The organism is Streptomyces sp. TLI_55 (assembly GCF_900206255.1).
GTDB classification, from domain to species: Bacteria; Actinomycetota; Actinomycetes; order Streptomycetales; family Streptomycetaceae; genus Streptomyces; species Streptomyces aquilus.
The window spans coordinates 3,244,021-3,359,363 of sequence record NZ_OAOJ01000001.1 but is presented as its reverse complement, the minus strand read 5'-3'; the positions used below and the strand labels follow the sequence as shown (position 1 = coordinate 3,359,363).

Sequence of the window (115,343 nt, the reverse complement as noted above, 5' to 3'; positions counted from 1 at the left end):
GCCCGCGCTCCGCTCGGGGGAGTGCCTGGCCGGCGACTGGGACCAGGCGCAGCGGGCCATGCGCCTGCTGCTGGCTCACCACGCGCTGGAGGAGGGCCAGGTGTGGGTGGCCGAGCGCGCCGACGGTGAACTCCTCGCGGCCGCCGTCTGGATGCCGCCGGACGCCGGCGCCGAGCCCCCGCACGCCCGCCTGGGCACCCTGTTCGCCCGCGAACTCGACGTGCGCCCGCCCGAGAGCCCGCTTCTCCCGGCGGCCCTGAAGAAGGCCGGCCCCGCCGAACCGCACTGGACGGTCGTCACGGTCTGCGCCCAGGACGACACGGAGGCCTGGGAGCCGGCCCTGGTCGCCGATCTCCTCGCCCCCGGCCTCGCCGAGGTGGACGCGGAGACCGCCACGGCGGTGGCCCTCACCCTCGCGGCCCGCCACACCGACCAACTGCGCTCCCTGGGCTTCCGCCACCCGCGGCACGTCCCTCTGACGCCGGGCCTCGGCGTCTGGCAGACGACGCGCCACCCGGAGCAGCTCCTGGCGGCCTGACGTACGTCGTCCGACAGTTCCCCACCAAACTCGGCCACCGCGAACCCATAGGAGACGCAGGCCACTTCCACGACGCCGGTCACATCCTCCAGCCCGTCCGGCGTTTGAGGACGAGGCCCGTTCAGGGCCGAAGCGGGGGGCTGGGGGCGGCAGCCCCCGGAGTCACGGCACCTTGACGTCGGTCACCCTGCCGCCTACGACGCCATCAACCCCGCGGCCCCCCAGTGGACCCCCGCACCATCAACTCCCCCCGAATCACCGCAATCCCCCCGGGCGGCGGCTCCTCCCGCCCCATCGCGATCCGCCCCGCCCGAGCCCCCGCCTCCGCCAGCGGCAACCGCACCGTCGTCAGCGCCGGCACCGCGTCGATGCTGAACGGCAGGTCATCGAACCCGGCGACCGACACGTCGTCCGGAATCCGCAGCCCCGAGTCCCGCAGCGCCGCGCACGCCCCCAGCGCGACGGAGTCGTTCGCCGCGACCACCGCCGTGAGCGACGGGTCGCGCCGCAGCAGCTCCAGCGTCGCCTCGTACCCGGCCCGCCGGTCGTACGGCCCGTGCACGGTCCACCGCGGGTCCTCCTCGATCCCCGCGTCGGCGAGCGCGGCCCGGTGCCCCTCCAGCCGGTGCCGGGTGGTCGTCCGCTCCTCCGGGCCCGCGATGTACCCGAGCCGCCGGTGACCGAGCCCGATCAGATGCTCGGTGAGCTCCCGCCCGCCCCCACGGTTGTCGAAGGTCAGCGCGATCGCCGACGTGTCCGGCACCGCGGGTCGCCCGCACAGCACCACCCGCGTCCCCGCCTCGCCCAGCTTCCGCAGCTTCGCCGCCACGGCCGCCGCGTGCGGCGCGTCCTCGACGGCGCCACCGGTCAGCACGACGGCCGCCGCCCGCTGCCGCTGGAGCAGCGTCAGATAGGTCAGCTCACGCTCCGGGGAGCCGCCCGTGTTGCAGGTCACGGCGAGGCGCTCACCACCCGCGCGCCCGCCCGGGCCGCCGATCTCCGACTGGATCGCGCTCGCCATGATCCCGAAGAAGGGGTCGGCGATGTCGTTGACGAGAATCCCCACCAGGTCGGACGTGGCCGCGGCCAGCGCGCTCGCCGGTCCGTTCAGCACGTAGTCCAGCTCGTCCACGGCGCGCAGCACCCGCTCGCGGGTGGAAGCGGCCACGGGATAATTCCCGTTCAGCACGCGCGACACCGTCGCGGGCGAGACCTGTGCGCGCGCCGCCACGTCCGCCAGGGTCACCGTCATCTCGTCGTCCTCCGGTCGCGCATCTCAGTCGTACCTCGTTGTACACGCACAGGCGCAAGGCATTGGTTTCGTACGGGCCGCACGGCCCCGCAGGCCGCACGGCCCCGCAGGCCGCACGGCCCCGCAGGCCGCACGGCCCCGCAGGCCGCACGGCCCCAGGGCACGCAGCCACCCGGGCCACGGAGCCCCCAGGGCCACACAACCTCCCAGACCTTAAGGCCCCCGACCCCCGTTGTTCGCCCCCTCGAACAACTCAACCCCGTCACGGTCTTGTCCAGACCGCTGGTCAGAGGCTAGCTTCTTCGTAGATAGAAAGCGCTTGCTGTATCGCTCACCAGTCGAGGCGTACGCGGCGCGCACAACCGCGTACGGAATGCGCAGTGAACGCTGCGTACGACGCCTACGAAGGGACCGACGTGACACGCAAGACGGTGCGGATCGCCATGAACGGCGTGACCGGACGCATGGGCTACCGCCAGCACCTGGTCCGCTCCATCCTGGCCCTCCGCGAGCAGGGCGGCCTCGACCTCGGCGACGGCACCGTGCTGTGGCCGGAGCCGATCCTGGTCGGCCGCCGCGAGCACGCGCTGAAGGCGCTCGCGGAGAAGCACGGTCTGGAGCACTGGGCGACCGACGTGGACGAGGTCCTCGCCGACCCGACCGTCGACATCTTCTTCGACGCCGCGATGACCTCGGGCCGCGAGGAGGTCCTCAAGAAGGCCATCGCCGCGGGCAAGCACGTCTACACCGAGAAGCCCACCGCGGTCGGCCTCGACGGCGCCGTCGAGCTGGCCCGGCTGGCGCGCGAGGCGGGCGTCAAGTCCGGTGTCGTGCAGGACAAGCTGTTCCTGCCGGGCCTCCTCAAGCTCAAGCGGCTCATCGACGGCGGCTTCTTCGGCCGGATCCTGTCCGTGCGCGGCGAGTTCGGTTACTGGGTCTTCGAGGGTGACTGGCAGGAGGCCCAGCGCCCGTCGTGGAACTACCGCGCGGAGGACGGCGGCGGCATCGTCGTCGACATGTTCCCGCACTGGGAGTACGTCCTGCACGAGCTGTTCGGCCGCGTGACCTCGGTGAACGCGCTGGCCACCACGCACGTCCCGACCCGCTGGGACGAGGACGGCAAGCCCTACGCCGCCACCGCCGACGACTCCGCGTACGGCATCTTCGAGATCGAGGGCGGTGTCGTCGCCCAGATCAACTCCAGCTGGGACGTGCGCGTCAACCGCGACGAGCTGGTCGAGTTCCAGGTGGACGGCACGGAGGGCTCGGCGGTCGCCGGTCTGCGCAACTGCCGTGTCCAGCACCGCAGCGCGACGCCGAAGCCGGTCTGGAACCCCGACCTGCCCGCCACCTACTCCTTCCGCGACCAGTGGCAGGAGGTCCCGGACAACGCCGAGTTCGACAACGGCTTCAAGGCCCAGTGGGAGCTGTTCCTCAAGCACGTCTACGCCGACGCCCCCTACCACTGGGACCTCCTCGCCGGCGCCCGCGGCGTCCAGCTCGCCGAGCTGGGCCTGAGGTCCTCGGCGGAGGGCCGCCGTCTCGACGTACCGGAGATTTCGCTGTGACGATCCAACTCCCCGACTTCAAGGGCGGCTTGAGGGCATACGAGCCCCGCACCGAGCCGCTCCCGGTGAAGACCGGCACGCCTTTCACCTCCCGTACGGTCTTCTCGGCGGCGCACGTGGTGGCAGACCCGTTCGCGGATGTGTCGCCCGACTCCCCGGCCGCCGTCGACTGGGACGCCACCCTCGCCTTCCGCCGCCACCTGTGGTCCCACGGCCTCGGTGTGGCGGAGGCGATGGACACCGCCCAGCGCGGCATGGGCCTGGACTGGGCGGGCGCGGCGGAGCTGATCCGCCGCAGCGCCGCCGAGGCGAAGTCCGTCGGCGGCCTGATCGCCTGCGGCGTCGGCACCGACCAGCTCACCGGCCCGGCGACCCTGGCCGAGGTCCGGGCGGCCTACGAGGAGCAGCTCGCCCTCGTGGAGGAGTCCGGCGCGCAGGCCATCCTGATGGCCTCCCGCGCCCTCGCCGCGGCGGCCTCCGGCCCCGAGGACTACCTGGAGATCTACGGCCATCTGCTCCGCCAGGCGTCCGAGCCGGTGATCCTGCACTGGCTGGGCCCGATGTTCGACCCGGCGCTGGAGGGCTACTGGGGCTCGTCCGACCTGGACGCGGCGACCGGCACCTTCCTGGAGGTCATCGCCGCGCACCCCGACAAGGTCGACGGCATCAAGGTCTCCCTCCTGGAGGCCGGACGCGAGATCGACATCCGCCGCCGCCTCCCGCAGGGCGTCCGCTGCTACACCGGCGACGACTTCAACTACCCCGAGCTGATCGCGGGCGACGAGAAGGGCTTCAGCCACGCCCTGCTCGGCATCTTCGACCCGCTGGGCCCGCTGGCGGCGGAGGCGGTACGGGTCCTGGACACGGGTGACGCGCAGGGCTTCAGGGCGTTGCTGGACCCCACGGTCGAGCTGTCCCGCCACCTCTTCCAGACCCCCACCCGCTTCTACAAGACGGGCGTGGTGTTCCTCGCGTGGCTGGCGGGCCACCAGAGTCACTTCACGATGGTCGGCGGCCTCCAGTCGGCCCGCTCCCTCCCGCACTTCACCCGCGCCTACGAACTGGCGGACGGCCTGGGCCTGTTCCCGGACCCGAAGCTGGCGGAGGAGCGCATGAAGACCCTGCTGAGCCTGTACGGGGTGAACCAGTGACCGGCGACCTCTCCCGCTTCTCCATCAACCAGATGACGGTCAAGCAGCTGTCCATGCCGGAACTGGTCGACGCCTGCGGCGAGTTGGGCGTGCTCAACGTCGGCCTGTGGCGAGAGCCGGTCCAGTCGTACGGCGTCGAGGCGACCGCCAAACTGATCCGCGACGCGGGCCTGACCGTCACCACCCTCTGCCGGGGCGGCTTCTTCACGGCCATCGACCCGGCGGAGCGCACCGCGGCCCTGGCGGACAACCGCCGCGCGATCGACGAGGCGGCGACGCTGGGCACCGACACCCTGGTCCTGGTCTCCGGCGGCCTGCCCGCGGGCTCGAAGGACCTGCACGGCGCCCGGGAGCGCATCGCCGACGCCCTCGCCGAACTGGGCCCGTACGCCGAGCAGCACGGCGTACGCCTGGCCATCGAGCCCCTGCACCCGATGTACGCCTCGGACCGCTGCGTGGTCTCCACCCTCGCCCAGGCCCTGGACCTCGCCGAACGCTTCCCGGCCCACCAGGTCGGCGTCACGGTCGACACGTACCACATCTGGTGGGACGACAACGCCCCCGCCCAGATCGCCCGCGCGGGCGCCACGGGCCGCATCCACACCTTCCAACTCGCCGACTGGACCACCCCGTTGCCCGAGGGCGTCCTCAACGGCCGCGGCCAGATCGGCGACGGCGCGATCGACATGCGCGAGTGGCAGGGCCATGTCGAGGCGGCCGGCTACACCGGCGCGATCGAGGTGGAACTGTTCAACGACGCGCTGTGGGCCCGGGACGGCCGTGAGGTGCTGGCGGAGACGGCGGCACGGTTCGTGGCGCACACGGCGTAGAAGGACGGGCCTCGACGACCCGCACCCGGTGCCTGAGCGCCGCTAGAGCGGTTCGGTAAAAATTTCTCGAGAAACCGTACAACCCTCCCCCCACCTGCCGAGTCGTACTTGGCATCAGGACTTCTGGGGAGGGGATCTGGGGGGATCGCGGGGTTCTGATCTGGAGGGGGAAAAGCCGAGGGGGCCTGGTCGACGGACCGGGCCCCCTCGAAGCATTCAGCGCGAGATCAACGGGTTCAGAAGAACACTCCGCAGCGCAGCAGCACATTCGCGTACGGCCGCGCCTCGCCCGTCCGTACGACCAGCCGCGCCCCCGCCGACAGCTCCTTGAGCCGTTCATGGGAGACGAACTCCAACCCGGTGAGGGAGTCGGCCAGCAGCTCCGCGGCCGCCGGGTTCGCCTCGCGCACCTCCGTCGCCGCCGTGGCCCCCTCCACCACCAGCTCCGCCAGCAGCCCGTCCAGCACCTCCGCGAAGGACGGCACCCCCGCCCGGAACGCGAGGTCCACCACCCGGGGCCCGTCGGGTATCGGCATGCCGGCGTCGCAGATCAGGACCCCGTCGCCGTGCCCCAACTCGGCCAGGGCGCCGGACAGATGACGGTTGAGGATGCCCGCCTTCTTCACAGCGCGTCGACCTCCTCCGCCGTCGGGAAGGACACCTGCGCCCCCTCCTTCGTCACGGCCGCCGCCCCGACCCGGGCCGCGTACGCCGCCGCCTCCTCCAGGGACGCCCCCGTGCCCAGCCGGTAGGCCAGCGCCGCCGTGAACGCGTCGCCCGCGCCGGTCGTGTCCACCGCGTCGACCTTGACCGACGCCACCCGCGAAACCCCGTCCTTGGACGCCACCAGCGCGCCCTCCGCGCCCAGGGTCACGACCACCGACCTCGGGCCCTTCGCCAGCAGGATGCGCGCCCAGTCCTCCGGGTCGTCCCCGATCGCCGCGTCGCCCAGGATGACCTTCGCCTCGTGCTCGTTGACGATCAGCGGGTCGCAGGCCGCCAGCAGTACGGCGGGCAGCGGGCGCGGCGGGGAGGGGTTCAGCACGAAACGGCTGTCCGGCGCCAGGCTCGACGCCACCGCCACGACCGTCTCCAGCGGGATCTCCAACTGCGCCGACACCACCCGGGAGACGTGGAACAGACTGCCCGCGGCCCGTACGTCCTCCGGCGTGAGACGGCCGTTGGCACCCGGCGACACCACGATGCTGTTGTCGCCCGACGGGTCCACCGTGATCAGCGCGACCCCCGTCGGCGCGCCGCCGACCAGCACGCCCACCGTGTCGACGCCGGCCGAGCGCAGCGAGTCCAGCAGCAGCCGGCCGTGCCCGTCGTCGCCGACCCGGGCCAGCAGGGCCGTGCTCGCGCCCAGCCGGGCGGCCGCGACGGCCTGGTTCGCGCCCTTGCCGCCCGGGTGGACGGCCAGGTCGGAGCCGAGCACGGTCTCCCCGGCCGCCGGCCGGCGCTCGACACCGATCACCAGGTCGGCGTTGGCCGACCCTACGACCAGGAGGTCGTAGTCGTACATGAAGTTGCTCCCCTAGTAAGTGACTTCGAGCGGGCGGCCCCCACAAGGCCCAAGGCACAGGGAACCGCCCACCCGCTCGTCTCAGCCCGCGAAGTCGGCCACGTTCTCCTTCGTGACCACCTTCACCGGCACCATCACCGACTTCTCCACCTTGCCGCCCTCGGCCACCTTCACCGCGTTCCGCACGGCGATCCTGCCCAGTTCCGCCGGCTGCTGTGCCACCGACGCGTACAGCGTGCCGGCCTTGACGGCGTTCAGGCCGTCCTCGGTTCCGTCGAAGCCGATGACCTGGACGGACTTCCCGGCCTTGGAGCCGAGCGCCTTGATCGCGCCGAGCGCCATCTCGTCGTTCTCGGCGAAGACACCGTCGATGTCCGGGTTGGCCTGAAGCAGGTTGGTCATGACGTCCAGGCCCTTGGTGCGGTCCCAGTCGGCGGGCTGCTTGGCGACCACCTCGATGCCCGGGTAGGCCTTGAGCCCCTCGGTGAAGCCGGCGCCGCGCTCCCGGCTGGCGGAGGTGCCGGCCTGGCCCTGGAGGACGACGATCTTCCCCTTGCCGCCCAGCTTCTCGGCGAGGTCCTTGGCGGCGAGCTTGCCGCCCGCCACGTTGTCGGAGGCGACGAGGGCGGCGGTGTCCGCGTTGTTGACGGCCCGGTCGACGGCGACCAGCGGGATGCCCGCCTTGTTGACGCCCTTCGCCGCCGGGGTCACCGCGTCGGAGTCGACGGCGTTGACGATGATCGTGCCGAGGCCCTCGCTGGTGAAGTTCTGCAGCTGGTTGGCCTGCTGCGAGGCGTCGTTCTGCGCGTCGGTGACCGTCAGGTCCACGCCCAGCTTCTTCGCCTCGGCCTGCGCACCGGCGCGGATCTGCACGAAGAACGGGTTGTTGAGGGTCGACAGCGACAGGCCGATCTTCTGGCTCTTCGCCTCCGAGGTGCCGCCGTGGAGGAGGGACGTGGCGCCGACGATGGCCGCCGCGACCACGGCCGCGAGTACATAGGTCGCCGCCTGCTTGCCCTTGTTGCCGCCCGTCCCGGCCGCGACCGGGGTCGCCCCCGCCTTGCGGCGGACCGTGTCGAGCAGCACCGCCAGCGCGATGACGACACCGATGACGACCTGCTGCCAGAACGCCGACACGGACAGCAGGTTGAGGCCGTTGCGGAGCACCGCGAGGATCAACGCACCGATCAGCGTCCCGGACGCCTTGCCCGTACCGCCGGCCAGCGACGCGCCGCCGATGACGACCGCCGCGATCGCGTCGAGCTCGTAGCCCTGCGCGGCCTGCGGCTGCGCGGAGGAGAGCCGGGCGGCCAGCACGACGCCGGCCGCGGCGGCGAACAGCCCCGAGAACGCGTAGATCGCGAGCTTCTGCTTCTTCACCCGCAGACCGGAGAGACGGGCCGCCTCCTCGTTGCCGCCGATCGCGTACATCGAACGCCCGATGTACGTCCGCCCGAGCACGAACGCCGTGATCAGACCCATGCCGACCATCACCAGCACGGGCACCGGCAGCCAGCCGCCGAGCGTGTCACCGAGGTGCGAGACGGAGGACGGGAACGCGATGGGCGAGCCCTGTGAGATCACCAGCGACAGACCGCGCGCCACCGACAGCATGGCGAGCGTCGCGATGAACGGCGGCAGTTTGCCGTACGAGATCAGGAAGCCGTTGACCAGACCGCACGCTATGCCGGTCGCGATCGCGAGCAGCACGGCCAGGACGACCGGCATGCCCTGCGACGTGGCGCTCCAGGCGAGGACGGTGGCCGACAGGGCGGCGACGGAGCCGACCGACAGGTCGATGCCCGCCGAGACGATCACGAAGGTCACACCGAAGGCGAGGATGGCGGTCACGGCCGCCTGGACGCCGACGTTCAGGAGGTTGTCGGTGGTCAGGAAGTCGCCGGACAGCGCCGACATCGCGATGACGAGGACGATCAGCGCGGTCAGCGCGCCGTTGTCGAGGAGCAGCCGGCGCAGCCCTGAGGCGCCCGTCGTGCTCTTGAGCGTGTCAGTGGCCACGGGGGGCCTCCTTCTCAAGCGTGGTGGGGTTGCTGACGGCGAGCGCCATCACGGCGTCCTGGGTGGCTTCCGCGGCCGGGAGTTCACCGGCGATCCGGCCCTGGGCCATGACCAGGACCCGGTCGCTCATGCCGAGGACCTCGGGCAGATCGCTGGAGATCATGAGCACGGCGGCGCCCTGGGCGGTCAGCTCGTTGATCAGCTGGTAGATCTCGACCTTCGCGCCGACGTCGATGCCGCGCGTCGGCTCGTCGAGGATCAGCACCTTGGTGTCGGCGAGCAGCCACTTGCCGATGACGACCTTCTGCTGGTTGCCGCCGGACAACGTCCGTACGTGCTGGCCGAGTCCGGCCATCCGCACGCCCAGCTGCCCGGCGATCCGGGCGGCGGCCTCCCGCTGCCCCCTGAGGTCGACGAGCCCCGCGCGCGTGGCCGAACGCAGCGTCACCAGACCGAGGTTTTCCTCGACGGACGCGTCCAGCACCAGGCCCTGGCCCTTGCGGTCCTCGGGGATCAGCCCGATGCCCGCCGCCATGGCCGCGTTGACGTCGTGCCGCCGCAGCGCGGCTCCGGCGACCTTCACCGCACCCTGGTCGTACGGGTCGGCGCCGAACACCGCGCGCACGACCTCCGTACGCCCGGCGCCGACCAGCCCCGCGATGCCGACGACCTCACCGGCGTGCACCTCGAAGGACACGTCGTGGAAGACACCGTCCCGGGTGAGCCCCTCGACGGTCAGCAACGCGGCGCCCTTCTCGGGCTGTTCGCGCGGGTACTGCTGCTCGATGGACCGCCCGACCATGAGCCGTACCAGCTCGTCCTCGGGAGTGGACGCGGGGACCTGCCCGACGGACTTGCCGTCCCGGATGACCGTGACCCGGTCGCCCAGGGCCGCGATCTCCTCCAGGTGATGCGTGATGAAGACGATCCCGACGCCGTCCTCGCGCAGCGTGCGCACGATCGCGAAGAGCTTCTCGACCTCCTCGGAGGTGAGCACGGCGGTCGGCTCGTCCATGATCAGCACGCGTGCGTCCAGGCTGAGCGCCTTGGCGATCTCGACCATCTGGAGGCGGGCGATGCCGAGTTCACGCACCCGCGCGCGGGGCGAGACGTGCACACCCACGCGCGCGAGCAGGACCTCGGCGTCGGCCTCCATCCGCTTCCGGTCGATCATGCCGAGGCGGCGCGGCTGGCGGCCCAGGAAGATGTTCTCGGCGACCGTCAGATCGGGGACGAGGTTGAACTCCTGGTAGATCGTGGCGATCCCGAGGCGCTCGGAGTCCTGGGCGCCATGGATGCGCACCTCCTCGCCGCCGGCCAGGATGCGGCCCTCGTCGGGCGTGTAGGCGCCGGAGAGCATCTTGATGAGGGTGCTCTTGCCCGCGCCGTTCTCACCGAGGAGGACGTGCACCTCGCCGCGGCGCAGGTCGAAGTCGACGCCGTCCAGCGCGACCACGCCCGGGAAGGTCTTCCGAATGCCCTCGATGCGCAGCAACTCGTCCGCGTTGCTCACGACTGGCTCCTGTTCTGTACGGGGGCCGGCTCGGGGAAAGCCGGCTGCTCGCCGCACGAGCGGCGTACGACGAGACGGGCGGGGAGGGTGACGGACTGCGGGGGCCGTCCCTCGATGCGGTCGACCAGGGCCCGCACGGCGGCCCGGCCCAGCTCGCCCGTCGGCTGGGCGACCGCGGTGATCGGCGGATCGGTGTGCACGAACCACGGGATGTCGTCGAACGCGGCGAGCGCGATGTCCCGCGGCACCCGCAGCCCCCGCGCGCGGATGGCGTCCAGTGCGCCCAGAGCCATCAGGTTGTCCGCCGCGAACACGACCTCGGGCGGCTCGGGCAGGTCGAGGAAGCCCTCGGTGACCCGCCGCCCGCTCTCGGCCTGGAAGTCGCCCTGCCCGATGTAGGCGTCGGGGAGTTCGAGCCCGTACTCGGCCAGGGCCTCCCTGAAGGCCTCCACGCGCTCGCGGCCGGTGGTGGTCGCCGCGGGGCCCGCGATGATCGCGAGCCGCCGGTGGCCGAGGGAGTGCAGATGCGCGACGAGGTCACGCACCGCACCCCGGCCGTCGGACCGCACCACCGGCACGTCCGTGCCCGGGATCCACCGGTCCACGAAGACCATCGGCGTCCCCGCGCGCGCGGCGTCCAGCATCAGCGGGGAGCCGCCGTCGGTGGGGGAGACCAGGAGGCCGTCGATACGGCGGTCCAGCAGGGTCCGTACGTGGTGGTCCTGGAGGTCGGGCCGCTCGTCGGCGTTGCCGATGATGACGCTGTAGCCGAGCGCGCGGGCCTCCTCCTCGACGGAGCGGGCCAGTTCGGTGAAGTACGGGTTGAGCACGTCGCTGATGACCAGGCCGAGGGTGCGGGTCTGGTCGGTGCGCAGCGAACGGGCGACGGCGTTCGGGCGGTAGCCCAGGGCCGCCACGGCGGCCAGCACGCGGGTCCGTGCGTCGGCGCTGACCGACGGATGGTCGTTCAGTACGCGCGACACCGTGGCGACGGACACTCCTGCCTCGGCGGCCACGTCCTTGATGCTCGCCATCGCCGTTCCACCTCCTTGTGGATCGATCGTGTGCAGCCGTGCGACCGGTTCATGGAATCGATTACATCGGCGTGTACGGAGGATTGGAATCGATTACACGCGGGTTAATCAAGCCCTCGGCCGACCTCTGAGACCGGATCGTGATGAAGGGCGCTCAGGTGAGCGGAACGGGCGCCCCGCTCAGGTCAACGGCAACCGCATGATCGTCAGGTCCAGCCACCGCCCGAACTTGATGCCGACCTCCCGGACCGTCCCCGCGTGCTCGAAGCCGTGCCGCTCGTGCAGCCGGATCGACGCGGCGTTCCCGGCCTCGATGCCGGCGACCATCACGTGGTGACCCGCGCCCCGGGCCGCGTCGATGACGGCGGCCAGCAGGGCGGAACCGATGCCCCGCCCGTGCCGCCCCTCGCGAACGTAGACCGAGTTCTCCACGGTGTGGCGGTAGCCCTCCTTCTCGCGCCAGGGCCCGTAGGCCGCGAAGCCCACCACCTCCCCGTCGGCCTCGGCGACGAACGCGGAACCGCGCTCCAGATGGGCGGCCAGCCAGTCCGCCCCCTCCGCGGCGGACAGCGTCCGGTCCGTCCACAGGGCCGTGGAGTGCTCGATCGCGTGATTGCGGATGTCCCGGACGGCCTCGGCGTCCCCGGGGAGCGCCGGACGCACGGTCACCCCGGTGGCGGCCCTCTCGTATATTGGATTCATGTCCAACATAGTAGATCCGCTGGTCCGCCAGATCGCCGCACGCGTGCGTGCCGAGCGCGAGCGCCGCCGCTGGACCCTGGCCCAGCTCGCCGAGGCCTCCGGCGTCTCCCAGGCGATGATCAGCCGGATCGAACGGGAGGAGAGCAGCCCCACGGCGGTCGTCCTCGGCAAGCTGTCGGCCGCGTTCCAGCTCAGCGTGTCCTCGCTGCTGGCGGGGGAGGGCGGGACCGAGACCGGCGAGGAGCGGGTGCGACGGCAGGCCGACGCGGCGGAATGGCGCGACCCGGAGACGGGCTACCGGCGCCGCCAGATCACCACCCCCCGCTTCCCCGCGGAGATCGCCGAGATCCGCCTGCCCGCCGGTGCCCAGGTCCCGTATCCCGCGGCGGCGTTCGCGTTCATCCGGCAGCTGGTGTGGGTCCTCGACGGCCGACTGACCTTCCACGAGGGCGACCTGGTGCACGAACTCCATGCGGGCGACACCATCGAACTCGGCGAACCGGCCCCGCGCACCTTCGTCAACAACACCGACACGGAGTGCCGTTACGTCGTCGTCCTGACCCGGCACCAGCAGCCGTGACCCGCACCGACACGTCCGTCCCGGCACCAGCGGCCGCGTCCCGTGGCCGTACCGCCCTCCTCGCCGCCACGGCCGGTACGGCGATAGCCAACAACTACGCCGTCCAGCCCGCGCTCACCGACATAGCCGCCGAGTTCGACGTCCCGCTCCAGGTGATCGGCCTCGTCCCGACCGCCGCGCTCCTCGGCTGCATGACCGGCTTCGTGCTGCTGCTCCCGCTGGCCGACCGGCTGCCGCCGAACTGCCTGATGGCAGGTCAACTGACCGCCCTCGCCGTCGCCTTGGGGCTGGCGGCGGCAGCCCCCGGCCCGACCGTGCTGCTCATGGCGTATCTGTTCGTCGGCGCGACCGCCGGGGTCGCCGCCCAGGCGGGCACGATCGCCGGCCGTCTCGCCCCACCCGGCCGCCGCACCGTCGCCGTCGCCACAGTGGCCGCCGGGATGTCGGCCGGCATCCTGCTCAGCCGGCTCGTCGGCGGCGCCCTGGCCGACGCCCTGGGCTGGCGGCGGATGCTGCTGGTGTGCGCCGCCCTGGTCCTGCTCTGCGCGCTCGCCGCCACGCGACTGCTCCCCGGCGAACGCCCACCCGCGCGCGGGCGCTACCTCGCCACCCTCGGCGCCCTGCCCCTCCTCCTGCGCCAACATCCGCCCCTGCGCCGGGCGGTGGCCGCCGGAGGCCTGTGGTACCTCGCCTTCAACCTCGTCTGGGTCGCCCTGGCCCTGGCCCTGGGCCGCCCTCCGCACTCCCTCGACGCCACCGAGATCGGTCTCTACAGCCTGGCCGGCCTCCTCGGCTTCATCGCCCTGCCCCTGACCGGACGCCTGGCCGACCGCCACAGCCCCCGTACGGTGATCACGGCCTCGCTGCTGATCGCCGCGTCCGGCGCCGCCCTGCTCGCCACGGGGCTGGACCATCCCTGGGTCACCCTCACCGGCCTGGCCCTCTTCGACGCCGGGGCGTTCGCCGCCCAGGCCGCCAACCAGAGCCGGATCATGTCCCTCGACCCCGACCGGAGCTCCAGCCTGATCAGCGTCTACCTGGTCCTGTACTTCACCGTCGGAGCCGCCGGTACGACGATGGCGGCGCCGTTGCTCGAAGCCGTCGGCTGGACCGGCACCGCGCTCACGGCGCTCGCCGCGCTGGCGGCCGCCGCCGGCGTCGTGCTCACCGGGGACAAGAGGCCCGCCGCCTAGCCGTCCGATCGTGCTGTACGCGCCCCCCACGCGCGGGCGACGCGCTCCGCCACGCTGTACGCGTCGGCCGCGTGCCGCTCCTCGCCGAGGAACCGGTACAGGTCCCCGAGGGCCAGGGCGAGGGGACGCGTGGCGTAGGCCCCGCCGGCCGTGCCGGCGAACTGCTCCCGCAGGGGCAGCAGATGGCCGATCAGCATGTGGGCGGCCTCCCGGTCGCCCAGCAGGACCGCGAGTTGGCTGCGGTAGTCGAGCTCCAGGCCGTAGAGATGGTCCGTCACCGGCCGCGCTGGGAACTCCACGGCCCGAGCCTCCTCCAGTCGTCCCAGCCGGGCGAGGACGAGCGCGAGGGCCACGGCGACGGGGGCGCCGACCGCCGCGTGGACGGCACGGACGTCGGCCTCGATGTCCGCCTCGCGGCCCTGCGTGATCCGGATCGTCCACAGGCCCAGCGTGCGCGGCCCCGTGGCGTGCTGCGTGCCGACCCGCTGGAAGAGCCCCTCGGCCTCGGCGTACCAGGCCTCCGCCTCCTCGAACCGGCCGGCGACCGCGGCCAGCATGGCCGAGGTGGCGACGTTGATGCCCTGCGCCCAGCGCATCCGGTAGCGGCGGGCGAGTTCCAGTCCGGCGGCGGTGTGCCGGCGTACCGCGTCCGGGTCGTTGCGGGTCGCGGCCGTCAGCCCGTCGAGATGTTCGCAGACCCAGCGGTGGGCGGGCAGGTCGTGGGCCCGGGCCAGCTCGCGCAGCTCGGCGACGAGCGGGGTGCGGGCCGTGCCCTGTGTCTCGTGCGGCAGCACCCGCGCGGACGTCATCAACGCCGAGGCCAGCAGCCGGGGTTCGCCGTCGGCGCGGGCCAGCGCAAGCTGGCTGCGTGCCGCGTCGAGGGCCCGCGGAGCGTCCTCGCTCGCCACCGCGTCGGCCAGCACCTGGAGCACGCGCGCGCGGGTCGGGCCGTCCAGCGCGGGGTCACGCGCGAGCCGCTCCAGATGGGCCAGGTCGGTCCGGTCCACGAAGCCCTCCAGGCGGCTGCGCCAGGGGGAGGGTTCGGTCCAGCCGCCGTAGACCGCCGCGGCGAGGTCGTCCCGGCCCGCCCGTACGGCCAGGTCGACCGCCCGCCCCCGGGTGCGCCGGGCGGCGTCGGTGGCACCGGCCCGCACCTGCGCGCCTAGCAGCCGCACCAGCAGCGCGACGGTGCCGTCCGGATCGTCCTCGGGATCGGCGGTCGCCGCGGTGTGCGCCTCCAGCGCCTGCTCGATCAGCCCTACGGCCACGTCGTGGGCGTACCGCCGCTCGGCCCGTTCGGCGGCCCGCAGCGCGTAGTCGACGGCCAGCGGAGCGTTCGCCGTACGGCCGGAACGGGCGAAGTGGTGGGCCAGCGCGGCGAGATCGTCGGGGCGGTGGCGGCGCAGTTCGACGGCGATCCGGTCGTGCAGGCGGGCCCGCCGGGTGCCGGACAGGTCCGTGTAGACGGTGTCGCGGACCAGCGCGTGCACGAACCGCACCCGCCCCGGCCCCGGCTCGGTCAGCAGATCCGCGGCGACGGCCGCGTCGAGCCCCGCCAGCACGGCCTCCTCGTCCGCCTCGGCCGCGTCCGCGAGCAGCGCCACGTCGGACTCCAGCCCCGCCACCGCCGCGAGCCGCACCGCCGTGAGCGCTTCGGCGGGCAGCAGGGCGAGCCGCCTGCGCAGCACGTCCCGCACGCCTTGCGGCACCTCGGACACGGCGACCAGGGCGCCCTCGTCGGCCAGCAGACGCGCGCTCTCCCACACGTAGAACGGGTTGCCGCCGGTGCGCTCGGCGAGCGCCGTCACCGTGGCCGCGTCCACGGGCCCGCCGCGGACGGCGGTGACGACGGTGGCGATGTCCCGCGCGGACAGGCCACCGAGGGTGATCCGGTGCGGGAACCGGGGCGCGAGGTGGGCCAGGCTCTTGGCCAGATGCCCGTTCACCTCGGCCGGCCGGTAGCAGGCGACGGTGAGCAGCGGCACTCCGGTGATCGCGGCGGCCGCTTCGAGCAGGGCGAGGGTCGGCCCGTCGGCGCGGTGCAGATCCTCCAGGACGACGGCGACCGGCCGCCCGGCAGCCGCGTCCCGCAGCCAGCCGGCGAAGGCCCGGTGCAGCCGGAAGCGGCCGGCGGTGGCCTCGTCGCGGGTGGCGGGGGCGGTGCTGGAGAGGGTGGTGGGTGGCGGGGCCGGGGTGGCGGGGGTGGTTGTGGCGCTCCCTGGGTTCCTGTTCGCGATGGTGCCGGTCGCGGTCGTGGTGCCGTCCGCGTCCCTGTTCGTCACGGCGTCGGTCCCGGTCGTGGTGCCGTCCGAGCCCGTGCGCGTCAGGGCGTCGGTCGCCGCGGGCGTGCCGTCGGATTCGCGCAGGAGGGCCGCCAGTTCCTCCGGGCGCGTGGGGGGTGCCGTCCGGGCGAGTGCGCCGAGTGCCTCGGTCCAGGCCCAGGCCGGCGGCGCGCCCTCGTCCTCCGGGCAGCGGCCGACGACCACGGTCCAGCCTCTGCCGCGCAGGCGCTCGGTGAACCGGGCGAGCAGGGCGGACTTGCCCGCCCCCGCCTCGCCGGTGACCAGCACCATGCCACCCGTGCGCCGGGCCGCCTGCGCGGCGCCGTCCAGGGCCCGCAACTCCTCGCTCCGGCCGACGAAGAGGTCGTGACCGCCGCGGGGCGGTGGTGCGGCCGGGCCGGGCAGGGCCGCCCCCGCGCGTGCCGGTGCCGGTGACGGGGCCGGTACGGGCACCGGCTGCCGCGCTGCCGGTACCGCCGCCCGCAGGACGTCCAGCTTCTGGGCGAGGACGGCGTGTTCCAGCTCGGCCAGGGCCGGTGAGGGGTCGCAGCCGAGTTCGTCGCGCAGGACCGCGCGGGCCCGGCGCAGCGCCGCGAGCGCGTCGGCGCGCCGGCCGCCGGCCCAGTGGGCGAGCGCCAGCAGCCGCCACCCCTCCTCGCGCAGCGGCCGGTCGCGGACCATGGCCTCGGCGGCGAGGGTGGCCTCGGCGGTGTGCCCGGTGCGCAGACCGGCGGCGACGGCGAGTTCGTGGGCCTCCGCGCACAGCGCGTTCAGTCGGGCCGCCTCGGGCACCGCCCAGGTCTCGTCCGCGTGCTCCAGGAACGGGGGCCCCTGCCACCAGCGCAGGGCCTCGGTCAGCAGCTCCCGGGCCTGCGCCGCGGGCGCGCGCCGGGCCCGGCTCACCCAGGACTCGAAGCGCCAGGCGTCCACGGTGTCCTCCGGCAGCCGCACGGCGTAGCCGGGAGCGGCGGAGACCAGCACGGAGGCGGGTGCGCGGGGCGGCCGCCCGGGTTCGAGCAGACGGCGCAGGTTCGACACGTACGACTGGAGGGACACCGTCGCCTTGGCCGGCGGCGCCCCGCGCCACAGCTCGTCCACCATGCGGTCGACGGACGTCACCCGGCCGCGAGCGGCGATGAGGAGGGCGAGGACGGCCCGCTGCCGCGGGGGCCCCAACTCCACCGGGGCGCCCGCGACATCGGCACCCAGGGGACCCAGGACTCTGATGGACAGCATGCCGCCGCAATGTAGTCGAGCCCTGTGCGTGCACCGTCAACAGGTGCTAAACGCGCTGGTCAGGCAGCACATCGGCAGCGGAGTCGAGGGGCTCCAAGCGGACTCCATGTCACCGCCAAGCGGGCGCCGCGAGCGTGGTCACCGTCTGTATCCGAACGTCGAAGGACACCTGCGTGACCCCCAACTCCACACCGCCCGGTCTTCCCGCCGGCGGCCGCCCTCACACTCACGAGATGGTCGTGGTGCACCGCGTCTTCCGCCGGGAGTCCGCGCTGCTGCCCCGCCTGGTCCGTGCCGTGCCGGACGGCGCGTCGGCCCGGGCCGGTGAGGTCGCGGCGTATCTGGACGACTACGTGATGGGGCTGCACCATCACCACGCCCTGGAGGACGAACTGATCTGGCCCCTGCTGCGGGAGCGGGCCGCCGCGCAGGACGACCTGGTGGCCCGCATGGAGGACCAGCACGGCCACATAGACCGGACCCTGGCCGCCGTAGGGGAGTGGGCACCCCAGTGGCGGGGCTCGGCCGACAGCGTCGCCGGGCAGGAGCTCGCCCTGGCGCTGGAGGAACACCGGCTCGCCCTCCTCGACCACCTGGACGACGAGGAGAAGCTGGTCCTTCCGCTGGTCGCGGAGCATCTGACGGTCGCCGAGTGGGACGAGGTGGGCCGCCGCGGGCTGGAGACCCTCCCGAAGAGCAAGGTGATGCTGGCCCTCGGCGCGATCCTGGAGGACGCCACGGAGGACGAGCGGGCCTACTTCCTGGGCCGGGCACCGCTGCTGGGACGGCTGATGTGGCGGTGGGTGGGGCGGCGGCAGTACGCCGCGTCCTGCCAGGCCATGCGGGCCCCGCTGGCCGGGGGGACGGCACGGTGACCGTACTCGACTCCGCCCCGACGGCCGTCCTGGACGCCTACCGCACCTGCGAGTTCGTCACCCTGGGCCGGGACGGGACCCCGCTCGCCTGGCCGACGGCGGTGTGGCGCCGCGAGGACGGGACGCTGGTGCTGACCACGTCCCTCGCCTTCGCGCAGAAGGCGCTAAACATCCGCCGGGACGGCCGCGTCGCGCTGCTCTTCTCCGATCCCACCGGCAGCGGCCTCACCGACGCCCCGGAGATCTTCGTCGGCGGCAGCGCCGAGTGCCCCGACGACATCAGGACGGGGCCGCAGGGCCTCGACGACTACTGGCGGATGCTCTTCGAGCGGCAGCCGCACAGCCGGTCGTATCTCTCGCGTCCGATGCGGCGGCTGATGGACTGGTACTACCTGCGGCTCGTCATCACCGTCACCCCGGAACAGCTGATCGTGCGCTCCGCCGGGGCGCCCCCCTTGCTGAAGGTGTCCGCCGGGCCGGACGGCCCGCCGTCGCCCGGCGCGGCGCAGCTCGCCCGCCATGCCACGGCGGTCCTCGCCGCCCGCGACGCCTCGGGGGCGCCCGCACTGGCCCGCACCCGGACCGCGCCCACGGTGGGCGGCTTCGCGGTGAGTCCGCCGGACGACCACGTGATGGTGTCCGGCCCCGCCTCGCTGCTGGTGCACCGGCACGACGAGAAGCTCAACCGGATGCGGAACGCGTTGGTCCGCGGCGAGTTGAGGCAGACCGACGACGGTTGGCTTCTCGTGCCCGGCAAGGTGCTGGAGCCGATGGGCTCGGGACGGCCGAGCGACGCGGTACGAGTCCTGCGCCACACCCAGCGGGCGACCGACCGCTATCTGAACCGCCGTGGCCTGACCCGGCCCCCGGTGGAGTGGGACCGCTTCCGCGCGCTCGCCGAGTCCGCCCGCCGACCCGGCACCGCGGACGCGGACAGGCTGCGCAACACCCTCCAGGCCCCGCACCACTAGCCCCGTCTGTGGACAACCCCGGTCGATGTCACACCCCACCGGTACCGTCGGATCATGGCTCAACAGGCGGGGAACGCGACGGGCGAGCGGCGACTCGCCGTCCTCGAAGGCGTGCTGGAGCGCATCACGTACGCCAACGAGGAGAACGGCTACACCGTCGCGCGCGTGGACACCGGCCGGGGCGGCGGCGACCTGCTCACGGTCGTCGGCGCGCTGCTGGGCGCCCAGGTCGGCGAGTCCCTGCGCATGGAGGGGCGTTGGGGCTCCCACCCGCAGTACGGCAAGCAGTTCACCGTGGAGAACTACACGACCGTGCTGCCCGCCACCGTCCAGGGCATCCGCCGCTATCTCGGCTCGGGGCTGGTCAAGGGCATCGGCCCGGTCTTCGCCGACCGCATCACCCAGCACTTCGGCCTGGACACCCTGCGGATCATCGAGGAGGAGCCCAAGCGGCTCATCGAGGTCCCCGGCCTCGGTCCGAAGCGGACCAAGAAGATCGCCGACGCCTGGGAGGAGCAGAAGGCGATCAAGGAGGTCATGCTCTTCCTCCAGACCGTCGAGGTGTCGACGTCGATCGCGGTCCGGATCTACAAGAAGTACGGTGACGCCTCCATCTCCGTCGTCAAGAACCAGCCCTACCGCCTCGCCGCCGACGTCTGGGGCATCGGCTTCCTCACCGCCGACAAGATCGCCCAGTCCGTCGGCATCCCGCACGACAGCCCGGAGCGCGTGAAGGCGGGTCTGCAGTACGCGCTGTCGCAGGCCACCGACCAGGGCAACTGCTATCTCCCCGAGGAGCGGCTGATCGCCGACGCGGTGAAGCTGCTCCAGGTCGACACCGGCCTGGTCATCGAGTGCCTCGCCGAACTGGCCGAGCCGGACGCGGACACCGGCGAACCCGGCGTCGTCCGGGAGAAGGTCCCCGGGGAGCACGGCGAGCCCGTCACCGCCGTCTACCTGGTCCCCTTCCACCGTGCCGAACTCTCCCTCTCCGCCCAGCTGCTGCGCCTCCTGCGCACCGACGAGGACCGGATGCCGGGCTTCCGGGACGTGGCCTGGGACAAGGCGCTGACCTGGCTGAAGGGCCGCACGGGAGCCGAGCTGGCGCCCGAGCAGGAGGCCGCCGTGAAGCTCGCGCTGACCAAGAAGGTCGCCGTCCTGACCGGCGGACCCGGCTGCGGCAAGTCCTTCACGGTCCGCTCGATCGTGGAGCTGGCCCGCGCCAAGAAGGCCCGGGTGGTGCTGGCCGCCCCCACCGGACGCGCCGCCAAGCGCCTCGCCGAGCTCACCGGCGCCGAGGCCTCCACCGTCCACCGCCTGCTGGAGCTGAAGCCGGGCGGTGACGCGGCCTACGACAAGGACCGCCCCCTCCAGGCCGACCTGGTGGTCGTGGACGAGGCGTCCATGCTGGACCTGCTGCTCGCCAACAAGCTGGTGAAGGCGGTGCCGCCGGGGGCGCATCTGCTGTTCGTGGGGGACGTGGACCAGCTGCCGTCCGTCGGCGCGGGCGAGGTGTTGAGGGACCTGCTCGCCGACGGCAGCCCGATCCCCGCCGTGCGCCTCACGCGCGTGTTCCGGCAGGCCCAGCAGTCCGGCGTGGTGAGCAACGCGCACCGGATCAACGCCGGGCAGCATCCCGTCACCGACGGCATGAAGGACTTCTTCCTCTTCGTCGAGGACGACACCGAGGAGGCCGGGCGGCTCACGGTGGACGTGGCGGCCCGTCGGATTCCGGCCAAGTTCGGGCTCGACCCGCGCCGGGACGTCCAGGTGCTCGCGCCCATGCACCGCGGGCCCGCCGGCGCGGGCAACCTCAACGGCCTGTTGCAGCAGGCCATCACGCCCGGCCGGCCCGATGTGCCCGAGAAGCGGTTCGGCGGCCGGGTCTTCCGGGTCGGCGACAAGGTCACCCAGATTCGCAACAATTACGACAAGGGCAAGAACGGTGTCTTCAACGGCACCGTGGGCGTGGTCACCTCGCTCGATCCGGTCGACCAGCGCCTGACGGTGTTGACCGACGAGGACGAGGAGGTGCCGTACGAGTTCGACGAACTGGACGAGCTGGCCCACGCGTACGCGGTGACCATTCACCGCTCGCAGGGCAGTGAATATCCGGCCGTGGTGATCCCGGTCACCACCGGCGCCTGGATGATGCTCCAGCGGAACCTGCTGTACACGGCGGTGACCCGGGCCAAGAAGCTGGTCGTCCTGGTCGGTTCGCGCAAGGCGATAGGCCAGGCGGTGCGGACGGTCTCGGCGGGCCGGCGCTGTACGGCTCTGGACTTCAGGCTCTCCCCGAAAAATGATCGATCAAATGAGTCACCTAGGTCACAGAGCCCTTCCGGAACCGGGTAGGGGAGGGCAGGATGGGCAAGTTGGCGGCACTGAGTGCCGCCAATAGGCCCAATGGTCGACCCCCAGTGCACTCTCCTGAGCCGAATGGGGGATGGTAGAGACAGTCAGGGCAACCTCGAAGATGAGGCACAACGTCGGGTGAGGGAAGACGTGAGCGACAACTCTGTAGTACTGCGGTACGGCGATGGCGAGTACACCTACCCGGTGATCGACAGCACCGTCGGCGACAAGGGCTTCGACATCGGCAAGCTCCGCGCCCAGACCGGTCTGGTGACGCTGGACAGCGGCTACGGCAACACGGCCGCCTACAAATCGGCGATCACCTACCTCGACGGCGAGGCGGGCATCCTCCGCTACCGCGGCTACCCGATCGAGCAGCTGGCCGAGCGCTCCACCTTCCTGGAGGTGGCGTACCTGCTGATCAACGGCGAGCTGCCGACGGTCGACGAGCTCACCGTGTTCAAGAACGACATCACGCAGCACACCCTGCTGCACGAGGACGTCAAGAACTTCTATCGCGGCTTCCCGCGCGACGCGCACCCGATGGCCATGCTGTCGTCGGTCGTCTCCGCGCTGTCGACGTTCTACCAGGACAGCCACAACCCGTTCGACGAGAAGCAGCGCAACCTCTCGACGATCCGGCTGCTCGCCAAGCTCCCGACGATCGCGGCGTATGCGTACAAGAAGTCGATCGGTCACCCGTTCGTCTACCCGCGCAACGACCTCGGCTACGTCGAGAACTTCCTGCGGATGACCTTCTCGGTGCCGGCCCAGGAGTACGACCTCGACCCGGTCGTCGTCGCCGCGCTCGACAAGCTGCTGATCCTGCACGCGGACCACGAGCAGAACTGTTCGACCTCCACGGTCCGCCTCGTCGGCTCCTCCCAGGCGAACATGTTCGCGTCCATCTCGGCCGGCATCAACGCGCTGTGGGGCCCGCTGCACGGCGGCGCCAACCAGTCCGTGCTGGAGATGCTGGAGGGCATCCAGGCCTCCGGCGGTGACGTCGACTCCTTCATCCGCAAGGTGAAGAACAAGGAGGACGGCGTCCGGCTGATGGGCTTCGGCCACCGGGTCTACAAGAACTTCGACCCGCGCGCGAAGATCATCAAGGCCGCTGCGCACGACGTCCTCTCGGCCCTCGGCAAGTCCGACGAGCTGCTGGACATCGCGCTCAAGCTGGAGGAGCACGCGCTCTCCGACGACTACTTCGTCTCGCGCAGCCTCTACCCGAACGTCGACTTCTACACCGGCCTCATCTACCGCGCGATGGGCTTCCCGACCGAGATGTTCACGGTCCTCTTCGCCCTCGGCCGCCTCCCGGGCTGGATCGCCCAGTGGCACGAGATGATCAAGGAACCGGGCTCCCGCATCGGCCGCCCGCGCCAGATCTACACGGGTGTCGTCGAGCGCGACTTCGTTCCGGTCGAGGAGCGCTGACCGTTGCGCTGAGCCGCAAGGTCACACTGGGCCCCGTATGCCGATGCCGGCTGCGGGGCCTCGTCGTAGGCCGGGAGGTTAACGGTGAGAAGAAGAAGGCGCCCTGGCGGCGGTCCCCCCACGGGCCGACGTCCAGGGCGCCTTCCCATGTCCCGGTGCGGATTCCCCCCACGGGATCCGGCCGGGCGTCTGTGAGAAAACAGCGCCTGAATCGCTGTGTTGAGTACAACGAGCAGAACTCGTCGTACTCCTACTGTGTACCGCTGTGTGCGATCTGCCGGGACAGCGCACGGTCGGGAGGGCCGCTCAAAGCTTCCCTACGTACGTGCCCCGGCAACGCATCTCTGAGGAAGTCCCCCAAGACATCCCCAGATGCCAGGATGCGCCCCCCAAGACGCGGCCTGACATCGCCAACTTAGACCTTCGAGCCCCTTCGATGGTTACGTTCACATCACTGTGATCTGCGTCTCTTGCATTTGTCCGTTTGATACGCAAGGGGCCGAATCGTCGATCGGGCCCCCAGCGTAAGGATGATGCGCGAGCCTTGTGAAGAGCTTATGTGAGCCTCGCGCCGGACTCCAGAGGGTCCCGCCTAACGGAATGACCGCAATCGCAGGCTGTTCGTCACGACGAACACCGAGGAGAACGCCATGGCGGCGCCCGCGATCATCGGGTTCAGCAGCCCCGCGGCGGCCAGCGGCAGCGCGGCCACGTTGTAGCCGAACGCCCACACCAGGTTCCCCTTGATCGTGGCCAGCGTCCGCCGCGACAGCCGGATGGCGTCCGCGGCCACCCGCAGGTCCCCGCGCACCAGCGTCAGATCCCCCGCCTCGATCGCCGCGTCCGTCCCGGTCCCCATCGCGAGCCCCAGATCGGCGGTGGCGAGCGCGGCGGCGTCGTTGACCCCGTCGCCGACCATGGCGACGACCCGCCCCTCGCCCTGCAGCCGCCGTACGGCGTCGACCTTGTCCTCGGGCAGCACCTCGGCCACGACCCGGGTGATCCCGACCCGCTCGGCCACGGCCTCCGCCACCGTCCGGTTGTCCCCGGTCAGCAGCACCGGCGTCAGCCCGAGCGCCCGCAGCTCCCGTACCGCCTCGGCGCTGGTCTCCTTCACCGCGTCCGCGACGGCCACGACACCGCGTGCCACCCCGTCCCAGCCGACCACGACGGCCGTACGGCCGCCTCTCTCGGCCTCGTCCTTGGCGCGGGCCAGTTCCTGTGGCACCTCGTCGAAGAGTCGCCCCACGGCCACGTCATGGCCCTCCACGCGCCCGCGCACGCCCCGCCCGGGGACGTTCACGAACCCCTCGACGGCCGGCAGCGGCCCCACCCGCTCCTCGGCGCCGGCGGCGACCGCCCGGGCGACGGGATGCTCGGAGGCGTGCTCCACGGCGCCCGCGAGCCGCAGCAGCTGCTTCTCGTCGGCGCCCTGGACGGCGTACACCTCCTGGAGGGTCATACGGCCGGTGGTGACCGTTCCCGTCTTGTCGAGGACGACGGTGTCGACGCGGCGCGTGTTCTCCAGCACCTCGGGGCCCTTGATGAGGATGCCGAGCTGGGCGCCGCGGCCGGTGCCGACCATCAGGGCGGTCGGGGTGGCCAGGCCCAGCGCGCACGGGCAGGCGATGATCAGCACGGCGACGGCCGCGGTGAACGCGGCGGCCAGGTCGCCGCTCGCGCCGAGCCAGGCGCCGAAGGTGGCGACGGCGATCGCGATGACCACCGGCACGAAGACGGCCGAGATCCGGTCGGCGAGCCGCTGCACCTCGGCCTTGCCGTTCTGCGCCTCCTCGACCAGCTTCGCCATCCGCGCGAGCTGTGTGTCCGCGCCCACGCGCGTGGCCTCGACGACGAGGCGCCCGCCGGCGTTCACGGTCGCACCCGCGACCGCGTCCCCGACCGTCACGTCCACCGGCACCGACTCGCCGGTCAGCATGGACGCGTCCACGGCGGAGACGCCCTCGACGACGGTGCCGTCGGTGGCGATCTTCTCCCCGGGACGGACGACGAAACGGTCCCCGACCGTCAGACGGGAGACCGGGACACGGACCTCGCGGCCGTCCCGCAGGACCGCCACGTCCCTCGCGCCCAGCTCCATCAGGGCCCGGAGCGCGGCCCCCGCCCGGCGCTTGGAGCGGGCCTCCAGATAGCGGCCGAGCAGGATGAACGTGGTGACGCCCGCGGCCACTTCGAGGTAGATCGTGGAGGCGCTGTCCATCCGCGAGACGGTGAACGTGAACTCGTCCTTCATGCCCGCCATCCCCGCGTCCCCGAGGAACAGGGCCCACAGCGACCAGCCATACGCGGCCAGCGTGCCCAGCGAGACGAGGGTGTCCATGGTGGCCGCGCCGTGCCGGAGGTTGGTCCAGGCGGCCCGGTGGAAGGGCAGCCCGCCCCAGACGACGACGGGGGAGGCGAGGGTGAGGGCCAGCCACTGCCAGTTGTCGAACTGGAGGGCCGGGATCATCGACAGCAGGACGACGGGCACGGCGAGGACCGCGGAGACGACGAGCCGCTGCCGCAGGGACGTCGACTCCGGGTCCTCGTCCGGGGCGGGCTCGTCCGCCGGGGGCGCGGGCTCCTCGGCCGTGTACCCCGTCTTCACCACCGTCGCGATGAGATCCGCCACCTCGACGCCCTCGGCGTAGGTGACCTTCGCCTTCTCCGTCGCGTAGTTGACGGTGGCGGTCACGCCGTCCATCCGGTTGAGCTTCTTCTCCACGCGGGCGGCGCAGGAGGCGCAGGTCATGCCGCCGATGAGGAGTTCGACCTCGGCGGGCGGACCTATCGGGGCGGTGGTGCCGGACATGGTGGGTACTCCAGGAGGTGCCGGTCAGGCCTTGCCGACGAGCTCGAAGCCGGCCTCGTCGACGGCCGCGCGCACGGCTTCCTCGTCGAGCTCGGCGACGGAGACGACGGTGACCTCGCCGGTGGAGGCGACGGCCTTCACGGAGCTGACGCCGGGGAGCTCGGAGATCTCGCCGGAGACCGAGCCCTCGCAGTGGCCGCAGCTCATGCCGCTCACCTTGTAGACGGTGGTGACCTGGGTGTCGCTCTGGGCGGTCATCTCGTTCTCCTCTTCGAGGCGTGTGGGTTCTACGGGACCCGCGGTGGCGTCCACGTGTTCCACACTATACCCCTAGGGGGTATTACTCCAACCATCTCGGCGTCGGCGGGTCAGGATGTACCCGTCAGACACGCACGTCGATGGGAGCGCACATGCGGGCAGTGGTGTTCGAGCGGTACGGCGAACCGGCCGAGGTGCGGGAGGTGCCCGACCCGGAACCGGCCCCGCACGGCGTCGTCGTGCGCGTGGCGGCCACCGGCCTGTGCCGCAGCGACTGGCACGGCTGGCAGGGCCACGACCCCGACATCACGCTCCCGCACGTGCCCGGCCATGAACTCGCCGGAGTCGTCGAGGCGACCGGCGACCGGGTCACCGGCTGGCGCCCCGGCGACCGCGTCACCGTCCCCTTCGTGTGCGCCTGCGGAAGCTGCGCCGCCTGTGCGGCCGGCGACCATCAGATCTGCGAGCGGCAGACCCAGCCCGGCTTCACCCACTGGGGCTCCTTCGCGCAGTACGTGGCGCTGGACCACGCCGACGTGAACCTGGTGGCGGTCCCGGAGGACCTCTCCTTCGCCACCGCCGCCTCCCTCGGCTGCCGGTTCGCCACCGCGTTCCGGGCGGTGGTGCAGCAGGGGCGGGTCGCGGCGGGGGAGTGGGTCGCGGTGCACGGCTGCGGCGGGGTGGGCCTGTCGGCGGTGATGATCGCGGCGGCTTCCGGTGCCCGGGTGGTGGCGGTGGACGTGTCGCCCCAAGCCCTGGAGCTGGCACGGAAGTTCGGGGCGGTGGCGGCTGTCGACGCGTCCGAGGCCGGTGACACGGCCGCCGCGGTGCGTGAACTGACCGGCGGCGGCGCCCATGTGTCGCTGGACGCGCTGGGCTCCCCGGTCACCTGCGCGGCCTCCGTCAACTCCCTGCGCCGCCGCGGCCGGCACCTCCAGGTCGGCCTGCTGCCCTCGGCGGACGGCACGACCCCGGTCCCGATGGCCCGCGTGATCGCCCTGGAACTGGAGATCCTGGGCAGCCACGGCATGGCCGCGCACACCTATCCGGGGATGCTGGAGCTGGTGCGGTCGGGGGTGCTGCGGCCGGACCTCCTGGTGATGTCCACGATCGACCTGGCCGCGACACCGGCCGCGCTGGCGTCGATGGGCACGGCACCCGGCGCCGGGGTGACGGTCATCGAGCCGTGGAGTTGAGCGCCGCCCACTCCTGTTCCAGCACGGCCATGATCACCCAGTCCACCCACCGCCCGTCCCGCAGATCGGCCTCCCGCCGGACGCCCTCCCGCACGAACCCGGCCTTCTCGTAGGCGCGCAGGGCCCGGGCGTTGTGGCCGTAGACCTCCAACTGGACGCGATGCAGGCCGAGTTCCTCGAAGCCGTACCCGACGACGAGGCGCGTCGCCTCGGTGCCGAGGCCGCGGTCACGGCCCCGGGGCCCGAGGAGCGTGCGGAACGTACAGCCGCGCGCCCGCTCGTCCCACTCGTACAGCACCACCTCGCCGACGAGTTCGCCGGTGGCGCGGTCGGTGACGGCGAGGTCGAGACGGTCGGGCTGGGCGGACCGGGAGCCGTACCAGGAACGCAGCTGCTCCAGGGTGAACTCGGTGTCGGGGTCATCGGTGAAACGGAGGACCTCGGGGTCGCGGATGATCTCCGCCATGACCTCCGCGTCCGCTGCGGTGAACGGACGCAGCACGGCCTTCTCGCCGGTCAGTACGGGTTTGACGGAGAAACTCATCCACGGATCCTCACCGGCCGGGCTCCCGGTCGGCAACCGTGTTTCCGCTCAGTCCTCTCGTCTGCCGCGGTTGCCCGGCCGTGCGGCGACCCACGCCCGCACGGTGTCCGCGTACCAGAAGGGCTTGCCGCCCTCCACATGGTCGGGTGGCGGCAGCAGCCCGTGCTTGCGGTACGACCGCACGGTGTCCGGCTGCACCTTGATGTGCGCCGCGATCTCCTTGTACGACCAGAGCCTTCGGTCGGTCATGAGGTGCACCTCCCTGCGCGCGCCGCGGCGGCGGCCGGGAACGGCCGTCGGGGGTACCGGGCGCTGCGCTGGCGTCACAAAGCCTGTGCCCCGTGAACGACAGAGAGTGAGCGCAGGTCAGGCCCTGTGCACGGCGTGTGACGCAAGACCCGCGTATACGCGACATGTGTGACACACGAGGGGTGTTCGTGACACGAGTGCAGCAAAGGCGCACGCGGGCGCGTGGGCGCGGCGCGTTGACAGGGCCGCGCGAGAGGGCCCCACACAGGTGGAGCCGGACCCGCTGCGCCGGGCCCGGCTCCACCAGCTCCCCCGGGGACCACAGACTGCATTCAGCCAACTGCACGGGTCTTGGAAAAAACCGCACTCGGCGTCGATCAGGGTGCGCCCAGCACCAGACTCGTCGCCTCACCGCTGATCCGGTCACCACCGGGCACGCCGCCCGCCCCGTCCCGCGCGAGCGTGAACTCCCGCGGTGTGCACCCGGTCATCGCCTTGAACTCCCCGCTGAGATGGGCCTGGTCGTAGAACCCGCACAGCGCCGCGGTCTCCGCCTGCCCCCGCCCCGCAGCCAGCAGCCGCCGCGCCCGCTGCAACCGCAGCACCCGCGCCGCCGCCTTCGGCCCCAGCCCGATCTGCTCCCGGAACCGGCTCTCCAGCTGCCGCACACTCCAGCCGACGTCCTCGGCGAGCCGCGGCACGGGGATCGCCCCGCCCGTCCGCACCAACTCCGCCCACGCCCGCACCACCCGCGCCGACGGCGCCGCACCGCCCTGCGACCACCGCGCCAGCACATCGTCCAGCAGCCCGAACCGCGCCTCCCAGGACGGCAACGCACCGAGCGCGGCGGCGAGTTCGCCGACCTTGCCGGGCAGCACATGCGGCAACTCGTCCGGATCGACGGTCCGGTTGGCGAGCTCGTACTGCGGTGTCCCGAACAACGAGAAGGCGGCCCAGGGAGCGAGCAACACCTCGATCCCCGAAAGCCGCCCGTTGTGCTCGCCGATGGCAGGGGTGGTGGTCGGACCGCAGTAGACCGACACCAACGTGTCCGGCGCCCGCCCCGCCCGACTGATCCGCACCGACTCCCCGAACCCCAACAGCAACGTGGCCGCCCCGATGGGCGCCTCAAGCCGCCGCCGGGGCCGGTCGAGGGCCAGCCGCACACCGCGATACGAGATGACGCCGGGTTGGAGTCGGGCGTCAGGCCGGGCAAGCGCAACTTCCCAGGACCCCGAGGGCTCATGTCCAGAACGGACACTTGTCATCGCCCTATGCTGCAACACCCTCAGGGGCGCGGGGAACTGCGCGACCAGCCCCCACGCTCCCGCAGCCGAAAACCACCTACGCCCCGCACAACCTCAAAAACGCCCGAGTCCGCTGAGCAATAGCCAACGGCTTGTCCGGATCGCAGGGATACATGTCCTGCTCCACGATCGCGAACAGGTCCACGTCCAACTTCTGCGCAGCCTCCAGCACCGGCCCCAACGCCGGCACCCCCGAAGGCGGTTCACACATCACACCCTGCGCCACGGCCGGCCCGAACGGCGTCCCCTTGGCCCGCACATCGGCGAGGATCTCGGGATCCACCTGCTTGAGATGCAGGTACCCGATCCGGGACCCGTACGTCTCGATGAGCTTCACGCTGTCGCCCCCGCAGTACGCGTAGTGCCCCGTGTCGAGGCACAGCGACACCAGCGACGAGTCCGTCCCGTCGAGGAACCGGACGACGTTGTCCTCGCTGTCGATGTGCGTGTCGGCGTGCGGATGGACGACGATCTGCAGCCCGTACTCCTCCCGCACCCGCTGACCGAGCCGCTCGGTCAGCGAGGTGAGGTTCCGCCACTGCTCGGGCGTCAGCGTGTCCGGCTCCAGCACCTCACCGGTCTTGTCGTCCCGCCAGAAGGACGGGATGACGACGAGGTGCTTCGCGCCCATGGCCTGCGCCAGCACCGCGTTGTCGGCGACGTGCGCCCAGGTCTTCTCCCAGACGGACTCGCCGTGGTGCAGCCCGGTGAAGACCGTGCCGGCCGACACCTTCAGGCCACGCCGGCCCACCTCCTCGGTGAGCACCGTGGGGTCGGTCGGCAGGTACCCGTAAGGGCCAAGCTCGATCCACTCGTAGCCGGAATCCGCGACCTCGTCGAGGAAGCGCTGCCAGGGGACCTGCTGAGGGTCGTCGGGGAACCACACACCCCAGGAGTCGGGAGCCGACCCGATCCGGATGCGGGACAGTGAGGAAGAGGGTGACAACGACGTCATGCCGGTCAGCTTCCGCGTGAGCAGCAAGCGCTGTCAAGGGCTGGTCCGAATGTCTGGACAAAACATTGACAGGGCTCCTCGTCGGGGGCTACAAAGCCGTGGAGAGCCGATACGAAGTCCGGAGCGAGACGTGAGGGTCCGACCGGCGTGAAGGGAACTCGATGGCGTACGACCTGATCACCATGGGGCGGATCGGAGTGGACCTCTATCCGCTGCAGACGGGCGTCCCGCTGCCGCAGGTGTCGTCCTTCGGCAAGTTCCTCGGCGGCTCGGCGACGAACGTCGCGGTCGCCGCGGCCCGCCTGGGACGGCAGACCGCGGTGATCACCCGGACCGGCGACGACCCCTTCGGCACCTACCTCCACGAGGCCCTGAAGGGCTTCGGCGTGGACGACCGCTGGGTCACCCCGGTGCCGGGCCTGCCGACCCCGGTCACGTTCTGCGAGATCTTCCCGCCGGACGACTTCCCGCTGTACTTCTACCGGCAGCCCAAGGCCCCCGACCTGGAGATCGACGCCCACGAGCTCGACCTCGACGCCATCCGCGAGGCCCGCGTCTTCTGGGTCACCGGCACCGGCCTGAGCGAGGAGCCCAGCCGTACGGCGACGCTCGCGGCCCTCGCCCACCGGGCCAAGGCGGGCATCACCGTCTTCGACCTGGACTGGCGCCCGATGTTCTGGAGCGACCCGGACGCGGCCCGCCCGTTCTACGCCGAGGCCCTCAAGCACACCACCGTCGCGGTCGGCAACCTCGACGAGGTCGAGGTCGCCACGGGCGTCCGCGAGCCGCGTGCCGCCGCCGAGGCGCTCCTCGACGCGGGCGTCGAGCTCGCCGTCGTCAAGCAGGGCCCCAAGGGCGTCCTCGCGGTCGACCGCAACGGCACCTCCGTCGAGGTCCCCCCGCTCCCGGTGGACGTCCTCAACGGGCTCGGCGCCGGTGACGCCTTCGGCGGCTCCCTGTGCCACGGCCTCCTCGACGGCTGGGACCTGGAGAAGATCATGCGGCACGCCAACGCGGCCGGCGCGATCGTCGCCTCCCGCCTGGAGTGCAGCTCCGCGATGCCGACCCCGGCCGAGATCGAGGCGGCGATCACCGCGGGAGCCGTACGGTCCGACAGCGCGGAGGCCGGCCAGTGACCGCCGTCGACATCGCCGAACTCGTGCGCCTGCGCACCCGCCACCCCGAGGCGATCGCCGAGGCCGCCGCCCGGCGCGTGCGGCGTCCGCTGCTCGGCGACACCGACCGGCTCATGATCGTCGCCGCCGATCACCCCGCCCGGGGCGCACTCGGCGTCGGCGGCAATCCGCAGGCCATGGCCAACCGCGCCGACCTGCTGGAACGCCTCTGCCTGGCGCTCTCCCGCCCCGGCGTCGACGGCGTCCTCGCGACCGCCGACATCCTCGACGACCTGCTGCTGCTCGGCGCCCTCGACGGCAAGGTCGTCATGGGCTCGATGAACCGCGGCGGCCTCCAGGGCGCCCGTTTCGAACTCGACGACCGCTTCACCGGCCACCGCGCCGAGGACATCGAGCGGCTCGGCTTCGACGCGGGCAAGCTGCTCCTGCGCATCGACTACGACGACCCGGGCTCCCTGACCACCATGGAGTCCACCGCCCGTGCCATCGACGACATGGCGGCACGCCGACTGCCCGTCTTCGTCGAGCCGTTCATCAGCTTCCGCACGGCCGAGGGCAAGGTGAAGAACGACCTCTCCGCCGAGGCCGTCACCAAGTCCATCGCCATCGCCTCGGGCCTGGGCGGCAGTTCGGCCTACACCTGGCTGAAGGTGCCGGTCAGCGAGAACCCCGACGACATGGCCGAGGTCATGGCCACCTCCACGCTGCCCGCCGTGCTGCTTGGCGGCGAGGTCGGCGACGACCAGGACGGGGCGTACGAGAAGTGGCGGGGTGCCCTTCAACTCCCCACCGTGCGCGGCCTGGTGGTCGGACGCTCACTGCTCTACCCGGCGGACGGGGACGTCGCCGCCGCCGTGGACACCGCCGTAGGACTCCTGTGAGGGCCGCATGAGTAACGATCTTCACATCCCCAAGGGTTCCTCCACCGACGCCCTGTACACAGTGGACATCGATCCGAAGCGGGCCGGCTGGACGTACTGCGCTCTGCGGATCGTCGCACTGGAACCTGGTGGCACGCACACCTTCACCACCGGTGACAGCGAGTGGATCGTGCTTCCGCTGGAAGGCGGATGTACCGTACAAACGGAAGAAAAAGAGTTCCAACTCCTGGGCAGGGAAAGCGTGTTCGCGTCGGTCTCCGACTTCGCGTACGTGCCCCGTGACGCCCGGGCAACGATCGCCTCCGGCGCGGGAGGCCGCTTCGCCCTGGCAGGAGCGAAGTGCGAGCGACGACTCCCCGCCCGCTACGGCCCCGCGCCGGAGGTCCCCACCGAGGAACGCGGCAGCGGCAACCGGCTGCGCCACGTCCGCAACTTCGCCTCCGCCGACGCCTTCGACTGCGACAAACTGATCGCCGTCGAGGTCATCACCCCCGGCGGCAACTGGTCCTCGTACCCGCCCCACAAGCACGACGAGCACCGGCCGGGCGAGGAAGCGGAGTTGGAGGAGATCTACTACTTCGAGATCGACGGCCCGAACGGTTTCGGCTATCAGCGCGTATCCCCTTCCCGTGAGGGCGGATCGGACGTCCTCGCGGAGGTCCGCTCCGGTGACGTCGTCCTCGTCCCCGACGGATGGCACGGCCCGTCGATCGCACAGCCCGAGCACGCCATGTACTACCTGAACGTCATGGCGGGCCCGGGTGAGACGCGGGAGTGGCGGATCTGCTTCCACCCGGACCACACGGAGGGTTACCGATGACTCCGCCCACCACCCGGCTGACCGTCGCCCAGGCGCTCGTCCGCTTCCTCGCCGCCCAGTACACCGAACGCGACGGCGTACGGCAGCGGTTGATCTCCGCGACCTGGGGCATCTTCGGCCACGGCAACGTGGCCGGGCTCGGCCAGGCGCTCGTCGAGTACGCCGACGACATGCCGTACCACCAGGGCCGCAACGAGCAGTCGATGGTGCACGCGGCGGTCGGCTACGCCAGGCAGTCCAACCGCCTGTCCACGCACGCCGTCACGACCTCCATCGGCCCCGGCGCCACCAACCTGGTCACCGGCGCCGCGCTCGCCACGATCAACCACCTCCCGGTCCTGCTGCTGCCCGGCGACATCTTCGCCACCCGCCCCGCCGACCCGGTCCTCCAGCAGCTGGAGGTCCCGTACGCGGGCGACCTCAGTGTCAACGACTGTCTGCGCCCGGTGTCGCGGTACTTCGACCGCGTCACCCGCCCCGAGGCCCTGATCCCGGCCGCCCTCCAGGCCATGCGGGTCCTCACCGACCCGGTGGAGACGGGCGCGGTCACCCTCGCCCTCCCGCAGGACGTCCAGGCCGAGGCGTACGACTGGCCGGAGGAGTTCTTCGCCGAGCGCACCTGGGTCGTACGACGTCCGGGCGCCGACCCGACCGAACTCGCCGAGGCCGTCTCGGCGATCAGGTCGGCCCGCAGGCCCCTGGTCATCGCAGGCGGCGGAGTCCACCACAGCCGCGCCGAGGAGGCCCTCGCCGAGTTCGCCGAGGCGACCGGCATCCCCGTCGCCTCCACCCAGGCCGGCAAGGGCTCGCTGCGCTGGGACCACCCCCAGGACGTCGGCGGCGTCGGCCACACCGGCACCGCGACCGCCAACGAACTCGCCCGCCAGGCCGACCTGGTGATCGGCGTCGGTACCCGCTACACCGACTTCACCACCGCCTCCGGGACGCTCTTCGAGACACCCGGCGTCCGCTTCCTCAACCTCAACATCGCCCCCGTCGACGGCCACAAGCTCGGCGGACGGCCGCTCGTGGCGGACGCCAGCAGCGGCCTGGCCGAGCTGACCGCGGCCCTGAGGATGCACGACCACCAGGTCACGGAGGCGTACGTCACCGAGTACACCGAGGACAAGCAGCGCTGGGAGTACCGCGTCGACGCCTGCTACGAGGCGGACGAGATAGACGTGCGCCCCACCCAGCCCCAGGTCCTCGGCGCCCTGGACGCCCTCGTCGACGAGAGCGACATCATCATCAACGCCGCCGGCTCCCTCCCCAGCGACCTGCACAAACTGTGGCGGGCCCGGTCCCGGGACCAGTACCACCTGGAGTACGGCTACTCCTGCATGGGGTACGAGATCCCGGCTGCGATCGGTGTGAAGATGGCCGCCCCCGACCGCAACGTCTGGGCGCTCGTCGGCGACGGCACCTATCTGATGATGCCGACCGAGATCGTGACCGCCGTGCAGGAGGGCATCGCGATCAAGATGCTGCTCGTCCAGAACCACGGGTACGCCTCGATCGGAGGCCTGTCCGAGTCGGTGGGCGGCGAGCGGTTCGGCACCGCGTACCGGTACCAGTCGGACGACGGTACCTACACCGGGGCGCCGCTCCCGGTGGACCTGGCCGCCAACGCGGCCAGCCTGGGCATGCGCGTGTTGCGCGCGAAGACCGTGGGTGACCTGCGCGAGGCTCTCGCCCAGGCGCGCGCGGCGGACACTCCCACATGTGTCTACGTCGAGACCGAAACGGCAGACACAGTGTCGGGCGCGCCTCCGGCGCAGGCCTGGTGGGATGTACCTGTGGCCGAGACCGCGACCCGACCGTCCGCGGTGAAGGCACGAGAGCTGTACGACCGGCACGTCTCTACCCGACGCCGCCATCTGTGAAGGAGCAACTGGGCATGACGAAGATCGTCAACCACTGGATCGGCGGCAAGACCGTCGAAGGCGCGTCGGGCAACTACGGGCCGGTCACCGACCCGGCGACCGGCGCGGTCACCACCAAGGTCGCGTTCGCGTCCGTCGACGAGGTCGACGCCGCGGTCCAGGCCGCCAAGGACGCTTTCGTGTCCTGGGGCCAGTCCTCGCTGGCCAAGCGCACGGAGATCCTCTTCAAGTTCCGCGCGCTGCTGGACGCCAACCGCGACGCGATCGCCGAGCTGATCACCGCCGAGCACGGCAAGGTGCACTCCGACGCGCTCGGTGAGGTGGCCCGCGGTCTGGAGATCGTGGACCTCGCCTGCGGCATCAACGTGCAGCTGAAGGGCGAGCTGTCGACGCAGGTCGCCAGCCGCGTCGACGTGGCCGCGATCCGCCAGCCGCTCGGTGTCGTCGCCGGCATCACGCCGTTCAACTTCCCGGCGATGGTCCCGATGTGGATGTTCCCGATCGCCATCGCGACCGGCAACACCTTCGTGCTGAAGCCGTCCGAGAAGGACCCGTCGGCCTCCCTCAAGATCGCCGAGCTGCTGGCCGAAGCCGGTCTGCCGGACGGTGTCTTCAACGTCGTCCACGGCGACAAGGTGGCCGTCGACCGCCTCCTGGAGCACCCCGACGTCAAGGCGGTGTCGTTCGTCGGCTCGACCCCGATCGCCCGCTACATCCACACCACCGCCTCGGCGAACGGCAAGCGCGTCCAGGCCCTGGGCGGCGCCAAGAACCACATGCTGGTCCTCCCGGACGCCGACCTCGACGCGGCGGCGGACGCGGCCGTGAGCGCCGCCTACGGCTCCGCGGGCGAGCGCTGCATGGCGATCTCCGCGGTCGTGGCGGTCGGCTCGATCGGCGACGTGCTGGTCGACAAGATCCGCGAGCGCGCCGAGAAGATCAAGATCGGCCCCGGCAACGACCCGACCTCCGAGATGGGCCCGCTCATCACCAAGGCCCACCGCGACAAGGTGGCGTCCTACGTCACCGGCGCCGCGGCCGAGGGCTGCGAGGTCGTCCTCGACGGCACCGGCCACACGGTCGAGGGCTACGAGGACGGCCACTGGATCGGCATCTCGCTCCTCGACAAGGTGCCGACCACGGCGAAGGCCTACCAGGACGAGATCTTCGGCCCCGTCCTGACCGTGCTGCGCGTCGACACGTACGACGAGGGCATCGCCCTCATCAACGCCTCGCCGTTCGGCAACGGCACCGCGATCTTCACCCGGGACGGCGGCGCCGCCCGCCGCTTCCAGCTGGAGGTCGAGGCCGGCATGGTCGGCGTGAACGTCCCGATCCCGGTCCCCGTGGGCTACCACAGCTTCGGCGGCTGGAAGGACTCGCTCTTCGGCGACCACCACATCTACGGCAACGACGGCACCCACTTCTACACCCGCGGCAAGGTCATCACGACCCGCTGGCCGGACCCGGCCGACGGCCCCTCCGGCGTGGACCTGGGCTTCCCGCGCAACCACTGACGCAGGAGTCAGGGGCCGTCCGTATAGCGGACGGCCCCATTTTTTTGCGCCTCGGGACTACGGTTCCCGTATGAGCGAAAGGCTGCGGATTCCCGCATGGTGTGCCGTATTCGCGATCAAGGGTCGTTTTGATCTACGGATTTCGTAGGTAAACAGCTATTGACGCGCTGGTTTTCGTTGGGATTCCATCAGCGCAATCTGCTGCCCCTGGCGATCGGAACCGCGCATGACCGACACGCTCCGCCCCGTCGACGCCGTCGTCGACGCGCCCCACGGCCCTCGGAAGCTCAAGCGCTCCATCGGCGTGGTGGGTGGAACACTGCTGACCCTCTCCTGCGTGACCCCGGCCTCCACGCTCTTCGTGGTCGTCCCGGACCTGTTCGGCTCGCTCGGCACCGCGACCGCCCTCACGATCGCGATCGGCTCCCTCCTCTGTATCGCCGTGGCGTTCTGCTACTCCGAGCTCGGCACCCTCATCCCGAGCGCGGGCGGCGAGTACGCGATGGTCTCGACGATGGCCGGCCGCCTCGCGGGCTGGCTCGTCTTCGTCCTGTCCCTCCTGGTCGTGATGATCGTGCCGCCGGTGATCGCGATGGGCACCGCGGACTACCTGGCCCCCGTGATCCACCTGGACCCGTCCCTCGCGGGCGCCGGCGTGATGCTGCTGGCCACCCTCGCCGGCCTCCTCGACCTGCGCGCCAACGCCTGGATCACCGGCGTCTTCCTGGTCCTGGAGGTCATCGCGGCGGCGGTCGTCGCGGTGCTGGGCTTCGCGCACGCCGAGCGCGGCGCCGGCAGCCTGGTGTCCATGCAGGTGGCGGGGGCGCACGGCGGCACGGACACGGTGACGGCCATGCTGGTCGTCTCCGGCCTCGCGATCGCCCTCTTCGTCACCCAGGGCTTCTCGACGGCCGTCTACCTCTCCGAGGAACTGGAGAACCCGCGCCGCAACGTCGCCCGGACGGTCCTGGCCACCCTCGCCATCTCCTCGGTGATCATCCTGGTCCCGGTGGTGGCGATCACCCTGGGCGCGAGCGACCTGTCGGAGCTGACCGGCGGCGACATCAGCGCGATGGTCACGGCCTGGTCCAACTCGGCGGTCGGCACCTTCGTCAGCCTCTGCGTGGCCCTCGCGATCATCAACGCGGGCATCGTCATGGTCATCCAGAACTCCCGCGTCCTGTTCGCCTCGGCCCGCGACAAGGCCTGGCCCCAGCCGGTCAACGACGTCTTCTCCAGGCTCGGCCGCTTCGGCTCCCCCTGGGTCGCCACCCTCGCCGTCGGCATCCCCGGCGCCGCCCTCTGCTTCGTCAACCTGGACACCCTGTACGGCGTGACGGGCGTCTCGGTGACCGGCATGTACCTCCTGGTCGCCGTGGCCGCCCTCCTGGCCCGCCGGGGCGCCCACCGGCACACCCCGGCCTGGCGCATGCCCCTGTGGCCCGCGATGCCGGTCCTGCTGATCGGAGTCCTGGCGTACATCCTCAGCGAGCAGGAGACGCAGTACCTGCTGTGGACGGGCGGCATCACGGCGGCGGCGACGCTCTACTGGGCCCTGTACCTGCGCCCGCGCAAGGACACCCGCTGGCTGGTGGAGATCCCCGAGGACGAACGCGCCCAGGCCTAGGCCGGGCCGTCCGTCGCCGCCATCAACGCCCGCAGCCTCTCCACGTACAACCGCATGTTCTTGTACGCCACGTCCGTGTCCGGGTACCGGCAGGCGAACCACACCCCGTCGGGCAGCCGGTTCAGCCACACGCACACCTGGTCCCCGTACGACACCCGGATCAGCCCGTACGCCGACAGCGCGTCCCAGCGCTCGGCCCCCGGCAGGGCGCGCGCGTCGGTGAACGACACGATGGAGTAGAGGTCCGGCGAGGTGGGCCGGAAGTCGGTGCCCAGCAGGCGCAGCATCCGGGCCAGCGGCATCCGCGACAGCGGCCGGGCGGCCTGCAACTGCGCGCGCACGGCGGGCAGCGCGCTGCGGAAGTCCGCGGGCACCGGCACCTCGATGGGTGCCCCGCCGACGTACCAGCCCACCGAGTCGGACCACTGGGACTTCACCCGGGTGTGGAAGGGCACCACCGTCCGGTAGACGGAGGCGCCCCCGATCTCCCCGGCGATCAGCGCGGTGGCGGCGAGCACCCCGACCAGGCTGCCGCCGTACGGCCGGCAGTACGCCTCGAAGGCGGCCGCCTCCCCGGGACCCACGAGCATCTCGCACATCATCTTCTGCTCGGGCAGCGGACCACCCGGCTCCACCCCCAGGTCCAGGGGGAACGTCGGCAGCGTCCCGTCGCACCGCCGGATGAACTCCCGCCAGCGCGCGACGGCCTCGTGGTCCTCGTCGACGCGGTCCGCGTCGGCCCGCTCGATCCGGCAGAAGTCGATGTAACTGCTCACCGGCGTCTCGTCGTCGGCCCGGCCACGGCCCGCGTACAGCTCGTGGATCTCCGACGGGATCCGATAGATCGAGTACGCGTCGACGTTGCTGTGGTCGAACGCCATGTACACGCTCGCCGAGTCGTCCCGGACGACCGCCGCGTACATCAGGTTCGGCCAGCGCAGCGCGTCCGCGGTGACGTCGAAGCGGTCCTGGAGATGCCGTACGAGAGCGGTCGCGTCCGTGAACTCCCCGGCGTCCTCCCGGTGCAGGGACACGTCGCGCGCGTCCAGCGTGAAGCGCCGCAGGGCGTCCCCGTCCGGCCGGAACCCGCTGCGCAGCGTCTCGTGCCGCAGCGTCCACGCGCGCAGGGCCTCCTCCAGGGCGCCGAGGTCGACCGGCCCCGGGATGTCGAAGGCCGCGCCGAGCCAGGTCGGGACGAAGAGGCCGTCCTCGCGGACCGTGCGGGCGGTCCTGATGTGCGACTCCTGGATGTACGCCGGTGGCCGGCTGTCCTCCGGCAGCCCCCGCGCCGTGGCCACGGTCGCCGGACTGAGCGTCCACTCGACGAGCCGTCCGGGCCGGATGTCGCAGCGCTGGATGTCGGTGATACGCACGAGGGCGTCTCCATTCGCAAAGGGGCGGACCCTCAAGCGAATCCTGCGCGTGCCACGGACACGCCGACTTTCCCGGCTTTTCAATGCATCGGGTGGCACCTCGAACACGGTTCCTCGTACTTCGGACGCGGTACGCGCGAGGAAACGTGTACACCCCTGGGAGGTCGGCCGGTTCGGCCTGTGGTCGATAACTTCCCGACAGCTTCAACCCGTACGGTTGAAGCATGGATCTTCGACTGCGAGGGCTGCCGCGGCGGCCCCGGCGACTGCTGGCCGCCGGGGCCGCCGTCGTCGTACTCGCGGGGGCCGGTACCTGGACGGCGGTCGCCGACGACGACCCGTCCCCGGTGCGCGCCACCGACCAGGTCATGGCGGTGAACGGCGTCCGCATAGACACCTCGTACTTCGTCTCGGGGGGCGCCGGGCGCCGCCCGGCCGTCCTGCTGGGCCACGGCTTCGGCGGCTCCAAGGACGACGTACGCCAACAGGCCGAGGACCTCGCCCGCGACGGCTACGCGGTCCTCACCTGGTCGGCGAGAGGCTTCGGCAGGTCGACGGGCAAGGTGGGCCTCAACGACCCCGCCGCCGAGGTCGCCGACGTCTCGAAGCTCATCGACTGGCTGGCGAAGCAGCCCCAGGTCCAGCTCGACAAGAAGGGCGACCCCCGCGTCGGCATGGCGGGAGCCTCCTACGGCGGAGCCATCGCCCTCCTCACCGCGGGCCACGACGCCCGCGTCGACGCCATCGCCCCCGCGATCACCTACTGGAACCTCTCGGACGCCCTGTTCCCGAACGGCGTCTTCAAGAAGCTCTGGGCCGGCATCTTCGTGAACACGGGCGGCGGCTGCGACAAGTTCGAACCGCAGATCTGCGCGATGTACGACCGGGTCGCGGAGTCCGGCACCCCGGACGCCGCCGCCGAGAAGATGCTCACCGAACGCTCCCCCTCCGCGGTCGGCGACAGGATCAAGGTCCCCACCCTGCTCTTCCAGGGCCAGACCGACTCCCTCTTCCCGCTCGACCAGGCCGACGCCGCCGCGAAGGCGATCAAGGCCAACGGCGCCCCCGTCGACGTCGACTGGATCGCGGGCGGCCACGACGGCGGCGACCTGGAGGGCAGCCGCGTCCAGGCCCGCGTCGAGTCCTGGTTCGACCGCTACCTCAAGAAGGACACCGGCGTCGACACCGGCCCCGCCTTCCGCGTCACCCGCACCGGAGGCGTCGACTCCACCGACGGCGCCGCCCAGCTCAGGGGCGCGACCTCCGACACCTACCCCGGCCTGCACAGCGGGGACCGCACGTTCACCCTGACCGGCCGCGAGGACCAGCGGGTCACCAACCCGGCCGGCGCCAACCCGCCCGGCGTCTCCGCCCTCCCCGGCCTCGGCAGCGCGGGCGGCCTCGCCCAGCTCTCCTCCCTCGGCGTCGGCGTCTCCCTGGACTTCCCGGGCCAGTACGCCCGGTTCGACTCCGCGCCGGTCACCGACGACCTCCGCATCACCGGCGCCCCGACGGCCACGGTCCACGTGAAATCCACGTCCGACGACGCCGTGCTCTTCGCCAAGCTGTACGACGTCGGCCCCGACGGCACCCGACAGGTACTGCCCTCCCAGCTGGTGACACCCCTGCGCGTCGAGGGCGCCAAGTCCGGCAAGGACGTGACCGTCACCCTCCCGGCGATCGACCACAAGATCGAGAACGGCCACCGCCTCCGCCTGGTCCTCGCCTCCACCGACCTCGGCTACGCCTCCCCGGCGGCCCCGGCGACGTACACCGTCTCCCTGAAGAGCGACCTGACCGTCCCGACCGCCCCCGGGGTGAAGACCGCCGCGGCCCCGCTGCCCTCGTGGGTCTGGTGGCTGCCGCTCGCAGGGGCGCTCGTCGCCCTCACCCTCCTCCTCACGGCCCGGCGCCGCACCGCGATGCCCGCCCCGGACCCGGAGCTGGCCGAAGTCCCGCTCCAGATCACGGACTTGAGCAAGAAGTACCCGGGCAGCGACCGCTACAGCGTCCGCGACCTCTCCTTCCGCGTGGAGAAGGGCCAGGTCCTGGGCCTCCTGGGCCCGAACGGCGCAGGCAAGACCACATCACTCCGCATGCTGATGGGCCTGATCAAGCCGGACGGCGGCGAGATCCGCGTCTTCGGCCACGCCATCCGCCCGGGCGCCCCGGTCCTCTCCCGGGTCGGCGCCTTCGTCGAGGGCGCGGGCTTCCTGCCGCACCTGTCCGGCCGGGAGAACCTGGAGCTGTACTGGGCGGCGACCGGCCGCCCACCCGAGGACGCCCACCTGGACGAGGCGTTGGAGATCGCGGGCCTCGGCGACGCGCTGGCCCGCGCGGTCCGCACCTACTCCCAGGGCATGCGCCAGCGCCTCGCCATCGCCCAGGCCATGCTCGGCCTCCCCGACCTCCTCATCCTCGACGAACCGACCAACGGCCTCGACCCGCCCCAGATCCGCGAGATGCGCGAGGTGATGATCCGCTACGCGGCCGCCGGACGCACGGTCATCGTCTCCAGCCACCTCCTGGCAGAGGTCGAACAGACCTGCACCCACCTGGTGGTGATGGACCGCGGCCGGCTGGTCCAGGCGGGCCCGGTGGCAGAGATCATCGGCGCGGGCGACACGCTGCTGGTGGGCCTGGCGGCCGACATCGACGATCCCCTGGTGGAGAAGGTGGCGGCCCTACCGCAAGTCGAGTCGGCGACAAGAACGGACGGCGCCCTCTTGGTACGCCTGACGGCGACGCCGCCCAGGGGCGCGGGGAACTGCGCGACCAGCCCCAACGAACCCGCAGACGAACGCACCTCCGCTGCTGCCCTCCTCGTAGACCTGGTCCGCCTAGAGGTCCCGGTCGCCTCAATGGGCCCCCACCGCCGCCTCGAAGACGCCTTCCTCACCCTGATCGGAGGCTCAGCATGACCACACTCACCGAAACCGCCTCCGGCTACCAACCCCGCCACACCCTCCCCCTCCGCGTAGAACTGGTCCGCCAGCTCAAACGCCGCCGCACGATGGTGATGTTCGGCATCCTCGCCGCCCTCCCCTTCGTCCTGCTGATCGCGTTCGCGATCGGCGGCGACCCCGGCGGCCGCAACAACACCGTCTCCCTGATGGACACGGCGACCGCGTCCGGCGCCAACTTCGCCGCCGTCAACCTGTTCGTGTCCGCGGGCTTCCTGCTGGTCATCCCGGTCGCCCTGTTCTGCGGCGACACGGTCGCGTCGGAGGCCGGCTGGTCCTCCCTGCGCTATCTGCTGGCCGCACCCGTCCCGCGGGCCCGTCTCCTCTGGTCGAAGCTGATGGTCGGCCTCGGCCTGAGCCTGGCCGCGATGATCCTGCTGCCGGTCGTGGCGCTGGCCGTGGGCACGGCCGCGTACGGCTGGGGCTCGCTGGAGATACCGACGGGCGGTGCCCTGTCACCCGGCACCGCGGCCGGACGGCTCGTGGTCGTCGTCGGGTTCATCTTCGTGTCCCAACTGGTCACCGCCGGGCTGGCGTTCTGGCTCTCCACCCGCACCGACGCCCCGCTGGGCGCGGTCGGCGGCGCGGTGGGCCTGACGATCGTCGGCAACGTCCTGGACGCGGTGACCGCGCTCGGCGACTGGCGTGACTTCCTGCCCGCGCACTGGCAGTTCGCGTGGGCGGACGCCGTACAGCCCAGCATGGAGTGGTCCGGCATGATCCAGGGCGCCGCGGTCTCGGTAACGTACGCCCTCGTGCTGTTCGCGCTGGCCTTCCGCGGTTTCGCCCGCAAGGACGTGGTCTCCTAGGTCAACGGAAGATCGCGTACCGGTCTCGACGGCCCTGCTCCGTGCCCTCTTCGAGACCCTTCCGCAACGCTCCGTAGCGCACGTTCCGGCCCCCTGGCCCGTCACAGTCACAGAAGTCGACGTCAACGGACCAAGGGGGCACGGAAGATGGAGCGGTATCGAATACGACGCCTGCGCGTGGCGTTGCTCGCGGTGACCGCGGCGAGCGGCCTGCTGCTGACGGGTTGCAGCGGGACGGACGACGGCGGCGGCAGCAACGCGTCGGACAGGTCGGGCAGGGGATACGCCTCCGCACCCGGCGGCGAACAACACAGCGGCCCGGACGACTCCCGCGAGGTGGCCCCCTCGCCCGACTACCTCTCCACCTTCGCCCTCGACGTCGACACCGCCTCCTACGGCTACGCCCGCCGCACCCTCGCCGAGGGCCGGCTGCCCGACCCGTCGACGGTCCGGCCGGAGGAGTTCGTCAACAGCTTCCGCCAGGACTACGACCGCCCCGACGGCAACGGCTTCACGGTCACCGTCGACGGCGCCCGCACCACCGAGCACGACTGGTCCCTGGTCCGCGTCGGCCTCGCCACCCGCGGCGCCGAGGACGCCGCCGACCGGCCGCCCGCCGCGCTCACCTTCGTCATCGACATCTCCGGCTCGATGGGCGAACCGGGCCGCCTGGACCTGGCCAAGGACTCCCTCGACACGATGACGGACCAGCTCCGCGACGACGACTCCGTCGCGATCGTCACCTTCAGCGACGAGGCCGAGCGCGTCCTGCCGATGACCCGTCTCGACGGCCACCGCGGCGAGGTCCACGACGCGATCGACAGCCTGGAGCCCACCGACTCCACCAACCTCGGCGCGGGCGTCGAGACCGGCTACGAGACCGCCGAGGACGGTCTGCGCGACGGCGCCACCAACCGGGTCGTCCTCATCTCCGACGCCCTCGCCAACACCGGCGACACCGACTCCGAGACGATCCTCGAACGCATCGCGAGCGAACGCCGCGAACACGGCATCACCCTCTTCGGCGTCGGCGTCGGCAGCGACTACGGCGACGCGCTGATGGAGGAGCTCGCCGACAAGGGCGACGGCCACACCGCGTACGTCTCCGACGAGGAGGACGCCCGCAAGGTCTTCGTCGAGCAGCTCCCGCAGAACATCGACCTGACCGCCCGCGACGCCAAGGCCCAGGTCGCCTTCGACCCGGAGACGGTCCAGGAGTTCCGCCTGATCGGCTACGACGACCGCAAGGTCGCCGACGACGACTTCCGCGACGACAGCGTCGACGGCGGCGAGGTCGGCCCCGGCCACACCGTCACCGCCCTCTACGCGGTCCGCACCAAGGAGGGCGCCGACGGCCACCTCGCCACGGCCACCGTCCGCTGGCTCGACCCCGACACCCGCGCCCCGCACGAGGAGTCGGGCCGGCTGGAGACCGGCGCCCTGGACACCTCGGTCCACCGGGCGAGCCCCCGCTTCCAAGTCACCACCCTGGCCGCCTACTTCGCCGACACCCTCCGCTCCACCGACGGCCACCGCACCTCCCTGCCGGGCTGCCCCTCCCTGTCCGAACTGAGTGAGCAGGCCCGGGACTTGGCGCGGACCACGGAGGACGAGGACGTGTCGCAATTGGCCGACGCGATCGGCGAGGCCCAGGGCCTCCACGACTGACTCGCACACCAGTCCAGGTGCTGCCGGCCCCATTGACCTTTCCTTACGCGTGAGTAAGTTGACGTCCCAGTCAGCGCCGACCGGGGAGCCGTCATGGGCGTACGCAAGGATCTGAAGCGGGCGAAACAGCGCACCGACCTGGCGAACCGCACCGAGGTCGAGATCGTCAGGGACGACCGGGGAGTGGTCCGCGAGGCCCGCACCGCCCCCCTCGCGCCGCCCGCTCCGACCGGCAGCACCGCCGACATCCCGTTCACCAACGCGGCCGAGGCCCCCGACGCGGTGGTCCTGCGCCGCAAGCAGGGCGCCATCTGGCAGCCCGTCACGGCCGCCGCGTTCGCCCGCGAAGTCACCGCGGTGGCCAAGGGGTTGATCGCGGCGGGCCTCGAACCGGGCGGCCGGGTCGCGGTGATGTCCCGCACCCGCTACGAGTGGACGGTCCTGGACTTCGCGATCTGGGCGGCGGGCGGCCAGAGCGTCCCGGTCTACGCCACCTCCTCGGCGGAACAGGTGGAGTGGATCGTCCGCGACTCGGGCGCCCGCCACGTCGTCACCGAGACCGCGGAGAACGCCGACACGGTGACGACCGGCACCGCCCGCCACGAAGACCCGCCGCGCGTCTGGCAGTTGGAGGCCCGGGGGCTGGCCGAACTCGAAGAACTCGGCCGTGACCTCCCCGACGAGGAGGTCACCAAGCGCCGCACGAGCCTGACCCCCGACACCGTGGCGACGATCTGCTACACCTCCGGCACCACCGGCAAACCCAAGGGCTGCGTCCTCACCCACGCCAACCTGTACGCCGAGGCCGCCAACACCGTCGAGCTGCTGCACCCCATCTTCAAGGAGGTCACCCGCCAGATCGCCTCGACGCTCCTCTTCCTCCCGCTCGCCCACATCCTCGGCCGCACCCTCCAGATGGCCTGCCTGATGGCCCGCATCGAGATCGGCCACTGCCCGAGCATCAAGCCCGACGAACTCCGGCCCGCCCTCAAGGAGTTCCGCCCCACCTTCCTGGTCGGCGTCCCGTACCTCTTCGAGAAGATCCACGACACCGGCCGCGCCACCGCCGAGAAGATGGGCCGTGCCGCCTCCTTCGACCGCGCCGACCGCGTCGCCGTCCGCTTCGGCGAGCGCTATCTGGAGAAGTTCCTCGGCCACGGCAAGGGCCCGGGCCCCGGCCTCTACGCCGCCTGGGCCCTGTACGACCTGCTGGTCTACCGCCGGGTCCGCAAGGAACTCGGCGGCCGCATGCGCTACGCCATCAGCGGCGGCTCCCCGCTCGACCGCGACCTCAACCTGTTCTTCTACGCCGCAGGGATCATCGTCTACGAGGGCTACGGCCTGACCGAGACGAGCGCGGCCGCCACGATCGTCCCGCCCCTGCGCCCCCGCCCCGGCACGGTCGGCATCCCGGTCCCCGGCACCGCGGTACGCATCGCCGACGACGGCGAGGTGCTGATCAAGGGCGGCATCGTCTTCGGCGCGTACTGGAACAACCCGGCCGCCACCGACGCCGTGCTCCAGGACGACTGGTTCGCCACCGGCGACCTCGGCTCCCTGGACGCGGACGGCTACCTCACCATCACCGGCCGCAAGAAGGACATCCTCGTCACCTCCGGCGGCAAGAACGTCTCCCCGGCCGTCCTGGAGGACCGGTTGCGCAGCCGCTCACCGGTCGGCCAGTGCCTCGTCGTCGGCGACAACCGCCCCTTCGTCGCCGCCCTGATCACCCTCGATCCCGAGGCGGTCGCCCACTGGCTGGCCGTCCGCAAGCGCCCCGCGGACACCCCGCTGTCCGAACTCGTCCGCGACCCCGCCCTGCGCGCGGCCGTCCAGAAGGCCGTGGACCACGCCAACGAGGCCGTCTCGCGCGCCGAGTCGATCCGCGCCTTCACCCTGGTCGAGGGCGAGTTCACCGAGGACAACGGCCTGCTGACCCCGTCCCTGAAGGTGAAACGCCATGCGGTACGGGAGGCGTACGCGGCCGAGATCGAGGCGCTGTACGGCAAGTGAGGCAGGCGATGGCGGCCCCGCAAGCCGGACGGCGGGCCACCGGAGAACCGGTGACCCGCCGCCGCAACCGAGTGGGAGGCTCAGCCGTTGCCCACGCCGTTGCCCGCGAGGACCGAGATGTCGTCCAGGATGTGCGACAGGGGCTCGTCGCCCTTGGCCTGGGTGCTGTTCTCGACACACTGCTGGTTCTGCGGGGAGGACAGGACGTTGATGTCCTGGACGTTGATCGGGACAGCGCCGACGAGGCCCTGCAGGTTCAGCTTGGCAGGCAGGCCGATGCACGGCTTGTTCAGCGAGCCCTGGACCAGCGAAAGCTGCGGGCTCATGTCGCCGAACGTGGCCGAGTTGCCGAACTCCTGCGAGGCGTGGTTGCCGCTGAACGACGTGGTGCCGCTGTCGTCACCGATGGCGAGAGCCTGGGGGGCAGCCGCGGCCGAGATACCGGCGACGGAAGCGGCGATAGCCGCGGTGGCCCACAGCTTCTTCATGTTCATTCCCTTCGAAAAGCGGACTCCGGTGAGGAGCTGCGTGATCGTCAACGGGCGCACCCCGGCCGGGGTTGCGCTCTTTGCCCCGATTGGCCCAGCGCGTGTCCGGCCGGCCTGGGCGCCCCCGGCACGCTCACTTGCAGGCGAACCGGCTGCCCCGCACCGGGGCGTAACCCATCAGGCTGGGCGGGTCCTTGGGCTTGGGATCGGCGTCGGCCTTCAGCAGCGGCCGGTCGGCGCGCAGCTTGGCGAACATCGCGTCCGCACGCTTGCGGTCCCAGGCCAGCGTGGAGCCGATGTCCGGCCTGGTCGGGTTGAACCCGGCGATCGGCACGGTCGTGAACTCCAGGGCCCGTGCGGGCACCTTGTCCAGCGCCGCCGCCAGCTGCACCAGCTCGCCCGCGGCGAAGCCCTGCTCCACCTTCCCGGACCCGAGCAGCGTGTCCACCACGCGCGCCATGCCCACCGGGTCGGTCAGCGCCTTCTTCGCCTTGAGCCCGCGCAGGGCGTTCACCAGGAACCGCTGCTGGCGCTGGATCCGCCCGAGGTCGGCACTGCGGTCGACATGCCGGGAGCGCACGTACTGCAACGCCGGCCCGCCCTTCAGACGGTGTTTGCCGGGCTTGAGGTGCAGCTTCGTGGCCGAGTCCTGCAACGTCCGCGATGTGCACACCTCCACCCCGTGGACCTCGTTCACGGTGTCGATGAAACGCCGGAAGTCCACCTGGAGGAAGCGATCGATCCGCACCCCGGTCATCGACTCGACCGTGTTCACGGTGAGCGCGGGACCACCCTCGGCGTACGCACCGTTGATCTTCGAGGGGTGCGATTTGTGCTCCTTGCCGCTGTCGGAGTCGCGGTACGGCGGGATGTCCGCGTAGGAGTCACGCGGCATGCTCACCACGCTGACCCGGTCCCGGTGCGCGGAGACGTGCACCAGCATCAGGACGTCGGTGCAGTTGCAGGCGATGCCACCGGCGTGGAACTCGCGCTTCTCGGCGGCGGTGATGGTGTCCCGGCTGTCCGTGCCCATCAGCACGATGTTGAGGGGGCGGGGGGCTTGCCGCTCGGGGAACGGGGCACCGCCGAGCAAGGTCGCGCCGGCGGCGAGGACGAGTACGGGGATGGCCAGGGAAGAAAGGGTTCTCTTCGTCGTCACGCGACGCACGCTAAAACAGCGGGCCGCCGGGAGACCGGCGGCCCGCTGACGGGGACTCAGATTGCAGCCCCAAGGCTCAACGAACGGAGCCCCTGAGCACGGCTCAGTGGTTGCCCGCGCCGTTGCCCGCGAGGACCGCGATGTCGTCCAGGATGTGCGACAGGGGCTCGTCGCCCTTGGCCTGGGTGCTGTTCTCGACACACTGCTGGTTCTGCGGGGAGGACAGGACGTTGATGTCCTGGACGTTGATCGGGACGGCGCCGACGAGGCCCTGCACGTTCCCCTTGACCGGCAGGCCGAGGCACGGCTTGTTCAGCGAGCCCTGGATGAGGGCCATCTGCGGGCTCATGTTGCCGTAGGTGGCCGAGTTGCCGAACGACTGGTGCGCACCGTTGCCGCTGAACGAGGTGGTGCCGTGGTCGTTGCCGATCGCCATGGCGGGCGAGGCGACACCTGCGATGGAAGCGGCGACAGCGGCGGATGCCAGAACCTTCTTGATCACTTGCTAGTCCTTTTCTGGAGAGGCCCCGTCCACCGGAGCGCACTGGTCAACTTTCCTGGGGCCGCTTGGTTGCTCCTTTTCACTCCGATGGCCCAGTGGAAGGAGCGATCGCGGTGCGAGCGGAAGTCCGGCGAATCCGTGAATTCCGCGGGGGAGGCAAGCCCGATCGGGTGAAGTGCCGCAACCAAACTCCGCATAGCTGGTTGATGCGGTGGCAGGAGCGTGCGTCTTGGTGATGCACCCGGGAAAGGAACTCAAATGCTGAAGAAGGCAATGGCCGCAGCGGCGGTCGCTGCGTCCGTCGTTGGTGTCGCGTCGCCGGCCATGGCGATCGGCAACGACCACGGCACCACCTCATTCAGCGGCAACGGTGCCCACTCGAAGTTCGGCAACTCGATTACCAAGGGAGACATGAGTCCGCAGGCGACCCTGGTCCAGAGCTCCCTCAACAAGCTCTGCATCGGCCTGCCGGTCAAGGGGAACGTGCAGGGCCTCGTCGGCGCTGTCCCGATCGACGTCCAGGACATCAACGTCCTGTCCTCCCCGCAGAACCAGCAGTGTGCCGAAAACTCGACGCAGGCCAAGGGCGATGAGCCGCTGTCGCACATCCTGGACGACATTTCCGCCCTCTCCGGAAACGGTACGGGCAACCACTGATCCGCCGGCTCGAAAGAGCCGGGATCGAATGGCTCGGGCCGCCTGTTTTCCCTGCGGGCTGCCCGAGCTTTTTCCGTCACTCAGGCGAAGCGTTTCTCCTCATGTGGGGGACCGGAGTCAATTCTGTGAAGGCGTTCGGGTGAATTACCGGGCGCCACACGTTCCGTAGTTTCCCTGGATGTCTATCCCTCGTTTACAGCCTGCAGGTCACGTCATTGGGGCATGACCGCAGAGAAGGGATAGCTCATGAAGAAGACCGCTGCTGTCGTCGCGGGCGCGATCATGGCTCTGGGTATGGCCGCCCCCGCATTCGCCGACGCGGGCGCCGAGGCTGCCGCCATCGGTTCGCCGGGCGTTCTCTCGGGCAACGTGGTCCAGGTCCCGATCCACGTGCCGGTCAACGTGTGCGGCAACTCGATCAACGCCCTCGCCCTGTTGAACCCGGCCTTCGGCAACACCTGCATCAACAAGTGACGTCGTAGCGCATCGGCCGCTCCGGCTATGTGACAGCCGGCCTTGGACTGCTCTGTGCCTTCCAAGGCCGGCTTTTCCCACTTCTTCGAGCAGGAAGACAACGAGATTGCGACAGACCCTGAGTAGGGGAATGGTCGCGGCGGCCGCCGCGACAAGCATTCTGTCCCTGTGCAGCAGCAGCCCCGCCTTCGCCGACTCGGACGCCGGCGGGGCGACCAAGGGTTCGCCCGGAGTCCTGTCCGGCAACGACGTCCAGGTCCCGGTCGACGTACCGGTGAACGCCTGCGGCAACTCGGTCGACGCCATCGCCCTGTTGAACCCCGCGTTCGGCAACTCCTGTGCCAACGACTCGGGTTCGCCCAAGGGCGGGTCGTACGGGGAACCGTACGGCGGCGGCGACTCCGGTTACGGGTCCGGGCACGACAGGACCGGCTCCGGTTCCTCGACGCACGGCCGCTCCGAGGGCTCGCCCGGCGTGGGCTCCGGCAACCACGCCGGTGCGCCGGTCGACGTGCCGGTGAACGCGTGCGGGAACACCGTGGACGTGATCAGCGGGCTCAACCCGGCGTTCGGCGACCACTGCGGTGGCTACGGCGACGAGCACACGGCGCCGCCGTACGGCGGGGAGGACACGCCGACGCCGACCCCGCCCGGTTACGGTGACCATCCGACGCCGACTCCGACGCCGACACCCTCTGGCCCTCCTGGCCCCCCTGGCCATCCGACGCCGACTCCGACGCCGACCCCGCCCGGTTACGGTGACCAACCGTCGCCGACGCCGACGCCGACTCAGCCCGGTCACGGTGGCCCGCCCTCGTCCCCCGGGCACCAGGGTCCGCCGCCCCACCTCCCCGACACCGGCAGCAACAGCGAGGCCCTGCTCGCCGCGTCCGGTGCCAGCGCCGCCCTCATCGCGGCCGGGGCCGTCCTGTACCGCCGGGGCAGGAACGCGTCCCACCGCTGACGCGCCGGGTGCCGGACCCCGTGTCCGGCACCCGCGCCCCCTCAGCGCCGCGGCCCCTCACCGCCGCGCCGTCTCCGGCGCCCCGCGCCGGCCCGGTGCCGGGATCAGGGGCACGCCCGTGCGCAGACGGCGCCGTACCCCTCGTACGAGTGCGTCCGCCGTGTAGGTCGCGCCGTACACGAAGCGCATCGCCGGGCCGAAGGCGGAAGCCGTGGTCAGGCCGGCCAGGAACAGGCCCGGGTGGGAGGGGGACTCGAAGTCCCGCGTGACCTCGGGGGAGCCGTCGGCGGCCGTGGCCAGCGTGGTGCGCAGGTCGGCGGGGAGAAGGGTGAGGCGGTCGGTGGTCGCCTTGAAACCCGTGGCGGCGATGACGTGTTCGGTCTCCAGGGTGTGCGCGGAGCCCGTGCCGTCCGTCAGGTCCAGGCGCAGTCCCCCCGGCACCGCCCGCGCCGCCGCCACCTCGTGGCCCAGGCGCACCTCCACCGCCGGTTCGAACCGGTCCCGTACCCACCACGCGCCCGCCGGGCCCAGCGCCGTCGCCGCGATCCGCGCCCGGGTCGGTTCCGGGAGGCGGCGGAAGAGGCCGGGGCGCTCGGCGTAGAACCAGTTCCGCCAGCCGCAGCCCAGGCCGCTGAGCGGGGAGCGGGCCTGCCGCCACCACGGGCGCTCCCACGGCGGCGGCACGTCGTTCCAGCGCAGCTCACCGGCGCGGGCCAGCACCCGTACCCGCGTGCCCTGTTCGGCGAGCAGCGCCGCCGTCTCCAGTGCCGCCTGACCGCCGCCGACCACGGTGACGTCCCGTCCGCGGAAGCGGTCGAGGTCGCCGTGGTGGCTGCTGTGCGTCACGAGGGAGGCGTCGAGGCCGGTGAGGGAGGCGGGGATCTCGACGAACGGCAGGACGCCGACCGCGAGCGCGACCGTACGGGCGGGCACCACCTCCCCGTCGTCCGTCACCGCCTCGAAGCCGCCCGCGCACCGGACCACCCGGGTCACCATCCGCTCGTCCACCTCGGGAACGGCGGTGCGGGCGAACCACAGGCCGTACGCGGCGAACACCTCCGCCGGGATCGGCTCGCCGTGGCGGGCCGTCAGGCCCTGCTCGGCGCAGTAGACGTCGAGGCGCCGGCGGCGCCCGGGGTCGGAGAGGTGCGACGCCCACGGCTCCGACTTCAGGAACATCCCGCGGGGCATGTGGTCGCGCCAGGAGGCCATGGGCCGCCCGAAGACGCCCACCCGCAGTCCGGCGGCCGCGGCGTGGGACGCGATCGACAGGCCGTACGGGCCCGCGCCCACCACCAGCAGGTCGTACATCAGCGGCTGCTCGCTTTCTCGTCGTCCGACAGGTCGGTCAGGTCCGGCGCGGATCCCTGACGCACCACCCGCGCGCCCGCCCGCTCACCGGGCGGCGCGCACAGCCCGCGCAACCGCTCCAGGACCCGTCGGGACACGTGCCGGGCCCACCACGCCCACATCGCCACTCCCGGCCCGCGGTCGTCCGCGGCGTACCAGGCCGGCTCCCGGCCGTCGGGTGCCGGGCGCAGGGCGGTCAGCGGGGCGTAGTTCTCCACCACGAACTCCCGCCCGGCCCGCGGCGCCCCGTCCGGCAGCGGACGGTGGGTCAGGTCCAGGTGCAGGGCGCGTACGACGTCCAGCTCGGCGGTGTCGCAGAACAGCCGGAACTGGGCGCCCGGGCGCGGGTTGAAGTCGAGGAGGTGCGGGTGGCCGTCGGGGCCGCGGCGGAAGTCGAGGTCGAAGATGCCGCGGTAGCCCAGTTCGGCGGTGAGGCGCTGGGCGAGCGTCTGCACGACCGGGTCCGGCGTCCACCGGCCCACCGCCGTCAACCCGGCGCCGCGCGGCCAGGACTGGAGCTTGACGCCGGTGCCGCCGCCGCGGACGGTGCCCGAGCGGTCGGCGTACCCGTGGCAGAAGCGGTCGCCGTCCGGCTCCGGCGGCAGGAACGCCTGCAGCAGCAGCCGGCTGCCCGCCTCCGCCGAGCGCCGGTACAGCTCGCCGGCCTCCTGCGCGGAGCGCAGCAGGACCGTGCTGCGCAGGCCGCCGCCGGCCGGCAGCAGCCAGGGGCGGCTCCACTTCGCCACCACCGGCAGCCCGAGGTGCCAGGCGGCGGCAGCGGCGTCGGCGGGGCTGTCCGGGATCAGCGTGAGCGGGTGCGGCACGTCCACGGACGCGCACAGCGCGGCCAGTTCCGCCTTGTCGGCGACCCGCTCGGCCAGCGGACCCGGCGTCGCGGGCAGCAGATAGGAGGGCGCCAGCTCCGCCCGCAGCCGGCTCACCGCCACCGCGCTCGCGTCGTCCATCGGGATCAGTACCGCGGGGCGCGCGACCCGGGCGGCGATCCGGCGCAGGGCGACGGCGATGTCGGCGGCGGGCGCGCCCGGTGGCGGCGGGGGATGCATCTGCCGTACAAAGCGCGACCGGGACACCGGACTTCCGGTGGAATCCGCGATCACATGCACCTCCACTCCGGCCCGGCCGAGCGAGCGCACGGCTCCCAGCGTTCCGTGGTGAAAGGGATTCCGGTCGATCCGCAGCAGAACGGCGGGGACGCGGGTGTCGAACAGCGACACGGATTCAATTCCTTCGGTCGTTTCACCCGTGCGGGCGAGCGGGCCACCCGAAAGCCGTAAGCACGGTGGCGTAGTTCATATTCATATGACTGAGTGTCAGGTAACGCGTTTCACCTGTCCCCAGAGCGCGAGAGTGAGAAAGGAGCAGGCATGGACTCACAGCAGCGAAGGGCCCGGACCGGTCGGCTGGCGTTCATCGCGGTGGCGACCGCCGCGTCCGCCGCCCTGGCCGTGGGGCCCGGATTCGCCGCGGGGGTGGGGGCCGCCGATCCGCCCGCTCCCACGCCTGCCGTCCCCGCGGTCCCGGCGGAGTCGTCCCCGGCCGCCGCCCCCGTCACCGAACCCGAGCCCAAGCCGGCCCCCGGGGTGCCCGCGTTCGGCGCCTACCTCGACTACGGCCCGCGCGGCGTGGCCCGGATGGCCGAGCTCAGCCGCTGGCTGGGCGGCACCGAGCTGCGCGTCGGCCACACCTATCTGCCCGGCGACCGCTGGAGCAACATCGAGGGCGCCCCCGGCTTCCTCGACGTGTGGGCGGACTGGCGCAACGAGAAGAACGACCGGATGCTGGTCCTCAACGTCCCCATGCTGGAGCGCAACGAGGACCACGTCTCCGACGCCGAGGTGCGGCTGCTGCTGCGCCGGGGCGCGGTGGGGCAGTTCGACCATCACTTCCGCCGCCTCGCCGAGCGGCTGGTCGAGCTGAACGTGCCGGACACGGTGATCGTGCTCGGCTGGGAGATGAACGGCATCACGTACACCCATCGCTGCGGGCCGGACCCGGAGGCCTGGAAGACGTACTGGAACAGGATCGTCACCACCATGCGTTCGGTGCCGGGCCAGAAATTCCGCTTCGATTTCACGCCCAGCCGGGGCCGGGACGCGATTGCCTGGACGCAGTGTTATCCGGGCGACGACACGGTCGACATCATCGGCATGGACTCGTACGACCAGCCGGAAGGACTCTCGTTCGACCAGCAGGTGAAAGAGCCCTACGGACTTCAGGAGCACGTGGATTTCGCCAAATCCCACGGCAAGGCAATTTCCTATCCTGAATGGGGACTCTTCCGCAACGGTGACAACGCCGAATACATGCGGCGGATGCTCGCGTGGATGGACGAGCACAAGCCGCTGTACAACACGCTGACCGACTACTGCCCGCACGGCGTCTGGCAGTGCGAGGACAACCCGAAGGCGTCCGACGCCTACCGCTCGATCCTCTTCGGCCGCACTCCCGAGGAGCCGACGACGGAACCGACGCCCGAGCCGACCCCGGTTCCGACCCCGGACCCGACTCCCGACCCCACCCCGACCACCCCGCCCAACTGTTCACCGATGGACCTGGGCGAGTGGGTCGAGTACTGGATCGGCGGGAAGCTGTGCATGCGCTTCGACTGGTGGTCGCGCACCCGGTGACGGAAGGCAGCCCCGGTGGCGGCGGGTCGGTCACGATCCGCCGCCACCGCCGCGTTCCCGCCATCGGCGCAGCACCTCCTTGCCGCGCCGGCGGGCCGCGGCGTCGCACAGCGCGGCCGCCAGCAGCGGGGCGGTGCGCCGGCGGGCCAGCAGTAGCCGCTGGTTGACGGCCGGTTCGGGCTTCCAGTGGTGCTTGTACGGCTCGTTGCCGCGCAGCAGGCTCAGCGTGCCGCGGGCCTGCCCGGTGCACGCGTCCAGCAGCATCACCGCCACGTCCGCCTTGCGCTCCCGCAGGCACGGATGGGCGCCGTACAGATAGCCGCCCGCCAGCCGCCGCGACAGCAGGGTCAGGTCGACGGCCACCACGTCGTCGTCCAGCCGGAACTCGGTGACGACCGCGTCGCCTTCCGCCACCATCGGCCCGACCGAGCGCACCAGATGGTCCCGGAACCGGGGCCGCAGGTGCTCGCTCGTCACCTTCCGGCCCTGCCACTGGAGCTGGTGCAGTTCCAGCAGCCGGCGCAGTGCCTTGTCGACCTCGTCCGGCTCGACGACATGCCGTTCGACGCCGAGCGAGGCCAGCTTGCGCAGCTTGGCGCGCACCCGCTGCTGGGCCTTGGCGGACGGCAGCCGGGTGATCAGTTCGTCCATGGGTACGGCGGGCAGCTCCAGGCAGAGCGAGTCGCCGACCCGGCGCCGGGGGCCCGGCCAGTGGGCGTAGAGCCGCTCGGCCGCGCCGCCCGGGCGCACCTCGCGCAGGTCGACCAGCGCGGTGCGGGCCGCCGCCGCGAGCCCCTCGGCCAGCGCGGCCACCGCCGCCTCGCCCCGCTCGTCGTCCAGCAGGACGTCCCCGTAGTCGGAGATCGCCCCGCCCAGCGGCACGAGCGACGGCACCGGACGGTGGACGCGCATCAGGGGCGCGGCGGCCACCAGGTCGTCGTGGTCGCGGACGACGAGGACGCGCAGCCGGCCGCGCCGGCCGTAGGAGAGCCACCAGGAGTGCAGCCAGGCGTGGCTCTGGAACGGGGTCGCGGCGGAGCAGCGGCGGTACAGGCGGGTCCAGTCGGGGGCGAGGGCGGCGAAGACGGTGTCGTCGGTGACGAGTTGCGTCGTGTACGTCACAGCTGGCCGTGGGCGTCGGCGGCGACGGCCGGGCCGGGCACGGAGGCCGGCCGGCCCGGCTCCTCGGTGCTGCGGCGCGGCCGGACCAGCAGCACCAGGCCGCCAAGGAGCCCGCCCGCGCTCGCCCCGACCAGGCCGGTCAGCGCGGGGGAGGCCGAGGAGGGCTCGGTGGGCTTGGTGGCGCGGGCGAACTGCTGGAGCTCGACGTTGGTGGCCGACTCGGTGTTGTCGGCGTGCCGGGTCAGGGCGCGGGCCACCGCGTTGGCCATGTCGGCGGCGAGGTCCGGGCGGGCGGAGGTCGCCGTGATCGCCACCATCGGCGCGTCCGGCGAAGTCGCCGTCTGCACACTGGACTTGAGCGTCTTCACGGGCACTCCCGCCCACACCTGCGCGTCCCCGAGCACCGCGAGCTGGGTGGCGACCCGGCCGTAGGCCTGGGCGAAGCCGAGCGCGGAGGCCGAGTCGGACTTCTCGGTGGGGACGGCGATGACATAGCTGGTCGCCGTGTAGGCGGGCGTCTTGGCGAGGCCGTACACGCCGCCGAGCAGGCCGCCCGCGACGGCGCCGGCCGCGAGCAGGGACCAGGCGGGGAGCGTCTTGGCGCGGGTGAGGACCGCCGGGCGGCGCGGTCCGGTGGGGTTCTCGGTCATGAGGAACTGACTCCCTGGGGTGACGTGGACGGTGACGGGGGCGGTGCCGGGGACGACGAGGATGCGGCCGCGTAGACGTCCATCAGCTGGGCGGCGCTGCGGGTGATGCAGTAGTGGTGGGCGGCTTCGGGGGCGGTGCGCGGTCGCGGGCCCGCGGCGCGGGCCGCGGCGAGGGCGCGGGCGAACTCGTCGGCGCCGCCGCGGACTTGGCGGGCGAGGACGGCCGCCTCGGCGGGCAGGTCCTCGATCGCCGGGCAGGAGCTGTAGAGCACCGGCAGCCCGGACGCCAGCGCCTCGACGACCGCGAGGCCGAACGCCTCCTCGGGTGAGGGCGAGGCGAGGACGTCCATCGCCCAGGTGAGGGACGGCAGGTCGGGGCCGGGGGAGCCGTCGGGGACGTAGGGCCGTTCGCCGGTGAACAGGACCCGGTCGGCGACGCCGGCCTCGTGGGCGGTGCGCCGCAGGACGCTCTCGTCCTGGCCGCCGCCGACCAGCAACAGCCAGCAGTCCTCCGGGAGTTGGGCGAGGGCCTGGATGAGGGTGCCGAACCGCTTGCCGGCGGTGAGGCGTCCGATGCCGCCGATGACGAACGCCTCCTCGGGCAGGCCGAGGCGGCGGCGGGTGTGGAGGCGCTGGAGGGGGTCGAAGCGGAAGCGGGCCAGGTCGATGCCGTTGGGGACGACCTCGATGCGGGGGGCGGGCACGCCCCAGTTCCGCAGGCGCTGGGCGACCGTGGGGGAGACGGCGACCGTGGCGCGGCCGAGACGCTCGCTGGCCAGGTAGAGGCCGCGGACGCCGGCGGTGAGGCGGCGGCCCTCCATCTGGGAGTCGCCCAGGGAGTGTTCGGTGGCGACGACCGCGCGGACCCCGGCGAGCCGGGCGGCGAGTCGGCCGTAGACACAGGCCCGGTACAGGTGCGTGTGGACGAGGTCGTAGCCGCCCGCGCGGATCAGCCGCACCAGCCGGGGCAGCGCGGCCAGGTCACGGTTGCCGGCCATGCCGAGGTGCGTCACCCGCACCCCGTCGGCGATCAGGCCGTCGGCGACCGCGCCCGGGTTGGTGAGCGTCACGACGTCGCAGTCGACCGGCAAGTGCCGCAGCAGCAGCCGCAGTTGCTGCTCGGCACCGCCGATGCCGAGCCCGGTGATGACGTGCAGTGCCTTCACCTCAGACCCCCTCGACGGGGCGGCGCCGCAGTCGGTGCAGCCGGCGCTTGAGGAAGAGGCGGACGGCGGTGTCGTTCTGCCCGATGTGGACGCGGGGGAGCGCCAGCGGGCTGTCGACCCGGCCGGGGTCGATGGCGCAGGCGTACCGGTACCCGGCCTCCCGTACGGCGTCGACGGCGCGCTCGTCGAGGGCGCCGTAGGGATAGCAGAAGCCGCCGACCGCCGTGCCGGTGATCTCCTCCAGCGCGGCCCGGCTCTCGACGACCTCGGACTTCAGCCGGAGGTCGTCGGCCCGGGTGAGGTCGACGTGGGTGAGACCGTGCGAGCCGATCTCGACGCCGGCCCGCGCCGCCTCGCGGATGCCGTCGGCGGTGAGCAGCGGCTTGCGCGGGCCCAGCGGGTCCCAGGCGTTGTCGCCGCCGAGCCGGCCGGGCAGCACGAAGACGGTGGCGCCGAAGCCGTGCCGCCGCAGGACGGGCAGGGCCGCGGTGACGAAGTCGGCGTACCCGTCGTCGAAGGTGAGCGCGACGAGGTCCGTGCGGTCGGGCGCGGTCAGCAGGTCGGCCACGGAGACGCCCCGCAGGCCGCGCCGGGCGAGCCAGGTCAGCTGCAGGTCGAGCCGGTCCGGGGTGACGGTGATGCGGTACGGGTCGTCGGAGCAGTCGCCGACCGAGTGGTACATCGCGATCCAGGGAGCGGTGCGCGCTCCGGGGGGAGCGGCGCGGTCAACGGGTGCGGCCATGCGTGAGCCTCCGCGTGAGGGTGCGTACGGATCGGAGTGCGGGTACGACGCCCTGGGCGTCCAGCGCCCAGGCGAGCAGGACGAACACGGCGACCGCGGTGGTGCCGGCCGCGGCGAGCCCGGGCACGGCCGCCGGTACCTGCTCGGCGACGAACGTCCCGGCCACGGTCGCGATCACCGCCGCCCGCACCGGCTTGCTCAGCTCGCCCAGCACGCGCCGGACCCGGATCGGCACACTGCGCGGCCCCATCCCGGCGAGCAGCACCACGGCCGTCACGGTGATGCCGGAGGCGTTGGCGGCGGCGATGCCCAGCACGCCCCACGGGCCCACCGTCCAGGCGCCGATCCAGGACGTGGCGACGATGCCGGTGGCCATCGCGGCGACCGGGTACCAGCTGGGGCGGGCCGCGGAGAAGTACGACCGCACGAGCACGCCGGTCAGGGTCTGACCCAGCAGTCCGAGGGCGTACACCCGCATGACGGCCGCGGTCGCGGCGGTGTCCCGGGGGGTGAACGCGCCCCGCTGGAAGAGGAGTTCGACGATCTGCGGGGCGCAGGCGATGACCACGGACGCGCCGAGCAGCAGCACGCAGGTGGCCAGCGCCAGGTCCCGCTCCACCCGGGTGCGGGCCCGCTCGACATCACCGTCGGCCAGCGCCCGCGCGACCACCGGGAAGGTGACCGTGCACAGCATCATCGACAGCGTCATCGGGATCTGGGCGACCTTCTGCGCGTAGTTCAGGTGCGAGATGGCCCCCGCGTCGAGCGTGGAGGCGAGGAGCCGCTCGATGAGGGTCTGCGACTGCCGGCACAGCGCGAAGAGCAGGACGGTGGCGACGAGCGCGCCGGTGACGGCAGGCTCGGAGTCCCCGTCCGCCGGCTCCTCGACGGCGGGCGCCTTGCGCCGCAACTCGCGGATGAACGAGGGCAGTTGTACGACGACCATCAGTGCGCCGCCGACGGCCACCCCGATCGCCGCCGACCGCACGCCCCACTGGCCGCCCAGGACGAACATCGCCGTGATGATGCCGGTGTTGTACGCCACGTAGATCGCGGCCGGCGCGAGGAACCTGCGGTGCGCGCGCAGGGCCGCGCTGCAGTACCCGGCGAGCCCGAAGCCGAGCACGCAGACCGCGGTGAGGCGGGTGCAGTCGACGGCCGGTGCCGGGTCGGGCAGGCCGGGCGCGAGGGCCTCGACGAGATAGGGGGCGGTGCCGGCGATGAGTGCGGACACGGCGACGAAGGCGAGGGAGAGCCGGGGCAGCGTACTGCCGACCAGGGCCCGCACGGGGTCGCCGCCGGCGCCCTGGGCCCGCCGGGCCAGCGCCAGGCTGAACGCCGGGACCAGCGCGAAGGCCAGGCCGTCCTCGATGAGCAGGGTGGACGCGAACTCCGGGATGGTCCACGCGACGAGAAAGGCGTCCGTCTCACTCCCGGCCCCGAACAGCCGCGCCAACGCCTGATCCCGGGCAAGCCCGAGCACGGCACCGGCGGCGGTGAGGACGGCGGTGACGAGAGCGGCCTTGGCGAGGAAGCGCCGGGAGGCGGGGGCTACGTCGGTGGCGCCGGGGGGTGGGACTTCGGTACGGGCGGCGGGGAGGGGGGCGGCCTTCGTAGGGGCGTCGGCGCCGCCGCCGGCCTCCGTGCTCGCGTCGTCCCCCGTGTCCTCGTCGCCCCGCGGCAGCCGGGAAGGCGTCACCGTCATCGCGCGGCGGCCTCCTCGGTGCGGGCGGGCACCGGCGGCGGTACCGGCACGGTCTCCCGCGGGCCGCCGCCGGCCAGCCCCCACCACGCCGCCAGCCCGAAGCACACGGCCGTCAGCACGGTCGAGGGCCCGCCGATGTCGGCGTACACGAAGTCGGTCAACTGCCAGACCAGCAGCCCGCAGGCGACGAGCCCGCAGTCGAGCCCCCGCCCCGACGGACGCACCCGCGCCAGCCCCCGCAGCCCGCACACGAGCAGCGCCGACCAGCCTCCCGCGAGGGCCAGAAGCCCGATCAGGCCCTGCTCCGCGAGGATCAGGAGGTACATGTTGTGCGGGGACAGCAACGGCTGCTTGCGGAAGGCCGCGCCGGCGCCCTCCGTGTCACTGCCCGCGGACAGCGCGAGCGAGGCGTGGGCGTCCCGGTGTTCGGGGAAGCCCTTCAACCCGACGCCGGTCAGCGGCTGTTCGCGCCACATGTCGACGGCCGCCGCCCACATCGTGTACCGGTCGGTGACGGACTGGTCGGGTGCGTCGGTGACCTGCGTGATGCTGTTGACGCGTTCCTGGAGCATCGCCGAGCCGACGCCGAAGCCGCCGACGAGGATCACCCCGAGCGCGGCGGCCACGGCCCCCACCTTCAGCGCCCGCCGCATCCCGGCCAGCACCAGCTGCGCCGAGCAGGTCACCGCGGTCGCGATCCACGCCCCGCGGCTGAACGACAGGGCCAGCGGCACGAGCAGGGCCAGCGCACAGCACGCGGCGACCGCCCGCTGCCGTACGGCGGTCGTGCCCAGCGCCAGCCCGACCGCGCAGATCAGCCCGAAGCAGACGACGGTCGCCATCCCCATCACGTCCTGCGCCCCGAAGGTGCCGACGGCGCGGATCTCCTGCCCCTGGTACGAGGCGCCGGTCCCGGTCAGGAACTGGTGCACGCCGATCGCCCCCTGCCACAGCGCCAGCCCCACGAAGGACCAGGCGAGGACACGGAAGTCACCGCGGTGCCGGATCAGGAGCAGGACGGCCGCGGGGACGAGGACGAAGATCTGGAGGTAGCGGCCCATGCCGGTGATCCCGGCCCCCGGACTCGCGGCGCCCGTCGCGGCGATCGCCAGCCCGAGCACCGGCAGGCCCAGGATCACGGCGGCGGTACGGGACAGGGGGCGCCGCCGGTCCCGTACCAGCCGGATCCCGCAGTACAGCACCATCAGCGCGGAGACCGCGTCGGCCGGACCAGCGCCGCCCTCGCCGCCCGGCCCGATCGGCAGCCCCAGCAGGGCGATCACCACGACGGCCGGGAGCACCGGCAGTACCCGAGGCAGCCTCATGGTCAGCTCCCTGTCGGGCGGACGAGCGCGGCGGCGGTGCGGGCGAGGATGCAGATGTCCTGCCACAGCGACCAGTTGTCGATGTACGCGTTGTCGAAGCGGGCCCGGTCCTCGATGGAGGTGTCGCCGCGCAGCCCGTGGATCTGGGCGAGCCCGGTGATGCCGGTGCGCATCCGGTGGCGGGCCGCGTAACCGGGGTACATCTGGCTGAACTTGCCGACGAAGTAAGGGCGTTCGGGGCGCGGCCCGACGAGGCTCATGTCGCCCCAGAAGACGTTCCACAGCTGGAGCAGCTCGTCGAGGGAGGTGCGTCTGAGGAAGCGGCAGAACCACGACATCTGGCGTTCGTCGGCCACGCTCCAGCGGGTCGCCGACTCGTGCTCGTCGACCGGGCGGTGGGTGCGGAACTTCAGCAGCGTGAAGGGGCGGCCGTCCTTGCCGATGCGCTCCTGCCGGAAGACCACACCGGGTCCGTCGGTGAGCCGCAGCACCACCGCGCACACCAGCAGCAACGGGCTGACCAGCAGCAGCAGCGTCCCGGCGACCAGCACGTCGAGGAGCCGCTTGCCGATGCTGCCGGGCCGCCGTCCGCCCATGTCGAGACGCCGGCAGGCGTATCCGGCGAGCTGGTCGCGGGAGGCGTACGAGGGGGAGTCCGCGTCGACCTCCCACACCGCGCAGCCCGACTCGGCCAGCGCCCGCAGCAGCGGCCCCTGTTGGGACCGTACCGAGGGGTGCACGACCAGGACGTCCCGGACGCCGTTCTGGATGAGCGCCCGCTCGACCTCCTCGCCGGTGGTCAGCACGGGCAGGCCGTCGCTGCCGTCGGGCTGCTCGGCGACCACGCCCACCGGCCGCACCCCGCAGCGCGGGTGGCGCAGCAGCCCGGCGGCCACGCGCTGCGCGGTCGCGGCGGGGCCGATGACGAGGCCCGCGCGCGGCCGGTCGCGCAGGGCGGTGCGGCGCCGCCGGTGCACGATGCCGCGGGCCGCGCAGGCCCCCGCCGACTGGAGCAGGAAACCGGCGGCGAGAGAGCTGAAGGACAGGGCGTACTGCGGGGTGTGGGCGGCGACCAGCGCGCCGAGCGCCAGCCAGGCGACCGCGATCCGGCCGCACACGGCGGGCAGTTCGTCGAGGACGCCCGGCACCGCGCGCGGCACCTGCGGGCGCAGCAGCATCGACGCGGCGACCAGCAGGGCGGCGAGCAGCGGCTGGTGCGCGGTGCCGGTGAGGGCGAGGGCGCCCAGCAGGGCGGCGGCCAGGTCCGCGGTGAGCAGCGGCACGGGCGAGGCGGGCCGGGGCTGCGGGCGGCGGTGCGGGAACCGGAAACCGCCGGGGACGCCGCGCGACGCGAGGACCGCGACGGGCGAGAAGCCGGGGTCGTGCGGCTGCCCGCCGGGCGAGGGGAGCGTGCTTTCCGCGGTCACGAGTGGATCGACTCCCTGTACTCGGAGGGCATGACGCGACCTGTCGTACCGAGCAGTTCGCGGTACAGGTCCGCGACCGCCTCGGTGGTGTGCCGCACGTCGTGCGTGGACAGGACGTGCCGGCGTCCCTGATGGCCGAGCGACTCGCACAGCAGCGGGTCGAGCAGCAGCTCGGCGACGGCCCCGGCGAGCGGCGCGGGCTGCTCCGGCGGGACGAGACAGTGCGGTACGAGACCCGGCGGCAGGCTCTCCCGGGCGCCGTCCACGTCCGTCAGCACCACCGGCCGCCCGCAGGCCATCGCCTCCAGCGGGGAGAGCGCCATGCCCTCCCAGCGCGAGGGCAGGACGACCAGATCAGCGGCCTGGTACCAGGGGGCGGCGTCGGCGACGGCGCCGACGAGGAGCACCGACTCCGGTGCCAGTGCCCGCAGTCGATCGTGGTCGGGCCCGTCGCCGACGAGTGCGAGCCGGGCCCGCGGCACCCGGTCGAGCACCGCCTCCCACGCCCGCAGCAGCACGTCCTGCCCCTTCTGCCGGCACAGCCGCCCCACACAGACGACGAGCGGGGCGGCGGGATCGACATCGGGCAGGAGGGAGGCGCGTACGGTGCCCACGGCAGCGGGGTGGAAGCGGGCGGGGTCGATCCCGTTGGGGACGATGCTCCAGGGGGCGGCGATCCCGGCGCGCACGCCGGTCGCGCGCTCCGCCTCGCTCACACACACCACCCGGGAGGCCCAACGCGCTCCCCAGCGCTCCCACTTCAGGGCGAGCGCCGCGGTGGTCCCGCCGACCGCCTCGAACGACCATGCGTGCGGCTGGAACACGGTCGGAATCCGACCCCGCACCGCGAGCCGGCCGGCGAGACCGGCCTTCGCGCTGTGCGCGTGCACCAGTTCGGGCCGTACCTCTTCGACCACCCGTGCGAGCCGCCGTACCTCACCCGGCAGCGACGGCCCCGGCGACCGCGTCGCCGCCCACGGCCGTACGTCGGCGCCCAGCGCCCGCAGCCCCTGCGCGAAGTCCCCGTCCGGACAGGCCACCGTGACCTGGAAACCGGCCGTGAGCTGGGCCTCCACCAGGTCCGTCACGACCCGGGCGACCCCGCCTGCCACGGGCTGCGTAAGGTGCAGGACCCGTGGCCGAGGGTCGGTTGCTGACTGGTGCATTGCGCGGTTTCCTCGCTCACGGACGGCTCGGGACGGGCGGGAACGCGCCTCAACTGCGGGCGTCGACGGCGACGAAGAGCGCGCCGGCCCACGCCGCGTCCCGCTGGGAAACGAGCCGGAAGGCCAGCTGGTCACCACCCGGCCGCAGAGCCGTCCCGAGATCGAACACATCGGAGTCGTAGCCGAGGGTGTTCGCGTACGACGGGACGCGCGTCGCCGGGCGATCGCCGGGCTCGCTGATCGTCGAATTCAGCACGTCGGCACCGGGGTTGGCGGCGTCGGCCAGCACGACCGGGGCCCGGCGGTCGGCCGAGAGGGTGAGGCTGTCGCCCGTTCGGCCGCGGTCGCCGTCGTAGGCGACGAGCCCCACCCGGCCGGAGGCACCCTCGGGGAAGCGCAGCCCGCTCGGCGCGAGGTCCTGACCGGACGTCAGCGTGTCGAAGCCGTCCCAGAGGGCCAGCTGCCGCAGCGGCTCCGCTGCCTTCTCGTACGCCACCACCAGCGTCCAGCCGCCCCACGCGCCGGCCTTCGACTTCCCCATGGCCACGTTGAGCTGCGCCACCGTGTAGAGCCCCGAACCGCTCTCCCGCACCAGCTTCGTGACGTCCGCCGAAGCCTGGTAGGCGTCCGCGCCCTGGGCCACCCGGTGGCCGACCAGGGTGTCGGCGAGGACCTCCTTGTACTGGCCGCCGGGCTCGGCGATCAGCACCCGCCCGTTGTCCGCGGGCGGCTTCTGCTCGCCGACGCGCAGGTTGCCGCCCCAGTACAGGCGCGCGTACGTGGCCCGGGCGCCCTCGGGCAGACGGACCTCGGCGCGGGAGGAGTTGTAGGTGTTCGGGTCGGTGTCGACGTCGACGTAGAACATGTCGAGGTCGCCGTTGACCGCCGTGCCGCCCTCGCGGACCGCCGGGCACGAGGGCTGGGCCGCGGTCGCCCGGCAGCTGATGGCGGCGTTGGCCGCGCGGACGATCCCGCCGTGCTGGAGCGCGCGGTACCGCTCGGTGAACGGCAGGCGGGGCGCCGCCGGGGAGGGCGGGGCCGCCGCGAGGGCGCCGCCCGGTGCCCAGACGGAGACGAGGACGAGGGCTCCCACCGTCGCTCGGCGCAGCAGCGGACGCAGGGATTGGCGCATGACCGGGGTGGCCCTTCCGGGAGGTTGCGGGGCACAGGAGGCACGCCCGGGTCGTGATGCCAGGGCGTCAGATGAGTGCGATTTGCCGGCAATGAGGGTGCGTCGGGAGGTCCGCAACTCTAGCCGCTATGCGTATTAATCCGGAGAAAGCAGACAAGTGTGTCGGAATGGTGAAGCGGGGTCCGTCCGGAGATCACCCCATTGGCGGCACAACCCCCGCGCGCGCCGCGCGTTGACACAGCGCCGGGCATCCGCCCGGGTGTTTGTGTCAACCCAAGGAGCACCTCTCCATGTCGCGTATCGCGAAGGGCCTGGTCCTTACCTCCGCTGCTGTCGCGGCCGTCGCCGGCGGTGCCGGCATCGCCGCCGCCGACGCCGGCGCGCAGGGCGCGGCCGCCCACTCCCCGGGCGTCCTGTCGGGCAACGTCGTCCAGGTTCCGGTCCACGTGCCGGTCAACGTCTGCGGTAACACCGTGAACGTCATCGGTCTGCTGAACCCCGCCTTCGGCAACACCTGCGTCAACGACTGACGTCCGTTCGGACCCCTTCGCCGGCCGTCCTCCTGTGGTTCCCCCTCAGGAGGGCGGCCGGTTTTGCGTTGCCCCAAACGGGGGATCGGTGCGCCGACATGGCGAGTGAGGCTTGACAGGGCGTCTCACCAGGGACGACGCGCGAGCCGGACGGTCACGCTCCGCCTTGTATCGGTTGCAGGGTGTGGCGAGCGCTTTCACGGTGGGCTCAAGATCCGTCCCCACCGAAAGGGAATCTCCATGCGTGCTCTGCCCGCACTGCGTCTCGCCTCCACCGCCGTCACCGCCGCCCTGCTGTTCGCAATCACCGCGCCCGCCGCGGTGGCGGCCGACCACGAGTCGAAGCGCGAGCGCGTCGAGTCGGCGGCCAAGGCACCCCTCCCCGGCGCGGACGCCCTCCTCGCCCAGGTCCAGACCCTGGGCAACCTCGGGTCCCTGCTCGCCCCGGTCACCGATGTCCTGAACACCGTGCTCAAGGCCGACGACGGCCAGGTCTCGCCCGAACAGGCCACCCAGCTCCTGGACGCCGTGAAGGCGGCCATCGCCAAGATCACCGCGGCCGCCCCGGTCCCGGTCCCGGAGACCCCGGTGACGCCGACGACCCCGGCGGCCACGACGGCTCCCACCACCCCGGCGGCCACCGCCACGCCGACCACCCCGGCCGCGGCCGCCCCGGTCACCGGGCTGCTCCCGCTGCCCGCGACCAAGAGCGGCGACGACTCCAAGGCGCCGTCCGCGGACGCCGTCAGCGACGCGCTCGCCGCCCTGCAGCAGGCGGTCAGCGACCTGCTCGCGGCGGCCACCGGCGGCGACCCCACCAAGGTGGTCCCGGCTGCGACCGCGGTGGTGAGCAAGCTCCTCAACGCCGTCCTCGCGCTCCTGCTGGCCGGCGGCCTCCCGCTGCCGGTGCCGGTACCGCTCCCGGTGGACACCGGTGCCGCGACCGGCGCGGTCGGCGGGCTGCTGCCCACCTCCTGATCGCCGTCACAGCCGTTGTGCGGGTCCACCGACCCGCACAACGGCTGTTTTGTTTTCCTATTGTTTTTTCTTGGGCCTTTCGGGTTGCAGAAAATTTCTGCGTACAGAGTTTCCGGGCCGCGCAAGAATCGTTAGGCACGGCGTCAGAATTCTCTTTGAAAGGAACACGATGAAGTCCCTGAAGGCTGCCGCTGTAGTTGCCGGTTCCGTGGCCCTCGCCGGCGCTGCCGCGCCCGCGTTCGCCTACAGCGCCGCCGACGTCACGCCCACCAGCCTCACCGGTGCCGTGAACCAGCTCACCAGCGGTCGGCTCGCCCCCGCCGACGTGATGCCGCTCCAGCACCAGTCGAACGCGCTCGACACCGAGAACAAGGACTCCGTGCTCAACACCGTCAAGGGCGCGACCGGCACGCTGAACTCCAGCGGGCTGCTCGGCGGTCTGCCGCTGGGCGGCTGAGGTATTCCCCGCCCGCGTCACAAGGGCCGATTCCGCGGCGTACGGAATCGGCCCTTTGTTTTGGGAAAATACTCCGCGGTGTGTTTTTCACGGGGTGTGTTTTTCGCGGCGTGTTCGAGAAGGCGTCCCTCGATCGTGTGGACCGTGTGCGGGATGTCGCCCGGTCGGGTGAGAACGGACGGGGACCCATTCGGCCCCGTCGATATGGTCGCGCGGTGACCTCAACCTCAAGCGAAACCCGCCCCTTCAACGCCGCCGACCTCGGCACGCTCGTCGTCATGGCCTGGAGCGGCGAGGCCCCCGACGGCGACATGCCCTACCTCCTCGCCTACACCCTCGGGGACGCCGCGGCCGGACCGGAGGCCGCCACGGCCGCCGTCGAAGCGCTGCTGGAGAACAACGGCCTGCCCGTCGGCGGCGACCTCGTCGACGGCAACGCCCGGCCGAGCCTGCCGGTCAGCCTGCTCGTCGAGTCCGGCACGGCGGTCGTCAACATGCCCGGCTTCAACGCGCAGTGCGCCCCGCCGCCGGAGTGGCTGGAGGCCGTCGCCGAACGCGGCTTCGCCTACTTCGTGTTCACCACCCGCCCCTGGCCCGAGGCCGAGCCGGGCAAGCCCGTCGAGCCGGAGGCGCTGGCCGCGTTCGCCGGGGCGGACGAGACGCTGAACGCCGCGGCGCACATCGTGCTGCCGGCGCGGAGCCTGCGGGGCTGAGAAGGCTGAGGGGGTGCGGGGGCCGAGGCGGCGCGACCGGGCCTCGGCCCCCGGTGGGCTTTGCGGGTCATCCGACTTTTCGTCCTGTCGATATTCAGCCTATGGAGCCGTCGTACTACTGCGGCAGCCGGGGGAATCTTGCGCTGGTGACCGGCTCAGGATCGTTACGCGGTACGGACGTTGAGACCGCCGAACCCTGAAAGGGACCGTGCCTGAGATGAAGCCGACCACCCGCCGAACCCTTGCCGCCGTCATCACGGGCGTCGCTGCCGCGGTGGGCGCCGCCGCGACCCCCGCCGCAGCGGTGGACACGGTCCCCGTGCCGGTGCCGCTGGACGGCGTCGAGAAGTCCCTCAACGTGGAGCTGCCCAAGCTCGGCGGCGAGATCCCGCTGCCGATGCCCGGCGCCCCCGAGGGCCCGCAGTACGTCGAGGGCCGGCTCCTGCCCGAGCGGGTCATCCCGCAGCTGCCGGTCTCCGGCGGGCTGCCCGGCGCCGGTCTGCGCGCGCCGCTGCCGCACATCCTCGGCGACGACTTCGACCACGTCGGCGTCGCCGCCCCCGCCTCCGACCTGCGCACGCTGGCCCCCGGCCTGTCCGTCGACGCCCCGCTGACCGCGCCGAACGCCGACAACTTCGGCCTCCCCGAGCCGAAGCTGCCCCAGGTGGGCGTGCTCACGCCGGTCCTGCAGACCGTGCCGGCCGCGAACCTGGTCGCGGGGCCGGGCCTTTAGACGCGGGTTGCGTCGGCCTCCGGGGCCTGTGCGGTTCCGGTTTCGGATCCACGCCGGCGCCCTCCTTCGGAGCCCGTACGGCTCCGTCCGGACCACCGGACGGTGACCGTGCGGGCTCCTTCTCGGTTACCGCTACGGATCTATCGAACCGGGAGGAGCACAGGATGGTCGTCAGTGTCGGTGGAGTGACGGGGCGAGTAGCGGGTGCCGTGGCGGAGGTCGGGGCGCACGGCCAGGCCAGACCCGGTCGGGTGCCGGACGTCGTACGAGATGGGAGCGGTCGGCGGGATGTCCTGCGCGGGCTGTTCACCGCGGCCGGGGCGCTGGCGCTCGCGCCGCTCGTCGCCGCCTCCCGGCCACCGCGAGGCGCCGACGACCCCGGCGAGGTCGCCTTCGACGAGACCTACCACGGCCGCCACATCCGCGGCATCAAGACCACCGCGGGCCGCGCCTCCGACGCCGATCAGTGGCATGTCACCGTCGACGGCCGCCAACTGGAGCTGATGCGCCGCGCCGACGGCACCTGGCTGAGCATGGTCGACCACTACCGGTCGTACGAGACCCCTCTCGAAGCGGCCCGTGCCGCGGTCGACGAACTGGGGCCGGGCCAGCAACTGCGCGAGACCCCCATGGGCCACACGGGAACCATGAGCGGGACGGGGGACATGGGCGTGGGCGAGATGGGTGACATGGGGGGACGTCATGGCGTACGTCCGTAAGGACGCGAGCACGCTCACGAGCGCGGAGAAGCGGCGCTTCGTGAAGGCGATGCTGGAGATCAAACGGCGCGGCGAGTACGACGAGTTCGTACGGATGCACATCGACTACTACGTCACCGACGGCGAGGGCGGCCTGCGTACGGCCCACATGACGCCGTCGTTCCTGCCCTGGCACCGCCGGTTCCTGCTGGACCTGGAGCGGGCGCTGCGCCGGGTCGACGCGTCGGTGACGGTGCCGTACTGGGACTGGACCAAGGACCGCAAGGCCGGTGCCGGGCCCTGGACCGCGGACCTGCTCGGCGGCACCGGACGGCGCTCGGACCGGCAGGTGACGACCGGGCCGTTCGCCTACGCGACGGGCAACTGGACCATCAAGGAGGGGGTCACGGACGGGAAGTTCCTCACCCGGGACCTCGGCCGCGCCGGCGACCCGATCGAACTGCCGACCAAGGCCGAGCTGGAGTCGGCGCTGGCCGACCCGGTCTACGACGTCTCGCCCTGGGACTCGACGGCGGCGAAGGGGTTCCGCAACCGGCTGGAGGGGTGGGGGAGCGGGCGCGGTTCCGCCGCCTGGCGCAATCACAACCGGGTGCACCGGTGGGTCGGCGGTGTCATGGTCGGCGGCGCGTCGGTCAACGACCCGGTGTTCTGGATGCACCACGCCTTCGTCGACCTGCAGTGGTCCCGCTGGCAGCGCCGGCATCCCGGCGCCCGCTATCTGCCCGCGAAGCCGGCGGCGCCGGGCAGTGCGCAGTACCGGCGGATCGTGGCGCGGCACGAGAAGCTGCCGCCGTGGGGCGTGACGCCGGACTCGCTGGAGGACGTCGGCAGGATCTATCGGTACGCGTGACGTCTCTGGGGGGCGGGGGTTTCGCGGGGCGGTTTCGCGAGACCACTGCGCGGGACATGGGAAGAGCCCCGGCGCTCGGAGTGCCGGGGCTCTTCGGTACGGACGGGACGTCAGTCGCCGTAGCCGTAGCCGCTCTTGTCGTCGTGACCGTCGCTGACGTTGGCGCAGGTGTTGCCGAAGGCGGGGTTCAGCAGACCGATGATGTTCACGGTGTTACCGCAGACGTTGACCGGCACGTGGACCGGGACCTGGACGAGGTTGCCCGACAGGACGCCCGGCGAGCCGACGGCCTCACCGTGGGCGCCCGCGTCCGCCATGGCCAGACCGGCGCCGCCGAGCGCCATGGCACCGGCGCCGAGGGCGACTCCGGCAGCCTTCGCGATGCGAGACATCACGTTCTCCTTTTGGATCGATGACCGCGCGGCAGCAGGACGCGCCACCGCACTTCCCGTTCAACGCCGCCGCTCACCGCTGGTAACGGCGATCATGTGCGGATCACCCTTTCTGAACAGGGGGCCGCCTGAGAGACGGGAAAATCGCTTAGCCGGGCCGTCGTCCCTCCCCTAGCCTTCGGGCATGGCTACCGACCGACTCATCCGCCTGTTCACCGACGAGAACCGGGTGCGGGTCTTCGCCGCGGTCGCGCTGGGGGCCGGTACCCCGGAGGAGGTCGCCCGGGCGGCCGGAGTACCCGCGAAGGAAACGGCCCTGGCCCTGCTGAAGCTGCGCGAGCAGGGGGCGGTGACGGCGACGGGCGGCGACGGGGACGAGGACGGGCCTCGGCTGGTCGTCGCCTACGACCTGTTCCGCGAGTACGCACGCGCGGACCGGGAGAAGGCGACCCGGTCCGCCGGGACTCCGGGGTCGGGAGACGAGAACACCGACACCGACCAACTCCTCCGGACCTTCGTACGGGACGGCCGACTCGTACGCCTGCCGGCGCAGTGGACCCGTAAGAAGCGGGTACTGCAGCACATCGCCGAGCAGACCTTCGAACCGGGCGTCGAGTACCCGGAACGGACGGTCAACGAGAAACTCCGTGCCTGGTGCGAGGAGGGCGAGACCGACCATGTGACGCTCCGGCGCTACCTGGTGGACTTGCAGCATCTGCGACGGAGCGAGGGGATTTACCGGCGGGTGGCCTGAACATCGCACGACGCGGGTGGGCTGCAGCCACCCGCCCGGAGTATCCGCCGGTACATGCTTGCTCTGACTGCGTACCGCTCGTACCACGGCGCAACGACCGTGTGGGCCTTCGTCATCGCCATCCTCATCGTGCTGGTGGCCGGTTGGTACATCCGACGCCGAAGGTAGGCACGACACGGTGACGACGGGGGCGAACCCGCTCTGAACAGCAAAAACGCCCTCCCGAAGGAGAGCTGAGAAAAGGGCGCCCCCGGCAGGACTCGAACCTGCGGCCAAGCGCTTAGAAGGCGCCTGCTCTATCCACTGAGCTACGGGGGCCGGTGTGGTGGCCTCGTGTCTGGTGCCCGGGTGTGGGCTGATCCGTGACGTTGCCGGGGACAAGGATAGGGCTCCCGGATCCATGTCCCTGTTGCTTCGCCTCCGTGGCTCGATGTGGAGGTTCGGTGAAGCGGTCCTGATAATCGCAGGCAGGTACGAATCGTGCATCGCTTTTGGCGTCTCGCGCCACGGGTGTTGTGTACTCGTTATGCCTGGACTATGCCGTTGTCCCGGTCACCCCTTCCGTCCCTTGTGTCCTGTCGGCGCGCAGACATGCTCATATGCTTCAGAAATCCCCTAAAATTGGGCATTCTTCGCATGTGGTGACCTTGGACGTACGGCCTCAGCTGCTCGACGCACTCTCCGCCCTGCGCGACCGTGTCGCCGCCGCACGCTTCCCGCTGCCCCTCCCAGGGGCTCCACGCGCGCGTGCCAACCGCGACGAACTGCTCGCCCAGCTCGACGACTACTTGGTGCCCCGGTTGAGGCAACCCGAAGCTCCCCTGCTCGCCGTGGTGGGGGGTTCGACCGGCGCCGGGAAGTCGACCCTCGTCAACTCCCTTGTGGGACGCCGGGTCAGCGAGGCCGGCGTGCTGCGACCCACGACCCGCACCCCGGTACTCGTGTGCCATCCGGAGGACCATCACTGGTTCAGCGGCATGCGGGTCCTGCCCGACCTCACGCGCGTGTGGGTGCCCCAGCAGGACGGCGGCGACGACCTGTTGCTGCCCGGCGAGGACCCCACGCGCGTGCTGCGCGTCGAGACCGCCGACACCCTCCCGCCCGGCATCGCCCTCCTCGACGCCCCCGACGTCGACTCCCTCGTCGCCGACAACCGCACCCTGGCCGCCGAACTCATCTGCGCGGCCGACATCTGGGTCATGGTGACCACCGCCGCGCGGTACGCCGACGCCGTCCCCTGGCATCTGCTGCGCACCGCCAAGGAGTACGACGCCACCCTCGTCACCGTCCTCGACCGGGTGCCCCACCAGGTCGTCTCCGAGGTGTCGCGCCAGTACGCCGCGCTGCTCACCAAGGCGGGACTCGGCGACGTACCCCGCTTCACCGTGCCCGAGCTGCCCGAGTCGGCCTGGGGCGGCGGACTGCTTCCCGCCACCGCCGTCGCGCCGCTCAGGACCTGGCTCCTGCACCAGGCCCAGGACCCCGCCTCCCGGCAGCACGCCCTCGCGCGCACCGCGCACGGCGTCCTCGACTCCCTCAAGTCCCGCATGCCCGAGCTGGCCGGCGCCGCCGCCGCCCAGTACGCCGCCGCTCTGCGGCTCACCGCCGCCGTCGACGGGGCGTACGACAGCGAGTACGCGCGCGTGCGGGGGCGGCTGCAGGCGGGGGCCGTGCTGGCCGGGGACGCCTTGAAGCGGTGGCGGGCCTTTCCGCTCGACTGCACCGCCGGAGAACTCCTCGAAGCGCTCATGGAGAGCCTCGCCGCGCTCCTGCTGTGCGCCGTCACCGCCGCCGACGAACGCGTCGACGAGGCCTGGCGGCGCGAACCCGCTGCGGGCGCCCCGGAACTCACCGGCCGCGACCCTGCACTGGAGACCCCCGAGCACCGGATCGGGCTCGCCGTACGGCGCTGGCGGCGCGAGCTCGAGGAGTACGCAGAGGAAGAGGTGCGCGACCTGGAGCGGAGCGTCGCGCCCGACCCCGAGGTGATCGCCGCCCTCGTCGCCACCGTTCTGCTCGGCGGCCGTCGCGCGCGGACCGCCGGTGAGGGCCTCGCCGAGCGCCTCGGCGCCCACGGCGCGCTGCGGTTGCGCGACCGGGGCGGGCGGTTGCTCAGCGAGTGCCTGGACCGGGTCGTGCACGCCGAGCGCGAGCGCCGTCTCGCGCCGCTCGACGCGCTCGACGTACACCCCGAACCCCAGGCCGAACTCATTGCCGCGCTGTCCGTACTGCAGAAGGAGAGGTGACCGGTGACCGCCGTCACTGACCAGGACCACACCGATCACACCGATCACACCGATCGCACCACTCAACCTGCTGATCACGCCGAGGAGACCGTTTCCGGGGGCGGGAGTGGGGGCGGGGACGGGGACGGGAGTGAGCGCGGGGACGACGGCGGGGTGCCGGTGGAGGACCCCGCCGTGGAAGCCGTGGAAGCCGTGGACGCCGTGGACGTCGTAGAGACGGAAGATGTCGTGGAAGCTGTGGAGGCCGAGGAAGACGGCAGGGGCGACTCCTGTGGTCGTACGGACTCCTCCGGGGCCTGGGACGACGGGCTGATCGCGCGGCGGGTGAACGAGAGCGCCGGGGGTGCGCCCGTCGCCGTCGTGGAGGCGCGGGGGGCCGGGGCGCCGGTGGCCGCTCCCTTGGCGTACGACGGGGCGCTGCGGTCGCGGCTCGACGCGCTGCGGGAGCTCGTGGGGCTCTCCCGTACCCGGCTCGACAGCCGGACGCTCTCCGAGGCGGGCCGGGTGCTCGACGAGGCGGCCGCGCGGCGCAAGCTGTCCGGGCAGCACACCGTCGTCGCCATCGCGGGCGCGACCGGCAGCGGCAAGTCACAGCTGTTCAACACGCTGGCCGGGGTGACCATCTCGGAGACGGGCGTACGACGGCCGACCACCGCCGCGCCCATCGCGTGCAGCTGGAGCGACGGTTCGGCCTCGCTCATCGAGCGGCTCGGCATTCCGCCGCGGCTGCGGCGGCGGCCCCTGCAGAGCGCCGAGTCGGAGGCACAGTTGCGCGGGCTGGTCCTCGTCGACCTGCCCGATCACGACTCGGCGGCCGTGCAGCACCGTGAGCAGGTCGACCGTGTGCTGGCGCTGGTCGATGCCGTCATCTGGGTCGTCGATCCCGAGAAGTACGCGGACGCGGTCCTGCACGAGCGCTATCTGCGGCCCATGGCGGGTCACGCGGAGGTCATGTTCGTCGTCCTCAACCAGATCGACCGGCTGCCCGGCGAGGCCACCGAGCAGGTCCTCGACGACCTGCGGCGGCTCCTCGACGAGGACGGGATCGCGCTCGGGGAGTACGGCGAGCCGGGCGCGACCGTGCTCGCGCTGTCCGCGCTCACCGGCGACGGCGTGGGGGAACTGAGGGAGGCGCTCGGGCAGTTCGTGGCCGAGCGGGGCGCTCCCGCGCGGCGGATCTCCGCCGACGTGGACGCCGCCGCGTGGCGGCTGCGGCCCGTGTACGCGACCGGGCGGCGGACCGGGCTGAGCGAGGAGGCGCGGGACGAGTTCGCCGTACGGCTCGCCGACGCGGTCGGCGCGACGGCGGCGGGCGAGGCGGCCGAGCGGGCCTGGCTGCGCAACGCCAACCGCGCGTGCGGGACGCCGTGGCTGCGGCTGTGGCGGTGGTACCAGGACCGGCTCGAACCGGTCACCGGGCGGCTGCCGTTGCGCGCGCAGGCCGAGGAGGAGGCGACCGCGCGGCAGCGCGTCGAGCAGGCGGTGCGGACCGTCGCCGACCGGGCCTCCGCCGGGCTGCCCGCGCCGTGGGCGCAGGCGGTGCGGGAGGCGGCCGTACGGGGCTCGCAGGGGCTGCCCGAGGCGCTGGACGAGCTGGCGGCGCGGGCCGGACTGCCGCCGGGGCGGCCGCCGCGGCCGGGGTGGTGGCCCGCGGCCGTGCTCGCGCAGGCGTCCATGACGCTGCTTCAGGTCGTGGGCGGGCTGTGGCTGGTCGGGCAGATCGTCGGGTTCATGGCGCCGAACCTCGGAGTGCCGGTGCTGCTGATGGTGGCCGGGATCATCGGCGGTCCGTTGGTGGAGTGGAGCTGCCGGATCGCGGCGCGGGGGCCGGCGCGGCGGTACGGCATGGAGGCGGAGCGGCGGCTTCGGGAGGCGGCGGCCGGGTGCGGACGGGCCCGGGTGCTGGATCCGGTGGCGGCGGAGTTGCTGCGGTATCGGGAGGTTCGGGAGCAGTACGGGAGGGTTTTGGGGGTGGAGGCTGGGGTGCGGTGAGTCGAGGAGAGGGGGGAGGGGCAGGGGAGAGGGGAGAGGGGGGAGGGGGGAGGGGCGGTGAGCCTGGGGGCCCGGTTCCCGACGGGAGCCCTGGGGCCCGGTTCCCGAGGGTGGAGCCCTGGGCCCGGTTCCCGAGGGTGGGTCGTTCGTTTGGGTGGTGGGGTTTTCCACAGGTGGGCGGTGGTCCACAGCGCTCAGCGGGCTCGGCTCGGCGGAGGCAGTCTGGCTCCACGGCGATCGCGGCGGACGCGGTCGACGGGACAGGGACGGACACAGCAGCCGTACGGGACGGGCCCGTACGCGTGTCCGTCGTCCGCTATCCGCCCGGTACGGAGGGCCGGCCGGGCGAGGGAGGGGTTCGAGATGAACGAGACGATCGTGTGCGTGGTCGGCAACGTGGCGACGCAGCCGGTGTACCGGGAGCTGGCGGCCGGGCCGTCGGCGCGGTTCCGGCTGGCGGTGACCCAACGCTACTGGGACCGCGAGAAGAGCGCGTGGACGGACGGGCACACCAACTTCTTCACCGTGTGGGCCAACCGGCAGCTCGCCACGAACGCGGCGGCCTCGCTGAACGTGGGCGACCCGGTGGTGGTCCAGGGCCGGCTGAAGGTCCGGTCGGACGTGCGCGAGGGGCAGAACTGGACCTCGGCCGACATCGACGCGGTGGCCATCGGGCACGACCTGGCGCGCGGGACGGCCATGTTCCGGCGCGGGCAGAAACCGGACGCGGGCGGGGCTGACACGACCGCCGCGCAGCCGGAGCCGAACTGGGAGACGCCCGTCGGTGACGGTGCCGGCCAACAGGAGCCGGAACCAGTCGCGGTGACGTGACCTCAGCCGGCTGTGCTGGACGGCGACTTGTGCCGTGCCGTGCCGAAGTCGAAGTGCGGCTTATCGGCGAATGCTCCCTGAACCAGCCGGGTGGATTTGTCGATAAGCCCTGCTCGCAAGTGATCTTGGCGATAACGATTCCGAGTCGGATCGGCCGTGCGACCGCATCACCGGGAACCGTGGTGCGCCGCTTCCTTAGGATGCCGGACGTGGCTCTCGGGGCTTCTGATTCTGCTGGTGGGACCGTTCCCCCCACGTCAACGGGTCCTGCCTGAAGGGGAATTCTGTGTTTTCTTCGCTCTCTGCGCCCAGCACGCGGCGGTCGGCACGCGGACGAGGGGTGGCCCGGCTCATCGCCGGGACGCTGATGTCCGGGCTCGTCGCGGCCGGTGTGCTGGCCGGTGCCGGCACGGCCGCCGCCGCCGGTGACGGTGCGGCGCAGATCCAGGGCGGGGCGACCGCGACCATAGGCGGCCTGAAGACGTACGGCACGGCTGTCATACACGACGACTCCGGGGACATGGAGGTCTCGGCGGGCCTGTTCGAGATGTCCGTCGAGGGCGGCGGCATGCTCCAGACGTACTGCGTCGACCTCTACAACCCGACCCAGCGGGACGCCAAGTACCACGAGACGCCCTGGAGCGGCACCTCGCTGGGCACCAACCGGGACGCCGGCAAGATCCGTTGGATCCTGCAGAACTCCTATCCGCAGGTGAACGACCTCGCGGCGCTCGCCGCGAAGGCGGGCATCGGCAGCGGCCTCTCCGAGCAGGACGCGGCGGCCGGCACCCAGGTGGCCATCTGGCGCTACTCGGACGGCGCGGACGTCGACGCCGCCGACCCGCAGGCCGAGAAACTCGCCGACTACCTCCATGACAACGCCCGCGCGCTGGCGGAGCCCGCGGCCTCGCTGACGCTCTCGCCGGCTGCGGTCTCCGGCCGCTCCGGCGGGCTCCTCGGGCCGGTGACGGTGCACACCGACGCGGACAGTGTGACGGTGACGCCTCCGGCGGACGCCGTCACCAGCGGGGTGCGGATCGTCGGCAAGAACGGCATGGACCTCACGTCCGCGAAGAACGGCAGCCAGATCTTCTTCGAGATCCCCGAGGGCGCGGCGGCCGGCTCGGCCGAGGTGGCCGTGCAGGCCTCCACGACCGTGCCGGTGGGGCGTGCCTTCACCTCCGAGAGCAGGAGCCAGACGCAGATCCTGGCCGGCTCCAGCGAGTCGACGGTGTCCGCGACGGCGAGCGCGACCTGGGCCGACAAGGGTGCGATACCGGCCCTCTCCGCGGTGAAGAACTGCGCCGAGGGCGGCATCGACATCACCGCGGCCAACGAGGGCGACCAGCCGTTCACCTTCGAGCTGCTGGGCCTGGAACACACCGTCCCAGCGGGCGAGTCACGGACGGTGACGATCCCGCTCCAGGAGGACCAGGCGTACGACTTCGCGATCACCGGCCCCGCCGGGCTGGACAAGCGCTTCACCGGCGTCCTCGACTGCCAGACCCAGGGCAACGAGACCGGTGACACCGCCCAGACCCTCAGCGAGCCGAGCCCGCTCACGGTGGGCGGCACCTCGGCCGGCACCAACCTCGCCGAGACCGGCGCGTCCAGCGTGACGCCGGTGATCACGGGCGTGGCGGTGGCGCTGGTGGTGATCGGCGGGGCGGCGCTGGTGCTGGTGCAGCGGCGGCGGACGCAGGACTGAGCGGGGTCGGAGAGGCTGAGAGAAACCCCAGGTCACAGCCCCCCGACCAAACGGGTTACCACCCGAGGGTGGACCTCAGGCAAGATGGGGTGTATCTGCCCACTGCCAGATTTCAAGCTGCCGGACGGTTTCTCTTGGCTGAGTACATCTACACCATGCGCAAGACGCGCAAGGCAATCGGCGACAAGGTCATCCTTGACGACGTATCGCTGAACTTCCTGCCCGGCGCGAAGATCGGTGTGGTCGGCCCGAACGGTGCCGGTAAGTCGACCATTCTGAAGATCATGGCGGGGCTGGAGCAGCCCTCGAACGGTGACGCGTTCCTGTCGCCCGGGTACACCGTCGGCATCCTGCTCCAGGAGCCGCCGCTCAGCGAGGACAAGACCGTCCTGGAGAACGTCCAGGAGGGTGTCGCCGAGGTCAAGGGCAAGCTCGATCGGTTCAATGAGATCGCCGAGCTGATGGCGACCGACTACTCCGACGCGCTGCTCGATGAGATGGGCAAGCTGCAGGAGGAGCTCGACCACGCCAACGCGTGGGACCTCGACGCTCAGCTGGAGCAGGCCATGGACGCGCTGGGCTGCCCGCCCGGTGACTGGCCGGTCACCAACCTCTCCGGTGGTGAGCGGCGACGCGTGGCGCTGTGCAAGCTGCTGCTGGAGGCCCCCGACCTGCTGCTGCTCGACGAGCCGACCAACCACCTCGACGCCGAGTCGGTGAACTGGCTGGAGCAGCACCTCGCGAAGTACGACGGCACCATCGTCGCCGTCACCCACGACCGGTACTTCCTGGACAACGTCGCCGGCTGGATCTGCGAGGTCGACCGCGGCCGGCTGCACGGCTACGAGGGCAACTACTCCAAGTACCTCGAGACCAAGCAGACCCGTCTCAAGGTCGAGGGGCAGAAGGACGCCAAGCGGGCGAAGAGGCTCAAGGAAGAGCTCGAGTGGGTGCGGTCCAACGCCAAGGGGCGTCAGGCCAAGTCCAAGGCCCGTCTCGCGCGGTACGAGGAGATGGCCGCCGAGGCCGACAAGATGCGGAAGCTGGACTTCGAGGAGATCCAGATCCCGCCGGGCCCGCGCCTGGGCAGCATCGTCGTCGAGGTCAACAACCTCAGCAAGGGCTTCGGCGACAAGCTCCTCATCGACGACCTGAGCTTCACGCTGCCGCGTAACGGGATCGTCGGTGTCATCGGCCCCAACGGTGCCGGCAAGACCACGCTCTTCAAGATGATCCAGGGTCTGGAGACCCCGGACTCCGGCTCCATCAAGGTCGGCGAGACCGTCAAGATCTCGTACGTCGACCAGAGCCGCGAGAACATCGACCCGAAGAAGACCCTGTGGGCCGTCGTCAGCGACGAGCTGGACTACATCAACGTGGGTCAGGTGGAGATGCCCTCGCGGGCCTACGTCTCCGCCTTCGGCTTCAAGGGGCCGGACCAGCAGAAGCCCGCCGGGGTGCTCTCCGGTGGTGAGCGCAACCGTCTCAACCTCGCGCTCACCCTCAAGCAGGGCGGCAACCTGCTGCTCCTCGACGAGCCGACCAACGACCTTGACGTCGAGACCCTCGGCTCGCTGGAGAACGCGCTGCTGGAGTTCCCGGGCGCGGCCGTGGTCGTCTCCCACGACCGGTGGTTCCTGGACCGGGTGGCCACGCACATCCTCGCCTACGAGGGTGACTCCAAGTGGTTCTGGTTCGAGGGCAACTTCGAGTCGTACGAGAAGAACAAGATCGAGCGGCTCGGGCCGGACGCCGCGCGTCCGCACCGCGCCACCTACAAGAAGCTGACCCGGGGCTGATCGGTCTTGCGGCACCTCTACCGCTGCCCGCTGCGCTGGGCGGACATGGACGCGTACGGCCACGTCAACAACGTGGTCTTCCTCCGCTACCTGGAGGAAGCCCGTATCGACTTCCTGTTCCGCCCGGAGAAGGACTTCAAGCAGGGGTCCGTGGTGGCGCGCCATGAGATCGACTACAAGCGGCAGCTCGTCCACCGGCACACGCCCGTGGACATCGAGCTGTGGGTCACGGAGATAAGGGCGGCGTCCTTCACCATCGCCTACGAGGTGAAGGACGACGACCTGGTGTACGTGCGGGCCTCGACGGTCATCGTGCCGTTCGACTTCGAGGCCCAGCGGCCGCGCCGGATCACCTCCGAGGAGCGGGAGTTCCTGGAGGGATACCGGGACGACGACGAGGAGGAGGCCGTCGCCGCATGACGGTGCTCCACCTGGCCGACGAGGGGGAGGCGGCGGATCTCGCGGCCTTCCTCTCCCGTCTGCTGCATTACGACCGCGGGGCCGCCGTGCGGCTCCAGGCCGCCGGGACCGCGCTCGCCGTGTTCGGGCGGCCGCCGTCCTTCGAGGTGCTGGCGATCCGCGCGGTGCGGCTGGCCAAGCCGTACGAGGACGGGCTCGACGTCACGCTCGATGTGACCGTGTCGGCGGGGGAGTTGCTGGAGTCCGTCGACGAGCACGCCGCCACGGCCGGGGTGCCGGTGGCGGTGACCGGGCCGCCGTGGGCGGGAGTGCTGCCGCCGCGTGGTGGGTGGCAGGTCGTCGCCGGGCTGCCCGCGCCTGAGGCCCTGCGGGGCATGGTGGGCGCCGGGGTCGCCGAATTCCGGGCGCGTACGCAGGAGTTGGCGCCGGAGAGTCGTACCCGTGCCGAACTCGACCGGGTCGGGCGGGAGATCTGGTCCCGGACCGTCGGGGAGACGGAGTTGCCGGTGCGGGCCGTGCATGCCGCGCAGTCGCTCGGATTCCTGCGCGGTGACGGGGAGTTGGCGCTGCTGTCGTGCGGTGCATGGCTGCGGCTGCGTACGCCGTACGGGTCGATCGCCGTGCGGCGGGCGGGGCTCGGGGCGTTGGGCGTCAGCGTGCGCTGACAGGGCGGCTGCCTGCGGTTCGGGTGTGGGCGCGGTCAGTCGTGGTCGCTGTCGTCCGGCCAGACGCCGATGTGGTCCGGCTCCAGTTCCAGGGCCACGCGGTCGCGCATGCCCAGGGCCTCGGTGTACTCGGCGGGGAGTTGGAGGCGGCCGGCGCGGTCGAGCATGGCGTACTCGCGGGCCACGACCGTCTCATGGCCGGTCGTCGCGTCGACCTCGCTGCGTCGCAGGACCTCCGTGGAGGTGCGGCCGTCCCTGATGGCGACCGTGCGGCGGACCTCGTCGGCCACGGTCTGGTCGTGGGTGACGATCACGATGGTCGTGCCGAGTTGTTCGTTCGCGGTGCGGAACGCGGCGAAGATCTGTTCCGCGGTCTGGGAGTCGAGTTCGCCGGTGGGTTCGTCGGCGAGGAGGACCGCGGGGGCGTTGGCGAGGGCTACGGCTATCGCGACGCGTTGTTGCTGGCCGCCGGACATCTGGTGGGGGTGGCGGTCTCGGCAGTCCGCGATGCCGAGCAACTCCAGTAGTTCCAGGGCGCGTTCGGATTTCGCCTTGCGTGTGGTGCGGGTGGCGGAGAGCTGCATCGGGAGGGTGATGTTCTGGGCCGCGGTGAGGTAGGGGAGCAGGTTGCGGGAGGTCTGCTGCCAGACGAAGCCGACGGTTTTGCGGCGGTAGGCGAGGCGGTCCTTCGCGGTCATGGTGAGGAGGTCGTGGCCGGCGACGCGGGCCGCGCCGGCGGTGGGGGTGTCCAGGCCGGCGAGGATGTTCATGAGGGTGGACTTGCCGCTGCCGGACGCGCCTACCAGGGCCATGAGTTCGCCCTCGCGGACCAGGAGGTCGAGGCCTTGGAGGGCTTGGACCTCTATGCCGTCCGTGGTGAAGATGCGGACCAGGCGGTCGCAGGTGATGAGGGCGTCGTGGCCGTAGGTGGGGGTGTTGCGGGCGGCGGTGGCCTTGGTGGTCAGGTCGGCGAGGGTGGGGTTGGTGGTCACTGGGGGCTCCTCGGGTCGCTGGCCGGGGTGGGGGCTGGGCGGGGGTGGGTTTCACTTGCCCGCGCTGGCGGGGTGCCGCTGCGCCCACCCGTGCCGCCCCAGCGGCACGGGTGGGCGCAGCTACGGTGGCAGGTGGAGGGTTGCCTGCGGCGTCGTCGTGGCTGGTCGCGCCCACGCGGTGGAGCCGCATATCTCGCAGCCCCGCGCCCCTTGAGGGCGTTGCCGAACCGTACGTCAGTGGTCATCGTGTGTCCCCCGCCCGTAGTTCCGTCACCGACCCCCGTCTCCCCGACCACCACGCCTGGACCCCCGCCACTCCCACCGTCACCAGCACCACCGCGGTTGCCGGGATGGCCAAGGACGCGGGGGACGTGCGGAGTTCTGCGGCGGGCCCTGTCGAGGGGGGTGTGGACAGGGCGATCGTCGTCAGGTCGATGCCCGGGGACAGGAGGTGGACCGTTGCCCAACCCGTCAGGATGCCGCCCGTTGCCGCCAGGAGCGCCTGGGGCAGGGACTCCAGGATCAGGAGACGGCGGCCCTGGGTGCGGGTGAGGCCCATGGTGCGGAGGCGGGCCAGGAGGGCCGTGCGTTCGGGGGCGGCGCGCAGGAGGGAGAGGAGGAGGGCGAGGACCGCGTAACCGGCGCCCGCCGCCACCGCTGCCGTGTAGATGTCCTCGGCGCCGGACTGGAGGGGTGAGTTGACGTACCGCGCCCGCTCCTCGGATCGCGTCTGGACGTGGCCGGCGTCGGCCGCCGCCTTGCGCAGGGCCGTGCCGGAGACACCCCCGCCCGTCAGCAGCAGCGTTGTGGGGCGGGCCGCCTGGCCGCTTAGGCCTGACCTGTCCACCACCAGGAACTCCGAGCCGTTCACCGCCGGGGTCCGGTCCCGTACGAGCGTGATGCGGACGGTGATCGTCGTCGTGCCGTCTTCCAGGAGGACGGGGAAGGGGCGGGTGCCGTACGCCTTCGCGACGGAGGGTGAGGCCAGGGCGGGGAGGGTGCCGTTGGCGCGGGTGCTGGTCAACTCGCGTGCGGTGTACGGGCCCAGGTCCGTTCTTGTCGCCAGCCTCGCGTATTCGGCCGGCTCCACGCCCACCAAGGGCACCGACACGCTGCCGTCCGTCGGCTTCGCCCGGTACGCGATGCTCACCTCGGTCAGGGCGGCCACGCCGGGCGCGTGGCGGAGCCGGTCCGCGAGGCCGGACGGCAGCGGTCCGTCCGCGTCGACGCGGGCGTCCGCTCCCACCGCCAGCAGCGCCGCCTGGTCGCGGGCCGCGGAGACGCCCGTCAGGACCGAGCCGCCGAAGGCCGCCGTGGTCAGGGCGGTCAGCAGGGCCAGCAGGGGGAGGACCGCCGAAGCCGACGTACGGCCCGCGCGGGCCAGGGAGAGGTGGGCCACCGGTCCGCGCAGGCGGCCGGCGGGGCGGGCCAGACCGCGCAGTGGGAAGGGGTAGAGGCGGACCAGGACCAGGGCCGCGATCACGCCCGTCAACACCGGTGCGACGTAGGACAGTTCGTCGCCGGACGACCCTCTCCTGCGCAGGGTCTCCACCGCCGCCACGGCCAGCACGAGCAGCGTCAGCTCCGCCACCGTACGGCGCCGGGACGGTCGTAGCGTCGCCACGTCCTCGCGGCCGGCGTGCACCCGCACGACCCGGTGCGCCGCCGCCGCGCGCAGCGGGAGCGCGGCGCAGGCCACGGCCGTGACGGCGGCGGCCGCGATGACGGCGTACGTCGCTCTGCCCTCGGTGATCGCCAGCACGGCCGCCGTCAGACCGAGGGCGCCGGCCGGTACGGCGACCGTGGCCGTCTCGGCGAGGAGGCGGCCGGCGAGGCCGCGCAGGGACGCGCCGCGGGCCCGCAGCAGGGCGAGTTCGGTGCGGCGGCGGTCGGCGGCGAGGCCCCCCGACATGAGCAGGACGACCGCGGCGACCGTACCGGCGCCGACCGCGGCCACCGCGACCAGCGGGGAGACGCCCTCGCGGAGCCGGGAGTAGGCGGTCAGGACCTCGCTCAGATCGGTGTCCGTGTCCATGAGGCCGCCGGTGACCGAGCGGGCCTGCTGGAGGGCCGGGCCGGACTCCAGGGAGGCGACGGCGGTTTTGAGGCGCCCCACGTCGTAGGCGTGCAGGGACCCCATCGCGGGCGCCAACTGCCAGTAGCGCCACGGGTTTCCGGGCGTGCCCAGCATCGCGGGCGCCGATTCGGGGGCGAGCAGCAGGGCGCCGAGCCAGTACTTGTCGGCGTCCGAGCTCGGACCCGGCATCCGGATCAGGGCGGGCTTGCGCAGGAGCGGCTGACCGGACCAGAAGGCGCCGTACGGGTCGCGCGGGGTGACGATGCCGGTGACCCGTACGGCCAGCGGGGCGCGCGACGCGCCGGGTACGTGGATGACCGAACCGACCTTGATGTGCAGGGACTCGGCGGTCGCGGCGCTGACCGCGGCCTCCACCTCCGGCGTCGTCGCGTCGGCCGGGGCGGCGGGCCCGCGCGGCAGCCGGCCCTCGACCGAGCGGACGTGGTCGGCGAGGCCCTGCTGGGCGACCAGGGTGACCTGCGCGGGCGTCCCGGTCGGCCGCGGCAGCCAGGGGTCGGGCACCTCCATGTTGGTGGAGGTGCGCACGCCGTACGTCGACTGGTGGCGGTCGGCGACGAGCGGCTTCTCGACCGTGGCCAGGATCTTCTGGTACTGCTCGCCCAGGGTGGCGGGGCGCAGGTCCTGTTCGGAGACGATGCCGTACTCGGGCTGGGCGTACAGCTGGATCGAGGTGCGGTCGGCGCCGGCCCGCTCGACGGCCCGGTGCAGGCCCGCGTCCGCGTACCGGTCCAGGGCCAGGGGCAGCGCGGCGGCGAGGGAGGCGGTCAGCGCCACCAACAGCGCGAGGGCGAGGGCCGCGCCGGGGGCGGTGCGCAGCCGGGTACGGATCCAAGGGGCCACGGCCGACGTCACCGTACCGCCCCCCCTCGCCCAACCGTCACAGACGCCATGTCACTCCCCTCCCTGTTCCCGCAGCGACACCAGTGGATTCGCCCGCCGCAGCGCGAGGACCGCGGTGACGGCCAGCGGTGTCGCCGCGACCGCCGCCAGCAGCAGGGCCACCTGTCCCACCGGCAGTTCCACCAGCGCCTCCGGTACGGGACGGGTCGCGTCGGACGTCAGGAGGGTCAGCGGGATCACCGCCCGGGCCAGGACCGTGCCCAGCGCGGCGCCCACGAGCAGTGCCAGCGTCACCAGGACGCCCTGCTCGACGGCGATCGTGCGGGCCAGCCGACGGCGTGGGGTGCCCAGGGCGCGCAGCACCGCGAACTCGGAGTCCCGCTCCCGCAGCGAGCCCGTCGCGCTGACGGCGAAGCCCAGCGCGGCCAGCGCCGCCGCCACCCCGGCCGCCGCGGTGAACGCCGCCTCCGGGCCCGCCCCGAACGGGTCGTCGCGCAGTTCCCCGGCGATCTCGTCGCGGACGACGACCTGCGCGGGGTCCAGGTCAGGGCGGGCTCGCAGCGCCGCGGCGACCGAGGGCGGCCGGTCCGTCGCCAGCCACCACTCCGTCGGCGTGACGCTCTCGCCGTACTTCGCCTCCAGCACCCGGTTCACGGACCGCAGATCGACCAGCAGCGCCCCGCCGGTCTCGCTCCCCGTCGTCGCCGGCGCCCCGCCGGCCCCGCTCCCCGTCGTGGGCAGCGCCCGGACCGCGGCGACGATCCGCACCGGCAGCGACCGGCCGCCGAACGTCACGTCCACGCGCTGTCCGGCGCGGGCGCCCGCCGAGTCGAGGAAGCGGTCGGTGGCGACGGCGGTGATCTGCGGTACCGCGGGCTGCTTGGCCAGGAGGCGGACCGTCAGCGAGGCCAGGGTCCAGGTGTCCTCGCGCGGGACGTAACCGGTGTCGTACGCCACGGCCGACCCGCTCACGCGCGGCGGGGCGGGCGCGTTGCTGCGGTCCGGGAACTCCGAGGTGTTGTCGCTGAGGACGCGGGCCGTCCAGGCGGTGGGCAACTCGACCCGACGCTCCGACCCTTGGGCCGTCACAGCCGTCAACGCGTCCAGCGAGAAACGCTGTTGCTCCGCCCGCCCACGCGGCACCGGCAGTACCAGCTGTACGTCGGTCAGCAGTAACTTCCCCGGCGGTACGGCCAGTTCCAGCGGGTGTGGGCGGCCGTCGGCCGTGAGAGACCCGGCCGGGAGCCGGTACGGGGTGCCGTAGCGGTCCTCCAGGGTGACCGTGACGTCGGCGGCCGTGCCCGGGGTCGAGCCGCGCAGGGTCGCCGTCAGACGCAGGCGGGCGCTGCCCGCGGGGACGGCCGCCCCGGCCGACGCCCGCTTCGGGCCGAGCCCGGCCAGCAGCGGGCGTACCGGCTCGGACGACAGGTCCCGGCGCAGCAGTACCGAGTCCGCCGCGTGCGCGGTGTCCAGGGCCAGCACCGTCGCCGAACGGCCGCCGGACAGGGGCAGTTCGGTACGGACCGCCGGCGCGGCCTCGCGTACGTGGGGGACGGCGGCGTAGGCGTCGGTGCGGCCGAGGTCGTCCTCGCCGTTGGCCAGCACCCGCACCGGCACGCCCGCGCGGAAGTCGGCCTGGTCGTCCTGCGAACGGTCGAAGGAGGCGCCCTGCCCGATCGCCAGCACACCCAGCGCGACGGCGAGCACCAGCAGCAGCACCGGCCCCGCGCCCCGCATCGGACGCCGCCCGATCTGCCAGCCCGCGAGGGCCGCGGCGAGTCCCCGTCCGGCGGCGGCCCGGCGTTCGGCGAGCCGGGCCAGCGGCGGCAGCAGCCGCAGCGTGAGGACCGTACCGGCGAGCAGCGCGAGGGCGGGGGCGGCGACCAGCAGCGGGTCGACGCCCAGGGTGCCCGAGGTGTCGCCGGTCACCGCGCCCGTCGTCTGCCGGCCCAGCTGCCAGTACGCCACCCCGGCCACCACCAGCAGCCCCACGTCCGCGCCCGAGCGCAGCGCCGACGGCAGCGCACGGGCCCGACCGGTCGCGAAGGACGACGTCAGCACGGGCAGCGTCACCGCCAGCGCGCAGCCCAGCGCCACAGCCGCCGCCACCAGCCACACCGTGAACGACCCGGCCGTCGGCACATGCAGCTCCAGACCGATCCGGGACAGCGCGCCCTGCCCGGCCAGCAGCCGGGTCAGCGGTCCCGCCAGCAGCGGCGCGCACGCCACCGCGGGCACCGCGAGCAGCAGCGCCTCCAGCGCGGCGAGCCCCGCGACCCGCGGCCGGGAGGCGCCGCGCGCCCTGAGCAGCCGGGTCTCGCCCGTACGCTCGGCGCTCAGCAGCCGGGCCACCAGCAGCAGCGCACAGCCCGCGAGGAGCACGAGCTGGAGCGCGATGATCAGCAGGGTGGAGCGGGAGACCAGCAGCGAACGGTCGACGCGGTCGAGGACGGCCGGCAGATCGGTGTGCGCGGCCGTGGTGCCGCTGAGCGCGGCCTCGCCGCGCAGCGCCGCGCTGCCGTCGCGGGCCGCCTCGCGCAGGGCGCCGATCCGGCCGGTCGTCAGGGTCGAGAAGTCGGCGGTCGCGAGCCACGCCGAGGGCCCGGCGCTGACCTTGCCGCCGGTCAGGGCCTCGGGGGCGGCGAGCAGGGGGCCGTACGTCGTGAAGTCGACCTTGTTGACGCCGCGGCCGTGGAGATCGTCCAGGAGCTGCCAGTACGGGGTGTCCGGGTGGGCGGGACGGTAGAGGCCGACGACGTGGATCTTCACCTTCGGGCCGCCGAGGCGGTCGACGAGGGTGAGGCGGGCGCCCGGCTTCAGCTTCAGCAGCCGGGCGGCGCTCTGCGGCAGCGCCACCTCACCGGCGGCGGCCGGTGCGTGGCCGTCCGTGATCCGCACCTGGGAGGGGTCCAGGGCCGCGAAGTGGGTGAGATCCGGGTCCCCGGACCGCTCGGCGGGCGGCCGGAGCGAGCGGGGCAGCGCGTACGGGCCCGACTTCAGCAGGGTCCGCACGGTGACCGGCAGCCCGTCGAACGTCGTACGGGCGCCTTCGCGTACGGCGGTGTCGGCGGCCTTGCGGGACGCGGCCGGGACGTCGGCCTTGACGACCAGGGCGGCGTCGGCGGCGTTGCGGGAGTCCGCGAGCGAGTGGCGCAGGGCGGCGTCGCCGATCGCGCCCGCGTACGCGGCGAGCGTGGCCAGGACCGCCGTCGTCAGCAGAACGGTCAGCAGCGCGGCGGCGAGCAGGGGGCGATGCGCCCGCGCCCGCTGAACGACGAACCTCGCGAACCCCCCGTACCACGCCACCCCGTCACCCGACCCCCGTCGTGACCGTCATCCCCACCGCGGTCCGACGTGTTGTCCAGACCTCCGGGCGATGCTGTCAGAGGGGAGTGGGGCGAGTAAGCGGTTGTGCGCCGGACTTGACCGGATCGTGATCGGAAATCGGCGTCGTACGACCGGAATTCGGGACTCAGCGCGCGGGTCCCGGAATCAGCCCTCGGTGTTCACCATCGACGCCGCCGCGTACGTCAGGTAGTTCCACAGCGTGTGCTCGTGCTCCTCGGACAGGCCGAGCTCGTCCACGGCCACCCGCATGTGCTTCAGCCACGCGTCGTGCGCCGCCCGGTCCACCTGGAACGGGGCGTGCCGCATCCGCAGCCGGGGGTGGCCGCGGTTCTCGCTGTACGTCGTCGGGCCGCCCCAGTACTGGATGAGGAACAGGGTCAGCCGCTCCTCGGCCGGGCCCAGGTCCTCCTCGGGGTACATGGGCTTCAGGAGCGGGTCCTCGGCCACACCCTCGTAGAAACGCCGGACCAGGCGGCGGAAGGTCTCCTCCCCGCCGACCTGCTCGTAGAAGGTCTCCGTCTGAAGCGAGCCGCGCCGAATCTCTGTCACCGCTCCATCGTCTCAGACGAGGGGAACCAGGACTTGGGGCTTAGGACCCTTCCGCAGGACAGTGGAGGTATGGGTGCGCACGCTCTCCACAAGGACCTGGAAGACCTGGCCGCCGAGGCGCGGGCCGAGCTCGTGGACCGGATCGACGCCAGCGGGGCCTGGGCGGACGACCCGGTGTGGCGGGAGGCCTTCGCGGCCGTACCGCGGCATCTGTTCGTGCCGTACTACTACGTCGGCGTCCGGGGCGGCTACGAACGCCGCTGGGGCGAGAGCCCCGACGCCCGCGCCCGGGAACGCTGGGTGCGCGGCGCCTACGCCGACACCCCGCTGGCCACCCGGCTGCGCGACGGCGAGCTGGTCTCCTCCAGCAGCCAGCCCTCCCTCATGGCGATGATGCTGGCCGCCCTGGAGGTCGAGGACGGCGACCGGGTCCTGGAGATCGGCGCCGGTACGGGATACAACGCGGCGCTGCTCGCCCACCGGCTCGGCGACGACGACCTCGTCACCACCGTCGACCTGGAGCCGGACATCACCGAGGCGGCCCGGCAGCACCTGGCCGCCGCCGGCCACCGTCCGGCCGTCGTCACCGGCGACGGCGCCCGCGGGGTGCCCGAGCGCGCCCCCTTCGACCGGATCATCGCGACCTGCGCCCTGACCTCGATCCCGCCGGCCTGGCTCGCCCAGTGCACCCCCGGCGCCCGCGTTCTGGCCCCGCTGGCCACCGGTCTGATCGTGCTGACCGTCCGGGACACGGGGTACGCCGAGGGGCGCTTCCTGCACACGCCCGCCTACTTCGTGCCGCTGCGCGGCGAGGGGCGGCCGGAGCCGGAGCCCACCTCGCTGGGCGGGGTGCCGCGCGCGGCGCGGGAGGACGAGCTGTTCCGCTTCCTGCTGGACCTCAGCCGGGGCAGCCTCACGCCACAGGAGGCGTATCAGCTCTGGGAGCGGGAGGGACGGCCGCCGCGCAGGCGGTACGGCCTCACGGTGAGCGGCGGGGACGAGTGGGGGTGGCTGGACGATCCGGAGGGGCCGTACGCGTGGCCCCTCCGGCTGCCGTAACGCTGCGCGCCGCTATCCGCGGCGGACCGTGATCGTCGTCCAGGCGCCCACGTGCACCCGGTCGCCGTCCTGGAGCGGCACCGGGACGAAGGGCTGGATGGGCTCCTCCGCGCCGTTGACCGTCGTGCCGTTCGTCGAGTTCTGGTCGACGACCGCCCAGGAGCCGTCGGGCTGCTGCACCAGCACCGCGTGCTGGTGCGAGACGCCCGGGTCCTCCGGCGGTACCGACAGGTCGATGTCCGGGGTGTCGCCGGTGGAGTGCCGGCGGCGGCCGATGGTGACCTGGTTGCCGGTGAGCGTGCGCTGCTGCTCGGGCGAGTACGCGGGCAGGTTGAGCCCCGCGGCCTCGGGCCCCGAACGCTGCATCATCGCCATGAAGTACTCGCGGTCCGGGCCGATGGTCGCAATCCAGGTCGCCGGTCCCGCGGGCCGCTGCTGGAAGCCGGGGCCGGGCGGGGCCTGCGTGGAGCCGGGCTGCGGGTAGCCGTAGCCGCCGGGGGCACCACCGGGGCCGCCGCCGGGGGCGTTGGAGGACGGCGGGGAGATCACCCAGTCGTCCTCGCCGCCGCCGAAGGACGGACCGCCGGGCTGTGGCCGGTTCGTCTCCTGGGGGAAGGCGGGCGGGGCGGGCGGACCGGACGGCGAGAACGCGGACGGGGCGCCGGGACCACCGGGTCCTGCGGGCGGCGTGGGGCCGGGCGGGGGCGGCACCGGACGGGAGGGGTCGTTGCCGAAGGGGGAGGAGCCGCCGGGGCCGGACGGGGCCTGCGGGGAGCCGGGCTGCGGGTAGCCGTAGCCGCCGGGGGCACCACCGGGGCCGCCTTGAGTTCCGTAGCCACCAGGACCGCCGGGGCCACCAGGCCCACTCTGCGTACCGAAGCCGCCAGGTCCGTTCGGGCCGCCGGGGCCACCCGGGCCGCCCTGCGTGCCGTAACCGCCGGGGCCGTTGGGGCCACCAGGGCCGCCGGGAGCGTTGGGACTGCCGAAGCCCCCCGGGCCGTTAGGGCCGCCGGGGCCGGACTGCGTACCGAAGCCGCCAGGCCCGTTGGGACCGCCGGAGCCGCCAGGTCCACCCTGCCCGCCGTAGCCGCCGGGACCGTTGGGGCCGCCGGGCCCGTCCTGGCCCTGGCGCTCGCTGCCGAACGGCGGGATCGGTTCGGCGGGCCGGTTCATCTGGGACGGGCGGGAGCCCTGGTACTCGTACGAGTCACCGCCGCCGTACGACGCACCCGGCGGCGGGCCCTGGAAGCGCACGCCCGGGCCGGGGGCCGGCGGGCGCGGGGCGGTCGGGGTGTACGAGGTCGCCGTGTTCGTCAGGAAGTTCCACCGGCACTCCTCGCAGAACGGCGCACCGCCCTCACGGGGCGTGCGGCACTGCGGGCAGAGCTCCGGCTCGGGGTCCGGTACGGCGGACAGGTGGGAGCGTCCGGGCTGGCCGCCGGCGCCCGGCGGGGGCGGCGGGAAGCCGTAGCCGCCACCGGGGGGCGGCGGGGGAGGGGGCGGAGGCACGGCACCGGCCATGCGGTGACCGCAGACCTCGCACCAGTCGTCGGAACCCGACTGGTGTCCGTTCGGGCAGGTCGGCATGTCGGCGCTTCCCCCTCTCACGTAAGGAGACTTCTCGGTCGCTGCTGTCTGCTTCTTCTTTACTTCTTTACACGAACAGTCTTTGTGGACCGGGTCTCGAGAGTCATCTCGTCGGCCTCCTCGACCTTCGCCTTCAACCGCACAGTACCTGTCGCGGCATCGACCACGTCCACCACCTTCGCAAGCAGTTTCGCAGTATCGGCGTTGCCGGAAGCGCTTGCGAGCTGAACGGCCCGGCCCAGTTTGGCCGTTGCTCCATCCATATCGCCCGCTTTGCGTAGATCGAGGCCTTGTTGGATGGCTTGTGCCAGTTCGGCCTGACCGGTGTAGTGGGCGACTTGGGGGTTGATCGACGTCGAGGCGACCATGTCGTCGGTCCACACCGCCCGTACCAGCCCCTGGGCGCCCAAGTTCTGTGCGCTGCCGTCGGGTTGGGGGATGACGAGGGAGACGCGGGCGGCCAGCATCTCCTGGCCGAGGTGCGCGACCGGCACCTCCACGCAGACGTGGTAGTCACGGGACTCGTCCCCCCAGGAGCCGGTGGGGTAGTCCCCGGCGCGCGGGCCCGCCTCGGTGCGGCGGTCGGTCAACTCCTCGACGGTGGGCGCGACCTGCTTGACGAACTTGATGGTGGTGCCGACCGGCGTCCACAGCCGCAACGAGACGTCGGCGACCTCCTTGCCCATCGCCGTCTCCATCATCTGCGTGAAGTCGGCGGCGAGTCCGGCCGGGTCGGCGACGATGTCGGCGGTGCCGAGCAGCGCCGAGGCGATGCCTGTGACTTCACTCACTTCCCAGTCGGTACCCACGCCCCGTGCGTCACAGGTGAAGCGTCCGGCGCAGGAGTCGAGGGCCGCCTTGAGGTCCTGGGGTGACTCGTGTTCATTGCGGCCGTCGGTGAGCAGGATGCCGTGCCGGATGGTGACGTCCGCCGAGGACAGCAGCCGGTCGGCGAGCCGCAGCCAGGTGCCGATGGCGGTGCCGCCGCCCGCGCTGAGCTTGCGCAGGGCCTGCTTGGCCTGCTCGCGGGTGGTGGCGTCGGCGACCGCGAGCCGCCCGCCGCCCGGATACACCTCCTTGGCCACGTGCGTGCCGCCGATCACCGCGAAGTGCACCCCGTCGCGCAGGGTGTCGACGGCCGCGGCCGTCGCGTCACGCGCGTTGCGCATCTTGGTCGGCGGGTAGTCCATCGACCCCGAGCAGTCGACCATGATCGCCACGGCCGCGTCCGGTCCCTGGCCCGGCGTGTAGAGATGAGGGGCCCCGGCGGCGCTGCCGATGGTGCCGCCGCCGGTCGCGGAGACCGTGACGATCGCGTTGACCTCGCGGCCGCCCTCCGGCAGGTACTCGTTCTGGTACACGTCCACCGAGAACTGCGGCACGTTGGACTTCGAGAAATTGGCCATGCCTGATCGAATCCCCCTTGAAAACCCCGCGGTTGCAGGGCGTACGACTGTGTGCGGACCGGTCCCCTCCGGTCCTGCGAGGCATCCCCGTACGAATCGGCCTCAGGCCGATCCTGCCCCCTGAGGCGGGGCGGGGAACGGCACGAGGGCCACTGTTACGTTGTCGTGGCCGCCGCCGTCCAGCGCGTGACCGACCAGGACCTGGGCGCCGTGCAGGGGGCGGACGGCGGCATCGAGCGGCACGGCCTCGGCCATCTCCTGGGCGGCCTCCGCGTAGTTCCACAGTCCGTCGGTGCACACCACCACTACACCCGGCCGGTCCGGCTTGAAGGAAGCGGTGTGCGGCTCCAGTTCGTAGGCGTCCGCGCCGAGCCAGCCGGTGATCGCGTGGGCGCGCTCGTCGGCGTACGCCTCCGCCTCGTTCATCAGGCCCGCCGCGACCATCTGCGCGGCCCACGAGTCGTCCTCGGTGAGGCGGGCCGGCAGCGCGCTGCGGTCCACCGGCACCCAGTAGGCGCGGCTGTCGCCGACCCAGCCGACGACCAGCAGCCCGGCCGTCACGACGGCGCCGACGATGGTGCAGGCCGGGGCGTTCTGGTGCGGGGCGTGCTCGCGGGCCGTCTGCGGTTCGGCGGCCAGGGCGTTGACCGCGCGGGAGGCGGCGACGATCGCCTCGTGCATCGCCTGCTGCGGGTGGGTGCCGCGCGGCAGGGCGGCCAGCAGCGACTCGCTCGCCGCCCGGGACGCGGCGAGGGAGGCGGCGTCGGGGCGGGTCGCCGAGGAGACGCCGTCGCAGACGATCGCCACGGACGCGGGCGAGCCGTCGGGCAGGGCGGTGGTGCCGACGGCGAACGCGTCCTCGTTGCGGTGGTGGCGCAGGCCGCGGTCGCTGACGGCCGCCATCGGGCCGCACTCCTGCTCCATGTGGTCGCGCTCGCGCGGCTGGGCGTGCCCGCAGTTCTCGCAGTAGCCGTCGTGGTCGACGCGGCCCGCGCGGCAGGCCACGCACACCTTGACGCCCTCCGCCGGGGTCGGCGTCTCGGCGGCCACCCGCGGGTCCGGCGCCTGGAGCGGGTACTCGTCCGGCTCCGGCGGGCGGTCGAAGCGCACCCCGGAGGCCGGGGAGACGGGGGAGCCGCTCGGCGGCGGCGGGGTCAGGCCGTGGTCGCCGGGAGTGGTGGCCACGGGTTCGTGGGTGACCGGCGCCACCGGCGCCGCGCCGTTCGCGGCGAGCGTCGCGTGGTCGTCGGGAGGTGCCGGTACGGCGGACAGGTCGTATCCGCACGCACCGCAGAAGCGGTCACCCGACTCGAGCGGCTCCGCGCAGCTCGGGCAGTTCGTCAGGGCGGCCTGCTGGGGCATCTGCGACATCAACTACACCCACGTCCGGGGGCGGTAACGGTTGGCACGTTCCACCAGGTCGATCCTCTCCTCGCCGCCCTGCGCGAGCCGGGCCAGCGTGCGGTACGAACGCTCCAGTCCGAAGCGGAGTCCCCGCTCGTCCAGCTCGCTGCCGAGCAGCACCCGGCGGGCGGCCGGGTCGGCGCCCTGGCCACCGGAGAGTACCCAGTCGAGCGCGGAGCCGAGGACTTCGGCGGACAACTGCTCCCGGCGCGCCGGATCCAGTCCGTACGCGTCCAGCGCCTCGACCTGCCCCGCCGCGGCGGTCAGGTCGTCAAGGAACGGTACGTCACCGGCGGCGGCCGTGCGTTGACGCAGCCGCGCCCGTACGGCCGCCACGCGGGCGGCGGTGTAGTGGATGGACGACTCCGGAACCGACTCCAGGGTCCGTACGGCACTGCCGCGGTCGCCGGCGGCGAGCTGGACCCGCGCGAGCCCGAAGGCGGCGCTGACATAGCTGGGGTCGGTCGCCCAGACCAGGCGGTAGTACTCGGCGGCGTTGTCGAGCTGGCCCAGCACCTCCGCGCACAGGCCGAGCGCCAGCTTCGGCGCGGGCTCGCCGGGGAAGGCGTCGTAGATGGCGTCGAAGGCGAGCGCGGCGGCTTCGTGATCGCCGGTGACGAGGGCGGCGACCCCGCGGTACCAGACCACCCGCCAGTCGTCGGGCCGCTCGCCCTCGACCCGCGTCAGCGCCTCCAGCGCGGTGTGCGCGTCGCCGTTCTCCAGCCACGCGCGGATCTGCCGCAGCCGCGTCTCGACGGACGGCGCGGGCGCGGCGGCGAGTGCCCCCAGCAGCTCCGCGGCGGCGGTCGCCATGAGCCCGGCGAGGAAGCCGGCGTTGGGGTCGGAGGGGTCGACCCGCGGCACGGGGAGGGCCAGCGCGGCGGCGGGCGTCGCCACCGGCTTGACCAGCGCCGCGCCACTCCCCGGCGTCGGAATGGCCGCAGGGAGGAGAGAGCCCGGGGCGGACCGCCGCGGAACGACCACCCGGGCCCCCAGCCGCGACACCTCCCCGTCCAGCTTCGGGAACAACTCCGTGTCCGGCACCCGCAGTTCGGGCCCGAACAGCGTCGACAGGGCAGGGCGGGCCCGCCCCGTCTGGAGCGACACGACCTCCCGCAGCACACCCGTCAGCTGCTCGGCCATCTCCTGCGCGGAGGCGAAGCGGCGGGCCGGGTCGGGGTCGGTGGCGCGGACCAGAAGGCGGTAGAAGGACTCGTACTGGCGGAAGACCTCGATGTTGTCGGGGTCGGGCAGGGAGTCCACGAAGACGTTCGTGTAGCCCTGGAAGTCGAAGGTGAGGACGGCGAGGGTGCGGGCGACCGTGTAGAGGTCGGACGCCACCGACGGGCCGACCTCGGCGACCTCCGGCGCCTGGTAGCCGACCGTGCCGTAGATGGCCGACTCGTCGTCGTCCATCCTGCGGACCGCGCCCATGTCGATGAGCTTGAGCTGGTCCTCGGTCTGGATCGCGTTGTCGACCTTGAAGTCGCAGTACAGCAGGTTTCGGCTGTGCAGATAGCCGATCGCCTCGAGCGCCTCGATGCCGTACGCGCACGCCTGCTCCACCGGCAGCGGGTCCCGCTTCCCGTCCGGGGTGCGGCGGTCGTTGGCGATCTCCTTCAGCGACTTGCCGCCGACGTACTCCATGACGATGTAGCCGTCGAGCGAGCCCGTGCGCTGGTCGAGATGCTCCACGAAGTTGTAGATCCGCACGATGTTGGCGTGCACGGTCTCCGCGAGGAACCGGCGCTCGGAGATCGCCGCCGCCATCGCGTCCTGGTCGCCGGTGTCCAGCAGACCCTTCAGGACCACCCACTGGTCCGACACCGCCCGGTCCACGGCGAGATAGACCCAGCCGAGGCCGCCGTGCGCGAGGCAGCCCACGACCTCGTACTGGCCGCGCACGATGTCGCCGGCCGCCAGCTTCGGCACGAACGAGTACGGGTTGCCGCACTTGGTGCAGAAGCCCTCCGTGCGCCCCGGACGGTCGCCGCGGGAGCGGCCCACCGGCGCCCCGCAGTCCGAGCGCGAGCAGAACCGCTTGCGCTCGGGGACCTCGGGGTTCTCCAGCACCATCGCGCGCGGATCGGGACGCGGCACGTCCGGCACCTGCACCAGCCCGGCGCCCAGCCGGCCGCGGGAGCTCGACCCGGTGCCGGAACCCGAACTGCGCACCGACACCGAGCGGCCCGTCGTACGGCCCGACAAGGAGCGTGACAGGCGGCCCGACACCGAGCGCCGGGACTTCGACGACTGGGACGTGCTGCGCGAGGTGCTGCGGCTGCTGCCGGATCGCGCACTGCCGCTGCCGGAACCGCGCGAGCCCTTGCCGCCGCCCGTGATGCCGGTCGGCGGGGAACCCACCATCCCGCTCGCCGACACCACCGGCGCGAGACCGCAGGTGTCGCAGTACAGCTCACCGCCGCCGACGTCCTCGTACGTCCCGTCGCAGTCCGGCCGCTGACAGGTCTGCTGTGCCGCCTGACTCATGCCCGGTCCTCCCCCCTACGGTCCTCTGGCCCGCTCTGCTCCGGCACGCGCGGGGCGCGCAGCAGCTCGGCGGCCGCGTGCTGGTAGCGCAGCACGGCCTGTTCGGCGACGCGCAGATCGCAGGGCGCGCTCCAGAGCATCCGGCGCGCCGCGTCGTAGCGCTCGATCAGGAACGGGTCCTCGGCGAGGCCGTGCCGGGCGACCTTCGCCTTGTACGCGTCGAGGCGGCCGCGCAGCTCCGCGCGGACCGCCAGTGGCTGGGTGACCGCGGTCAACGACTCGCGGGCGCGCAGCAGTTCGTCCTCCGCCTTCTGCTCCAGCGACTCCAGGAGCGGGGACAGGCGATGCCACTGCGCGTGTCTGCGGTACTCGGCGGCCGTCGCCAGCTGCTCCTGCAGCACGGTCGGCGGACCGCTGACGACCGGCACCTCCGTGGCCGCGATCTTCGCCAGCACCTCGCCGCGCGCGGTGCGCGCCTCGGCGAGCGTACGGTCCGCGCGGGAGAGCACGTCACGGAGCCTGATCAGCCGCTGCTCCGCGTCCTGACGCACCGTCAGCACCGCGTCGATCTCCCGGCGCACGTCCTCCAGGGCGCGCGCCTCGCGGTCGTACACCGTCGTGTCCGGACGGCCGCCGCCCGGGGCCGAGCTGCCCGGGGTGGGGTTCCAGTAGGCGAGCGGGTCGGAGACCACCTGCTCGCGCAGCTGCGTCAGCGTGCGCGTGATGCGCTCCAGGTCGTCGCCCGCCGGGTGCTCGCCCGGGCGGACGCCCACCGAGTGCGCGAGCTTGCGGGTGCGCTGGAGTTCGGCGGCCAGTAAATCTATCCGCGCGGGCAGCGCCGACCACACCGCGTCGGCGGCGACGACCATGTCGAGCGAGGTCGCGTACAGCTCGTTCATCCGGTCGACCAGCGTGGCCAGGCTGAACCGCTCGCTGAGCTTGCCCGAACCGCCGTGCAGGGTCGGGGCGTTGGCCGTCGCCGTGGCGCTGCCCGCGACCGTCACCGACTCGCCGCGCAGCAGCTCCGTCAGCTCCACCAGGTCCTCACGGCTGGACCAGCGGCGCCGCGACCTGATCTCCCGGGCGCCGCGCAACGCGTCCGTGTACGCGTCGAAGTACGCCCACAGCAGCGTGATCGACGCCTCCGCGGCGGCCCAGCGCTCCTTGGTGACACCCGTGAGCTCGGCGCCCTCCAGGAGCCTGCGGCCGGAGTGGTCCTGCAGGGCGAGGAGCGAGGTCTCGATCGCCTCGTACTCCGCGCCGAGCCGCGCCAGCGCACGGTCCACCTCGTCCCGGTCCATCACCGGCCCGGGGGGTCCCGTGACGCCCATCGATCACCTCTCGCTGCTGCTGGTCCGATAGTTGGGGGTGGTGTGCTGTGCCGTTCGATGCCCGTGCGGGTCCGTCTCAGTCCGTGCGGAGGTACTCCGCCGGTGCCGGCGGCTTCGACTTCGCGGAGTCCTTGGCCAGTGTCGCCGACAGCCACTTGTCGTACGACGCCTGCCAGCCGTTCGCGGTGTCCTTGCGGTAGTCCGCCAGGATCTGGTTGACCCGGCGTACCAGATCGTCCGCCTTCAGGTTCATCGCCACGCCGTAGTACTCGGTCGTGAACGGCTCGCCCTTCAGCTGGACCGTCGGGTCCTGGGCCGCCTGGCTCGCGGCGAGGGCGCCGTCCGTCACCACCGCGTCCACTTCGCCGAGTTGGAGGCGCACCAGGCAGTCCAGCTGGTTCGGCACCGGCTCGACGATCTTCGCCGTGGCGGGGATCCGGCCCGCCTTCTGGTCGTCCGTCAGCGTGGTGTTCGCCGTCGAACCCTCCGCCGTGCAGATCCTCTTGCCGGCGAGCGTGTCGTCGTACCCCTTGATCGGCGAGGACTTGGGGGCGAGGACCTGCTGGCCGGTCTTGAAGTACGGGGCGGAGAACGCGACCTGTCCCAGGCGCTTGCAGTTGATGGTCATCGTGCGCACCACCATGTCGACCCGGCCCTCCTGGAGCGCCGGGATGCGCTGGTTGGTGGGGATCGCCTTGAACAGCACCGCGTTCGGGTCGCCGAGGATCTCGGCGGCGATCCGGTGCACCAAGTCGATGTCGAAGCCCTCCAGCTCACCGCTGGTGCCGGCGTTGGGGTTGCGGTAGCCCCAGCGGTAGCTGTTCTGGTCCACGCCGACGATCAGCTTGCGCTTGTCGCCCACGCGGGCCTTGATCTTCTTGATGGTGTCGCCGTCCGCGCCCGACGGGGCCAGCGTCTGCTTCTCCGGCGCCTTCGCGATCTGCGGATCCTGGCAGGGGTCGTCCTCGGCGCGCGCCTGGCTGCCGTGGGCCACACCGGGGCCGCCGGTCGCCGTGCGGTCGGCGCCCTTCGACTGCGTCAGCGGCAGCAACAGCACGAACGCGAGCGCGAGGGCGCAGACCACCGCCATCGCGGCCACACCGCCCCAGCCCTTCAGCCCGGCCCGCAGACGTCGTACGTTCATCGTCACGCCCCCTCTCACCGGTACTCCGACAGCCTGCGGCCGATGCCCAGCACCGCGCCGGCCGCGCCCAGGACGGCGAGCACCGCCGCGCCCACGGTCAGGCCCGTCATCGCGTCCAGGCCGTCGCCGGCCGACTGCTCGAACTCGGTCTCCTCGTGCGCGATCGCCTTGGCGAGATTGGCGTCGACGCTGTCGAAGCACTCGCCCGTCGCGTTCTGCGGGCCGATGACCCGGTTCAGCGCCGCCTCGTAGTTGCCGTTGTCGTCCTCGTCGCGGGCCGCCTTGTGGCGGTTCTGCCACTCCTTCATGTTGCCCTGGGCCTCGGTGACCGGCTTCTCGCCGGAGTTGTCGTCGGCGAGCTTCGCCGCTTCGGCCAGGCCCGCGCCGAGGGTCTTCATGTCCTTCTGGAAGTCGCTGTCGTAAGCGTCCAGCGTCTGCTCCACGCCGTTCGCGTCCTTCACCGTCACCGTCTCGGCGCCGCGGGCGACCAGCGTGAGGTTCTCGTTGCCGCGCGCCTTCAGGGAGGCGATGCGGGCGTCGTGCAGGACGTTGAGGGAGCGGACGCCGTGGTCGTAGGAGTCGTTCAGGCCCGCGCGCGCGACGGTGTGGCCGACGACGAGCCACAGCAGGACGACGGTCGCGGTGGCGGTTGCCGCCACCAGGCCGTGGTTCAGGACCCGGTTGGTGCGCCGGTAGTTGCGGTGCTGGGCCCAGGCGAGCGCGGCGAGGACCAGGACACCGAGGGCTATCGCCGCCCACGGGTAGGGCGTCGCGTCGTCGTAGTCGGCGCGCAGGCGTTCGTTCTCACTGGTGTACAGGTCCTCCGCCGCCGGGAGCATGTCGTTCTGCATCTTCTCGTTGGCGTAGCGCAGGTACGCACCGCCGACGGGGAAGCCCTGGCGGTTGTAGGTGCGGGCGCGCTCGACCAGGCCCTTGTACTCCGGCAGCAGACGGTTGAGCTTCGTGACCGTGGCCGCGGCCGGGGAGTCGGGGTCCGAGTTCGCGGCGGCCTTCACCAGGCCGGTGGCCGCCTTGTCGATGTCCTTCTCGTAGCGGTCGCGCGAGGTCGCCGTCTCCTGGCCGCCGGCGAGGAAGCCGCTGGAGGCCGCCGTGTTGGCGTCGGCGAGGCTGCGGTAGATGTCGGCGGCGGCGCTGCTGAGCGGCTGGCTCTTGTTGAGGACGTCGTCGGCGGCGGCCGCGCGGTCGGCCGTCTGCCAGGCCGTGACGGCGCCGAACGCGATGACCAGGGCGGCGAGGAAGGCGCCGATGATGCGGAGGCGGCCGGGTTCGGTGGTGGCCGCGTGACGCAGGCGGTCGAGGCCCTCGGCGAACGCGGTGCGGCGGGGTTCGTGTGGGGTGGGGGCGGCGGCCTGGGTGGGGGAGCCGTTGCCCTGCGCCTGGGGTCCTGGTTGCGGTGGTACGGCCGGCATCGTGGGCATGCCGAGGTTCGGTGGTGGTGCCGCGCTGCTTTTCGGCGGGTGTGTCACTGTTGACCTCCCCCATGGTCATCTGTCGCAGCAAGTATCGCTGCCGGGACCGACAATGCGCACCGGCCTTCACTGGATCTTGATCGGATCGCAGTGTGTATGCCGGAATTCCGGCACCACGCAGCGGCCCGCACCACCCCCTGCCCCCTCACACGCGGGGGGAATCTGTTCGGTTCCCGATTCCCGATTCGGGTGTTCGGTGGGGGTTCGCGTTCGCGGGGGCGGTGGGGGGTGGGTCGGGGCTGCGCCGGGGGTGCGCCCGCGTCAGCGCTCGTAGTGGTCCCGGGTGCGGGCCTGGGCCGTCTTGGGTGCACCTACGTCGTCCAGGCCCAGCAGTGCTGCTCCCAGTACCGGGCTTGCCGTGACCACCTGGGGTACCGCCTTGGGGGCGTGTGCGGTGAGCAAGGTGCGTATCGCTGTGTCCAGTTGGGGGTGGCGTGCCGCCAGTACGCCACCGCCCAGGAGGACCGGGGTCTCCTCCGCCAGGAGGTCCAGGCGGGTCAGGGCCACCGTGGCCATCGCCACCACCTCTTCCGCCAGACGGTCCACCAGGGCGCGGGCGGTGGGGTCGCCGTCGGCCGCCGTGGCGAAGAGGACCGGGGTGAGTTCGTGGCGGCGGGCGGGGGCTATGTGTTCTCGGTGCAGGGCCTCTATCAGGGCGTACATCGACGGGAGGCCGAAGTGGGCGGGCAGGGTGCGGGCGAGCGTTGTGGGCTCGCCTCTGCCGTCCTCCGCCCTCGCCGCGTGCCACAGGGCCTCCTCCGCCAGGCCCCAACCGCCGCCCCAGTCGCCGGAGATGCGGCCCAGTGCCGGGAAGCGGGCGGTGCGGCCGTCGGGGCGCATGCCGACGCAGTTGATGCCGGCACCGCAGACCACGGCCACGCCGCGGGGTTCGGTGGCGCCGGCGCGGAGGATGGCGAAGGTGTCGTTGCGGACCGTGACGGTGGTGCCCCAGGCGCGGGCCCGCAGGGCTTCGGCCAGTTGCTCCTCCTCGAATGGGAAGTCCGCGTTCGCCAGGCACGCCGAGATGTGGTCGGCGGCGGTCGCCCCGGACTTGGTGAAGGCTTCGGTCACTGCTTCGGACACGGTGTCCAGTGCCGCCTCGACGCCCGTCGTGTGGGGGCGGAAGCCGCCTCCTCTTGCCGTGGCCAGGACCGTTCCGTCGGGGGCCAGGACGGCGACGTCCGTCTTGCTGTTGCCCGCGTCGATGGCGAGGACACGTGCGGTCATGCCCACGCGAGATGCTCCCGGTTGTGTGCGATCAGTCGGTCGGTGAGGTGGTCGGCGTACTCGTACTGGCCGATCAGGGGGTGGGCGAGCAGGGCCTTGAGGACGCGGTTCCGGCCGCCGTGCAGGGCCGCTTCCAGCGCCAGGTGCTCGTACGCCGTCACGTTGGCGATCAGGCCCGCGTGGAGGGGGTCCAGGGGTGGGACGGGGAGGGGGGCGGGGCCCTTCTGGCCCACCGCCGCCTGGACCTCGATCACCGCGTCGTCGGGGAGGAAGGGGAGCGTGCCGTTGTTGCGGGTGTTCACCACCTGGTACGGGCTTCCCGCGCCGGTGAGCAGGGCCGCGGCCAGGTCCACCGCCGCCTCCGAGTAGTACGCGCCGCCGCGCTTGGCGAGGAGCTCCGGCTTCTCGTCCAGGGCGGGGTCGGCGTAGAGCTTCAGCAACTGGGCCTCCATTGCGGCTACTTCGGCCGCCCGGGAGGGCTTGGTGCGTAGTTCTCGTACGACCTCGTCATGGGCGTAGAAGTAGCGGAGGTAGTAGGAGGGGATCGCGTTCAGGTGGGTGAGGAGGGCGTGGGGGAGGTGGAGATCCGCCGCTATCGCCTCGCCGTGGCGGGTCAGGAGGTCGGGGAGGACGTTCCGGCCCTCGGGGCCGCCCAGACGTACGGCTGTCTCCCAGGTGAGGTGGTTGAGGCCCACGTGGTCCAGGTGGATCTCGGAGGGGGCGACGTCGAGCAGGGCCGCGAACTTGCGCTGGAAGCCGATCGCCACGTTGCACAGGCCCACCGCCTTGTGGCCCGCCTGGAGGAGGGCCCGGGTGACGATGCCGACCGGGTTGGTGAAGTCGATCAGCCAGGCGTCGGGGTTGGTGCGGCGGACCCGCTCCGCGATGTCGAGTACCACGGGGACCGTGCGGAGGGCCTTGGCCAGGCCGCCGGCGCCGGTCGTTTCCTGGCCCACGCAGCCGCACTCCAGGGGCCAGGTCTCGTCCTGTTCGCGGGCCGCCTGGCCGCCCACGCGGAGCTGGAGCAGGACCGCGTCGGCGCCGTCCACGGCCGCGTCCAGGTCGGAGGTGGTGGTGATACGGCCGTCGTGGTGCTGCTTGGCGAAGATGCGGCGGGCCAATCCGCCCACCAGGTCGAGGCGTTCGGTCGAGGGGTCGACCAGGACGAGGTCCTCGATGGGCAGGGTGTCCCGCAAGCGGGCGAAGCCGTCGATGAGTTCGGGGGTGTAGGTCGAACCGCCGCCTACCACGGTGAGTTTCATAGCCGGACTAACCCTTCACTCCGGTGAGCGTGACACCCTCGACGAACGCCTTCTGCGCGAAGAAGAACACGAGGATCACGGGGGCCATGACCAGCACGGTCGCGGCCATGGTCAGGTTCCAGTCGGTGTGGTGCATGCCCTTGAAGGACTCCAGGCCGTAGCTGAGGGTCCAGGCGTTCTGGTTCTCCGAGGCGTAGATCTGGGGGCCGAAGTAGTCGTTCCAGGCGTAGAAGAACTGGAAGAGGGCCACGGCCGCTATCCCTGGCTTCGCCATGGGGACGACGACCCGGAGGAGGGTGCGCAGGTCGCCGCAGCCGTCCACCTTCGCCGCGTCCACGTACTCGTTCGGGATCGTCATCAGGAACTGGCGGAGCAGGAAGATCGAGAACGCGTCGCCGAACGCCATCGGGATGATCAGCGGCCACAGCGTGCCGGAGAGGTCCAGCTGCTTCGCCCAGAACAGGTACATCGGGATGATGACGACCTGTGGCGGCAGCATCATCATCGAGATCACCAGCATCAGCGAGAGGTTGCGGCCCCGGAAGCGGAACTTGGCGAGCGCGTACGCCACGGGGAGCGAGGAGACGACGGTGAGGGCCGTGCCCGCGCCCGCGTACAGGAGCGTGTTGCGCCACCAGGTCAGGAAGCCCGGGGTGTCGAAGACCCTGCGGTAGTTGCCCCACTCCCAGGTGTGCGGGATCAGGTCCCGGCTGAGGGCCTGGGTGTCGCTCATGAGCGAGGTCAGGAACACGAACACGAAGGGGAGGGTGAAGAAGAGGGCCGCGGCGAGGCCGAGGGAGTGGACCGCGATCCATTCCAGGAGCGCCTTGCGGCGGGCCGTGCGCTCGGCGGGGGAGGCGGGCGCCTTCAACTGGGCGGGCCTGTCCAGTACTTGGGTCATCGGTCAGTCACCTGCCTGGATCAGGCCGCCCCGGCGCCGCATCAGGAACGCGGTGAAGGCCATCGAGAGGGCGAAGAGCACCAGGGCCACCACACAGGCCGAGCCGTAGTCGAAGCGCTGGAAGCCGAGGTTGTAGACGAGCTGGGGGAGGGTGAGCGTGGACTTGTCCGGGTAGCCGGGCTCGAACTGGGTGCCGGCGCCCTGGATCACGCCCGAGGCGACTTTCCCGGCGATCAGGGGTTGGGTGTAGTACTGCATCGTCTGGATCACGCCGGTGACGACCGCGAACATCACGATCGGCGAGATGTTCGGGAGCGTGACGTACCGGAACCGCTGCCAGGCGGCGGCCCCGTCCAACTCGGCAGCCTCGTACTGCTCCTGGGGTACGTCGAGCAGCGCGGCCATGAAGATGACCATCAGGTCGCCGATGCCCCACAGGGCGAGCAGGGTGAGCGCCGGCTTGGACCAGGCGGGGTCGTTGAACCAGCCCGGCGCCGGGACGCCGACCTTCTCCAGGATCGAGTTGACCGGGCCCGTACCGGGGTTGAGCAGGAAGGCGAAGGCCATCGTCGCCGCCACCGGCGGAGCCAGGTAGGGCAGGTAGAAGAGGGTGCGGAAGACACCCGTACCCGTCTTGATCTTGGTGATGAGCAGGCCGATCCCGAGGCCGAACACGACCCGGAGACTGACCATCACCACGACCAGCCACAGGGTGTTGCGCAGGGCCGGCCAGAAGAACGGGTAGTGCTGGAAGACGTACGTCCAGTTCTGGGTGCCGCTCCACGTCGGCGGCTTGAAGCCGTCGTAGTGCATGAACGAGAAGTAGACCGTCGAGATCAGCGGGTACGCGAAGAAGACCGCGAAGCCGATCAGCCAGGGGGACATGAAGGCGAGGGTGCGCAGCGCCGACCTGCGGCGCTTCGACGCCAGGGTGAGGGTGCTCATCGCTACTTCGCCTGCGCGATGTCCGTGTCGATCTGCTTCGCCGCGTCCGCGAGGCCCTTGTGGAGGTCGGTGACCTTGCCGCTCTCGTAGGCGTAGCCGAGTTCCTGGACCGTGGTGAGGTACACGCCGCCGTTGACCGAGGACGGGGCGGTCGTCGAGTCCGGGTTCGCCGCGATGTCGAGGAAGGTCTTGAAGCGCGGGTCGTACTTCAGCTTCGGGGACTTCAGGGCGGCGAGCGTGGAGGGCACGTTGTGGATGGCGTTGGAGAAGTTCACCACCGCGTCCGTGTCCGTGGTGATGTACTTGACCAGCTCCCAGGCCGCGTTCTGCTTCTTGCTGGTGGCGGCGATACCGGCGATGGTGCCGGTGATGTAGCCCTTGCCGTACTGGTCGGCCTGGTCGTCGGGGACGGGCAGCGGGGCCACGCCGATGTCGAAGCCGGGCTTGGCGTCCAGGGCCATGCCCAGGCGCCATTCGCCGTCGAGCTGCATGGCGACCTGACCGGTGTGGAAGGGGTGCTTGGGGCCCCATTCGTCGCCGAGCTTGGCCCGGTAGGTCTCCAGCTTGCGGTAGCCGCCGAGGGCGTCGACCAGCTTCTTCTGGACGGTGAAGGCGGCGGCGACGGCCGGGTCCTTCGCGATCGTCGACTTGCCGTCCTTGTCGAAGTACGTGGGCGAGAACTGGCCCAGGTAGTGCTCGGTCGTGGTCTCCCAGCCGTGGTAGTTCGGCATGAAGCCGAGCTGCTTGAAGCCGTCGCCCTGGGGGATCGTCAACTTCTTGGCGTCGGCCTCGAATTCGGACCAGGTCTTGGGCGGTGAGCTGATGCCCGCCTTCTCGAAGGCCGTCTTGTTGTAGTAGAGGCCGTAGGCGTCACCGAGGAGCGGGACCGAGCAGCGGTCGCCGTCGAACTGGGTGTACTGGTTCATCGCCGCCGGGAACGTCTTGTCCGGGTCGATCTTCGCCTTCTCGAAGAAGGGGTTGAGGTCGACCAGGGCGCCGGAGGAGCAGAACCTGCCGACGGCGTTGGTGGTGAAGGACGAGATCACGTCGGGCGCCTTGGAACCGCCCGCGCGCAGCGCCTGGTTGATCTTGTCGTCGGTCATGTTGCCGACGACGTTGACGTGGATGTTGGGGTGCGCCTTCTCGAAACCGGCGACCAGCGTCTTCACGGCCTGCACCTCGGAGTCCGCGCTCCAGGCGTGCCAGAAGTTGATGGTGGTCTCGGCGGAGGCGTCGTCGTCGGCGCCGGAGCCGGCCTGGCCGGTACAGGCCGTGGTGAGAAGGGCGACGGAGGACAGCAGGGCAAAAGCCGTTATTCGGGCACGGTTGGGCATGGTGAAGTCTCCCGGGGGCGGGGAAGGGGATGAGGGAAGGGCTCAGCGCGAGGTGTCGAAGACCTCGTCGCGGGTGGCTGCCAGCGCGCTCTCCAACGCGCCGCGCAGCACGGGCTGTTCGCGTACGTCGCCGACGACGAGGTGGGGGCGGGCCGCGGCCAGCTCCGCCAGTTCGGACTGGACGAGGGCGCGGAGCCGCTCGCCGCCGGCGGTGAGGGAAGCGCCGCTCAGGACGACGAGTTCCGGGTCGAGGACGGAGACGAGCGAGGCCAGACCGGTGGCGAGGCGGGTCGCGTACGTCTCCAACAGCTGTTGGTGGGCGGGGTCTTCGGAGTGTGCGGCGCGGGCGACGAGGGCGGCGGCGACCTCGGCGTAGGGGCCGCTCGGGATGTCGTCGATGCCGAGTTCGCGGGCGAGCCGGGGGACGGCCTGGGAGCCGGCCAGCTCCTGGTAGCCGCCGCTGTTGGCCTTGGTGACCTGCCGCACCAGCGGGGTGCCCGGCACCGGCAGGAAACCGACCTCGCCCGCGCCGCCGGTCCAGCCGCGGTGCAGCCGGCCGCCGAGGACGAGGGCCGCGCCGAGGCCGCCCTCGTTCCACAGCAGGACGAAGTCGTCGTGGCCACGGGCCGCGCCGAGCCGCTGTTCGGCCACGGCGACGAGGTTGACGTCGTTCTCGTACTCCACCGGCATCGGCAGCGCGGCGGCGAGTTCGTCGAGGAGGGCCGGGGAGTGCCAGCCGGGGAGGTGGGAGGCGTAGCGCAGCCGGCCGGTGCCCGGGTCGAAGGCGCCCGGGGTGCCGATGACGAGACGGTGGACGTCGGCGCGGATCAGTCCGGCCGCCTTCACGGCGCCGTCGAGGGCTTCGGTGACCTGCTGGACGACCGGGGTGCCGGTCCTCCGGCCCGGGGTGGGCAGTTCGTACGAGCCGATCGTGCGGCCGGTGATGTCGGCGACGGCGGCGAGGATGCGTTCGGGGGTGACGTCGAGGCCGGCGGCGTACCCGGCGGCCGGATTCACCTCGTACAACTGGGCGTTGGGGCCGGGGCGGCCTTCGGTGGTGCCGCCGGCGAGGACCAGGCCCGCCGCTTCGAGGCGGGCCAGGAGCTGGGAGGCGGTCGGCTTGGACAGGCCGGTGAGCTTGCCGATGCGGGTGCGGGACAGCTGCCCGTGCTCCAGGAGGAGGTCGAGGGCGGCACGGTCGTTCATGGCGCGGAGTGTGCGCGGGGTGCCGGCCATGTGTGCCCCTCTCCCGGGAGTGTTCCGCAGCAGACTCTACGGATGATGACTGTTAGGAAGGTTTCCTATTGGATGCAGGGAACATAGGTCCGGGCCGTGGGGGAGTCAAGGGGGTGGGGGAAACCGCCCTCGGGGGAAACGGAGTCGTTACCTGCAAGTCCGGTACCGACGGCGCAACGAGTTCATCACGATCACGCCTTTTCGCAGGTCGGGGCGTGCTTCTTCACAGCTTTCCGGCTTTTCATCGATCGGCTGCGAACGTGGGTTCGGGGCGCGGTGGGGGTGGGGTGTGAGGAATTCGGTGCGACGTGCCGTGCCGGTGGTGGTGCTGGCGTGCGCGGTGGCGGGCGGTGTGTCCGGGTGCCGGGTCGGCGGGGACGACACGAGGGCGGCGGCCCAGGTGACCAAGCCGGCGGCGTCCGTTTGTACCGGCGCGATCCGATGGGGTCGGGTGAGCGAGGAACGGACCCTCGTCGCGGTGTCCCGGGTCGTCACGGTGGGCAAGGACTCCGGGGAGGTGCGGCTGTCGCCGCTCCGGGTTCGGGAGTTGGTGCCGCGGGTCGAGACGAGCGGCCCCGGGCCGTCGGCCGAGCGGGTCCTGGCGTCCCTCGACAAGCGCCTCGGGGACGCGTTCGAGGTGGCCCGGCCCGGCCGGTCGTCCGCGACCGTGGAACGCCCCGACGTCGCCGATTTCCTGGGCAGCTCGGGTCGTTTCGTGTCCGCCTGGGGTGTGCGGGCCGTCGAGGCGACCTTCACGGCGGACTGCGGCACTGCGACGCCCGTGTACGGCAGCGTCAGCACCTGGTACGGCAACAGCGGCGCCTCGCTGCGGTGCGGCAGGGACCCCGCCGAGCACGGCAACAAGGAGCGGTGGGTCACCGAGGCGTACACCCTGGCCTGCGGAGACGGCTCATGAAGCTGCTCCTGGCGTGCTGGCGGGCGGCCGTGGACATCCAGTCGCCGCTGATGGTCGTCCAGTTGCTGGTCGGCCTCGTCGACGACGGGTTCACCTGGAGCAACCTGGGGCGGGAGCTGGTGACCGCGCTGCTCACCTGGGGCACCCTCAGCCTGCTCTGGGCGGTGCTGGTGTGGGCGTGGCTCCGGCGCCGGTCGCGGACGGCCGGGCTCGCGTTCTCCGCGCACGTCCTGGACGAGCGGCAGTCGCACCTGCTGCGCTCGGCGGACCTCTCCGACGGCTGGCAACAGCGCATACGCGACCGGCTGACCTCCTCCGACCGGGCCTTCCTCATCGCCGGGAAGGGGCCGGAGATCGCCGACAAGGGCCAGGAGGAGGTCCGCTTCCTGTGGCGCCCGGGCCGCCGCGCGGACGACTCGGTGCACGGCTCCCTGTCCTTCGACGCGGCCGCCGGAACGGTCCGCGTCGACCTCCGCGAAGGCGAGCGCCACCTCGGCGTGGCCGGCCTGCGCAAGGGCACGTCGTACGTCGCGATGTGCCAGGTGGCGCGGGAGCTGGAGCTGAGGGGAACGGCCGCGGGATGACGGAAGGGCGGCACCCGGGGTCACACCGGGTGCCGCCCTCCTCGTACCGGCTGCTACTTCGGCACGCTCGGTGGGGCCAGCGGGGTGGCCGCCTCGGCCTGGGGGGACGACGTGTTGGAGTAGACCGAGGGGGCCGCCACGGCCGCCGTCGGGTCGGGGGCCGGCTCGGGGTCCGCCGCCACGGCCGGGCCGCCGACGATGTCGATGTCCGCCGCGTCGAAGGCGTGCTTGAGGCGCCAGCGCAGTTCGCGTTCCACCGTCAGGGCCTTGCCCGGCATCGTCTTCGCGGAGACGCGCACGACCATCGAGTCGAGCAGGAGGCTGTCGAGACCCAGCACCTCGATCGGGCCCCACAGGAGCTCGTTCCAGGGCTCCTCCTTGCTCATCCGCTCGGCGACCTCGTCGATCGTCGCCTTCACCTTGTCCAGGTCCTCGGACGCGCGCAGGGTGACGTCGACGCCGGCCGTGGCCCAGCCCTGGGAGAGGTTGCCGATGCGCTTGACCTCGCCGTTGCGGACGTACCAGATCTCGCCGTTGTCGCCGCGCAGCTTCGTCACGCGCAGGCCGACCTCGATGACCTCGCCGGCGGCCACGCCCGCGTCGATGGTGTCGCCGACGCCGTACTGGTCCTCAAGGATCATGAAGACGCCGGAGAGGAAGTCCGTGACCAGGTTGCGGGCGCCGAAACCGATCGCGACGCCCGCGACACCGGCGGAGGCCAGCAGCGGGGCGAGGTTGATCTCGAAGGTGGCGAGGATCATCAGCGCGGCCGTGCCCATGATCAGGAAGCTGGCCACCGAGCGCAGCACCGAGCCGATCGCCTGGGAGCGCTGGCGGCGGCGCTCCACGTTCACCAGCAGGCCGCCGAGCGCCGTGCCGTCGACCGCCTGGACCGTGCGGTTCATCCGGTCTATCAGCTTGGTGATCGCCCGCCGCACCGCGACTCTCAGCACCGCCGCTATCACCAGGATCAGCAGCACGCGCAGCCCGATCGCCAGCCAGGTCGACCAGTTCTGCTCGACCCAGCTCGCGGCGTTCGTCGCGCTCTCCTGGGCGTCCTGGAGCGAGGGGACGGTCGCGACCCCGCTCTCCGACGGAGAGGGCGACGGGGTCGCGGTCGCGGCCAGTAGGACGGCGGGCAAGGACACGGCAGGTACCTCCAGGTGCTGCGTCCGCCGCCCGGCGGATGGTCAAGGTCACGGAAAGGTCACCGGGCGGCAGACCCACCACACTAACGGTGCATCGTGTGGGGATCGTTGCGATGTTCGAGGGAGAGACCGTGCTCACCTGGGGATGAAGAAAGCAGTGGTCGCAGGTGTGGTCGAAAACACTCCCAGCCCGTTACCGGGAGATGGTGGCGCTTCCACCAGGCATGAGGGGAGACTGACTACAGATCGTCCCGGCGCAAGCCACGCGCCGCCGACGCCCAAGGAGGCATCCGTGCCGCATGTCCTGGTCCTCAACGCGTCGTACGAGCCACTGGGCGTCGTACCGCTTCGCCGCGCGCTCATCCTCGTTCTCGAAAACAAGGCCGTGTGCCTCGAGGAGTCCGGCGCCTTCATGCACAGCGCAACCGTCACAGTCCCCGCACCAAGCGTGGTCCGGCTCAAGCGATTCGTCCGGGTTCCCTATCGGGGGCCCGTTCCTCTTACCCGTCGCGCGCTCTTCGCGCGGGACGGCGGCCGGTGCATGTACTGCGGTGGCGTCGCAACCAGCGTCGACCACGTCATCCCGCGCAGCCGCGGGGGCAAGCACGTGTGGGACAACGTGGTGGCCTCGTGCCGCCGCTGCAACCACGTGAAGGCCGACCGACACCTGTTCGAGATCGGCTGGCGGCTGCGCCACAAACCCGCTCCGCCCACCGGCCTGGCCTGGCGCATCATCGGGACCGGGCACAGGGATCCGCGCTGGCTGCCGTACTTGCAGCCGTACGGCGCGGACGACGCCCTGGCCCGGATCGACGGCATCTCCGCCTGACGACGATCCGGGCCTTCGTGTTGTCCCGTGGGTGTGCCGTCCCGGGGGTCCTCCGTGCCCCCGGGACGACGGTCATGGCCGCCTCACGTGTACCGGAGTTCGGCGGGGCGCACTGAGCGGCGCAGCAGCGGCAGCGAGGTGGCGGCGGCCAGCAGGCTCGCCGCGTACACGGCCACCGGGACCAGCAGCGCCAGGTACGGCACCTCCGGCGCCCCGTGCTCCGAGACGGCCGAGGTGTACCAGGCCCCGATCGTCATCCCGCCGAGCCCGGCCACCACGGTCGCGGGGGCCAGCGGGATCGCGGTCTCCAGCAGGGTGGCCTTCGCCAGCACCGCGTACGGCACTCCGCTCGCCGTCTGCGCGGCCAGGCCCCGGCGCCGGGTGGCGACGGACTCGGCGGTGCCGACGGCGAGCGCGGTGAGCACCAGGGCGAGGCCGACGAGGACGGCGAGGCCCGTGAGGTTCAGGCCGTTCTCGTAGTAGCCGACCGGCTCCGAGTAGTGCGCCCCCCGCTCGTGCAGGAGCGACAGCATCACCTGCCGAATACCCATGAACCCCGAGCCGACGACCGTCACCAGCAGCACCGCGGCATGGGTACGGGCCGCCGCCCACGGGTCGTCGCGCAGCCGTTCCGCCGCGAGCAGCACCGCCGGGCTCTTGGCGCGGGCGGCCAGGCCCTCGCCGAGTTGCCGGGCCGAGGCGCCGGTCAGCCACACCGCCACCGCGCCGACCAGCAGACACATCGCGAAGATCGTGAGCGGGCCCAGCGTGAACCGGAGCGGGTTGCCGAACACCGGAGCGGCCGCCACGTACACCGCGAGGAGCACGAGCAGCGCGGTCGCCGCCCGGAACAGCCGTCCGGGACCCCGGGCCGGCCGCGCCCGCCGTACCCAGCCCAGGGGCGAGGCGATCAGCCGGCGCAGCGCCAGCGCGCTCACCGCCGCGCCCAGCACCGGCACCCCGACCGCCACCACCGCGATGCCCGCCCAGGCCGCCGGGTCGGGGTGCCGCCAGATCCGGAGCAGGGCCGGCACGCCGAACACCGTGGTCACCGCCGCCGCGACCAGACAGGCCAGCCCCGACTCCAGCGCGGCGATCCGCCGCGTCTGTGCGGGGGTGGCCCCCGCGAGCCGCAGCGCGGCCAGCCGCCGGTCGCGGTGCACGGCGCCGATGCGGGCGCACTGGCCGACGAACCCGAGCACCGGTAGGAACAGCAGCAGGAGCGCGGCGATCACACCGGCCCGGGTACCGGGCTGGTCGAGCAGCCCGCCGCCGACCGGCACGGTGAGCTGCCCCTCCAGCGTCACGAGCGCGGCGATCACCAGCCCAAGGCCGGTCGCCAGTGCCGCCCCGACGGCGATGAGCAGGACCCGCCACCCCTCCCGGCGGTCCGAGCCCCGGGTGAGCAGCCAGGCGAGGCGCAGATCGGCGCTCAGCCGCGTCCAGGTCGTCACGCCGCCACCTCCTGCGGGACGGCGCAGATCGGCGCTCCGTTTCGTCGAGGTCGTCACGCGGCCACCTCCTGTGGGACCACGGTCCCGTCGCTGAGCGCGACCTCGCGGTCCGCGTAGGCCGCGACCTGGGCGTCATGGGTGATCAGCAGGACCGCGGTGCCCTGTTCGGCGGCCGCGTGGGTCAGGGCCGTCAGGACCTGTTCGCTCGCCAGGGAGTCCAGCGCGCCCGTGGGCTCGTCCGCGAAGACCACCTTCGGGTCGGTGACCAGGGCCCGGGCCAGCGCGGTCCGCTGGGCCTGGCCGCCGCTCATCTCGCCGGGCCGCAGCGCTCCCTGCCCCAGCACGCCGAACCGCTCCAGCCACTCCTGGGCCCGGACCTGGGCGTCCTTGCGGGCCGCGCCCGCCAGCATCAGCGGCAGGGCCACGTTGTCGAGCGCCGTCAGCTCCGGGATCAGCTGCCCGAACTGGAACACCACCCCGAAGTCCGTGCGCCGCAGCTCGCTCAGCCGCTTCTCCGGCAGGGTGTGGAGCTGCTCCCCGGCGTAGCTCACCGTGCCCTCGTCCGGGCGGACGATGCCCGCGAGGCAGTGCAGCAGCGTCGACTTCCCGCTGCCGCTGGCGCCGGTCACGGCCAGGATCTCGCCGGCCCGCAGTTCCAGGGAGGCGCCGCGCAGGGCCTCGGTCGGGCCGTGTGCCTTCACGAGGTCACGCGCCGCCAGGAGCGGCACTGTGGTGCTCATGCTGTGTCGACCTCCGCGGTCAGAGTGGTCAGCCGGGCCGCCGTCGTGGTCATCCAACGGAGGTCGGCGTCAAGGTGGTTGAGGGCGTAGTCCGCCGAGAGGACGGTCGCGAGATCGGCGCCCTTGGCGGTCTTGACCTGCGTGAGCTCCCGCATCCGGGCCATGTGGGCGGCGCGTTGGGCACGCAGATAGGCCTCCGGGTCGCCGCCGGAGAGGATCGAGACGACGACCTTGGCGAAGATCTCGTTGGTGACGAAGGGCGCCGGCGGGGCGATCTCCGCGGCCCACTGGGCGAGTTCACGGTCCCCGTCGGCCGTCGCACGGTACGTCGTACGCTCCGGGCCGCCGTCGGACTCGGTGGCGTCGACCTCGGCGAGACCGTCGCGGACCAGGCGCTGCAGGGTCGTGTAGACCTGCCCGTAGGCCAGCGGGCGGGCCTGCGGGAAACGTTCGTCGTGGCGCCGCTTCAGGTCGTAGCCATGGCTCGGCCCCGAGGCGAGCAGTCCCAGCAGGATGTGGCGGGTGCTCATGGCGACCATTATGCACTCGATACATGTACTGAGTGAATAGTGAGGGACGTGCACTGAGTGAAATAGGGGGTCGGCGATCTTGCGGGGCCCTTCGGAACGGACAGAATGTGACGAGAGCCGCGTTGTTCGCTTCCGCACGTCTGTCGTCGCTTCCGCTGGGTAGGGCTGCGGTATCCGCACGTCGTACAGGACACTCCCCACAAGGAGGCCCCCGTGGCCGCACCGGCACACCCCCTCTCCAAACCCGAGGCGTTCCTCGGCGCGCACGACTGTGTCTTCAGCGCCGAGGGCGCCCGCGCCGAGACCCCGCTCACCAGCGAACCGCCCCTGCCCGACGCCGAGCCCCTCACCAGCGAGCCGCCGCTGGCCGACGCCGCCCCGTTGACCAGCGAGTCCGATGCCGATGCGGAGCTGTAGATGACCGCTGCCGAGCCCCCGGCCGATTTCGAGCCCCCGTCCGAGGACCTCTCCCGGCTTGCCGGGCTGCACGGCGTCGCCACCTCCTACCGCCCCGCCCCGGACCGCACCGTCGACGCCTCGGCCGCCGCCGTCACCCGCACCCTCACCGCCCTCGGCGTCGACACCTCCGACCCCGCGGCGGCCCTGGCCGCCCGCGAGCGCGAGCTGCGCGCCCGGCTGCTGCCGCCGACGGTCGTGTCCTGGAGCGACACCCCGTCCGCCGCCCTCGACGCCCTCCCCGCCGGCACCCGGCTGCACATCACCACCGAGCAGGGCGAGACCCGCTCCGCGGTCGACCAACTCCCGCCCGGAGTGCACTCGTTGACCGCCACCGCACCGGACGGCCGGGTCGCCGAGGCCCATCTGGTCGTCGCCCCCGCCCGGCTCCCCACCCCCACCGGACGCTCGTACGGACTGCTCGTCCAGCTCTACTCCCTGCTCTCCCGCCGCTCCTGGGGCATGGGTGACCTCGGCGACCTCGGCGAACTCACCGCCTGGGCC

General features: G+C 72.2%; 99 protein-coding genes and 1 tRNA gene (2 of these 100 only partly in view). 48 read left to right on the top strand and 52 right to left on the bottom strand.

All coding sequences use genetic code 11. The features are described from left to right. Positions 1-538 carry the 3' portion of a hypothetical protein gene (locus tag CRP56_RS15495; protein WP_097264372.1) on the top strand. 95 nt of this gene lie to the left of the window's left edge, so only the last 538 of its 633 coding nucleotides appear in the window; its start codon lies off the left edge, out of view; the stop codon is at positions 536-538. A 205-nt stretch (positions 539-743) separates the two neighbouring features. On the opposite strand, the gene CRP56_RS15490 is transcribed toward CRP56_RS15495, so the two are convergent. Continuing rightward, positions 744-1,790, bottom strand: coding sequence for a LacI family DNA-binding transcriptional regulator (locus CRP56_RS15490; protein WP_097264370.1), 1,047 nt, complete (start codon positions 1,788-1,790; stop codon positions 744-746). Between the two features lie 416 nt (positions 1,791-2,206). On the opposite strand from CRP56_RS15490, the gene CRP56_RS15485 reads away from it, so the two are divergent. From CRP56_RS15485 to CRP56_RS15475, 3 genes are read left to right on the top strand one after another with little or no spacing between them, the layout of a single operon-like run. Next, the gene (locus tag CRP56_RS15485) at positions 2,207-3,358 is read left to right on the top strand and encodes a Gfo/Idh/MocA family protein (protein ID WP_097274085.1); all 1,152 of its coding nucleotides are present in this window, start codon (positions 2,207-2,209) and stop codon (positions 3,356-3,358) included. After that, on the top strand, positions 3,355-4,509 hold the full coding sequence (locus CRP56_RS15480) for a dihydrodipicolinate synthase family protein (protein ID WP_097264368.1): 1,155 nt from the start codon (positions 3,355-3,357) through the stop codon (positions 4,507-4,509). The genes CRP56_RS15485 and CRP56_RS15480 overlap by 4 nt, the downstream gene beginning before the upstream one ends. 32 nt (positions 4,510-4,541) lie before the next feature. Continuing rightward, complete coding sequence (locus CRP56_RS15475) at positions 4,542-5,339, top strand: sugar phosphate isomerase/epimerase family protein (protein ID WP_097274083.1); 798 nt, start codon at positions 4,542-4,544, stop codon at positions 5,337-5,339. 236 nt (positions 5,340-5,575) lie between these two features. Here CRP56_RS15475 and rbsD read toward each other — a convergent pair whose 3' ends face one another. From rbsD to CRP56_RS15445, 6 genes are all read right to left on the bottom strand, one after another. Beyond that, complete coding sequence (rbsD, locus tag CRP56_RS15470) at positions 5,576-5,965, bottom strand: D-ribose pyranase (RefSeq protein WP_097264366.1); 390 nt, start codon at positions 5,963-5,965, stop codon at positions 5,576-5,578. Further along, the gene (locus tag CRP56_RS15465; RefSeq protein ID WP_097264363.1) at positions 5,962-6,864 is read right to left on the bottom strand and encodes a ribokinase; all 903 of its coding nucleotides are present in this window, start codon (positions 6,862-6,864) and stop codon (positions 5,962-5,964) included. Before CRP56_RS15465 ends, rbsD begins: the two co-directional genes overlap by 4 nt. Positions 6,865-6,945: 81 nt before the next feature. Beyond that, positions 6,946-8,883: an ABC transporter permease/substrate-binding protein gene (locus CRP56_RS15460; protein WP_097264361.1), complete on the bottom strand. Its 1,938-nt coding sequence runs from the start codon at positions 8,881-8,883 to the stop codon at positions 6,946-6,948. After that, complete coding sequence (locus CRP56_RS15455; RefSeq protein WP_097264359.1) at positions 8,873-10,396, bottom strand: sugar ABC transporter ATP-binding protein; 1,524 nt, start codon at positions 10,394-10,396, stop codon at positions 8,873-8,875. The genes CRP56_RS15460 and CRP56_RS15455 overlap by 11 nt, the downstream gene beginning before the upstream one ends. Then, positions 10,393-11,430 (bottom strand): LacI family DNA-binding transcriptional regulator, encoded by a 1,038-nt coding sequence (locus CRP56_RS15450; RefSeq protein ID WP_097264357.1) that lies wholly within the window; start codon positions 11,428-11,430, stop codon positions 10,393-10,395. The genes CRP56_RS15455 and CRP56_RS15450 overlap by 4 nt, the downstream gene beginning before the upstream one ends. A 180-nt stretch (positions 11,431-11,610) precedes the next feature. Beyond that, positions 11,611-12,132: a GNAT family N-acetyltransferase gene (locus CRP56_RS15445; RefSeq protein WP_097264354.1), complete on the bottom strand. Its 522-nt coding sequence runs from the start codon at positions 12,130-12,132 to the stop codon at positions 11,611-11,613. Here CRP56_RS15445 and CRP56_RS15440 point away from each other — a divergent pair. Both CRP56_RS15440 and CRP56_RS15435 read left to right on the top strand, forming a co-directional pair. Further along, positions 12,131-12,712, top strand: coding sequence for a helix-turn-helix domain-containing protein (locus tag CRP56_RS15440; protein WP_097264352.1), 582 nt, complete (start codon positions 12,131-12,133; stop codon positions 12,710-12,712). The genes CRP56_RS15445 and CRP56_RS15440 overlap by 2 nt on opposite strands. Continuing rightward, the gene (locus tag CRP56_RS15435) at positions 12,709-13,905 is read left to right on the top strand and encodes an MFS transporter (RefSeq protein WP_097264350.1); all 1,197 of its coding nucleotides are present in this window, start codon (positions 12,709-12,711) and stop codon (positions 13,903-13,905) included. Before CRP56_RS15440 ends, CRP56_RS15435 begins: the two co-directional genes overlap by 4 nt. Here the strand turns inward: CRP56_RS15435 and CRP56_RS15430 are convergent. After that, entirely contained in the window at positions 13,902-17,423 is a 3,522-nt protein-coding gene (locus CRP56_RS15430) for an ATP-binding protein (protein ID WP_097264347.1), read from the bottom strand. The genes CRP56_RS15435 and CRP56_RS15430 overlap by 4 nt on opposite strands. Positions 17,424-17,596: 173 nt before the next feature. Between CRP56_RS15430 and CRP56_RS15425 the strand changes: the two genes are divergently transcribed. The 4 genes from CRP56_RS15425 (at position 17,597) to CRP56_RS15410 (ending at position 23,064) form a co-directional block, all read left to right on the top strand. After that, positions 17,597-18,298, top strand: coding sequence for a hemerythrin domain-containing protein (locus CRP56_RS15425; RefSeq protein WP_257040789.1), 702 nt, complete (start codon positions 17,597-17,599; stop codon positions 18,296-18,298). Then, positions 18,295-19,269, top strand: a complete 975-nt coding sequence (locus tag CRP56_RS15420) for a pyridoxamine 5'-phosphate oxidase family protein (protein ID WP_097264342.1) — start codon at positions 18,295-18,297, stop codon at positions 19,267-19,269. Before CRP56_RS15425 ends, CRP56_RS15420 begins: the two co-directional genes overlap by 4 nt. Positions 19,270-19,323: 54 nt before the next feature. Next, entirely contained in the window at positions 19,324-21,624 is a 2,301-nt protein-coding gene (recD2, locus tag CRP56_RS15415) for an SF1B family DNA helicase RecD2 (protein ID WP_097264340.1), read from the top strand. Positions 21,625-21,774: 150 nt separating this feature from the next. Continuing rightward, positions 21,775-23,064: a citrate synthase gene (locus CRP56_RS15410; protein ID WP_097264338.1), complete on the top strand. Its 1,290-nt coding sequence runs from the start codon at positions 21,775-21,777 to the stop codon at positions 23,062-23,064. Positions 23,065-23,656: 592 nt separating this feature from the next. On the opposite strand, the gene CRP56_RS15405 is transcribed toward CRP56_RS15410, so the two are convergent. Both CRP56_RS15405 and CRP56_RS15400 read right to left on the bottom strand, forming a co-directional pair. Continuing rightward, positions 23,657-25,876 (bottom strand): heavy metal translocating P-type ATPase, encoded by a 2,220-nt coding sequence (locus CRP56_RS15405; protein WP_097264336.1) that lies wholly within the window; start codon positions 25,874-25,876, stop codon positions 23,657-23,659. A gap of 24 nt (positions 25,877-25,900) precedes the next feature. Then, positions 25,901-26,134, bottom strand: a complete 234-nt coding sequence (locus tag CRP56_RS15400) for a heavy-metal-associated domain-containing protein (RefSeq protein WP_097274081.1) — start codon at positions 26,132-26,134, stop codon at positions 25,901-25,903. A 152-nt stretch (positions 26,135-26,286) separates the two neighbouring features. Between CRP56_RS15400 and CRP56_RS15395 the strand changes: the two genes are divergently transcribed. Next, on the top strand, positions 26,287-27,330 hold the full coding sequence (locus CRP56_RS15395; protein WP_097264334.1) for a zinc-dependent alcohol dehydrogenase family protein: 1,044 nt from the start codon (positions 26,287-26,289) through the stop codon (positions 27,328-27,330). Here the strand turns inward: CRP56_RS15395 and CRP56_RS15390 are convergent. From CRP56_RS15390 to CRP56_RS15375, 4 genes are all read right to left on the bottom strand, one after another. Continuing rightward, positions 27,311-27,874, bottom strand: coding sequence for a GNAT family N-acetyltransferase (locus CRP56_RS15390; protein WP_097264332.1), 564 nt, complete (start codon positions 27,872-27,874; stop codon positions 27,311-27,313). The genes CRP56_RS15395 and CRP56_RS15390 overlap by 20 nt on opposite strands. A gap of 48 nt (positions 27,875-27,922) precedes the next feature. Continuing rightward, complete coding sequence (locus tag CRP56_RS15385) at positions 27,923-28,123, bottom strand: helix-turn-helix transcriptional regulator (protein ID WP_059191908.1); 201 nt, start codon at positions 28,121-28,123, stop codon at positions 27,923-27,925. A 377-nt stretch (positions 28,124-28,500) separates the two neighbouring features. Then, positions 28,501-29,391 (bottom strand): helix-turn-helix domain-containing protein, encoded by an 891-nt coding sequence (locus CRP56_RS15380; RefSeq protein ID WP_097264329.1) that lies wholly within the window; start codon positions 29,389-29,391, stop codon positions 28,501-28,503. Between the two features lie 76 nt (positions 29,392-29,467). After that, positions 29,468-30,385 (bottom strand): sugar phosphate isomerase/epimerase family protein, encoded by a 918-nt coding sequence (locus CRP56_RS15375; RefSeq protein WP_097274079.1) that lies wholly within the window; start codon positions 30,383-30,385, stop codon positions 29,468-29,470. A 161-nt stretch (positions 30,386-30,546) separates the two neighbouring features. Here CRP56_RS15375 and iolC point away from each other — a divergent pair, with 161 nt between their 5' ends. The 6 genes from iolC to CRP56_RS15345 all read left to right on the top strand — a co-directional run bounded on the left by iolC (position 30,547) and on the right by CRP56_RS15345 (position 38,249). Beyond that, entirely contained in the window at positions 30,547-31,521 is a 975-nt protein-coding gene (gene iolC, locus CRP56_RS15370; protein WP_097264327.1) for a 5-dehydro-2-deoxygluconokinase, read from the top strand. After that, positions 31,518-32,402: a Cgl0159 family (beta/alpha)8-fold protein gene (locus CRP56_RS15365; protein WP_097264325.1), complete on the top strand. Its 885-nt coding sequence runs from the start codon at positions 31,518-31,520 to the stop codon at positions 32,400-32,402. Before iolC ends, CRP56_RS15365 begins: the two co-directional genes overlap by 4 nt. Before the next feature lie 7 nt (positions 32,403-32,409). Beyond that, positions 32,410-33,222, top strand: coding sequence for a 5-deoxy-glucuronate isomerase (iolB, locus tag CRP56_RS15360; protein ID WP_097264323.1), 813 nt, complete (start codon positions 32,410-32,412; stop codon positions 33,220-33,222). Continuing rightward, complete coding sequence (gene iolD / locus CRP56_RS15355; protein WP_097264321.1) at positions 33,219-35,105, top strand: 3D-(3,5/4)-trihydroxycyclohexane-1,2-dione acylhydrolase (decyclizing); 1,887 nt, start codon at positions 33,219-33,221, stop codon at positions 35,103-35,105. The genes iolB and iolD overlap by 4 nt, the downstream gene beginning before the upstream one ends. 14 nt (positions 35,106-35,119) lie before the next feature. Continuing rightward, positions 35,120-36,622 (top strand): CoA-acylating methylmalonate-semialdehyde dehydrogenase, encoded by a 1,503-nt coding sequence (mmsA, locus tag CRP56_RS15350; RefSeq protein WP_097264319.1) that lies wholly within the window; start codon positions 35,120-35,122, stop codon positions 36,620-36,622. 226 nt (positions 36,623-36,848) lie between these two features. After that, entirely contained in the window at positions 36,849-38,249 is a 1,401-nt protein-coding gene (locus CRP56_RS15345; RefSeq protein ID WP_097264316.1) for an APC family permease, read from the top strand. On the opposite strand, the gene CRP56_RS15340 is transcribed toward CRP56_RS15345, so the two are convergent. Next, positions 38,246-39,622, bottom strand: coding sequence for a condensation domain-containing protein (locus CRP56_RS15340; RefSeq protein WP_097264314.1), 1,377 nt, complete (start codon positions 39,620-39,622; stop codon positions 38,246-38,248). The genes CRP56_RS15345 and CRP56_RS15340 overlap by 4 nt on opposite strands. A 224-nt stretch (positions 39,623-39,846) precedes the next feature. Here CRP56_RS15340 and CRP56_RS15335 point away from each other — a divergent pair, with 224 nt between their 5' ends. From CRP56_RS15335 to CRP56_RS15320, 4 genes are all read left to right on the top strand, one after another. Continuing rightward, positions 39,847-42,543 carry a CocE/NonD family hydrolase gene (locus tag CRP56_RS15335; RefSeq protein WP_179851027.1) on the top strand — a complete coding sequence of 899 codons (2,697 nt, stop codon included), beginning with the start codon at positions 39,847-39,849 and terminating at the stop codon, positions 42,541-42,543. Further along, positions 42,540-43,394 (top strand): ABC transporter permease, encoded by an 855-nt coding sequence (locus CRP56_RS15330; protein ID WP_097264312.1) that lies wholly within the window; start codon positions 42,540-42,542, stop codon positions 43,392-43,394. The genes CRP56_RS15335 and CRP56_RS15330 overlap by 4 nt, the downstream gene beginning before the upstream one ends. Positions 43,395-43,541: 147 nt before the next feature. Next, a complete protein-coding gene (locus CRP56_RS15325) occupies positions 43,542-45,062 on the top strand; it encodes a vWA domain-containing protein (protein ID WP_097264310.1) in 1,521 nt (506 codons plus the stop codon). 93 nt (positions 45,063-45,155) lie between these two features. Further along, complete coding sequence (locus CRP56_RS15320) at positions 45,156-47,075, top strand: AMP-dependent synthetase/ligase (RefSeq protein ID WP_097264308.1); 1,920 nt, start codon at positions 45,156-45,158, stop codon at positions 47,073-47,075. Between the two features lie 80 nt (positions 47,076-47,155). Here the strand turns inward: CRP56_RS15320 and CRP56_RS15315 are convergent, their stop codons facing one another. The 3 genes from CRP56_RS15315 to CRP56_RS15305 form a co-directional block, all read right to left on the bottom strand. Further along, positions 47,156-47,563: a rodlin gene (locus CRP56_RS15315; RefSeq protein WP_097274075.1), complete on the bottom strand. Its 408-nt coding sequence runs from the start codon at positions 47,561-47,563 to the stop codon at positions 47,156-47,158. Between the two features lie 133 nt (positions 47,564-47,696). Then, on the bottom strand, positions 47,697-48,722 hold the full coding sequence (locus CRP56_RS15310; RefSeq protein ID WP_097264306.1) for an LCP family protein: 1,026 nt from the start codon (positions 48,720-48,722) through the stop codon (positions 47,697-47,699). A gap of 103 nt (positions 48,723-48,825) precedes the next feature. Then, a complete protein-coding gene (locus CRP56_RS15305) occupies positions 48,826-49,224 on the bottom strand; it encodes a rodlin (RefSeq protein ID WP_097264304.1) in 399 nt (132 codons plus the stop codon). 258 nt (positions 49,225-49,482) lie between these two features. Between CRP56_RS15305 and CRP56_RS15300 the strand changes: the two genes are divergently transcribed. The 3 genes from CRP56_RS15300 to CRP56_RS49075 all read left to right on the top strand — a co-directional run bounded on the left by CRP56_RS15300 (position 49,483) and on the right by CRP56_RS49075 (position 51,319). Continuing rightward, the gene (locus tag CRP56_RS15300) at positions 49,483-49,881 is read left to right on the top strand and encodes a rodlin (RefSeq protein ID WP_097264302.1); all 399 of its coding nucleotides are present in this window, start codon (positions 49,483-49,485) and stop codon (positions 49,879-49,881) included. 246 nt (positions 49,882-50,127) lie between these two features. Then, a complete protein-coding gene (gene chpD / locus CRP56_RS15295) occupies positions 50,128-50,355 on the top strand; it encodes a chaplin ChpD (protein ID WP_097264300.1) in 228 nt (75 codons plus the stop codon). A gap of 106 nt (positions 50,356-50,461) precedes the next feature. Beyond that, positions 50,462-51,319 carry a chaplin gene (locus CRP56_RS49075; protein ID WP_097264298.1) on the top strand — a complete coding sequence of 286 codons (858 nt, stop codon included), beginning with the start codon at positions 50,462-50,464 and terminating at the stop codon, positions 51,317-51,319. Between the two features lie 57 nt (positions 51,320-51,376). Here CRP56_RS49075 and CRP56_RS15285 read toward each other — a convergent pair whose 3' ends face one another. Both CRP56_RS15285 and CRP56_RS15280 read right to left on the bottom strand, forming a co-directional pair. Further along, on the bottom strand, positions 51,377-52,630 hold the full coding sequence (locus CRP56_RS15285; protein ID WP_097264295.1) for an NAD(P)-binding domain-containing protein: 1,254 nt from the start codon (positions 52,628-52,630) through the stop codon (positions 51,377-51,379). Beyond that, positions 52,630-53,904 carry a carboxylate--amine ligase gene (locus CRP56_RS15280; protein WP_097264293.1) on the bottom strand — a complete coding sequence of 425 codons (1,275 nt, stop codon included), beginning with the start codon at positions 53,902-53,904 and terminating at the stop codon, positions 52,630-52,632. Before CRP56_RS15280 ends, CRP56_RS15285 begins: the two co-directional genes overlap by 1 nt. A gap of 150 nt (positions 53,905-54,054) precedes the next feature. Between CRP56_RS15280 and CRP56_RS15275 the strand changes: the two genes are divergently transcribed. Continuing rightward, entirely contained in the window at positions 54,055-55,317 is a 1,263-nt protein-coding gene (locus CRP56_RS15275) for a glycoside hydrolase family 26 protein (protein WP_097264291.1), read from the top strand. Between the two features lie 30 nt (positions 55,318-55,347). Here CRP56_RS15275 and CRP56_RS15270 read toward each other — a convergent pair whose 3' ends face one another. Genes CRP56_RS15270 through CRP56_RS15230 form a run of 9 tightly spaced genes read right to left on the bottom strand, consistent with a single transcriptional unit; the run spans position 55,348 to position 65,752 of the window. Beyond that, a complete protein-coding gene (locus CRP56_RS15270) occupies positions 55,348-56,439 on the bottom strand; it encodes a GNAT family N-acetyltransferase (protein WP_097264289.1) in 1,092 nt (363 codons plus the stop codon). Next, positions 56,436-57,089 carry a lipopolysaccharide biosynthesis protein gene (locus CRP56_RS15265; protein WP_097264287.1) on the bottom strand — a complete coding sequence of 218 codons (654 nt, stop codon included), beginning with the start codon at positions 57,087-57,089 and terminating at the stop codon, positions 56,436-56,438. Before CRP56_RS15265 ends, CRP56_RS15270 begins: the two co-directional genes overlap by 4 nt. After that, positions 57,086-58,255 carry a glycosyltransferase gene (locus tag CRP56_RS15260; RefSeq protein WP_097264285.1) on the bottom strand — a complete coding sequence of 390 codons (1,170 nt, stop codon included), beginning with the start codon at positions 58,253-58,255 and terminating at the stop codon, positions 57,086-57,088. Before CRP56_RS15260 ends, CRP56_RS15265 begins: the two co-directional genes overlap by 4 nt. A 1-nt stretch (position 58,256) precedes the next feature. Further along, positions 58,257-58,997 (bottom strand): polysaccharide deacetylase family protein, encoded by a 741-nt coding sequence (locus tag CRP56_RS15255; protein WP_097264283.1) that lies wholly within the window; start codon positions 58,995-58,997, stop codon positions 58,257-58,259. Continuing rightward, entirely contained in the window at positions 58,981-60,702 is a 1,722-nt protein-coding gene (murJ, locus tag CRP56_RS15250) for a murein biosynthesis integral membrane protein MurJ (protein WP_097264280.1), read from the bottom strand. The genes CRP56_RS15255 and murJ overlap by 17 nt, the downstream gene beginning before the upstream one ends. Continuing rightward, positions 60,699-62,027, bottom strand: coding sequence for an O-antigen ligase family protein (locus CRP56_RS15245; RefSeq protein WP_097264278.1), 1,329 nt, complete (start codon positions 62,025-62,027; stop codon positions 60,699-60,701). Before CRP56_RS15245 ends, murJ begins: the two co-directional genes overlap by 4 nt. Positions 62,028-62,029: 2 nt before the next feature. Further along, a complete protein-coding gene (locus tag CRP56_RS15240; protein WP_097264276.1) occupies positions 62,030-63,454 on the bottom strand; it encodes an exopolysaccharide biosynthesis polyprenyl glycosylphosphotransferase in 1,425 nt (474 codons plus the stop codon). Then, positions 63,451-64,620, bottom strand: a complete 1,170-nt coding sequence (locus CRP56_RS15235; RefSeq protein WP_097264274.1) for a glycosyltransferase — start codon at positions 64,618-64,620, stop codon at positions 63,451-63,453. Before CRP56_RS15235 ends, CRP56_RS15240 begins: the two co-directional genes overlap by 4 nt. 49 nt (positions 64,621-64,669) lie before the next feature. Then, a complete protein-coding gene (locus CRP56_RS15230) occupies positions 64,670-65,752 on the bottom strand; it encodes a DUF3344 domain-containing protein (RefSeq protein ID WP_097264271.1) in 1,083 nt (360 codons plus the stop codon). 290 nt (positions 65,753-66,042) lie between these two features. Between CRP56_RS15230 and CRP56_RS15225 the strand changes: the two genes are divergently transcribed. The 7 genes from CRP56_RS15225 to CRP56_RS15195 all read left to right on the top strand — a co-directional run bounded on the left by CRP56_RS15225 (position 66,043) and on the right by CRP56_RS15195 (position 70,732). Continuing rightward, positions 66,043-66,282, top strand: a complete 240-nt coding sequence (locus CRP56_RS15225) for a chaplin (protein ID WP_059191878.1) — start codon at positions 66,043-66,045, stop codon at positions 66,280-66,282. 240 nt (positions 66,283-66,522) lie between these two features. Continuing rightward, positions 66,523-67,260 carry a hypothetical protein gene (locus CRP56_RS15220; protein WP_179851026.1) on the top strand — a complete coding sequence of 246 codons (738 nt, stop codon included), beginning with the start codon at positions 66,523-66,525 and terminating at the stop codon, positions 67,258-67,260. Between the two features lie 169 nt (positions 67,261-67,429). Continuing rightward, positions 67,430-67,717, top strand: coding sequence for a hypothetical protein (locus CRP56_RS15215; protein WP_059191876.1), 288 nt, complete (start codon positions 67,430-67,432; stop codon positions 67,715-67,717). A 215-nt stretch (positions 67,718-67,932) separates the two neighbouring features. After that, a complete protein-coding gene (locus CRP56_RS15210) occupies positions 67,933-68,430 on the top strand; it encodes a DUF5949 family protein (RefSeq protein WP_097264269.1) in 498 nt (165 codons plus the stop codon). Between the two features lie 217 nt (positions 68,431-68,647). After that, positions 68,648-69,163 (top strand): hypothetical protein, encoded by a 516-nt coding sequence (locus CRP56_RS15205; protein ID WP_097264267.1) that lies wholly within the window; start codon positions 68,648-68,650, stop codon positions 69,161-69,163. A 164-nt stretch (positions 69,164-69,327) separates the two neighbouring features. Beyond that, entirely contained in the window at positions 69,328-69,882 is a 555-nt protein-coding gene (locus tag CRP56_RS15200) for a tyrosinase family oxidase copper chaperone (protein WP_097264265.1), read from the top strand. Next, positions 69,866-70,732 (top strand): tyrosinase family protein, encoded by an 867-nt coding sequence (locus CRP56_RS15195; protein ID WP_097264262.1) that lies wholly within the window; start codon positions 69,866-69,868, stop codon positions 70,730-70,732. Before CRP56_RS15200 ends, CRP56_RS15195 begins: the two co-directional genes overlap by 17 nt. 110 nt (positions 70,733-70,842) lie before the next feature. Here the strand turns inward: CRP56_RS15195 and CRP56_RS15190 are convergent, their stop codons facing one another. Then, complete coding sequence (locus CRP56_RS15190; RefSeq protein ID WP_097264260.1) at positions 70,843-71,124, bottom strand: chaplin; 282 nt, start codon at positions 71,122-71,124, stop codon at positions 70,843-70,845. Between the two features lie 184 nt (positions 71,125-71,308). On the opposite strand from CRP56_RS15190, the gene CRP56_RS15185 reads away from it, so the two are divergent. Beyond that, entirely contained in the window at positions 71,309-71,878 is a 570-nt protein-coding gene (locus CRP56_RS15185) for a DUF2087 domain-containing protein (protein ID WP_097264257.1), read from the top strand. A gap of 54 nt (positions 71,879-71,932) precedes the next feature. Beyond that, a complete protein-coding gene (locus CRP56_RS47005; RefSeq protein WP_107484045.1) occupies positions 71,933-72,046 on the top strand; it encodes an LPXTG cell wall anchor domain-containing protein in 114 nt (37 codons plus the stop codon). Positions 72,047-72,123: 77 nt separating this feature from the next. Here CRP56_RS47005 and CRP56_RS15180 read toward each other — a convergent pair. Next, positions 72,124-72,196, bottom strand: a tRNA-Arg gene (locus CRP56_RS15180). A 320-nt stretch (positions 72,197-72,516) separates the two neighbouring features. Here CRP56_RS15180 and CRP56_RS15175 point away from each other — a divergent pair. From CRP56_RS15175 to CRP56_RS15140, 7 genes are all read left to right on the top strand, one after another. Next, positions 72,517-74,124 (top strand): dynamin family protein, encoded by a 1,608-nt coding sequence (locus CRP56_RS15175; protein WP_097264254.1) that lies wholly within the window; start codon positions 72,517-72,519, stop codon positions 74,122-74,124. A gap of 3 nt (positions 74,125-74,127) precedes the next feature. After that, a complete protein-coding gene (locus CRP56_RS15170) occupies positions 74,128-76,116 on the top strand; it encodes a YfjP family GTPase (RefSeq protein WP_097264252.1) in 1,989 nt (662 codons plus the stop codon). Between the two features lie 363 nt (positions 76,117-76,479). After that, entirely contained in the window at positions 76,480-76,947 is a 468-nt protein-coding gene (locus CRP56_RS15160; RefSeq protein ID WP_097264249.1) for a single-stranded DNA-binding protein, read from the top strand. A 286-nt stretch (positions 76,948-77,233) separates the two neighbouring features. Next, a complete protein-coding gene (locus tag CRP56_RS15155) occupies positions 77,234-78,655 on the top strand; it encodes a Cys-Gln thioester bond-forming surface protein (RefSeq protein ID WP_373559646.1) in 1,422 nt (473 codons plus the stop codon). A gap of 134 nt (positions 78,656-78,789) precedes the next feature. Next, a complete protein-coding gene (gene ettA, locus CRP56_RS15150; RefSeq protein WP_097264247.1) occupies positions 78,790-80,454 on the top strand; it encodes an energy-dependent translational throttle protein EttA in 1,665 nt (554 codons plus the stop codon). 6 nt (positions 80,455-80,460) lie between these two features. Beyond that, a complete protein-coding gene (locus CRP56_RS15145; RefSeq protein ID WP_097264245.1) occupies positions 80,461-80,874 on the top strand; it encodes an acyl-CoA thioesterase in 414 nt (137 codons plus the stop codon). Further along, positions 80,871-81,539, top strand: a complete 669-nt coding sequence (locus tag CRP56_RS15140; protein ID WP_097264243.1) for a hypothetical protein — start codon at positions 80,871-80,873, stop codon at positions 81,537-81,539. Before CRP56_RS15145 ends, CRP56_RS15140 begins: the two co-directional genes overlap by 4 nt. 35 nt (positions 81,540-81,574) lie before the next feature. Here the strand turns inward: CRP56_RS15140 and CRP56_RS15135 are convergent, their stop codons facing one another. The 4 genes from CRP56_RS15135 to CRP56_RS15120 form a co-directional block, all read right to left on the bottom strand. Continuing rightward, positions 81,575-82,531: an ABC transporter ATP-binding protein gene (locus CRP56_RS15135; RefSeq protein WP_097264240.1), complete on the bottom strand. Its 957-nt coding sequence runs from the start codon at positions 82,529-82,531 to the stop codon at positions 81,575-81,577. A 241-nt stretch (positions 82,532-82,772) separates the two neighbouring features. Then, the gene (locus CRP56_RS15130; protein WP_257040788.1) at positions 82,773-85,469 is read right to left on the bottom strand and encodes an FtsX-like permease family protein; all 2,697 of its coding nucleotides are present in this window, start codon (positions 85,467-85,469) and stop codon (positions 82,773-82,775) included. A 51-nt stretch (positions 85,470-85,520) separates the two neighbouring features. After that, the gene (locus tag CRP56_RS15125) at positions 85,521-88,775 is read right to left on the bottom strand and encodes an ABC transporter permease (protein WP_097264235.1); all 3,255 of its coding nucleotides are present in this window, start codon (positions 88,773-88,775) and stop codon (positions 85,521-85,523) included. A 186-nt stretch (positions 88,776-88,961) separates the two neighbouring features. Beyond that, entirely contained in the window at positions 88,962-89,366 is a 405-nt protein-coding gene (locus CRP56_RS15120) for a globin (protein WP_097264233.1), read from the bottom strand. A 69-nt stretch (positions 89,367-89,435) separates the two neighbouring features. On the opposite strand from CRP56_RS15120, the gene CRP56_RS15115 reads away from it, so the two are divergent. Then, the gene (locus CRP56_RS15115; RefSeq protein WP_097264230.1) at positions 89,436-90,425 is read left to right on the top strand and encodes a methyltransferase domain-containing protein; all 990 of its coding nucleotides are present in this window, start codon (positions 89,436-89,438) and stop codon (positions 90,423-90,425) included. Positions 90,426-90,437: 12 nt separating this feature from the next. Here the strand turns inward: CRP56_RS15115 and CRP56_RS15110 are convergent, their stop codons facing one another. The 4 genes from CRP56_RS15110 to CRP56_RS15095 all read right to left on the bottom strand — a co-directional run bounded on the left by CRP56_RS15110 (position 90,438) and on the right by CRP56_RS15095 (position 96,922). After that, positions 90,438-92,012: an FHA domain-containing protein gene (locus tag CRP56_RS15110; RefSeq protein WP_097264228.1), complete on the bottom strand. Its 1,575-nt coding sequence runs from the start codon at positions 92,010-92,012 to the stop codon at positions 90,438-90,440. 59 nt (positions 92,013-92,071) lie between these two features. After that, positions 92,072-93,418: a vWA domain-containing protein gene (locus CRP56_RS15105; RefSeq protein WP_097264226.1), complete on the bottom strand. Its 1,347-nt coding sequence runs from the start codon at positions 93,416-93,418 to the stop codon at positions 92,072-92,074. A gap of 102 nt (positions 93,419-93,520) precedes the next feature. Further along, positions 93,521-94,792, bottom strand: a complete 1,272-nt coding sequence (locus tag CRP56_RS15100; RefSeq protein ID WP_179851025.1) for a PP2C family serine/threonine-protein phosphatase — start codon at positions 94,790-94,792, stop codon at positions 93,521-93,523. Then, positions 94,793-96,922: a tetratricopeptide repeat protein gene (locus CRP56_RS15095; RefSeq protein WP_441349497.1), complete on the bottom strand. Its 2,130-nt coding sequence runs from the start codon at positions 96,920-96,922 to the stop codon at positions 94,793-94,795. It lies immediately after the preceding gene. Positions 96,923-96,974: 52 nt separating this feature from the next. Between CRP56_RS15095 and CRP56_RS49470 the strand changes: the two genes are divergently transcribed. Beyond that, entirely contained in the window at positions 96,975-97,286 is a 312-nt protein-coding gene (locus tag CRP56_RS49470) for a hypothetical protein (RefSeq protein WP_441349496.1), read from the top strand. Positions 97,287-97,308: 22 nt separating this feature from the next. On the opposite strand, the gene CRP56_RS15090 is transcribed toward CRP56_RS49470, so the two are convergent. The 9 genes from CRP56_RS15090 to CRP56_RS15050 form a co-directional block, all read right to left on the bottom strand. Continuing rightward, entirely contained in the window at positions 97,309-98,643 is a 1,335-nt protein-coding gene (locus CRP56_RS15090; protein WP_097264221.1) for a hypothetical protein, read from the bottom strand. A gap of 76 nt (positions 98,644-98,719) precedes the next feature. Beyond that, positions 98,720-99,787, bottom strand: coding sequence for a glutamate ABC transporter substrate-binding protein (locus tag CRP56_RS15085; protein ID WP_097274069.1), 1,068 nt, complete (start codon positions 99,785-99,787; stop codon positions 98,720-98,722). A 14-nt stretch (positions 99,788-99,801) separates the two neighbouring features. Next, entirely contained in the window at positions 99,802-101,217 is a 1,416-nt protein-coding gene (locus CRP56_RS15080; RefSeq protein ID WP_097274067.1) for a hypothetical protein, read from the bottom strand. 321 nt (positions 101,218-101,538) lie between these two features. Further along, positions 101,539-102,504, bottom strand: a complete 966-nt coding sequence (locus CRP56_RS15075; protein WP_179851024.1) for an N-acetylglucosamine kinase — start codon at positions 102,502-102,504, stop codon at positions 101,539-101,541. Continuing rightward, positions 102,501-103,766 (bottom strand): 6-phospho-beta-glucosidase, encoded by a 1,266-nt coding sequence (locus tag CRP56_RS15070; protein WP_097264216.1) that lies wholly within the window; start codon positions 103,764-103,766, stop codon positions 102,501-102,503. The genes CRP56_RS15075 and CRP56_RS15070 overlap by 4 nt, the downstream gene beginning before the upstream one ends. Before the next feature lie 7 nt (positions 103,767-103,773). After that, on the bottom strand, positions 103,774-104,667 hold the full coding sequence (locus CRP56_RS15065; protein WP_097264214.1) for a carbohydrate ABC transporter permease: 894 nt from the start codon (positions 104,665-104,667) through the stop codon (positions 103,774-103,776). Between the two features lie 3 nt (positions 104,668-104,670). Next, positions 104,671-105,612 (bottom strand): carbohydrate ABC transporter permease, encoded by a 942-nt coding sequence (locus CRP56_RS15060; RefSeq protein ID WP_097264212.1) that lies wholly within the window; start codon positions 105,610-105,612, stop codon positions 104,671-104,673. A 2-nt stretch (positions 105,613-105,614) separates the two neighbouring features. Then, entirely contained in the window at positions 105,615-106,946 is a 1,332-nt protein-coding gene (locus CRP56_RS15055) for an ABC transporter substrate-binding protein (RefSeq protein ID WP_097264210.1), read from the bottom strand. A gap of 42 nt (positions 106,947-106,988) precedes the next feature. Beyond that, the gene (locus CRP56_RS15050; RefSeq protein WP_097264208.1) at positions 106,989-108,182 is read right to left on the bottom strand and encodes an ROK family transcriptional regulator; all 1,194 of its coding nucleotides are present in this window, start codon (positions 108,180-108,182) and stop codon (positions 106,989-106,991) included. Between the two features lie 301 nt (positions 108,183-108,483). Here CRP56_RS15050 and CRP56_RS15045 point away from each other — a divergent pair, with 301 nt between their 5' ends. Both CRP56_RS15045 and CRP56_RS15040 read left to right on the top strand, forming a co-directional pair. Next, entirely contained in the window at positions 108,484-109,098 is a 615-nt protein-coding gene (locus CRP56_RS15045) for a hypothetical protein (RefSeq protein ID WP_143664909.1), read from the top strand. Then, positions 109,095-109,682, top strand: coding sequence for a hypothetical protein (locus CRP56_RS15040; RefSeq protein ID WP_097264205.1), 588 nt, complete (start codon positions 109,095-109,097; stop codon positions 109,680-109,682). The genes CRP56_RS15045 and CRP56_RS15040 overlap by 4 nt, the downstream gene beginning before the upstream one ends. A 53-nt stretch (positions 109,683-109,735) precedes the next feature. Here the strand turns inward: CRP56_RS15040 and CRP56_RS15035 are convergent, their stop codons facing one another. Beyond that, complete coding sequence (locus CRP56_RS15035) at positions 109,736-110,830, bottom strand: mechanosensitive ion channel family protein (RefSeq protein WP_097264203.1); 1,095 nt, start codon at positions 110,828-110,830, stop codon at positions 109,736-109,738. Between the two features lie 292 nt (positions 110,831-111,122). On the opposite strand from CRP56_RS15035, the gene CRP56_RS15030 reads away from it, so the two are divergent. Beyond that, the gene (locus tag CRP56_RS15030; protein ID WP_079308460.1) at positions 111,123-111,659 is read left to right on the top strand and encodes an HNH endonuclease; all 537 of its coding nucleotides are present in this window, start codon (positions 111,123-111,125) and stop codon (positions 111,657-111,659) included. Between the two features lie 83 nt (positions 111,660-111,742). Here the strand turns inward: CRP56_RS15030 and CRP56_RS15025 are convergent, their stop codons facing one another. The 3 genes from CRP56_RS15025 to CRP56_RS15015 are packed head-to-tail and all read right to left on the bottom strand — an operon-like array spanning position 111,743 to position 114,383. Next, positions 111,743-113,113 (bottom strand): FtsX-like permease family protein, encoded by a 1,371-nt coding sequence (locus CRP56_RS15025; RefSeq protein WP_097264201.1) that lies wholly within the window; start codon positions 113,111-113,113, stop codon positions 111,743-111,745. 53 nt (positions 113,114-113,166) lie between these two features. Next, on the bottom strand, positions 113,167-113,853 hold the full coding sequence (locus CRP56_RS15020) for an ABC transporter ATP-binding protein (protein ID WP_097264199.1): 687 nt from the start codon (positions 113,851-113,853) through the stop codon (positions 113,167-113,169). Beyond that, positions 113,850-114,383: a PadR family transcriptional regulator gene (locus CRP56_RS15015; protein WP_097274065.1), complete on the bottom strand. Its 534-nt coding sequence runs from the start codon at positions 114,381-114,383 to the stop codon at positions 113,850-113,852. The genes CRP56_RS15020 and CRP56_RS15015 overlap by 4 nt, the downstream gene beginning before the upstream one ends. 213 nt (positions 114,384-114,596) lie before the next feature. Here CRP56_RS15015 and CRP56_RS15010 point away from each other — a divergent pair, with 213 nt between their 5' ends. Together CRP56_RS15010 and malQ are read left to right on the top strand one after the other, a co-directional pair. Then, positions 114,597-114,800 carry a hypothetical protein gene (locus CRP56_RS15010; RefSeq protein WP_097264197.1) on the top strand — a complete coding sequence of 68 codons (204 nt, stop codon included), beginning with the start codon at positions 114,597-114,599 and terminating at the stop codon, positions 114,798-114,800. Next, a protein-coding gene (malQ, locus tag CRP56_RS15005; protein WP_097264194.1) for a 4-alpha-glucanotransferase crosses the window boundary here: on the top strand, positions 114,801-115,343 show its 5' end (the start). The gene runs 1,563 nt beyond the window's last position; only the first 543 of its 2,106 coding nucleotides appear in the window; the start codon lies at positions 114,801-114,803; the stop codon falls past the right edge of the window.

Excerpts from the sequence above, each read along its gene's own strand:
- CRP56_RS15255 (WP_097264283.1), bottom strand. The coding sequence starts at position 58,997 with ATGGCCGCACCCGTTGACCGCGCCGCTCCCCCCGGAGCGCGCACCGCT.
- CRP56_RS15050 (WP_097264208.1), bottom strand. The coding sequence starts at position 108,182 with ATGGCCGGCACCCCGCGCACACTCCGCGCCATGAACGACCGTGCCGCC.
- CRP56_RS15225 (WP_059191878.1), top strand. The coding sequence starts at position 66,043 with ATGTCGCGTATCGCGAAGGGCCTGGTCCTTACCTCCGCTGCTGTCGCG.
- recD2 (WP_097264340.1), top strand. The coding sequence starts at position 19,324 with ATGGCTCAACAGGCGGGGAACGCGACGGGCGAGCGGCGACTCGCCGTC.
- CRP56_RS15205 (WP_097264267.1), top strand. The coding sequence starts at position 68,648 with ATGAAGCCGACCACCCGCCGAACCCTTGCCGCCGTCATCACGGGCGTC.
- iolD (WP_097264321.1), top strand. The coding sequence starts at position 33,219 with ATGACTCCGCCCACCACCCGGCTGACCGTCGCCCAGGCGCTCGTCCGC.
- CRP56_RS15020 (WP_097264199.1), bottom strand. The coding sequence starts at position 113,853 with ATGAGCACCACAGTGCCGCTCCTGGCGGCGCGTGACCTCGTGAAGGCA.
- CRP56_RS15185 (WP_097264257.1), top strand. The coding sequence starts at position 71,309 with ATGGCTACCGACCGACTCATCCGCCTGTTCACCGACGAGAACCGGGTG.
- CRP56_RS15195 (WP_097264262.1), top strand. The coding sequence starts at position 69,866 with ATGGCGTACGTCCGTAAGGACGCGAGCACGCTCACGAGCGCGGAGAAG.
- CRP56_RS15060 (WP_097264212.1), bottom strand. The coding sequence starts at position 105,612 with ATGAGCACCCTCACCCTGGCGTCGAAGCGCCGCAGGTCGGCGCTGCGC.
- CRP56_RS15265 (WP_097264287.1), bottom strand. The coding sequence starts at position 57,089 with ATGACCGAGAACCCCACCGGACCGCGCCGCCCGGCGGTCCTCACCCGC.
- CRP56_RS15040 (WP_097264205.1), top strand. The coding sequence starts at position 109,095 with ATGAAGCTGCTCCTGGCGTGCTGGCGGGCGGCCGTGGACATCCAGTCG.
- CRP56_RS15190 (WP_097264260.1), bottom strand. The coding sequence starts at position 71,124 with ATGTCTCGCATCGCGAAGGCTGCCGGAGTCGCCCTCGGCGCCGGTGCC.
- CRP56_RS15400 (WP_097274081.1), bottom strand. The coding sequence starts at position 26,134 with ATGACCGCCCAGAGCGACACCCAGGTCACCACCGTCTACAAGGTGAGC.
- CRP56_RS15335 (WP_179851027.1), top strand. The coding sequence starts at position 39,847 with ATGGATCTTCGACTGCGAGGGCTGCCGCGGCGGCCCCGGCGACTGCTG.
- CRP56_RS15430 (WP_097264347.1), bottom strand. The coding sequence starts at position 17,423 with ATGCTGTCCATCAGAGTCCTGGGTCCCCTGGGTGCCGATGTCGCGGGC.
- CRP56_RS15160 (WP_097264249.1), top strand. The coding sequence starts at position 76,480 with ATGAACGAGACGATCGTGTGCGTGGTCGGCAACGTGGCGACGCAGCCG.
- mmsA (WP_097264319.1), top strand. The coding sequence starts at position 35,120 with ATGACGAAGATCGTCAACCACTGGATCGGCGGCAAGACCGTCGAAGGC.
- iolB (WP_097264323.1), top strand. The coding sequence starts at position 32,410 with ATGAGTAACGATCTTCACATCCCCAAGGGTTCCTCCACCGACGCCCTG.
- CRP56_RS15215 (WP_059191876.1), top strand. The coding sequence starts at position 67,430 with ATGAAGTCCCTGAAGGCTGCCGCTGTAGTTGCCGGTTCCGTGGCCCTC.
- CRP56_RS15330 (WP_097264312.1), top strand. The coding sequence starts at position 42,540 with ATGACCACACTCACCGAAACCGCCTCCGGCTACCAACCCCGCCACACC.
- murJ (WP_097264280.1), bottom strand. The coding sequence starts at position 60,702 with ATGACGGTGACGCCTTCCCGGCTGCCGCGGGGCGACGAGGACACGGGG.
- CRP56_RS15465 (WP_097264363.1), bottom strand. The coding sequence starts at position 6,864 with ATGTACGACTACGACCTCCTGGTCGTAGGGTCGGCCAACGCCGACCTG.
- CRP56_RS15300 (WP_097264302.1), top strand. The coding sequence starts at position 49,483 with ATGCTGAAGAAGGCAATGGCCGCAGCGGCGGTCGCTGCGTCCGTCGTT.
- CRP56_RS15325 (WP_097264310.1), top strand. The coding sequence starts at position 43,542 with ATGGAGCGGTATCGAATACGACGCCTGCGCGTGGCGTTGCTCGCGGTG.
- CRP56_RS15080 (WP_097274067.1), bottom strand. The coding sequence starts at position 101,217 with ATGCCGGCCGTACCACCGCAACCAGGACCCCAGGCGCAGGGCAACGGC.
- CRP56_RS15275 (WP_097264291.1), top strand. The coding sequence starts at position 54,055 with ATGGACTCACAGCAGCGAAGGGCCCGGACCGGTCGGCTGGCGTTCATC.
- CRP56_RS15090 (WP_097264221.1), bottom strand. The coding sequence starts at position 98,643 with ATGGGCGTCACGGGACCCCCCGGGCCGGTGATGGACCGGGACGAGGTG.
- CRP56_RS15320 (WP_097264308.1), top strand. The coding sequence starts at position 45,156 with ATGGGCGTACGCAAGGATCTGAAGCGGGCGAAACAGCGCACCGACCTG.
- CRP56_RS15385 (WP_059191908.1), bottom strand. The coding sequence starts at position 28,123 with ATGACCGACCGAAGGCTCTGGTCGTACAAGGAGATCGCGGCGCACATC.
- CRP56_RS15285 (WP_097264295.1), bottom strand. The coding sequence starts at position 52,630 with ATGTACGACCTGCTGGTGGTGGGCGCGGGCCCGTACGGCCTGTCGATC.
- CRP56_RS15200 (WP_097264265.1), top strand. The coding sequence starts at position 69,328 with ATGGTCGTCAGTGTCGGTGGAGTGACGGGGCGAGTAGCGGGTGCCGTG.
- CRP56_RS15105 (WP_097264226.1), bottom strand. The coding sequence starts at position 93,418 with ATGGCCAATTTCTCGAAGTCCAACGTGCCGCAGTTCTCGGTGGACGTG.
- CRP56_RS15070 (WP_097264216.1), bottom strand. The coding sequence starts at position 103,766 with ATGAAACTCACCGTGGTAGGCGGCGGTTCGACCTACACCCCCGAACTC.
- CRP56_RS15115 (WP_097264230.1), top strand. The coding sequence starts at position 89,436 with ATGGGTGCGCACGCTCTCCACAAGGACCTGGAAGACCTGGCCGCCGAG.
- CRP56_RS15065 (WP_097264214.1), bottom strand. The coding sequence starts at position 104,667 with ATGACCCAAGTACTGGACAGGCCCGCCCAGTTGAAGGCGCCCGCCTCC.
- CRP56_RS15390 (WP_097264332.1), bottom strand. The coding sequence starts at position 27,874 with ATGAGTTTCTCCGTCAAACCCGTACTGACCGGCGAGAAGGCCGTGCTG.
- CRP56_RS15395 (WP_097264334.1), top strand. The coding sequence starts at position 26,287 with ATGCGGGCAGTGGTGTTCGAGCGGTACGGCGAACCGGCCGAGGTGCGG.
- CRP56_RS15445 (WP_097264354.1), bottom strand. The coding sequence starts at position 12,132 with ATGAATCCAATATACGAGAGGGCCGCCACCGGGGTGACCGTGCGTCCG.
- CRP56_RS15380 (WP_097264329.1), bottom strand. The coding sequence starts at position 29,391 with ATGACAAGTGTCCGTTCTGGACATGAGCCCTCGGGGTCCTGGGAAGTT.
- chpD (WP_097264300.1), top strand. The coding sequence starts at position 50,128 with ATGAAGAAGACCGCTGCTGTCGTCGCGGGCGCGATCATGGCTCTGGGT.
- CRP56_RS15345 (WP_097264316.1), top strand. The coding sequence starts at position 36,849 with ATGACCGACACGCTCCGCCCCGTCGACGCCGTCGTCGACGCGCCCCAC.
- CRP56_RS15375 (WP_097274079.1), bottom strand. The coding sequence starts at position 30,385 with ATGACGTCGTTGTCACCCTCTTCCTCACTGTCCCGCATCCGGATCGGG.
- CRP56_RS15245 (WP_097264278.1), bottom strand. The coding sequence starts at position 62,027 with ATGAGGCTGCCTCGGGTACTGCCGGTGCTCCCGGCCGTCGTGGTGATC.
- CRP56_RS15085 (WP_097274069.1), bottom strand. The coding sequence starts at position 99,787 with ATGAACGTACGACGTCTGCGGGCCGGGCTGAAGGGCTGGGGCGGTGTG.
- CRP56_RS15440 (WP_097264352.1), top strand. The coding sequence starts at position 12,131 with ATGTCCAACATAGTAGATCCGCTGGTCCGCCAGATCGCCGCACGCGTG.
- CRP56_RS15475 (WP_097274083.1), top strand. The coding sequence starts at position 4,542 with ATGACGGTCAAGCAGCTGTCCATGCCGGAACTGGTCGACGCCTGCGGC.
- CRP56_RS15490 (WP_097264370.1), bottom strand. The coding sequence starts at position 1,790 with ATGACGGTGACCCTGGCGGACGTGGCGGCGCGCGCACAGGTCTCGCCC.
- CRP56_RS47005 (WP_107484045.1), top strand. The coding sequence starts at position 71,933 with ATGCTTGCTCTGACTGCGTACCGCTCGTACCACGGCGCAACGACCGTG.
- CRP56_RS15220 (WP_179851026.1), top strand. The coding sequence starts at position 66,523 with ATGCGTGCTCTGCCCGCACTGCGTCTCGCCTCCACCGCCGTCACCGCC.
- CRP56_RS15405 (WP_097264336.1), bottom strand. The coding sequence starts at position 25,876 with ATGTCCGGCACCACCGCCCCGATAGGTCCGCCCGCCGAGGTCGAACTC.
- iolC (WP_097264327.1), top strand. The coding sequence starts at position 30,547 with ATGGCGTACGACCTGATCACCATGGGGCGGATCGGAGTGGACCTCTAT.
- CRP56_RS15015 (WP_097274065.1), bottom strand. The coding sequence starts at position 114,383 with ATGAGCACCCGCCACATCCTGCTGGGACTGCTCGCCTCGGGGCCGAGC.
- CRP56_RS15235 (WP_097264274.1), bottom strand. The coding sequence starts at position 64,620 with ATGCACCAGTCAGCAACCGACCCTCGGCCACGGGTCCTGCACCTTACG.
- CRP56_RS15315 (WP_097274075.1), bottom strand. The coding sequence starts at position 47,563 with ATGAAGAAGCTGTGGGCCACCGCGGCTATCGCCGCTTCCGTCGCCGGT.
- CRP56_RS15450 (WP_097264357.1), bottom strand. The coding sequence starts at position 11,430 with ATGGCGAGCATCAAGGACGTGGCCGCCGAGGCAGGAGTGTCCGTCGCC.
- CRP56_RS15075 (WP_179851024.1), bottom strand. The coding sequence starts at position 102,504 with ATGACCGCACGTGTCCTCGCCATCGACGCGGGCAACAGCAAGACGGAC.
- CRP56_RS15055 (WP_097264210.1), bottom strand. The coding sequence starts at position 106,946 with ATGCCCAACCGTGCCCGAATAACGGCTTTTGCCCTGCTGTCCTCCGTC.
- CRP56_RS15140 (WP_097264243.1), top strand. The coding sequence starts at position 80,871 with ATGACGGTGCTCCACCTGGCCGACGAGGGGGAGGCGGCGGATCTCGCG.
- CRP56_RS15230 (WP_097264271.1), bottom strand. The coding sequence starts at position 65,752 with ATGCGCCAATCCCTGCGTCCGCTGCTGCGCCGAGCGACGGTGGGAGCC.
- CRP56_RS15110 (WP_097264228.1), bottom strand. The coding sequence starts at position 92,012 with ATGCCGACCTGCCCGAACGGACACCAGTCGGGTTCCGACGACTGGTGC.